The organism is Arthrobacter sp. BGA-UO-ETr-C19, from assembly GCF_059568005.1.
This window is the reverse complement of record NZ_JCAQPC010000020.1, coordinates 1-115343: the sequence shown is the minus strand read 5'-3', so window position 1 is coordinate 115343 and position 115343 is coordinate 1. Positions and strand designations below refer to the sequence as shown.

Sequence of the window (115343 nt, the reverse complement as noted above, 5' to 3'; positions counted from 1 at the left end):
TGTTCAAGGTGCGCGTCACCAAGTACATGATCGGCTTCGGCCCCACCCTCTGGTCGACCAGAAAGGGTGAGACCGAGTACGGCTTCAAGGCGCTGCCGCTTGGCGGCTATGTGTCGATGATCGGCATGTACCCGCCCAACAAGGAGGACGGCTCGGTGCGCCCGTCCAGCACCGGCATGTTCCAGACGCTGGCCAGCGAGGCCCGCTCCATGGCCCATGAAGATGTGGGTGCCGGGGACGAGAACCGCGTGTTCTACCGGCTCCCGGTCTGGAAGAAGATCATCATCATGCTCGGCGGGCCGGCAATGAACGTGCTGATCGGCCTCGTGCTTACGGCCGTGCTGCTGATGGGCTTCGGCATCTCCGAGCCCACCACCACCATCGCGGATGTTTCCAAGTGCCAGGTGAAGGCGGGGGAGACCGTCGACCCTGACTCGGCCGACTGCAAGCCGACTCCGGCCGCTGCAGCCCAGCTCAAGCCCAATGACGTCATCACCTCATTCGACGGAAAACCCGTGACCAGCTGGGACCAGCTCACGGGCTGGATCCGGGCTTCCGCCGGCAAGGAAGTGTCCATCACCGTGAAGCGCAACGGCTCCCCGGTGACCAGCACCGTCACCCCTGTCCTGTCCGCACGCCCTGTCGTTGGAGCCGACGGGCGCCAGGCAAAGGACGACGCCGGAAATCTCCTGTACCAGGACGTCGGCTTCCTGGGCATCGGTGCGCAGACCGCCCTGGTTCCCCAGCCGGCGTCGTCCGTCCTGCCCATGGCAGGGGAGAACATCAAGCAGGTGGCCGGGGTGGTGCTTAATCTGCCTGCCCGGGTTGCCGGCGTCGCCAAGGCGGCGTTCAGCGAAGAACCCCGCGATCCCAACGGCCCCATCAGTGTGGTGGGCGTAGGCCGTGTGGCCGGCGAGGTGGCCGCTATGGAGGAAGTGCCCGCCCAGGCCCGGCTTGCCGCCTTGGTGGGGCTCCTCGCCGGGCTTAACTTTGCCCTTGCCGTTTTCAACCTGATCCCGCTGCTCCCGCTCGACGGCGGCCATGTCGCCGGCGCACTCTATGAGGCCGTGCGGCGCCGGGTGGCGAAGCTGCTCGGCAAACCCGACCCGGGCGCCTTTGATATTGCGAAGCTGTTGCCTGTGACCTACGTGGTGGCCGCGCTGCTCATGGGAATGGGTGCGCTGCTGATCTATGCGGACATCGTGAAACCGGTCAATCTCTTCGGGTGATGTGTGTATATCACCCCTGACGGATGAATCCGCCAAATCAGCTCTAAATGATTGATTTTCAAATATAAGCCGGATACGGTTTAGTTATGTACGTTCTGACCATCGACCAGCGTGGCAGCACCAATGATGTGGACCGTGTGCCGGAGCTCCTTGGAGCCCTCGGCAGCCATCCCGGTGTCCGCTTTGAACGTTCCGTCGGCGACGAGGTGCAGGGGGTTCTGCAGGACCCTGCCCTGGTGGTCGACGTCGCGCTGCATGCCCTGCGAAGCGGGCACTGGTACGTGGGAATCGGCGTCGGCCCCGGAACCCTGGCGCCGGACGCCAGCCCCCGCGAAGGGTCCGGACCCGCCTTTGTTGCCGCGCGCCGGGCGGTGGAGCGGGCCAAGTCAGCTGCGAGCCATGTCCCCGCGGCCGTGGTCGCGGGCGCCCCGCGGGGTGAGGGAACGGTGGCCTGCGCCAATGCGGAGGCAGTGCTGCGGCTCGTCGGCAGGCTGGTGCAGGACCGGACGGAGGCCCAATGGCGCGTGGTGGATGCGCTCCGCGCGAAAAGCGGAGCCACGGCGGAGCAGGGTCCCGGGCGTCACGGATTCCAGAAACAGGTTGCCCGGGAACTGGGAATCAGTGAACAGTCGGTGAGCCGGGCCGTCCTCCGGTCGGGCTGGCAGGAAGAATGGGCGGCAAGGCCGGCGGTGGAAATGCTGCTGGCAACCGCCCACGGCCTCATCCTGGAGGCCCACGCCGCGCAGAATCACCGAAGCGGCAACAACAATCGAGGAGAACCGTGAACGCTGTCTGGATCGCAGCCGCCATGCTGACGGCCGGATTCGTGGGCTGGCCTGTCACGGCCCTGGTTTTCCGGCTGGCCCGTACCATCGACGACAAAGCCGATGCCGCCGCGGCCGGCGCTGGCCGGGACGCCACCGACGATCCCTCGGCCGATGTGACGGTGGACAGCCCCGCTGCCGCGGACAGCCCGGGGGACCGGGCCACAGGGGACCGGGCCAATACAGTGAACGGCGATATTACGGTGGACGCAGGCACGGATGCCGCGCCGGCACCCGGAGGCGGCGCTTCGGCCACACGGATTCTCCGGGGCGGCGCCATCATCGGCGTGCTCGAGCGGCTGGCTGTCTGCCTTGCCATCCTGACCGGGCAGCCTGTGGCCATCGCCTACGTGGTGGCCATCAAGGGCCTGGGCCGGTTCGCGGAACTCAAGGAAACGCCCGTGGCCGCGGAGCGGTTCATCATCGGCACCCTGGCCTCGATGCTGTGGGCGGCGGGAGTTGCCGCCTTCACGAAGGTCGTGCTCCTCGGCTAGCCCGGCTGCGGGATAGGGTATCTCTATGACTGTTTTTGCTGTTGAGTACGTATACGACGCCGAGTCCTCCGAAACGCGTGCGGCCACCCGGCCCGCCCACCGTGAATGGACTGCAGGACTCGCGCAGGACGGCACGCTTCTTGCCAGCGGACCCTACGGCGACGGTGCCGGCGCCCTGCTCATCTTCAAGGCGGCCGACGAAGCTGCACTCAACGAGATCCTGCGGCAGGATCCCTTCGCTGCTGCGGGCGTCATTTCCGGCATCCGAACCACCGAATGGGCACCCGTGACCGGCCTCCTGGCTGAGCACGCAGCCTAGCCGTCCCGCACCACCGATTTTCGAATTCAAGGAGTCCACGTGACCTCGGTCAGCCTGGGAATGCCATCCGCACCGCCGCCCGTCCTTGCCCCGCGCCGCAAGACGCGCCAGATCAAAGTGGGCTCCGTCGGCGTCGGTTCCGATTTCCCCATCAGCGTGCAGTCAATGACCACCACGCCCACCACCGACATCAACGCCACACTGCAGCAGATCGCCGAGCTGACCGCGTCCGGCTGCGACATCGTCCGCGTGGCGTGCCCATCCGCCGATGATGCTGAAGCGCTTCCGATCATCGCCCGGAAGTCGCAGATCCCGGTCATCGCTGACATCCACTTCCAGCCGAAATATGTCTTCGCAGCCATCGAGGCCGGCTGCGCGGCAGTGCGCGTCAACCCGGGCAACATTCGCAAGTTCGACGACCAGGTCAAGGAGATCGCCAAGGCGGCCAAGGACCACGGCACGTCCATCCGCATTGGCGTGAACGCCGGATCGCTGGAACCGGGCATCCTGAAGAAGTACGGCAAGGCCACCCCGGAGGCCCTCGTCGAGTCGGCGGTCTGGGAAGCGTCGCTGTTCGAGGAGCACGGCTTCCACGACTTCAAGATCTCCGTCAAGCACAATGACCCCGTGGTCATGGTGGCGGCCTACGAAATGCTCGCCGAGAAGGGCGACTGGCCGTTGCACCTCGGCGTGACCGAGGCCGGCCCCGCCTTCCAGGGAACCATCAAGTCGGCCACAGCCTTCGGCGCACTCCTCTCGCGCGGCATCGGCGACACCATCCGCGTGTCCCTCTCCGCCCCTCCGGTCGAGGAGATCAAGGTGGGCAACCAGATCCTGCAGTCGCTGAACCTGCGGCCCCGCAAGCTGGAAATTGTCTCGTGCCCGTCCTGCGGACGCGCCCAGGTGGACGTCTACACCCTCGCCGAGCAGGTCACCGCCGGCCTCGAGGGAATGGAGATCCCGCTGCGCGTCGCCGTCATGGGCTGCGTCGTCAACGGTCCGGGTGAAGCACGCGAAGCTGACCTCGGCGTCGCCTCGGGCAACGGCAAGGGCCAGATTTTTGTGAAGGGCGAGGTCATCAAGACTGTCCCCGAGAGCCAGATTGTTGAGACACTGATCGAAGAGGCCATGCGTATCGCGGAAGAGATGGGGGAGGCCGATGGCGAAGATGCTGTCAAGGGTAGCCCCGTGGTTAGCGTCTCATAAGGACGGCCCGGCGCCGGACGGTGCCACCGTCCGGGTGCTGGGTGTTGCGGACACCCGTCAACTCCGTGAACTGGCAGAGACAGATCCCGTAGCCAACGTGTTCATTTTGGCGCACCTGGAGTCCACGGACTCCGCGGCGCCCACCCCGGGCGGGGCCAACGTCCTGGGCGTTTTCGACGACGACGTGCTGGTTGGCGCCTGCTGGGCAGGCGCCAACCTGGTCCCCGTCCAGCTGGACCCCGAACTGGCCGGACCGGTGGCCGCTGCAGCCCACCGCTTCGGGCGCCGGTATGCGTCGATCTTCGGACCGGCCGGCACGGTCCTTGCCCTGCACCGCCACCTGGAGGAGCTGGGCCACCTGGCCCACGAGGTACGGCCCGACCAGCCGCTCATGACCATCACCGGCCCTCCCGCCGTCGAACCGAACTGGCAGCTGGGATATGGGCAGTACGCAGACTTTGACGCCATCCTCCCCGCCTGCGCCGCGATGTTCGAGGAGGAGGTTGGCTACTCGCCCTACCTCGGCGGCCGCGACTTCTACAGCCGCCGGGTGGCAGGCCTGATCCGCCAGGGCCACTCCCTTGTCCACCTGGAGGACGGCGAAGTGGTGTTCAAAGCTGAACTCGGCGCCGTCACGGCCGAGGTCACGCAGGTGCAGGGCGTATGGATGAATCCCACCCACCGGGGACGCGGGCTGAGCGCCGGCTATATGGCGGCCGTGGTGCTGCTGGCCCAGAAAATGGCACCCGTCACCAGCCTGTACGTCAATGACTACAACTCCCGGGCACGGGCAACGTACGAACGCGTCGGCTTCCGCCAGGTGGGGACCTTCGCTACAGTTCTCTTCTAGATTGCGGCAAGCCAAGCGGATTTGGAATCGGTGACGGCTATCACATAGGTTCGTTCTAACCGCGTTTACGGACTCGGGTGGTCTCTCGAGAATTAGCGGCATGACCGGCCGCGAAGCCACGCCACCGCAGGGATGACCAGCCGGAAACGGCCAGGGGCTTCTTCTGCGGGGCGTGGCTTTTCTGTTCGGCTACCACAGGGCCCGGAACCTGTACTGCTGCCCAGCCGGTAGATTAGTACCCAGACAATCAGCACTTCCCCCAGAAACGGACACCTACCCGTGGTTCTTCGACTCTCCAAGCTTTTCCTGCGCACCCTGCGTGAAGACCCCGCCGACGCAGAAGTGGCCAGCCATCGCCTGCTCGTGCGCGCGGGATACATTCGCCGCGCGGCTCCTGGCATCTACACCTGGCTGCCGCTGGGACTGAGCGTCCTGCGCAAGGTGGAGCAGATCATCCGGGAAGAGATGGCCGCCATCGGCGCCCAGGAAGTTCACTTCCCCGCGCTGCTCCCGAAGGAGCCCTACGAGGCGACCAACCGCTGGACCGAGTACGGCGAAGGGCTGTTCCGGCTGAAAGACCGCAAGGGCGGCGACTACCTGCTGGCCCCCACGCATGAGGAGATGTTCACCCTCCTGGTGAAGGACCTGTACTCCTCGTACAAGGACCTGCCCCTGAGCATCTACCAGATCCAGAACAAGTACCGCGACGAGGCACGTCCCCGCGCCGGACTCCTCCGCGGCCGCGAATTCATCATGAAGGACTCCTACTCGTTCGACGTCGACGACGCCGGGCTGGACGCCAGCTACTCCGCCCACCGTGCGGCGTACCTGAAGATCTTCGAGCGGCTGGGCCTGGAAGTCATCCCCGTGACGGCCACGGCCGGCGCCATGGGCGGCTCCAGGAGCGAGGAATTCCTGCACCCCACCGACGTCGGCGAGGACACCTTCGTGCGCTCGGCCGGCGGTTACGCCGCCAACGTCGAAGCCGTGACCACCGTGGTTCCCGCCGAGATCGACTTCACCAGCGCCCCGGCCGCCCAGATCTGGGATACCCCGAACACTCCCACGATCGACACGCTGGTGGCCGCCTCCAACGAGCTCATGCCGCGCAGCGAGGCCGACGGCGGCCCCTGGACCGCCGCTGACACCCTCAAGAACGTTGTTCTCGCCGTCACCCTGCCCACCGGGGAACGCCAGATCGTGGTCCTCGGCGTCCCCGGAGACCGGGGCGTCGACCTCAAGCGCGTCGAGGCCAACATCGGCGCCTACCTCCCCGTCGCCGGCGAGATCGCCGTGGAAGCCGCGGGCGAGGAGGACCTGGCCCGCAACCCGCTCATCGTGCGCGGTTACCTCGGCCCGGGCATGTCACTGGACGCACCCCTCCTGGGCCTGGAAGGCGCAGCCAAGCTCGTCTACCTGGTGGATCCGCGCGTCGTCAGCGGCACGGCATGGATCACCGGTGCCAACATGGCCGGCAAGCACGTCTACGGGCTCGTCGCCGGCCGCGACTTCACGTGGGACGGCGTCATTGAATGCACCGAAGTCCGCGCCGGTGATGAAGCCCCGGACGGCTCGGGACCCCTCGAAACGGCCCGCGGCATCGAGATGGGACACATCTTCGCGCTGGGCCGCAAGTACGCCGAAGCGCTGGAACTGAAGGTCCTGGACCAGAACGGCAAGCAGGTGGTGGTCACCATGGGTTCGTACGGCGTGGGTGTCACCCGTGCGGTGGCCGCGCTGGCGGAATCCAACCACGACGCGAAGGGCCTCGTCTGGCCCCGCTCCGTGGCTCCCGCCGACGTGCATGTGGTGGCGGTCGGCCGCGGCGAGGAGATCTTCGCTGCCGCGGAGCAGCTCGCCCTCGAGCTGGAAGGCGCGGGCCTGGACGTCATCTACGATGACCGGCCCAAGGTTTCCCCCGGCGTGAAGTTCGGCGACGCCGAGCTTGTCGGCGTGCCTACCATCCTTGCCGTCGGCCGCGGACTGGCGGAAGGCGTCGTCGAAATCAAGGACCGCCGCAGCGGCGAGGCTGAAAACGTGGCCGTGGACAAGGCCGTTGACTACGTGGTCAACGCCGTCCGCAGCAACTGACCGCCGATCCTCTAAGTGGTTTCGGGGTTCGAGTCGATCCAGCTCGCCACAATTGTCCTGATAGTGGTGGCTGGCTTCTCCGCAGGCTGGGTGGACGCCGTCGTGGGCGGCGGCGGCCTGCTGCAGTTGCCGGCGCTGTTGCTCGTGCCGGGGATCACCCCGGTGCAGGCACTGGCCACCAACAAGATGGGCTCCATCTTCGGCACCACCACCAGCGCCGTGACCTACTACGGCCGGGTCCGGCCTGATCTGAGGACGGCCGTGCCCATGGCTGCGATCGCGCTGGCGGGCAGCTTTGGCGGGGCGGTCCTGGCTACCCGGCTGCCGGCGGAGGTGTTCAAGCCGATCATCGTGGTGGCCCTGGTCGCCGTCGCGCTGTTCACGGCGCTTAAGCCCGACGCCGGACACCTCACCGAGCTCAGGCACGACGGCCGAACACACTACGTCGTTGCCTGCGCCATCGGCGCCGTGATCGGGTTCTATGACGGCCTGATCGGGCCCGGCACCGGATCCTTCCTGGTCATCGCCTTGGTTTCGGCGATGGGGTACGCCTTCCTGGAGGCCAGCGCCAAGGCAAAGATCGTCAACATGGCGACGAACGCCGGGGCGCTCATATTTTTCCTCCCGCACGGGTCCCTGCTCTGGGGAGTGGGCCTGCTGCTGGGCGCGGCCAACATGGCCGGGGGCTATCTCGGCGCGCGCACTGCAGTAAAGCAGGGGAGTAAGTTCGTCCGTGCGGTGTTCCTTGTGGTGGTTTTCGCCCTGATCGTCAAACTCGCCTTCGACGTCTGGCAGGAGAACTTCGCCTGAACCTGGCCCCCTGCGGAGGTATTCCTCGCGGGCTGCCCAGCGACGGCGTAGCATGCCTCTATGTCAGCCGGTGCAGAACCGTACCGGGATGCCTTGGCTGCGGCCGTCCGGCACGCCACGCGCTGGCTGGAAAGCCAGCCCAGCCGCCGGGTAGGTCCGCAGCAGGCAGCCCGGGAGCTTGCCGCAGCGTTCGACGGAGCGCTGCCACAGTCCGGCATGGCTCCGGCGGACGTGGTGGACTACTTGGCCCGCCACGCCGAGCCGGGCCTGATGGCCATGCCGTCCGGACGCTTTTTCGGGTGGGTCATCGGCGGCACCCTGCCGGCTGCGCTGGCGGCCGACTGGCTGGTCAGCTCCTGGGACCAGAACTCGGTGCTCCGCTACGCCACCCCCGCCATTGCCGCCATCGAGGATGCCGCCGGGCACTGGCTGCTGCAGCTGTTGGGCCTGCCGGAGGAATCCGACGTCGGCTTTGTCACCGGAGCCACCATGGCCAACTTCACGGGGCTGGCGGCCGCCCGGTGGCGGCTCCTGAAGGACGCCGGCTGGAACCTGGAACACGACGGACTCTTCGGCGCGCCGCGGATCCACTGCCTGGTGGGGGAAGAACGGCACGAGACGGTGGACCTTGCGCTGAGATACCTGGGAATGGGCAGCCCCACCGTGGTTCCGGCCGACAGCCAGGGACGCATCGACGCCGCGGAGCTGGACTGTGCCCTGGACCGGATCGCCCTGGAACATGCTTCCGCGGACCACTCTGGCGGGGACCGGAGTCCGGGGCCTGCCCTGGTGCTCGTGTGCCTGCAGGCCGGTAACCTCCACTCCGGGGCCTTCGATCCCTTCGCCGCAGCCGTCGCGGTGGCAAAAGCACACGGCGCCTGGGTGCATGTGGACGGGGCCTTCGGACTCTGGGCCGCGGCCGTCCCGGAGCTCACAGGGCTGACCGCGGGTGTGGAAGGGGCTGACTCATGGGCCACTGACGCCCACAAAAGCCTCAACGTCCCGTACGACTGCGGCGTCGTCGCGGTTCGGGACGCCCAGGCGCTGCGCAGTGCCATGGGGCTGAATGCCAGTTACCTCCTCCAGGATGCTGACGGCTCCGGTGATCCCAGCCAGCGGGTGCCGGAGCTTTCCCGCAGGGCCAGGGGAGTGCCTGTCTGGGCGGCCCTGAGGTCCCTGGGCAGGGACGGCGTTGCCGAACAGATACGCCGCCTGGCTTCCTCCGCTGCCCAGCTCGCGGAAAAGCTCACCGCCATTGACGGGGTGGAAGTGCTCAACGACGTCGGCTACACGCAGATCACGGTGGCCTTCGGCGACGACGACACAACCCGGCGCGTGGCGGATCGGCTCATCGCTGACGGCAAGGTGTGGATGTCCGGGTCCCGCTGGCATGGCAGGGACGTGGTGCGGATATCTGTCAGCAACTGGACCACCGACGCCGACGACGTCGCCACTGCGGTGGATGCGGTGCGGACGGCCGTCGAAGCCGTCCAGTCGGGCGCGCCCTGACGGCCTACGACGGCGACGTGTTCTTGGCGCCCTCGCCCGGTTCGGGCAAGTTGTGGGCAGCCGGAAGCCCGTCCAAGGTCCGCCCGGCAAGTGTGCTGGCCACCCACAGTGACCGTGCCACGTCACCGGCGTGGCCCGGCCTCGAGGTGTAGTGCAGGGCGTTGTCCACCTCACGGGCAAGGCTCCACTGCCGGGCCACCTCCGGGTCCAGCCCGGCCTCGGCACTGAAGTCATGGCACCTGGCCAGCAGGCCGGCGGCGGGATCCGTTGCGGGCAGGTCCGGAATCCGGTTCCAGAGCACGGGAGCCACGGCGAACTCCGCCTCACCCACCATCGGCTGGGGATCGATGGCGGCAAAGCCGTCGGCGACAGCATTTCCGGCCGTTGTGCTCCCCGACGCTGGCCCGGGCGCTTCCGGCCTTGCCAGGATGTTGAGGTAGTGGAAGTCCGTGTTGACCAGGACGTCCACGGAGGAGCGGCGGCCCACGGCGCCGCGCGTCTGGCAGACCTCGAGCGCGGCCTCCAGCAACCATCGGGGAAACGGGCGGCCGAGCTGTTCCCATTCGGCGGGCAGGTCATCGCTCCACTGTTCTGCCCGGGCGGCGACATGCACAAATTCCTGCCACTGCGGCCTGCCGTCGGGCACGAGGCTCAGCTGCCGCATCAGCCCGCCCCACACCTCAATGGCGGTGTCCATCGGCTCTGTCCGGAGCGACCTGCCGGCATCCAGGCGCTCCAGGAGCATGGAGCACGTTCCGGCGTCGGAGGCAAGCAACCGCACCGCACCATGACCGTTCCACAGCGCCAGCGCATGGCGCTCCACCAGGGCTTCATCATGCGGAAAGGCCACCTTCAATGCCGCGGCCGATCCTGCCACGCGGACGGGCACCACAACACCGCCGTGCCCGCTCCACGGAAGCGCTCCCGGTGCCAGGTCAAGCCCAAGCTGCCACTGCTCCAGCCGGCCACGGATCATCTCGGGCAGCGACGCCAGCCAGGCCCTGCCGGCGCTGCTGCGGGAATAGCGGCGCGTCAGGTCCGGGGGAATGGGAACGTCTGCTGGCGGGCTCACAGCTCCAGCGTAATCGTAGCGGGCCGTGCGAAGCGGGAAGGGCCGGACAGCTCCTGCCCAGACGACGCCGCTGTCGCCCGTACACCACGCCGCTGGCGCCGCTACACGATGCCGCTGGCGCCCAGCAGGTTGCCGCTGGCGCCGCTACACGATGCCGCTGGCGCCCAGCAGGTTGCCGATGGTGAACGTTGCGGCCAGGGCCAGGCCACCGCCCACCACCACGCGTGCACCCGCCCGGGTTTTGGAGCCACCGCCGATCCACGCGCCGACGGCGCCCGTCACGGCCAAGGCAAGCAGGACGGCTCCAAAAGTCACGGCAACGCGAATGTTTTCCGGAGGCAGCAGGATGGCGAGCATCGGCAGCACGGCCCCCAGCGTGAAGGCGATGGCTGACGCAAAGGCGGCATGCCAGGGGCTCACGATGTCCTGTTCGTCGATGTTGAGCTCGGCGGAAAGGTGTGCGGCCAGGGCGTCGTGCTCGGTGAGTTCCCGCGCCACATTCCGGGCTGTTTCTTCGCTCAGGCCTTTGCTCCGGTAGATCGCGGCGAGTTCCAGCAGCTCCTCTTCCGGTTCCTCGGCCAGTTCGCGCCGTTCCTTCTCGATCAGCGCCTTCTGGCTGTCGCTCTGGCTGCTGACGGAGACGTACTCGCCCAGGGCCATGGATACGGCACCGCCCACGAGCCCGGCAGCTCCGGCAGCGAGGATGGGGCCGTGCTCGCTGGTCGCACCGGCCACACCCACCACAATCGCCGCGACCGACACGATCCCGTCGTTGGCTCCGAGGACACCGGCACGCAGCCAGTTCAGGCGGTGCACGATGTCGTTGTTGTGGGGTTCATTGGCGTGCTGCGCGTCGGGGGGCAACGCCGATTTGTCCGCTGAATCCATGGCTCCAGCAAACCACTTGGAGGCAGCCGGCTGCCAGTGTGTCTATGGTGCAGCGGGAGTTGGCGCTGCGCCGCCGCCGGTCTGGCGCGCCGAGGGCGCAGCCGGCTCCGGAAGCTCCGGCAGGAGCGTGGTGTTCAGCACAATGCCGGGTACAGGCCCCGGATCGGACCCCCAGCGCATGGTCCGCTGGGCAGCCGCGACCAGCGAGGAGACTGCCCACCGCCGGGTCTCACCCTCGCTCAGGGCCACCAGGTCACCGTAGACAGGAAGTGTTCCGGCTTCCAGGCTGGCCAGTCCCGCAGCGGGCTTCTGCAGGAACGAGGTGCCCAGCGTGTAGCCCGGTTCGCGGGGAGGAACGGACACACAGTGCACACGGGTGTACGCCTCGGCCTGGCCAACCAGGGTCTCGTGCGTGGCCAGTAGGGAGGCCGCCTGGTCCGCGGCGGACCCGTCCAGGCGCGTCAGCGCCACCTGGTAGCCGTACACCGTCTCAACTTCCGTCCGGACCACCCGGTTCAGGGCGCCAGCCAGCGTGGCATTGCCAGACGGGTCCGCTGTCTGGCTGGACTGGTCACCGTTGCTTGGGCGGGCTGCATCTTGCGACCCGGCGCTGCTGCCCGGGGAACTGCACGCCGTGGCCGCGTTGCCCCGCGTTGCCGTCGGCGCCTCAATCGCAGGGGGCGGTGTTCCGGCAGCCTGTGCCAGCGCCGTCGCCTGAAGCAGCTGAGCGGTCCCTACCGCAGCGAGCAGGCGGGCCATCCCGCCGTCGGCCTTCTCGGCATGGACGAGACGTGCCTTGCCGCTCTTGGACAGCGCCGCTACCAGCGCAGGCAGCGTTGCCGTGCCCGATGGTGCCGTCCCTGACGATGCCGTGGCGGCCGGGCCTGCGCTCCCCGGGGCGCCGGCCGCTGAACCTGCGCCGGCCGCTGGACTTGCGCCGGCCGCAGAACCGGCGGTGGCGCCGCCGGGAAGGAGGAGCGCCCTGGCCTGCGTAGTCAGCAATGTCACAGTGTGCGAAAACAGTTGCCGCCGGGCTCCGGACGACCCGTCCGCGAGCTGCTGGCCGGCAGTCCTCAGGTCCAGGGTTTCGGCAAGGGCGGCGGTGCGCGCCTGCTCGGAGAATGGTGGGGCTGCCGGTGCCGGGGATTCCCGCGGAATCAGCGCAAAACCGAGACTCAGCACCAGGAATGCGGAGAGCGCCAGCAGGCCGTACCGGAGATAGCTGGCCGGCCTTCTTTTTTGCCCGCTGTCGTCATTCACAACAGACCATGTTGTCACGGCCGGCGGGAAGTCCGTGCACCAAGCCGCCCGGAAAATCGCTACGCTAGTAGTCACAACATCATCTAACGGGAGGCGGCCGGCATCGTGAGCAATGCAGAAGCCACGACTTCATCAGACCGGACCAACGCGGGAAAGGCTGAGCCCGCGGCTGTCCACAATCCCGAGGCTGAACGCCTCCGGGCGCTGCTGGAACCCGCGGTCCAGTCGCACCGGCTTTACCTGGAGGATGTTGCCATCCACATCGCAGGTTCCAACCGTGTGGTCCACGTAGTAGTGGATCTGCCGCAGGAAGAAACGGGCGGGGTGAGCCTTGACGTCATCGCCGACATCTCCAAGGAACTTTCCGACATCCTGGACAGCGACCCCAGCACGGACAGCCGTCCCTATGACCTTGAGGTTTCATCGCCCGGCGTGGGGCGGCCGCTGACCGAGCCGCGGCACTGGCACCGCGCCCGCGGCCGCATGGTCAACGTCAACGTGATCCAGGGCGAGAACGTCACGGGCAGGATCAGCTCTGTTGACGACGCCGGTGTGACCCTCGTCCCCGAAATCGCCGTGAAAAAGGGCATGAAGCCCAGGCAGGGCGACCCCGTAAAACTTCCTTTCGACAAGATCCGCAGCGGAAAAGTCGAAATTGAGTTCAGCCGCCTCGACGAGGCCGGTCTGGAAACTGAGCACAATGGACCTTCTGAGGAGGCCTGATGGATATTGACATGAGCGCGCTGAGACTACTGGAGCGTGAGCGCGAAATCCCGCTGGATCTCCTCATCCCCACGATCGAGCAGGCATTGCTTGTCGCCTACCACAAGTCGCCGGGCGCCTTCGAGAAGGCCCGGGCGGAGCTGGACCGCAAAAGCGGCCACGTAACCATCTGGGCCACGGAAATCGACGACGACGGCGCACCCATCGGCGAGTTTGAGCACACGCCGGCCGGATTCGGCCGCATCGCCGCCAGCACCGCCCGGCAGATTATCCTGCAGCGGCTGCGCGACGTAGAGGACGACAACGTCCTGGGTGAATTCAAGGGCCGTGAGGGTGAGCTTGTTGCCGGGCTGATCCAGCAGGGCAACAACCCCCACATGATCCAGGTCAACCTCGGCACCGTCGAAGCACTGCTTCCGCCGCCGGAGCAGGTACCGGGGGAGAAGTACATCCACGGGAACCGGCTTCGCGCTTACGTGATCGACGTGCACCGCGGCACCAAGGGCCCGTCCATCACCCTCTCCCGTTCGCACCCTGGCCTGGTCCGGAAGCTTTTCGAACTGGAGGTCCCGGAGATCGCAGACCGCTCCGTGGAGATTGTCGCCCTCGCCCGCGAAGCCGGGCACCGCACCAAGATCGCCGTCAAGGCGAACACCCCGGGCATTAACGCGAAGGGTGCGTGCATCGGCGAAATGGGTTCTCGCGTGCGGGCGGTCATGACCGAACTGAACGACGAAAAGATCGACATCGTTGACTTCAGCGAGGATCCGGCCTCCTTCATCGCCAGCGCGCTGTCGCCGTCGCGTGTGAATTCAGTCACCATCACCGATGAGGCCACCCGTTCAGCCCGCGTCGTGGTGCCGGACTACCAGCTCTCCCTTGCCATCGGCAAGGAGGGGCAGAACGCCCGCCTCGCCGCCAAGCTGACGGGGTGGCGGATCGATATCGTCTCCGACGCCGCGGCTCCGCGCGGTTAGAAGCGCCGGCCGGTCGGAGGGAAAACCGTCCGGCACAAGCGCCTGGCCGGATCGAACTGCCCGCCCCTTCGGCGGGCAGTTTCGGTTTCCGGTTTCGGGTATGGGCCCCGTGAGGGGCTAGAATAGAACTTGGCCGCGCCTAGCGGCCGGCATCAGCGTGTTCGGACGCCGGGCCCTGCCGAAAGGCAGTGGCGGGTGGCCGGGCAGGCAGATAGGTACAGGCAGGAAGATACTCGGCAGTGGCACACGTGCAACAACTCGGGAATCAGCCGCAGCGTACCTGCATCGGATGCCGGAAAAAGGGGCCGCGGTCAGAGTTGCTCCGGCTCGTCTCCGACACCGGCGGTTCGTCCGTCGTCGTGGTGGATGAACGACGCCGGATGGCTGGCCGGGGTGCATGGCTGCACCCCAGCGAAGCGTGCCTGGCCCTGGCGGTCAAGCGGCGAGCCTTCGGAAGGGCCCTCAACGGGTCAACCGGAACCGCCGCCGTCGAACGCCGGATAACGGCAGGAGCGCACGCTGCGGACGTCCCGGCGTCTGCAGTACCAACCGTCCAACCTGAAAGCGGGTCAGAAATCTGATGGAAACCCGATGAGTTCCCAGCGATGAGTGCGTAACGATGACAACTTTGTTGCGCTCTGCAATGGGCCTTTCAGCTGTAACCGCAGCGGGGGCCCGCAGTAAGAAGTAGACGGTTCGTGCCTGGCTCGGTGCGGACCGAGACAGGAGAAATGTGGCCAAGGTCCGCGTACATGAGCTTGCAAAAGAGCTCGGTATTACTTCCAAAGATGCAGTAACCAAACTGCAGGAACTGGGCGAATTTGTTCGCTCCGCCTCTTCCACCATTGAGGCCCCCGTGGTGCGGAAACTCCGCAACGCGTTCCCGGCTGCCGCCGCTTCGAAGTCCGAAGCCCCCGCAGCTGCCCCCAAGTCCCCGGCCAGGCCGGCAGAAACCCGTACCGCGCCGGCTCCCGGCCCCGCTGCCCCCAAGGCTGCGGCGCCTGCTCCGGCTCCCGCTCCGGCACCGGCACCCAAGGCCGAGGCGCCTGCAGCTCCGGCTGCTCCCGCCGCTCCGGCTGCCGCAGCGCCTGCTGCGCCCTCCACCGGCGCCAAGCCGGGAGCACGTCCCGCGCCCAAGGCTGAGACCCCCTCACGTCCGGGCGGCGCTCCGCGTCCCGGCGGCCCACGCCCCGGCAACAACCCCTTCGCCACGTCCCAGGGCATGCCCCGCGGCCGCGGAGGAGACGGCGAACGTCCGCCGCGCCCGGGCAACAACCCGTTTGCAACGTCCCAGGGCATGCCCCGTCCCGGCGGCGGCCGCACTGACGGCGAGCGTCCCGGCGGCCCGCGTCCGGCAGCCGGTGCAGGCGGACCCCGCCCCGGTGCTCCGCGTCCCGGGGCTACGCCCGGCCCGCGTCCTGCCGCCGGTGCAGGCGGCCCCCGTCCCGGCGGTCCCCGTCCGGGTGCCGGTGGAAACCGGCCCACGCCTGGCATGATGCCTAACCGTACCGAGCGTCCCGCACCTGCAGGTGCCGGCCGTCCCGGCGGCGGCGGACGCGGCCCCGGCCGTCCCGGCGCTCCCGGAACCGGCGGTCCCGGTGGCGGCGGCGGTGCTCCGGCCGGCGGTGGCTTCGGCAAGGGTGGCCGCGGTCGCGGTGGCACTCAGGGTGCGTTCGGCAAGGGCGGCGCTGGCCGTGGGAAGCAGCGCAAGTCGAAGCGCGCAAAGCGCCAGGAACTTGAGCAGATGAGCGCACCGTCGCTGGGTGGCGTGAGCGTACCCCGCGGCGACGGCAACACCGTTATCCGGCTTCGCCGTGGCTCGTCCATCACGGACTTCGCCGACAAGATCGAGGCGAACCCCGCCGCACTGGTTACCGTGCTCTTCCACCTCGGTGAAATGGCAACGGCAACCCAGTCGCTGGACGAGGACACCTTTGCACTCCTTGGTGAGGAACTCGGCTACAAGCTGCAGGTCGTTTCGCCGGAGGATGAGGAGCGCGAGCTGCTCAGCGCGTTCGATATTGACGTCGAAGCCGAACTCGAGGCCGAAGGCGACGAAGAGCTTGAGGCACGTCCTCCGGTAGTCACCGTCATGGGTCACGTTGACCACGGTAAGACCCGCCTGCTCGACGCCATCCGCAACTCGGACGTCGTCGCCGGCGAGCACGGTGGCATCACGCAGCACATCGGTGCCTACCAGATCAGCCACGAGCACGAGGGCGCGCTCCGCGACATCACCTTCATCGACACCCCGGGTCACGAGGCGTTCACCGCCATGCGTGCCCGTGGCGCGAAGGTCACGGACATCGCCATCCTGGTTGTGGCAGCGGACGACGGCGTGATGCCCCAGACCGTTGAAGCCCTCAACCACGCCCAGGCGGCCAACGTGCCGATCGTCGTGGCCGTGAACAAGATCGACAAGGAAGGCGCGAACCCGGACAAGGTCAAGGGCCAGCTCACCGAGTACGGCCTGGTTCCCGAAGAATACGGTGGCGACACCATGTTCGTTGAGGTCTCTGCCCGCCAGAACGTCAACATCGACGAGCTCATCGACGCCGTGCTGCTGACCGCCGACGCCGCGCTGGACCTGCGGGCCAACCCGGACAAGGCCGCCCGAGGCATCGCCATCGAAGCGAACCTGGACAAGGGCCGCGGTTCCGTGGCCACCGTCCTGGTGCAGTCCGGTACCCTCGCGGTCGGCGACACGATCGTGGCCGGCACGGCCCACGGCCGCGTCCGCGCAATGTTCGACGAAGACGGCGAAGCCCTCGACGTCGCACTGCCGTCCCGTCCGGTCCAGGTCCTCGGCCTGTCCAACGTGCCGCGTGCCGGTGACACCTTCCTGGTGACCGCCGACGAGCGCACCGCCCGCCAGATCGCCGAAAAGCGTGAAGCGGCCGACCGCAACGCCCAGCTCGCCAAGCGCCGCAAGCGCATCAGCCTGGAAGACTTCGACCAGGCCGTCGCCGAAGGCAAGATCGACACCCTCAACCTCATCCTCAAGGGTGACGTCTCCGGTGCCGTGGAAGCCCTCGAAGACGCGCTGCTCAAGATCGACGTTGGCGAAGGCGTCCAGCTCCGCGTTATCCACCGCGGTGTTGGTGCGATCACGCAAAACGACGTCAACCTGGCTACGGTCGACAGCGCCGTCATCATCGGCTTCAACGTCAAGCCTGCCGAGCGTGTTGCCGAACTGGCAGACCGCGAAGGCGTGGACATGCGCTTCTACTCCGTCATCTACGCAGCAATCGATGACATCGAGCTGGCTCTCAAGGGCATGCTCAAGCCGGAGTACGAAGAGGTCCAGCTGGGCACGGCCGAGGTCCGCGAAGTGTTCCGTTCCTCCAAGTTCGGCAACATTGCAGGCTCCATCGTTCGCTCGGGCATCATCCGACGCAACGCGAAGGCCCGCATCAGCCGCGGCGGCAAGGTTATCGGCGACAACCTCACGGTGGAGACGCTCAAGCGCTTCAAGGACGACGCCACCGAGGTCCGCACGGACTTCGAGTGCGGTATCGGACTTGGCTCGTACAACGACATCACCGAAGGCGACATCATCGAGACCTTCGAGATGCGCGAGAAGCCGCGCGTCTAGTCGTGTGAGTTTCACAGGTGCGGGGCCGTTGGGTTTTTCCCGGCGGCCCCGCGCTTTCGCCCGACCCGGGAGCCTCCGAGTTTTGGGGGCGCCCCGCCCCTACGCGGGGTGGCTTGGGATCTTCGATCCCGAGCCACCCCGCTCCGGCACCGGAGCTGGCCTTCCCAACACTCGCAAGCTCGTGTCGGGGCCCGCGGCCATCTCCTTAGATGCCACTCCCGGGCCCCCTCAATCGCTACGCGCTAACGTTGTTCCATGCCTTGGCGCGTCCCAGTTTTCTATTTCTATCCAGGAGGATGTAATGGCTGATCCGGCACGCGCTGCCAAGATGGCGCAGCGGATTAAGGTTGTTGTTGCTGAGGCTCTGGGCCGGAAGGTGAAGGATCCCCGGCTCGAGGGGATTACTGTCACTGATGCCCGTGTGACCAATGACCTGCAGCATGCCACCGTCTACTACACGGTGTTCGGTGACCAGGCCGCGCAGGCTGACGCCGCGAAAGGCCTGGAGAAGGCCAAAGGTGTGCTGCGGCAGGAAGTGGGCCGGAACATCACTGCCCGTCTTACTCCCACACTCGAGTTCGTGGCCGACCAGATCCCCGTGAACGCCTCCAACCTCGAGGAACTGCTCCGGGAGGCCAAGCGGCGCGATGCCGAGGTGGCTGCCCTGGCGGAGAAGGCCAAGCACGCCGGCGATGCCGACCCGTACAAGAGCGACGTCCAACCGGACGTGGAAATCGACGAAGACGACTTCGACGAAGAGGACCTCGACCTGGCGGACGGCGAGGCAATCGACGAGGACCGGAACCGCTAGCGTTCCCGGCTTTGCACGGCGGAGCCGATGCCACCAAGCGCAGCAAAGGGTGCGGCAGGATCTATGCGATCCTGCCGCACCCTTGCTTCTTGCTGTCCCTACTCGTCACTAGTCATCCAGCGGGGCCTTCACGACTCGGCCGTCGGGTGCCGCATTCGGCGCCGGCAGGGAGTTGACCGTCGCGTAGATGCTCCCGCCCCTGATGTCGACGTCGGCTGTGAGCATTCCCGGAAGGACCACCGTCTGCTTGCTTGAGTGGGCAGACAGACGCAGCACGCCCTTGCCGAAAAGGGATGCGACGTACACGTGCCCGTCGTCGTCCATGTCCAGGCCGGTGGGTGACATCACGTTGTCGGCGAAAAGCTTCACGTGGCCGTTGTGGGGATTGATCTTGTACACCGCTCCGCGGGCACCCAGCGCCGGATCCTCCGGTCCGCCGGGCAGCACGGAGACGTACAGCCAACCATCCGGTCCGCGCCTGACGTCGGTGGGCACGGGCTCGAAGCGGTAGCTGTGGCCGGCGATGCAACCCGGAAGTTTGAGGGCCGCGGCCTCCGTAGCGGTGAACGTGTGCGGCCGGGCGGGCAGCACGGCAACGGTTTCGGCCTCGCCTGACTCGACGTCGACCGAAACGATGGCGTTGGCTCCGGCGTCAGCAACATAGATGGTGTCGCCATAGACGTCGATTCCATAGGGATGCGAATCGATCTGGCCCTTGTAGGAAACCGGCACATCTTTGGGTAGCTTCGCAACGCAGGCGGCGGGTAGGTCCTTGAAGCCGTAGCTCGTGCCGCCGTCGGCGTTGTGCTTCATCTCCAGGGCAGCGAGGTCGCCGAAGGTGCGGTGTTTCCCGTCGGCATCGATGCTTCTGATGTGTCCGGCCAACGGCCTCGGATCCATGGGGCCGGCGCCCTGGCTCTCGGCGACGTATATGGTGCGCCCGCGGCGGTCGCTGCCTGCCACATCCCAGGCCGCGTTCCGGTAGACCACCGATTTGCTGCCGTCCCGGGCGATTTTCGTCAGTTGCCCTGCGAATTCCTCGCTGACCAGAACCGATCCGTCCTGCCCGTCGCTGAGGTGGAGCGGGCTCAGCAGGCCCTTGGCAAGCATGGCCGGTGCGGACTGGCTCCCTTCCTTGGCTGCCGGGGTCGCATGGCCCGCCGGGGACGCCGACAAAAGGAGTGAGGCAGCCGCCAAAGCCGCCAAAAGTGCTCGTTGCTTTTCCATACCGTCTCCAATGTCAATGGTGCGCATCCAGAACATTGAGACCGATATGTGGTCCGAAAATCGGGTCCCCCGACGCCCGTATTCTAAGCCCGGCTTTCGGGGCATGTCGATGGCGCTACACCACGACCGTTCGCTTTGGACTCCGCTTCGGACCGTGCGGGAGAAATTCTTGGGGCCCTTTGCCGGCGGGGCTAATAATGTCAGGCCCCCGGATCAGACTGGATCCATGGAAGCCACTGGGGGATTCACCGCAGACCGGGCCGGACGGCCCGGTGTCGGTGGGTTGGTTTCCGTTTCGGGGAACGACGGCGGTGGCCGGCCTGATCGGCTTCCTTCCGAGGGCGGCACGTCGGTCGGCGGGTCGGCCAACGGCCGGTCGCACAGCGTCGGGGCTAATAATGTCAGACCCCCGGACCAGACTGGATCCATGGAAGCCACTGGGGGATTCACCGCAGACCGGGCCGGACGGCCCGGTGCCGGTGCGTGGGTTTCCGTTTCGGGGAACGACGGCGGTGCCTGGCCTGATGGGCTGCCTTCCGAGGGCGGCACGTCGGTCGGCCGGTCGGCCAACGGCCGGTCGGCTAACGGCCGGTCGGACAGCGGCGGGGCTAATAATGTCAGACCCCCGGACCAGAATGGGTCCATGGAAGCCATTGGGGGATTCACCGCAGACCGGGCCGGACGGCCCGGTGCCGGTGGGTTGGCTACTGCCGGCGCCAACGCCTTGCAGGTCGTTTCTTCCGAAGCCGACGTGGTGGACCACGCCCTTGATTTGCTGTCATCGGACGCGATCACCGCCGAAGACACGGGGTTGTGGGGTTTCGGGCAGGCCGCGGATTTCGCGGGCCGGGTCGAGAAGCTCTCCCGCCACGTGGAGCATCTGCAGGTGATCGCATCCGGCGCTGTGGACCGGGCCCGCACCACGGCGCTCACCACCGCCGCGTCACCCCTCGTCCCGACGCCCGGTGTTGATGCCGGCCCGGGTCCGGGGGATGACGGGGCCCGCACCACTGTCGAGTTCCTGCAGGCCAGGCTGCGGATCACCGCCGCCGAAGCCCGCCGCCGCCTCTCCCTGGCCGACGCCGTGCTGCCCCGGGCAGGGTTCGGCGGCCAGCAGCTCCCGCCCCGCTACGAAGAACTCGCCGCCGCGCTCAGCACCGCCCGGATCAGCTCACGCGCCGGGACCACCATCGCCCTGGCCCTGGACCGGGCCCGGCACTTCACCACCCCGGACGTCACCGCCGAGATGGAACACGCCCTGACCCGCACCGCCGTCGAAAGCGACGGCGACTTCCTGACCCGGGTCACCAAACACTGGGCCGAGGCCATCGACCAGGACGGGACCGAACCCTCCGAACCGGCCCTCCGCCAGATCCAGGGCGCCTTCATCCGCCGCCCCAAACACGGCCTGCAGCACCTGGAAATTTTCGCCACCGCCGAACAGTTCGAAACCCTCACCACCGTCATGAACACCGCCACCAACCCCCGCACCCCGGCCCCCGGCACCCCAACCAGCACCGACGGGACCAGCACCGACGGGACAGGTGGCGGCGGGACCGGTGGTGACGGGGACGCTGAACAGGGCGGCCTTGCCGGCTGGGACACCCCGGGCCTGCCGGAGATCCCCCTGGATCACCGGTCACAGGGCCAAAAGAGACTCGACGGGCTCGTCGGCGCCTGCCAAACCGCCCTCACCACCGACACCCTGCCCGCCAACGGCGGCCACCGGCCCCAGATCCTGGTCACCATCAACTACCGCGACCTCCTCGCCGAACTCCAGCAACGGCACGATCTTCAGGGAGCGCAAAGTGCACAGTGGTTCCAGGGCGCGCAGGGCCCCCGGCCGGGCCACACCGGCCGGACCGGCGACGGCACCGCCCTGTTCGCGTTCACCGGGCCCGTGAACCCGGCCACGATCCGCAAAATCGCCTGCGACGCCGACATCATCCCCGTCGTCCTCGGCAGCGAAGGCCGCATCCTGGACATCGGCCGCGCCTCACGCGTCTTCCCGCCCCACATCCGCAAAGCCATCATGGCCCGTGACCAGGGCTGCGCCTTCCCCGACTGCACCATCCCCGCCCCCTGGTGCGAAGCCCACCACATCACCTACTGGTCCCAAGGCGGCACCACCAGCACCGGCAACGGCGTCCTCCTCTGCACCCATCACCACCACCTCATCCACAAAGAACACTGGACCATCGAAGTCACCAACGAGGTCCCCTGGTTCAAACCCCCACCAGAACTCGACCCCCACCGAAAACCCCGCCGCAACCACTACTTCCGCTCACGACCCCAACACGAATAAACGGAACCCGGCTGTCCCGCAGCGCCATGAGGCTGGCTATGATCAGACCATGCGCGCCCACCCATCAGCTGCAGACGTGACCGAATACTTGACCGAAGCTGTGGCATTGGCCCAGCGGAACGTCGCGGCCGGCGGCGGGCCCTTCGGCGCGCTGGTGGTAACAGCCGATGGCACCGTCCACGAGGGGGTCAATCGCGTCACCCGGGACAACGACCCCACAGCCCATGCCGAGGTGGTGGCAATACGGACCGCCGCGGCAGAGACCCGGAACTTTGATCTCAGTGGCGCTGTCCTATACGCCAGCTGCGAGCCCTGCCCGCTGTGCCTCGCGGCGGCGCTCTGGGCGCGGATCGACCGCGTGTACTTCGCCGCCGACCGGCATGGTGCAGCAGCCGCGGGATTTGACGACGCGCTCTTCTACGAATACTTCGGCGGCTCCCGGCCGGAACTGTTGCCCGTCAGCCACACCCCGGTTCCGACGTCGGGCAACCCGTTCGATGCCTGGCGCAATAACGCCGAACGTACCGACTACTGAAACCTCTTACCGGGTCGGGCTACCTCCGGGGGAGTCTGCCCACGCCCTCGACCAGTTCGCTTTGGTCGCCGCACAACGCTATGCGGATCCAGCCCTCGCCGATGGAGCCAAAAGCGGTTCCCGGAGCAAAGGAGACGCCGGCCTCGGCCAGGAACTGCTTGACCCAGGCCCGGACGTTTCCGCCGCTCACGTGCGAGACGTCCGCCCACAGGTAGAACGCCCCCTGCGCGCTCAGGAAGGGAATGCCCCTGGCGGCCAACACGGCCGACGCCGCGTCGCGGTTGGCACGGTAGTGCGAGTGAGCCTGCGACACATAGTCCTGTGGACCGGTCAACGCGGCGAGCGCCGCATACTGGGAAGGTGACGCCACGCAGGAGACGATCGCCTCCATGACGTTGTTCATCCGCTGCTCCAGTCCTGGCGGGCACACCAGTGCCCCGATGCGCAGGCCGGTGAGCCCATACGTCTTGGACAGTGTCAGCGACGTGAACACGCGTGCTTCGCCGGCGGCAGTGCTATCGAACCGGGCAGGACTCACGTGCGGGACGTCGTACGTGAAGGCCTCATAGCATTCGTCCGAGATGATCCACAGGTCGTGGCGGCGAGCGAGTTCCACCAGTTCCCGGGTTGAGTCTTCCCGGAGGACGGCGCCCAAGGGGTTCGACGGCGAGTTGAGCATGAGCACCCGCGTCCGGTCCGTGATGAGCGCCTCGATGTCCGCGATCCGGGGTTGGAAATCGTGCTGGGGGTAAAGCGGATACTCCACGGGGACGGCATGCAGCAGCCGGCTGGTCATGGCAAACGTGGGATAGCCCGGATTGGGAATCAGGATTTCGTCGCCGGGTGCGAGCAGCAGGCTCATGGCGAAGTGCAGGCCCTGCTGGGCGCCGTCGACCACATAGACGCGGTCCGCCCCGATGTCTACGCCGGACTGCTCCCGGAACCTGGCGGCAAAAGCCTCGCGGAGCGGCGGGATCCCGGCGTTCGGAGTGTAGTTGGTCTCGTCGCGGTCCAGGCACGCGATTCCGGCATCCAGGACATGGCGGGGGAGCGGGAACCCGGGCTCGCCGATGCTCAGGATCAGCGCCCCGGGGGTTCGCCACGCTGCCTCGGTGATCTCGCGGATCTGGTTGACGGGTACGTCGCGTATGTGCGCGGAAAGCTCGGGCATGACTGCCATCCTAGCGCCGGGCCCGCCGCGGCCCCCGACGCGGCCCGATACCCCCGCCGCCTCCCCGATATACTGATAGGCGTGCTTTCTGGACTGGTAATAGTGGACAAACCGCAGGGATGGACCAGCCACGATGTGGTTGGACGGATGCGGCGGATCGCCGGTACCCGGAAAGTGGGCCACGCAGGAACGCTGGATCCCATGGCCACCGGTGTGCTGGTGCTCGGCATCAACAAGGCAACGCGGCTCCTCACATACATCGTGGGCACGTCCAAGACCTACACGGCAACCATCCGGCTGGGGGAATCCACCATCACCGATGACGCCGAAGGCGAGGTTGTCAGCCGGGCGAGTGCCGCGTCCCTGACCGAGGACGCCATCCGCTCCGGCGTAGTGTCCCTGACGGGGGAGATCCAGCAGGTGCCCAGCAGCGTCAGTGCCATCAAGGTCAACGGCGAACGCTCCTATGCCCGCGTACGTTCGGGGGAAGATGTCCAGCTGGCTGCCCGGCCGGTCAGCATCCACCGCTTCGACATTCACGGAATCCGCCGGGACCGGGCCGCCGGACACGACACGGAGGTCGTGGACGTCGACGTAACGGTGGAATGCTCCTCGGGCACCTACATCCGCGCCCTCGCCCGGGACCTCGGCAGTTCCCTCGGCGTCGGCGGGCACCTGACCGCATTGCGGCGGACAAACGTCGGACCCTACTCGCTGGACCAGGCGCGCACCCTCGAGCAGCTCGCCGAAGACCTCGAAATCCTGGAAATGTCGCAGGCGGCCAGGGCGCTCATGCCGAACCGTGAACTGAGCGCCGATGAAACCACTGAGATTTCCTTCGGCCGGCGCATCGCAGCCGGAGCCGCGGCGGGCACACCGGCCGCCGCCACTGCGGAGAAGCCCGCAGCCGCGTTCGCGCCTGACGGGTCGCTGGTGGCGCTGCTCGCGGACAGCGGAAGCTTCGCCAAACCCGTGCTGGTCTTCGCTCCGGGAACGGGCCCCGGCGGCTCCAGCAGTTCCGGCGGCTCCAGCAGTTCCGGCGCCGACACCGGCGTTCCGAACGGTTCCCGTGCCGACGGCGGCGGGCAGGCCTAGCGTTGGACGCGTATTTCTACATCATCCTGGCTGTCGGACTGCTGTCCACCCTCATCTGTGTGGCGGCAGGCATCATGAAGAAGGCCCCGAACGACATCACCATCCTCTCGGTGGCCGCCGTCGAACTGGCTCTTCTGGTCTACCTGGTGGGTTCCATAGTGCGGGTCATCGCGGGGGAGCGGATCGCCGGGGAGGCCTGGGAATTCTGGGGCTACCTCGCCACCGCCCTCCTGCTGCCCGTCGCCGCCGTGTACTGGTCCATCCTGGAACGGACCCGCTGGAGCAACTTCGTCCTGGCGGCCGTCGGAGTTACCGCCCTCGTCATGGCCGCCCGCATGAATCAGATCTGGTACTGAAGTGGAAGAAGCACGCAACGTGACTGATACGTCCAAACACACCGGCAAACGCCCCGCCGACACGAGGAACACCGGTCCCGGCCGGCTCCTCATCGCTGTCTACGCCATCTTTGCCATTTCGGCCACCGCACGGGCCGGCTACCAGATCCTCACCAAGTTCTCCGAGGCGCCACTGGCCTACCTGCTCTCCGCCTTCGCCGCCGTCGTCTACGTTGTGGCCACGGTGTCTCTCGCCAAGGCCGGCCGCACCTGGTTCAAGGTGTCCCTGGCCGCCGTCCTGGTGGAACTTGTCGGCGTCATAATCGTGGGGGCGCTGAGCCTGTTCGACTCCGTGCAGTTCCCGCACGAAACCGTGTGGTCCGCGTTTGGCCGCGGCTACGCCTTCGTTCCGCTGATCCTGCCGATCCTGGGCCTCATCTGGCTCTACCGACGGCGGCCGGCAGCCCCCGCGGTCTAGGGACCACGGGCTAGCGGTTCTCGTCGGGCAGGTCCACCTCGATTAGCTCCCCGGGCGTTACCGACCGGTGCGCCGGTGGCGCCGAATCGTTCATACTCGGCGCTGAGCCGGATTGCGTGGGTGGTTCCTGGTCCTGTTCTGTCAGCGGAGCCTGCTGAGGTTGCGGGCGGCCGCCAAGAATGCCGCCCAGGATATCGTCAAGGCCGCCTGAACCGAGCCCGCCGGCACCCTGCCCGCCGCCACCCTGTCCACCGGAACCAAGGCCGCCCAGGATTCCTCCGAGGATGCTTCCCAGGTCTATTCCGCCGCCTCCGGCCGGGGACGCCTGTGAGCCGGAACCCTGTGCGCCGGAATCCTGTCCGCCGCCGAGGACTTTTTTGGCCAGATAGGACATGACGATCGGGGCGAGGATCGGCAGCAGCTTGCGGACGAGGTCTCCGCCGACACCGCCCAGGTTCGCGGTTCCGGCAAGCCGGCTGGCCACCTGGTCCTGCTGGCCGCCGAAGACATGGCCAACGATCTTTTCGCCGTCCTGTATGTCCACCTGCGACGGGTCCACGCCGCCGTCGGCCAGTCCGTTCCGGTGCCTGGCCAGTTCGGATTCCAACGCCGCGGCGCCATCCGGTGCCTGGACGTTGCTCTGCATTCCGGCAAGCAGAGTGGGCACGGCGGCTTCGACGGCGGCTTGCGCGGAGGCCGTATCGGTCCCCAACAGGGACGCAATCTGTTGGACAGGAATCTGTTCCAGCAGCTCCTGGACATCACTCATGGCGTGGCTCCTCCCGGCCCGCTCATCTCGCAGGCGATCCGTGCGGTCAAAACGAAACTCCGACTGAAACTCAGATGGCTCAGGGCAGCGCTGCCTGGCCGCTGCCTTTGCATCCTAGCCGGGCGTGCCCGCAGGCGGTAGGCCACTCGGCCGTCCGTGACAGGCGGGGATTGCAGGTAACCTTAGAGAGTTCCGGCCCTGGCGCGCCGGGAGCAAGTTCTGTCAGGCAGTAAAAGGCGAGGTTGATGGTCCACATCTGGAATGATCCGACTGAGGTCCCCGAAGACTTTGGTCCTTCCGTTGTCACTATCGGCAATTTCGACGGCGTCCACCGCGGCCACCAGCAGGTGCTTTCCCAGCTCATCAGGACCGCGCGGCTGAACAGCGCCAGGTCGGTTGCCGTGACGTTTGACCCGCACCCGGCCCTGGTCCACCGGCCGGAAAGCGCGCCCGAACTGATCATGGGCCTGGAGGACAAGCTCCAGGCGCTCGGCGAGCTCGGCCTGGACGCCATTCTGGTCATGAAGTACTCCTTGGAGCTCGCCAGCCTCACCCCGGAAGAGTTCGTTGGCTCGGTCCTCGTGGACAGCCTCCACGCCAGCCACGTCGTGATCGGCCACGACACCCGGTTCGGCAAAGGCAACTCCGGTGACCTGAACACCATGCAGGAGCTCGGGGAGAAGTTCGGCTTCGAGGTGCTGGTGATCAGCGAGTTCGGCTCCGAAGGCTTCCCGCTGCATGACGACGGCGGGACGGACCGCCGCTGTTCCTCCACCTGGGTACGCGAAGCGCTGCGGGAGGGAGACGTCGGCACCGCCGCCGCTGTCCTGGGCCGCGCACACCGGATGCGGGGCGAGGTGGTCCACGGCGCCGCGCGTGGCCGGGACCTCGGGTTCCCCACGGCCAACCTCTCCAGCGATGCGAGCGGCCTGATCCCTGAGGACGGCATCTACGCGGGCTGGCTCGTGGACGAGGCCGGGACGCGCTGGCCGGCCGCTATCTCCGTTGGCTCCAACCCCACTTTCGACGGTGTGAGCCGCCAGGTGGAGGCGCACGTGATCGACAGGCCCGAAGAGCGCATCGAGGACTTCGATCTGTACGGCCAGACAGTAGTCGTGGAATTCGTGGCCAGGCTCCGCGGCATGGTGGCATACCGTGGGCCTGAAGCCCTCGTGGAGCAGATGCGCCAGGACGTCCTGCAGACGCACGACATCCTGCTCTAGCGCTGACCTGCGCGCTCCACCCGGGTCTGCATCAGGCAGTCCGCACTACACAGTATTGGCAAGGAAGGCGACGCTGTGACCGTAGAGAAGAACACCAGGAAACTGGACAAGGGGATTGTGCGCGACTTCAGTTCCCGCATGAGTTACGCGTCCTACCTGCAGCTGCCCACGCTGCTCAGCGCCCAGCAGCCCGTCAGCGTCCCGGAGCACCATGACGAACTGCTGTTCATCATCCAGCACCAGACCACGGAGCTCTGGCTCAAACTCGTGCTTCATGAGCTCCGCAGTGCCGCCAAGTGGCTGCTGTCCGATGACCTCGGCTCGGCACTGAAGGGCATCGCGCGGGTCAAGCACATCCAGAAGACCCTCACCGAGCAGTGGTCCGTCCTGGCCACACTGACACCCACCGAGTACGCGGAATTCCGCGGTTTCCTGGGCAATTCGTCCGGATTCCAATCCAGCCAGTACCGTGCCGTGGAGTTTGTGCTGGGCAACAAGAACAGGAAGATGCTTCCCGTCTTCGAATCCGATCCCGAAGCGCACGCCCTGCTGACCGAAGTCCTGCACGCACCGAGCATCTACGACGAATTCCTCGCCTACCTGCACCGCCAGGGCTTCGATGTTCCCGCGGAGGTGCTGAACAGGGATGTGACCCGGGCGCATGAGTTTGAGCCTGGACTGGTGCCTTTGTTCAAGTACATCTACGAGAACGCCGCGCAGAACTGGGGTGCGTACGAGGCATGCGAGGAGCTGGTTGACCTGGAGGACAACTTCCAGCTGTGGCGGTTCCGGCATCTGCGCACCGTGCAGCGCACCATCGGCATGAAGGCAGGCACCGGCGGCTCCACCGGGGCGGCATTCCTGCAAAAGGCCCTTGAGCTGACGTTCTTTCCGGAGCTGTTCGCCGTTCGTACGGAGATCGGACAGTGACCACGCAAGCAGCCGACGCCCTGCTTCAAAAGGCCACCCGCCTCGACGCCGAAGATCCCCTCGCCCGGTACCGGGACCTGTTCGTCGGCGCGGACACCGAACTGTCCTACCTCGACGGCAACTCCCTGGGACGCCCGCTCAAGCGGACCGCCGGTGACATTGCCACCTTCATCCAGGAGGGCTGGGGCGGGCGCCTGATCAGGGGCTGGGACGAGGAATGGCTGGACATGCCCCACGCCATCGGCGACCAGCTGGGGCGTGCGGTCCTGGGCGCCGCGGCGGGCCAGACCATCATCGCCGACTCCACCACCGTGGTGCTGTACAAGCTGATCCGGGCAGCGCTGGCCGCCGTCGGGGATCCGGCGCGGACAGAGATCGTGGTGGACACGGACAACTTTCCCACCGACCGCTACCTCGTCGAGGGCATCGCCAAGGAGGAGGGCCTGACCCTGCGCTGGATCGAGGCCGATCCCGCCTCAGGTGTCCACCTCGAACAGGTGAGGAAGGCTGTGGGGCCGGCCACCGCCGTCGTACTCCTGAGCCACGTGGCCTACCGCTCGGGGTATCTCGCGGACCTGCCGGCCATCACGGCGGCCGTGCACGATGCCGGTGGCGTGGTGGTGTGGGACCTCTGCCATTCCGCCGGGTCCGTGGAGCTGCAGCTGGACGCCTGGAACGTGGACTTTGCCGCAGGCTGCACCTACAAGTACCTGAACGGCGGGCCGGGTTCGCCCGCCTTCGCCTACGTCAATGACCGCCACCTGCCCGGACTGGCGCAGCCCATCTGGGGATGGATGGGCAGGAAGGATGCGTTCGAGATGGGGCCGGGCTACCAACCTGCCGCAGGCATCCGCGGTTTCCTGAGCGGGACGCCGGCCATTTTCGGGATGATCGCCATGCGCGGCACGCTGGACCTGATTGAAGCGGCCGGCATGGCCGCTATCCGGGAAAAGTCGCGGCAGCTCACCGCCTACGCGCTGGAACTGCACGATGCCTGGCTCGCGCCGGCCGGGGTGAGGCTCGCCACACCCCGGGATCCGGACCGCCGCGGAGGCCACATCACGGTTGACCATCCCGCCTTCCGTGAGGTGACGGCGGCGCTCTGGGAGAGGGATGTCATCCCGGACTTCCGCGCGCCGCAGGGCATCAGGATCGGACTTTCGCCGCTGAGTACCGGCTTTGGCGAACTCCACCGCGGCATGGCAGCCATCCGGGACCTGCTTCCGGCGGTGTGACCAGCCCTGTTGCCGTTTCGACAAGATTGCAACACGGCCGGTAAACTAAACGGTGGATCCGGCTGCAGTCCGTGGTTGCTGGGTCCTGTCGTGTGCGGAATGTTCTCCGGAACAATGTTCTCCGGAACTCCGCGTCGGCACCCCCGGCAGTGAATTACTGACTCGGGCCTCACGGCACATCTCTAGGAGTTATTGTGGCACTTGACGCCGCCGTAAAGCAGTCCATCATCAAGGAATACGCAACGTCCGAGGGCGACACCGGTTCGCCGGAGGTCCAGATTGCGGTTCTGACTCAGCGGATCAAGGATCTGACTGAGCACATGAAGGAGCACAAGCACGACTTCCACACCCAGCGCGGTCTGCTGGCCATGGTTGGTCGCCGCAAGCGCATGCTGACTTACCTGAAGAACACTGACATCGCCCGCTACCGTTCGCTCATCGAGCGTCTCGGCCTGCGCCGCTAGTCTGGTTTGGGGGCGGCCCGTTCCTGCCGGAACGGGCCGCCCCGTCAGTACATAAAAACTAAACAGGAGGATCAACCGCATCACGCATTCGCGGTCCTCGGTAGTGATCCCCGGGAAGCTTCGCTGACTGAAGCCGGCCCGTGGGTCTCGATCGATGACCGGGTGCAGGGCCAGTAGACAGATGCTGGGCTGGGTTGATGCGGCTGGACTTCCGTCAATCAAGAAACGGAGGTGACTCTCTTGGAGGGTCCCGAAATCCAGTTCTCAGAAGCCGTCATTGACAATGGCCGCTTTGGCAAGCGTGTAATCCGCTTCGAAACCGGCCGTCTTGCCAAGCAGGCAGCCGGCGCAGCCATGGTGTACATCGACGAGGACACCGCGCTGCTTTCCGCCACCACAGCAGGCAAGCACCCGCGTGAAGGCTTCGACTTCTTCCCGCTGACCGTGGACGTCGAAGAGCGCATGTACGCCGCCGGCCGCATCCCGGGCTCGTTCTTCCGCCGCGAAGGACGCCCGTCCACCGAAGCCATCCTGGCCTGCCGCCTGATGGACCGCCCGCTGCGCCCCGCATTCGTCAAGGGCCTGCGCAACGAGGTTCAGATCGTCGTCACCGTCCTGGCTATCAACCCGGACGAGCTTTACGACGTCGTGGCCATCAACGCCTCCTCGATGTCCACCCAGCTCTCCGGCCTGCCGTTCTCCGGCCCGATCGGCGGCGTCCGCGTTGCCCTCGTCGCCGACGAGCAGGGTTCGCAGTGGGTTGCCTTCCCGAAGCACTCCCAGCTGGAGAACTCCGTCTTCAACATGGTCGTTGCCGGCCGCGTTGCAGGTGACGACGTCGCCATCATGATGGTCGAAGCCGAAGCCACGGACAACTCCTGGAGCCTCATCAAGGAACAGGGCGCCACCGCCCCCACCGAAGAGGTTGTTTCCGAGGGCCTGGAGGCTGCAAAGCCGTTCATCAAGGCTCTTTGTGAAGCCCAGCAGGACCTGGCAGCCCGCGCTGCCAAGCCCACCGTCGAGTTCCCGGTCTTCCTGGACTACCAGGATGACGTGTACGCCGCCGTCGAGGCCGCTGCTTCGGAGAAGCTCACTGCTGTCTTCCAGATCGCCGACAAGCAGGACCGCGACAACGCAGCCGACGAACTGAAGGACGAGGTTGTTGGCTCCCTCGCCGAGCAGTTCGAAGGCCGCGAGAAAGAGCTGTCAGCAGCCTTCCGCTCCGTGACCAAGCACGTGGTCCGCCAGCGCATCCTGAAGGACCAGGTCCGCATCGACGGCCGCGGCCTGACGGACATCCGCCAGCTCACCGCCGAGGTCGAGGTCCTGCCCCGCGTTCACGGCTCCGCCATCTTCGAACGCGGTGAAACCCAGATCATGGGTGTCACCACGCTGAACATGCTCAAGATGGAACAGCAGATCGACTCGCTGTCGCCCGTAACGCGCAAGCGCTACATGCACAACTACAACTTCCCGCCGTACTCCACCGGTGAGACCGGCCGCGTCGGGTCCCCGAAGCGCCGCGAAATCGGCCACGGTGCCCTGGCCGAGCGCGCGCTCGTTCCGGTGCTGCCGTCCCGCGAGGAGTTCCCGTACGCCATCCGCCAGGTGTCCGAAGCCCTTGGCTCCAACGGCTCCACCTCCATGGGCTCGGTCTGCGCCTCGACGCTGTCGATGCTCAACGCCGGTGTTCCGCTGAAGGCCGCCGTTGCAGGTATCGCCATGGGCCTGGTCTCCGATCAGGTTGACGGCCAGACCCGCTACGCGGCGCTGACCGACATCCTTGGCGCCGAAGACGCTTTCGGCGACATGGACTTCAAGGTTGCCGGTACGTCCGAGTTCGTCACGGCCATCCAGCTGGACACCAAGCTCGACGGCATTCCGGCGTCCGTGCTGGCAGCAGCGCTGAAGCAGGCCCGCGAGGCCCGCCTCCACATCCTCGAGGTCATCAACGCCGCGATCGACACCCCGGATGAACTCTCCGAGTTCGCTCCGCGCGTCATCGCCGTCAAGATCCCCGTGGACAAGATCGGTGAGGTCATCGGCCCCAAGGGCAAGATGATCAACCAGATCCAGGAGGACACCGGCGCGGACATCTCCATCGAGGACGACGGCACCGTCTACATCGGCGCCACCAACGGCCCGTCGGCAGACGCCGCCCGGTCCGCGATCAACGCCATCGCCAACCCGCAGGTTCCGGAAATCGGTGAGCGCTACCTGGGCACGGTCGTCAAGACCACCACGTTCGGCGCCTTCGTGTCCCTGACCCCGGGCAAGGACGGCCTGCTGCACATCTCCGAGCTGCGCAAGCTCGCCAGCGGCAAGCGCGTGGACAACGTCGAGGACGTCGTCTCCGTAGGCCAGAAGATCCAGGTCGAGATCACCAAGATCGACGACCGCGGAAAGCTGTCCCTGTCTCCCGTTGTGGCTGAAGAGGAAGGCGCCGGCGAGGCCGACCGCGTTCACGCTTCGGCTCCGGCAGAAGGCTCGGAAGCTTCCGAGTAGTTCCGGGCTCCGGCAGCTGCGTGCTGCCGGATCCCACAAGGGCGGGGCCGTTGGTTGTACCACCGGCCCCGCTCGGTTTAACCCGCACCCAACCCCCGCTTGCGGCGGCAAATCAGCCCACGTCAGAGCCACGTCGACGGCGGGACCCGCTGGTACGATTGCAGGCAGATTTGGCTCCGCTTCCCGAAAGGCCTTGATGACTGTCGTACCCCTGCCGCTGGAGCAGAACCACCCCGGCGACACCCTGATCCACGGAGCCGACGGCGGTTCGGAAGTCCGCCGCTCGGTCCTTCCCGGCGGGGTTCGCGTCCTGACTGAGGCCATGCCGGGGCAGCGTTCGGCCACCATCGGATTCTGGGTGGGCGTGGGGTCACGCGACGAGGCACCCGGGCAGCACGGCTCGACGCACTTCCTTGAGCATCTGCTGTTCAAGGGCACCAAAAGGCGCACAGCCCTCGAGATCGCTTCCGCCTTTGATGAGGTTGGTGGCGAGTCCAATGCCGCCACCGCGAAGGAGAGCACCTGCTACTTCGCCCGCGTGCTGGACACGGATCTGCCGATGGCCATCGACGTCATCGCCGACATGATCACGGGCGCGGTGCTCGACCCCGCGGAGATGGAGCAGGAGCGGGACGTCATCCTCGAGGAAATCGCCATGGACAGCGACGACCCTACGGACGTCGCGCATGAGCACTTCGTGGCCGCCGTGCTCGGCACCCATCCGCTCGGACGCCCCATTGGCGGCACTCCGGACGCGATCCGCGCCGTGGCGCGTGACTCCGTCTGGGACCACTACCGTCGCTACTACCGCCCGGACGAGCTTGTGATCACCGCCGCCGGCGGTTTGGAGCACGACGTCGTCTGCCGGCTTGTGGTGGATGCCCTCCACTCAGCCGGGTGGTCACTTGAGTCCGGGGCGGCTCCGGTGGAGCGCCGCTCCACCGAGCGTGCAGAGATCACCGGCACCGCGGGGCTGCACGTGGTCACCCGCCCGGTGGAACAGGCCAACATCATCATGGGCTGTCCCACCATCGTGGCCACCGATGAACGCCGCTATGTCATGAGCGTACTGAACGCGGTGCTCGGCGGCGGGATGTCGTCACGGCTGTTCCAGGAGATCCGGGAGAAGCGCGGTCTCGTATACTCCACCTATTCTTTTGCCTCGTCCTACGCCGACGCCGGCTACTTCGGCATGTATGCCGGCTGCACGCCTACCAAGGTCCGCCAGGTCCTGGAACTCCTCGGCGCCGAACTCGACAGTCTTGCGGCCGGCGGCATTTCCGAGGACGAGCTCCGCAAGGCGGTTGGGCAGCTTTGCGGCGGGATCGTTCTGGCCTTGGAGGACACCGGCTCCCGCATGTCCCGGCTGGGCCGCGCCGAGCTGGTCTCCGGTGAATACCAGGACATCGACGAGACCTTGCGCCTCATCAAGGCCGTGACAGCCGAACAGGTCCAGGAATTGGCCAGTGAGCTGGCCGCGGCACCCCGGACCGTGACGGTGGTCGGCCCCTTCGACGAATCGGAAACCTTCGGGCTCTGAGTTCCGGGAGAAGAAATGGACCAGCCGCAGCCGGGAACAGCGCACGAAGCGCTCGAGATCTTCGTCGGCCGCTGGCTGGGAACCACCGAACTGGCTGCCTCGCCGTGGGGTCCGGCACGCACGGCCACCGCGGAGGTGACGTTTACCCGCGCGGCCGGAGGGTTCGCCGTCGTACAGTCCTACCGCCACACCGAAGCCGACGGCACACACTTCGAGGGGCACGGGGTCTTCACCGTGGATCCGGACCACGATGAGACGCTCTGGTACTACGTCGACAGCATGGGCAGGCCCCCGGCGGCCCCGGCCCGGGGCGTGTGGCACGACTCGACCCTCACGGTGGAGCGGCGCAGCGACCGCGGCACAGCCCGGCACACCTTCCGGGTGGATGAAGACGTGCTGATTCACACGGCAGAACTGCGGCTGGGGGAGGCCCAGGACTACCAGCCGTTCATGACCTCGATCTGCCACCGCACATAAAGCAGTACGCGGTCCTTAGCTCACCAGCTCGATGACCCGTGTCTGCGGGGAGCCGGACAGGGCGGGTGCGACGTCGGGGGAGTTCCATACGTTTTCGCGCAGCTTGGCCAGGAACTCTTCGGCCTGGTCACGTCGCTCGAAGTCCAGTTCCACCACAATGTACCGGTCGTCCTCCACCGGGCGGCCGATCCGGTGGCCCACGACGCCGGAGCCCGCACGGTCTGCGGGGTCGCGGTCAAAGGCCGACTTCCACGTGTCGAAGTCCTTGACGGCGTGCTCAATCTGCAGGGTGAACATTTCCGGTCTCCTTTGGCCAGCCCCTGTTCCATGCCCCGCGCGGTCCATTTCCGGCGCGGCGAAATGACAAGGTAGTGCCATGGTAGGTCCCGGCACCCGGCTGTACCACCCAGTGCCGCATCACCCAACTAGGTAGCAGTACAGGGCGTTCCCACGGCTGGGAACGCCCTGTACTGCTACTTAGTTGGGTTAGCCGCCGGCGAAGGGCGGCAGGACGTCCAGCACGTCGCCGGCTGCCAGGACGGTGGTCCGGTCACGGACGGCGACCTCGTTCAGCAGGAAGCTGCTGCGGGCCAGGATCCTGCCCAGCGGCGGTGTCCCGGCCGGAGGCTCAGGGCGTTCGACGTCGAGCACTGCGGCGAGGAGCGACTCCACCGTGGAGCCGGCGGGCAGTTCGAAGCGCTCTTCATCCACGCCTGCCGCGGCGCGTGCGGCAGCGAAGTATCGTACGTTCAAGGATCAGCCTCCGATGGCGCTCATGCTGCGGTCCGGCTGGACGAAGTCCGGAGCGTCGAGGCCCACGTGGTCCATGCCGTGGGCTTTGGGCTTCAGCCACATGGCATCCTGCCAGCGTTCGGCGAGCTGCTCGTCGCTGGCCCCCTGCCTCAGCAGGCCGAGCAGGTCGAATTCCTCGCGGGAGAAGAGGCAGCTCATGATCTTGCCTTCGGCGGTGATCCGGGTCCGCCGGCAGTCGGAACAGAACGGCTCGGTAACCGAGGCGATGATCCCCACGGTTCCCAGCACCGGGCCGTGTGAGTCTGCGGCGCCCGCTGAATCACCGGAACTGCCTGATACTCCGGAACCGGTCCGGCGTCGTACTTCAAAGCGTTCGGCCGGTGCGCCGTCGCGGGCGCGCGGATCCGGGCTCAGCACGAACTCCCCGGAGAGCAGTTCCCGGATCTCCGCCGCGGTGATCATGTTCCGGCGGGTCCAGCCGTGGTCCGCGTCCAGGGGCATCTGCTCGATGAACCGCAGTTCGTAGCCCCGCTCCAGCGCCCAGGCGAGGAGGGACGGCGACTCGGTGTCGTTGATGCCCCGCATCAGCACGGCGTTGAGTTTCACGGGTCCCAGACCGGCGGCCCAGGCGGCGTCCACTCCGGCGAGCACCCGGTCCAGGAACGGGCGCCGGGTCAGTTTGGCGAAGGTTTCCTCGTGTAGCGAGTCCAGGGAGACATTGATGCGGGTCAGGCCGGCGGCCTTGAGGGCTGCAGCCTTCCGGTCCAGGCCCACACCGTTCGTCGTCATGGAAATCGGAAGCTCAGGGTGTGCCTGGCGCAGCGCACCGATGATGTCGACGAGGTCGGCCCGGACCAGCGGCTCGCCTCCGGTCAGGCGCAGCTCGCGCACGCCCAGCAGGTTCACGCCGATGCCCACGATCCGCACGATTTCCTCGCCGGTCATGACTGCCTGCTTGGCGAGCCACTCCAGCCCCTCGGCCGGCATGCAGTAGGTGCACCGCAGGTTGCACTTGTCCGTCAGCGACAGCCGCATGTCCGTGGCCCTGCGGCCATAGCGGTCCGCGAGGCCGGCAGGAGCGCCGGCCGGGCGGCGGGCGGGGACCCCGGCCGGGCGCGCATCCGGAAGGGGCTGCGGACCGGAACCGGGTGCGCTTCCTTCACGTGGCTGCGGTATGCCAAGCTGAACACTCATGACTTCAGGCTACGCCACCCCGGGCCGCCGATCACACCCGTCGCGTTCCGTGACTGGGCTGAAGCTGCGACCCTGCGGATGGGGATGCGCCGGGCGGTGGTGCCGCAGCCGCCGGGGACGACGGCGGTGCCGGAAAGCGCTGCTGAACCTATGCTGTAAGAGTGAACGGGTCCCATGAGCCAGGCCGGCACCGGCGCCGGTGGGCGGCGGCCGGAGGCGTGGTCGCGGCCGGCACCGGACTCGTCGCCAGTGAACTCATCGCCGGCTTCGTCAGTCCTTCACTTTCAACGGTGACAGCACTGGGCGGCGCCGTCATCGACGCTGTCCCGCCCGGTGTCAAGGACTGGGCTGTTTCCCTCTTCGGAACAGCGGACAAGCTTGCTCTGCTGGCCGGCATGGCGTTGGCTATCGCCGTTGTCGCTGCCGCGGCAGGCGTCCTCGAGCTGCGCCGGCGCTTCGCGGGTGCCGCTGTCTTTGCCGTCTTCGGCGTCGTGGGCCTGGCCGCGGTCCTGACCCGCGCCCAGGTGACCGCCGCCGCCGTCGTTCTTCCCCTCCTTGCGGCCGGGATCGGGGTGGCGGTCCTGCTGAAGCTGATCAGGCGGCTGGCTGCTGCAGACGGGACTGCTGACCCTGGGCCGGCCCGGCGGGGCTTCTTCCAGCTGCTGGGAGGCACCGCCGCCGGCGTCCTGGTGGGCGGCACCGTCGTCACTCTCTGGCGTGGCGGGGCCGCCGGCGTCAACGAGGTCCGCCGGACCCTGCGGCTGCCCGCGCCGCGGTCCCCGGCGCCGCCCATTCCGGCCGGCGCTGACATTCGGCTGGCGGGGGTGGCACCGCTGGTCACACCCAACCCCGACTTTTACCGCATTGACACCGCACTGTCCGTTCCGGTGCTGGATTCCCGCGAGTGGAGGCTCAAGGTCACCGGGCTGGTGGAACGGGAAGTCGAGGTCTCCTTCGAGGACCTGCTGGCCAAACCCCTGATCGAGCGGCACGTGACTATCGCCTGCGTGTCCAACGAGGTGGGTGGCGACCTGATCGGCAACGCCCGCTGGCTGGGCTGGCCCGTGCGGGAGCTGCTGGCGATGGCCGGTCCCAAGCCGGACGCAGACATGGTCCTGTCGCGAAGCTCGGACGGGTTTACGGCCAGCACACCGCTGGAAGTGCTCACCGACGGCCGTGATGCGCTGCTCGCCGTAGGCATGAACGGCGAGCCGCTGCCGCTCGAACACGGCTTCCCCGTGCGGATGATCGTCCCCGGGCTGTACGGGTATGTCTCCGCGACCAAATGGCTCACCGAACTGAAGGTCACCAGGTTCGCCGACGACGTTGCCTACTGGACGCCGCGCGGCTGGTCCGAGCGCGGCCCCATCAAGATCTCATCCCGGATCGACGTGCCACGGAACGGAGCCTCAGTGCAGCCCGGGACCGTGGTGTTTGGCGGCGTGGCATGGGCACAGCACATCGGAATCGGCAAGGTAGAGCTGCGCGTGGACCGGGGCGACTGGCAGCCGGCCAAGCTCGCCCCGGGCATCTCGGTGGACACGTGGTACCAGTGGCAGCTCGGCATCGACCTGCAGCCCGGGCAACACGAGGTCCAGGTGCGGGCCACGGACCTCAAAGGCACCGAACAGACGGAGGAGCAGCGCTCGGTGGCGCCGGACGGTGCCACGGGCTTCCACACCATTAGAGTGGACGTGAAAACGTAGCCCACCAAAGGCCGGACCATGCACAGCCATTCGCAGCCGCACGGAGATGCCGCCGTACGATCCGCCGCGCCCGACGCCGGCGCCGGCACCAATGATCAGGGCACGCACGATCACGGCAAGCATGAGCACGGCGCCCACGATCACGGCGCCCACCGGAGCGTGGCCGAGCACCGGCAGGCGGTCAGGGTGCTCCTCGAACCGCTGCTGTCCCCGGAACGGACTGAAAGGCTGCCGCTGGTCCAGGCACTGGGCCGAGGACTGGCGGAAGACATCACCGCGCCGTTGAGCCTGCCCCCGTTTCCGAACTCCCAGATGGATGGCTTTGCCATCCGGTCCGGCGACGTGCCCGACGGCGGGGCGGACCTGCGCGTGGCGGCTCCGGTGCCGGCGGGCGCGAAACCCGCGCCCCTGCAGCCTGGCACCGCTGTGCCCATCATGACCGGTGCCATGGTGCCCGAGGGGGCAGACGCCGTCGTGCCCGTTGAACGGGCCGTCCCCTCCCTCTTTCCGGCCGCAGGGGAAGAGGCTGAGGTGAGACTGCCGGCCACGGCTGCCGGGACGTTCATCCGCGCCGCCGGGAGCGACATCGAAGCCGGTCAACAGGCATTGGCCGCGGGCACCTGCCTGGGCCCGGCGCAGCTGGGCCTGCTCGCCGCACTGGGGCTGCCCGAGGTTTTGGTGCGCAAACAGCTTTCGGTCCTGCTCGTCACCACCGGCGATGAAGTTGTGGAACCCGGGGAACCGCTGGGCGACGGCAAGATCTACGACGCCAACGGCACACTCCTGGAATCCGCGCTGCGGCAGGCGGGACTTGACGTCACCAGGGCGGGCATTTCCGCCGACAGCCCCGACGCCCTGCGGACGCTGCTGCGCAGCCACACGTCCGCGGTGGACCTGGTTGTCACCACCGGGGGAGTCAGCAAGGGGGCGTACGAGGTGGTGCGGCAGGCCATGGATGGCCAGGACGTCGCGTTCCAACATGTGGCGATGCAGCCCGGCGGCCCCCAGGGGCTGGGAACGTTCGACGGCGTCCCCCTCCTTGCGTTTCCGGGGAACCCCGTCAGCTGCCTCGTCTCCTTTGAAATGTTCCTCCGCCCGGTGCTGGGCGAACTGTTTGGCGCGCCCGCGCCCAGGCCCGCGGTCCGGGCACGGCTGGCTCAGTCGCTGTCTTCCCCGCCCGGCAAACACCAGGTCCGGCGCGGGTCTCTGCAGGGTGACGGCACAGTCCGGTTGCAGGGCGGCGAAAGCTCGCATTTGGTGCAGGCGCTGGCCCACTCGAATGCCCTGGTCCACGTACCCGTGGGCACCGCCGCTCTCGACGAGGGCGCCGAGGTGGAAGTATGGATGCTGTGACTGCAGATAATGACCACGGCGCCCTGACCCATCTGCGCCGTGACGGCACGGCCCAGATGGTGGACGTCTCAGGAAAACCGGAGACCACACGCGAGGCCACGGCCACGGCGACGGTCCGCAGCACTGCCGAGGTCCTGGCTTTGCTGGGCACCGGCGGCCTGCCCAAGGGCGACGCCCTGGCCGTGGCCCGGGTAGCCGGAATCATGGCGGCCAAGAAAACGCCCGAGCTGATCCCGCTGTGCCACCCGCTCCCGATTTCCAAGGTGACCGTCGACTTCGAACTCGGACCCGAGACTGTGGCCATCCTGGCGACCGTCAAGACCCGGGGTGTGACCGGCGTCGAAATGGAGGCCCTGACTGCCGCTTCCGTGGCGGCGCTGAGCGTCTACGACATGATCAAGGCCGTGGACAAGCACGCCGTCCTCACGGACATCAAGGTGTTGGCCAAGAGCGGCGGCAAGAGCGGGGACTGGGCCCTGTGAGCAACCAGCCTTCGAAGACCGCGGCACCGCACGTCCACGGCGAGGTGCAGGGCCGGAAAGCCGGCGTCGTCATTGCCTCAACCCGGGCTGCCTCCGGCGTCTACCAGGACGAGACCGGGCCTGTCATCACAGACTGGCTTACCGAGCACGGTTTCGTACCGTTTCCGGTCATGGTGGTGCCCGACGGCGAACCGGTGGGCGCGGCGATCCGCGCGCTCCTGACCCAGGAACCCGCCGTCGTCATCACCAGCGGCGGTACCGGCCTGAGCCCGGACGACCGCACGCCGGAAATGACGCTGCCGCTGCTGGACCGCGAAATCCCCGGCATCATGGAGGGCATCCGCCAGTTCGGAATGGCGAAGACGCCGCATGCCATGCTGAGCCGCGGACATGCCGGTTCAGCCGGCCGGACTTTCATCATCAACCTGCCCGGATCACCCAAGGGGGTCATGGACGGTCTCTCCGTCCTGGACCCGGTGATCGGGCACCTGTGCGACCAGTTGGAGGGCGGACATGGCCACTGAGGCTTCGTTCGAAGTAGTAACCGCGGTGCTCAGCACCGAACCCATATCCGTGGACCAGGCCATTGCCGCCGTGGAGTCGGAGACTGCCGGCGCGGTGGTCAGCTTCAGCGGCGTGGTCCGGAACCACGACGGCGGCAAACCGGTCGACCGGCTCAGCTACAGCGCCCACCCCACGGCCCGGAAGGTGCTGGACGACGTCGTGGCGCAGCTGGTGGCAGAGCAGGCCGAGGCGGCTGGCGCCGACAGCGCTGCGTCCGGCGGTGCCGCCGGCGCGGTTCCTCCGGTCCGTATCTGGGTCGCGCACCGGGTGGGCCCGCTGGAAATTGGCGACCCTGCCCTCGTCTGCGCGGTATCGGCCGCCCACCGCGGGCAGGCCTTCGCCGTGTGCTCCCAGCTGGTTGACCGGGTCAAGGCGCAGGTGCCGATCTGGAAGGAACAGTTCTTCAGCGACGGCACCGTTGAGTGGGTCGGGGCGGGGGAGTAAGCGAGGGCAGCGCCGGGGAATAGGGCCCCAGCGGCGGGGAACTGGCGCGCCCGCGCGTGAGGTAACGCATGCGCTCCGGTTCCGTCCGGCGATCCCCCGAACGGTAGTGTTGAATCCATGACCCAACAACTTCCTGTCGCCGTTCTGGGCGCAAACGGGCGCATGGGCGCCGAGGCCGTCAAAGCTGTCGAAGCCGCTCCGGACATGTTGCTCGTCGCCGCGCTGGGACGCGGTGACTCCCTCGATTCCCTGCTCGACGCCGGCGCCCGGTATGTCGTGGACCTCACCGTTCCGGAGAGCACCGAGGAGAACGTCCGCTTCGCCGTCGAAAACGGCATGCACGCCGTCGTCGGCACCACGGGCTGGGACCTGGGCAGGCTGGAGTCGCTGGAGACCCTGCTGGCCGGCCACCCCGAGGTCGGCGTGCTGATTGCACCCAACTTCGCCCTGGGCTCCGTGCTCACGTCGGCATTCGCTGCCAAGGCGTCCAAGTACTTCGAATCAGTGGAGATCATCGAACTCCACCACCCGGACAAGGTGGACGCGCCGTCGGGTACCGCCGTGCGCACCGCCCAGCTGGTGGCAGCGGAACGCGAGGCGGCCGGCGTCGGTCCCAGCCCGGATGCCACCACCACTGAGCTGGCCGGCGCCCGCGGCTGCGAGGTGGATGGCGTGCGCGTACACAGCGTCAGGCTCCGGGGGCTCGTGGCGCATCAGGAGGTCCTGCTCGGCGGCCCGGGGGAGCAGCTGACGCTCCGCCATGATTCGTTCGATCGGGCTTCGTTCATGCCCGGTGTTCTCCTCGGCGTGCGGAACGTCGCAGCCCATCCCGGGCTCACCGTCGGCCTGGACGGCTACCTGGATCTGGGGCTGTAACGCAGTGAAACCGCTTCTTGGCTGGCTCGGGACAAACCGCACCAAGATCTGGGTGGGCGCGGTGACGCTCCTGCTGGTCTTCTATCTCGTGGTGTCCTTCCAGCGCTCCGTCCTGCTGCTGACCGACGCCGAGCCGGTGGCCAAAGCGATCGGCGCGGCGTACCTCGTGCTGCCGGTGATCGGCGCCTGGGCCCTGATCCGGGAGCTCCTTTTCGGCGCCCGGACCGAACAGATGGCACGTGTGCTTGAAGCCGAAGGCGGCCTGCCGGAGGACAACCTGCCCCGCACCCCGGCCGGGCGGATCATCCGTGCTGCCGCGGACCAGGAGTTCGAGAAGTACCGCGCGGAAACAGAAGCCGCCCCGGACGACTGGCGGTCCTGGTTCAGGCTCAGCTGCGCCTATGACGCGTCGGGCGACCGGAAGCGGGCACGTTCGTCCATGCGCGATGCGGTGCGCCTGTTCCGCGCCTCCGGCGACGCTGTGGCCCGTTAGCGGATTCTTGCCGGCTGGTGCCGGCCCACCTGGTTGGCGGCGTGCCCGAGCCACTCCAGCGGACCTCGCCATTTCAGGATGACGAAGACCATTCCGATCACCACGGCCAGCGCCGCGTGTGCGAAGTACATCCCGTCCTCGGTCCATCCGACAGGCAACGGCTTGAGATGGAACGACGCCACCACGCAAACATGGGCGGTGTACAGCGTCAGCGTCATGGCGCCGGGTCCCCGCAGCGGAAGCAGCAGGTCCAGGGCCAGCCACTGTCCCAGCCTGCCCACCAGAAGGCAAAGGCCGACGACGGCGGCCGCCACGCCGCTGGTATGCAGCAGGTCCAGCGTGGTTCCGGAATGGGGCGCGCTGCTGGCCAGCCACCACCACGATCCCTCCTGCCGGACCCCTGCGAGGTTGACCTGCAGGAGGCTGTCCAGCGGATAGTTGGGGTCCCTGAGGATGTCCTGCAGGGCGGCGCGGCCGCCCCACTGCTCCATCGCCGCCGTGCCCAGGACCTTGGAGAATGCCGCCACGGCAGTGCCGCCGAGCAGCAGCAACACGGGAACGATTGCCGTGGTCAGCGCGAGCCTGCCAATGATGAGCCCCACCAGCAGATACGAAATCCACTGGAACACCGGGTAGTACCCCGTCAGGAACAGGTCGCCAAGCAACTGGCCCGGAGTGGTGAAGTCCTCCCACCCCGGATTGTGGTTGAGCTGCAGCGGCGGATCCGCGGCCATGAGCCAGGGCCGAAGCAGGAAGGCAAGCACCGGGGACAGCAGGATCCAGCCCGCTGCCCAGGCGCACAGGGCTTTCAGCCGCAGCCCGATGAACGGCAGAATGCACAGGAACAGCACGGCGTAATGCACCAGGATCACCGCGATGTTGACGTCAAGTCCCCCAAGCGCGAGCCCGACAACGGCAATCACCAGGGCGCGCATCGCGATGCCGCGCCGTGCCGCCGTCAGTGCGGGTCCTTCAAGGGGCTGTTGCTTGCCGGTGGACAGGGCGAGGCCGATTCCCGCGAGCACGGCAAACAGGGCGGCGGCACGGCCGGAGAACGTCAGGCCCACCCAGGTCGGTGTCAGTGCGGCATTGGGCTCGAAGGTCGGGAGCAGGTGCGTGGCCATCATGCCAAGGAGTGCCAGGCCGCGGGCAGCGTCAATGCCGGCCAGTCGGACGCCCGTAGCCGGCCCCTTCGCTGTCTTGGACGATGCAGCCGTGCTCCGCGAGGTCATGATGCGATCGTCTCATATCCGCCGTGCAGGCCTGATTTTCGTGAACCGGTGTCTACGGCCGCTGCCTTAGCCGCCGTCGCTCGAGTCACCGTCGCTCGAGTAATGCAGCAAAACAACGCCGTTGCCGAACGACAGCGTTCCCTCGAGCTTGAGGCTCATTCCGGTATCGGGGTCTTCGAACAGGGGCCGGCCGCGCCCCAGAACCACGGGATGGACGAGAATCCGGAATTCGTCGATCAAGCCCTGCCGGATGAAGGTGGAGGCCAGGTTGGCGCCGCTAAGGGCGATGTCGCCGCCGGGCTGGGCCTTCAGTTCCGCGATCTGTTCAGGCACGACGTCGTGAATCACCGTTGTGTTCCAGGCGGCCTGCGCGAGGGTCCGCGAAAACACGAACTTGGGCATCTCCCGCCAGATCCCGGCGAACTCGGCCATGGGCGCCGAGAGGCCGGGATTCTGGTCGGCCGCGGGCCAGAAATCCGCCATCAGCTCATGGGTGATGCGCCCGGACATGAAGGCACTCATCGTCCGGAACCGCTCGTTAAGGTGGCTGAGGAGTTCCTCGTTCACCAGATGCCAGCTGATGTCCCGGTCGGGCCCCTCGAAGAATCCATCCAGGGACACCGACATCATCAGGATGATCTTGCGCATTCGGCACCTCCAGCTGGCGGCGGAAGGCGGCAGGCCCGCCGTCGTACCTTCCAGTGAAGCACTCGGGCATCCGGCGCGACAGGACGGGACGGGGTTGGGGACTACGGACTGTCGTACCCCTAACTCAGGATTGGCCACGTATTCAGATTGGTCTGGCAGTCAGGATTAGGCCAGACAGGATCTTGTATTCGAATATATGTTCGAATAGTATTTCCGGCATGAAGAAGTCATCAGGGCGTCCGGCAGGCCACCAGCTCGAAGGGCGCGAGCCGGATGGATACCGGCTCAAGAGTGACCCCCTCACGGCACATGCGCCAAGGGCTGACCCGCTCAGGGGTGATCGACTGAGGGGTGATCCGCAGAACGGTGATCCGCTGAAGGCGATGAGCCCCGGCGTGGTGGACTTCCTTTTCCGGCAGCTCGTTTCGGGGGAGCCTGCCGAGGATGTCCAGTGGGGCCGGGAAGGCATTGCGCTCTCTGACCAGGTGCCGGGGGCGGAGCTGGCACGCCGGCTGTCCGAAACGGATGTCGATGCGCTGACGCCCACGGAGCTGTTCCACTACGTCCGCGCCGCGCAGCGCCTCACCCTCTGGGCTGAATCGTTGCGGGAGATGGCCGTAGAGCGGTACTGCTCTGGGGCCGGCCCCGCCTAGGATGGGCTCGTGACCGCACCCCTGACCGTATCCGCCATCCAGTACGCAGGCCTGGACGGCGGCATCGACACCAATGTGCCTGAGCATGTGCGCCTCATCGAGGACGCCGACTCGCACGGTGCCAGGCTGGTGGTGTTCCCCGAGCTCTCCCTCACGGGGTACAACCTGCCGCTGCTACGCGGCGGGGACCAGCTTGGCGGGGACCAGTCAGGCGGGGACGAACGCGGCGGGGGCCGCTGGGTGGCGCCCTCGGATCCTCGTTTGGACCCCATCCGGGAGATCTGCCGCAGAACCGGCATCACCGCTGTGGTCGGGGCGCCCTTCCGGGAGCGTGACGGCACGCCACGGCTCGCATGCCTCGCTATCCACCCGAACGGCGCGGAAGAGGCTGGCTTCAAGGCGCACCTGCACGGTGACGAACAATCTCTGTTTGAAGCTGGGCCCGAACCGCTGATGCTGGACGTGGACGGCTGGAAGGTCGCGCTGGCCATCTGCTTCGATGCTGCACATCCGGCGCACTCCGGCGCTGCTGCCGCCGCCGGAGCCGACGTGTACGCCGTCTCGGCGCTCTACACGCAGGAGGAAGGCCATCGGCTGGGACTGCATCTTGGGGCGCGGGCCATGGACAACCGCATGTACGGCGTCCTGGCCAACCTGGGCGGCAGCACGCCGCTGGGGCCGTCCTGCGGCCTTAGCGGTTTCTGGGGGCCGGACGGGCTGTCGATGCAGCAGGCTGGCGGTACCGGAACGGAAGTGGTCACCGCTGTCCTGCGGCGGGGCTCCCTGGACCGCTACCGCGGCTAGCCTGCGCGCCGGAATTTGACGATCATCACGCGGCGGCCATTGTCCTAACCTGCACGTGACAGGGTAACGTTTTTCCCATGGCTGACACTTCCGCGAACATTCCTGCCCTGGGCACCCTCCTGACCGCCATGGTCACCCCGTTCACCACTGACGGCAAGGTCGATTACCAGCAGGCCGCGGAACTTGCCAGCAAGCTCGTTGACGACGGCTGCGACGGCCTCGTCGTCACCGGCACCACCGGCGAGACGTCCACCCTCACCGACGAGGAAAACCTCGGAATGTTCCGCGCCGTGATGGAGGCCGTCGGGGGGCGTGCCGCCGTCATCGCCGGCACGGGAACCAACGACACCGCCCACTCCGTGCACCTGTCCCAGGAAGCCGCGAAGCTGGGCGTCGACGGCCTGCTGATCGTCACCCCGTACTACAACAAGCCCAGCCAGGCCGGTGTCCGGGCACACTTTGAGACGGTCGCCTCCGCCACGGACCTGCCTGTCATGCTCTACGACATCCCCGGACGGTCATCCATCGAGATCGCGCCGGACACCATGATCCGCCTGGCCCAGCACCCGAACATCGTCGCCGTCAAGGACGCCAAGGCCGACTTCGCTGCGGCCACCCGCGTCCTGGCCGAGACCGATCTCGCCTTCTACTCCGGCGATGACGGCCTGACCCTGCAGTGGATGGCTCTGGGCGCCGTGGGCCTTGTGGGTGTCACCACGCACATCGCCACCCGCCGCTTCCGGGAGCTCATCGACGCGATTAACGCGAACGACCTCGGAACGGCCCGCAAGATCAACTTCGAGCTTGAGCCGGTAGTGCGCGCCACGATGACCCGTGTCCAGGGTGCCGTTGCAGCGAAGCAAATTCTTAAATGGCAGGGAGTCCTGCCCAACTCGATTGTCCGCTTGCCCCTCGTGGAGCCGGACGAAGCCGAGATCGAAACCATCCGCGAGGACTTGGCGAAAGGAGGGCTGGTCTTTTCCTGACGGACTGAGACCGGCACTCTTCCGTCTGGAAAGAAGTGCATTATGACCCAAGTAGCCCTCCCCGGCCTCGTTACCCCTCCCCGCCTTCCCCAAGGCACCCTGCGGATTGTTCCGCTGGGCGGGCTGGGCGAAATCGGCCGGAACATGGCTGTGTTCGAAATCGACGGCAAGCTGCTGGTTGTCGACTGCGGCGTCCTCTTCCCCGAGGAAACCCAGCCCGGCGTTGACCTGATCCTGCCCGATTTCTCCTACATCGAAGACCGGATCGATGACATCGTCGCCGTGGTCCTCACGCATGGCCACGAGGACCACATCGGAGCCGTTCCGTATCTGCTGCGGCTCCGCAACGACATTCCGCTCGTGGGCTCCCAGCTGACGCTGGCGCTGGTCGAGGCCAAGCTGCAGGAACACCGCATCAGGCCGTACACCCTGTCCGTCACCGAGGGGCAGGTGGAGCAGTTCGGCCCCTTCCAGTGCGAGTTTGTGGCCGTCAACCACTCCATCCCGGACGCCCTGGCCGTCTTCATCCGCACGGCCGGCGGCACGGTGCTGCACACGGGCGACTTCAAGATGGACCAGCTGCCCCTCGACGGCCGCATCACCGATCTCCGGCACTTCGCGAAGCTGGGCGAAGAAGGCGTGGACCTGTTCATGTCCGACTCCACCAACGCCGACGTCCCGGGATTCACCACCGCCGAGAAGGAGATCGGTCCCACCCTGGACCGGCTCTTCGGCCAGGCCACGAAGCGCATCATCGTCGCGTCGTTCTCGTCGCACGTCCACAGGGTGCAGCAGGTCCTGGACGCCGCGGCCAAGCACGGCCGCAGCGTCGCCTTCGTGGGACGCTCCATGGTGCGGAACATGGCCATCGCCGCCAAGCTTGGCTACCTGCACGTGCCGGACGGCATCCTGGTGGATCTGAAGAACATCGACACATTGCCCGACAACCGGGTAGTGCTGATGTCCACCGGTTCCCAAGGCGAGCCCATGGCCGCGCTTTCACGCATGGCCAACGGAGACCACCGCGTAGTGGTAGGCCAGGGCGACACCGTCATCCTGGCGTCCAGCCTCATACCCGGCAATGAGAATGCCGTCTTCCGCATCATCAACGGCCTGCTGAAGCTCGGCGCCGACGTGATCCACAAGGGCAACGCCAAGGTCCATGTGTCCGGCCACGCCGCGGCAGGGGAGCTGCTTTACTGCTACAACATCCTCGAGCCGCTCAACGCCATGCCGGTGCACGGCGAGACCCGCCACCTGATCGCCAACGGCAAGATCGCGGAGGAGTCGGGTGTTCCGACCGCCAGCATCCTGCTCGCGGACAACGGCACGGTGATCGACCTGAAGGACCACCAGGCCGACATCGTGGGCCAGATTGAGGTCGGTTTCGTGTATGTGGACGGTTCCAGCGTCGGCGAAATCACTGACGCCGACCTCAAGGACCGCCGTGTCCTGGGCGATGAAGGCTTCATCTCCATCATCACGGTCATCAACCGGGCCACGGGCAAGGTTGTTTCCGGTCCCGAGATCCACGCCCGCGGCGTCGCCGAGGACGACTCGGTCTTTGACGACATCATTCCCAAGATCAACGCTGCGCTGGAGGAGGCGGTGCTCAGCAACGCGGACCACACCAACCACCAGCTGCAGCAGATCGTCCGGAGGATCGTCGGCACCTGGGTCAACCGCAAGCTGCGCCGGCGCCCCATGATCATCCCGGTGGTCCTGGAGGCCTAACCACGGGTGCCCGGGGGCTGAACACAGCCCCCGAAGGCCCGGAAATCCGCGGTTCTGCGGCCGCAGTGGAGTACCGTGGCAGATATGGCCACTCGTACTTCCCCCGCGCCAAAACGTACCTCCAGCAGTAAAACGGGCGCATCCGCGGGCCGCAGCGGCTCCTCGGCGGCCAAATCCGGCCGGTCCGGATCGTCGGGCGGCAGCGCCCGCACGCGCCAGCTTCCCGCCGTCGAACACCGGCAGCCCTGGCTGCTGCGGGTGGCCGGCGGGGCCTGGCTGGGCATCGGCCACCTGGTGGGCGGGGGAGTCCGCCGCATTGGCCAGGACGTCAGCGACCTGGCCCCCGAGGACCGCCGTGACGGGGCTGCCCTGTTCAACCTGGCCCTGGCGGTCTTCATCGCCACCTTCGCCTGGTGGGGTTTCCGAGGCTGGTTCCCGGACGCTGTCTACGCCGTGGTCAACGGCACTTTCGGCTGGATGTCGCTGGTCCTGCCGCTCATGCTCTTCGTGTGCGCCTGCAGGCTGTTCCGGCAGCCTGTGGATGGCCGCGGAAACAACCGGGTGGGCATCGGCTTCCTCATCATGACGTTCGCAGGCTGCGGCATCGCGCACATCGTGGGCGGCCAGCCCACCGTCAGCGAGGGCTTCGACGGGCTGCGGCAGGCAGGCGGCATGCTGGGATTCCTGGCGGCCTCCCCGCTGGCCGCCATTCACCCCGCCGTCCCGGTGGTCCTGTACGGGCTGCTGGCCTTCGTGTCGGTGCTTATCGTCACGGCCACTCCGTTCGGAGCGATTCCGCGGCGGTTGCGCGGGGCCTATGAGCACCTGATGGGCATCGACCTTCAGGAGGACGACGGCGACGCCCACGACCGTAGCTACCTGGACGAGAAAACCCCTCCCGCCCCGAAGAAGAAGCGCAAGCGGCTCTTTGGCAAGGACGAGGACGCCGATCCCCGGCTGGAGGGCTACGTCGGAGACGAAGCCTTTGAGCACGCCGTCATCGACGACGACGACCCGTCACCGGGCGACGGAAAGGGAGCCCCCGCCGTGGCCCCCGGAGTCCGGCGGCCCACCCAGGCGGAGATCGCCGTCGAGAAGATCAAGGCAGCCCAGGGGCTCGGCGCCAAGGGCGCCGACACCGAGAACGCCACCGAGGCCATTCCGCTCGTGGTCCCGGGCATGGCCGGCGCTGCGCCTGTACCCGGTGCAACTCCCGGCGCTGCCGTGCAGGTGCCTGCCAAACCTGTGGCGCCTGCGCCGCTGCCCACCCCCATCCCGCAGCGCACGGAGCAGTTGTCCCTCGCGGGCGACGTCACGTACACGCTGCCGTCCTCCGATGTGCTGACGCCCGGATCCATTCCCAAGGAGCGCACGGAAGCCAATGACGCCGTCGTGGCCGCCCTGACGGACACGCTCCAGCAGTTCAATGTGGATGCCACCGTGACCGGCTTCAGCCGGGGTCCGACCGTGACCCGCTACGAGATCGAACTGGCGCCCGGCACCAAGGTGGAGCGGGTCACCGCGCTGTCCAAGAACATCTCGTACGCCGTCGCCTCGAGCGACGTCCGCATCCTGAGCCCCATCCCCGGCAAGTCGGCCATCGGCATCGAGATCCCCAACACGGACCGTGAGACGGTGTCCCTCGGCGACGTCCTGCGCAGCCAGAACGCCCGCCGCACGGACCACCCCATGGTCATGGGCGTCGGCAAGGACGTCGAGGGCGGCTACGTCGTGGCCAACCTGGCGAAAATGCCCCACCTGCTGGTGGCCGGTGCCACCGGTGCCGGTAAGTCCTCGTTCGTGAACTCCATGATCACGTCCCTGCTGATGCGCGCCACCCCCGACGAGGTCCGCATGGTCATGGTGGACCCCAAGCGTGTGGAACTTACGGCCTACGAGGGCGTGCCCCACCTCATCACGCCCATCATCACCAACCCCAAGAAGGCGGCCGAGGCGCTGCAGTGGGTGGTCCGCGAAATGGACGCCCGCTACGACGACCTCGCCAACTACGGCTTCAAGCACGTCGACGACTTCAACAAGGCAGTGCGGGCAGGCAAGGTCCAGCCGCCGGTGGACTCCAAGCGCGTTATCCGGCCCTACCCGTACCTTCTGGTGATCGTCGATGAGCTCGCCGACCTGATGATGGTGGCGCCGCGCGACGTCGAGGATTCCATCGTCCGCATCACGCAGCTGGCCCGCGCCGCCGGCATCCACCTGGTACTCGCCACACAGCGCCCGTCCGTTGATGTGGTCACCGGCCTGATCAAGGCCAACGTGCCGTCCCGCATGGCCTTCGCCACGTCATCCGTGACCGACTCCCGCGTGGTCCTCGACCAGCCCGGGGCGGAAAAGCTGATCGGACAGGGTGACGCGCTGTTCCTGCCGATGGGTGCCTCCAAGGCGATGCGTGTGCAGGGCGCCTGGGTCACCGAGTCCGAGATCCACAAGGTGGTTGAACACGTCAAGGGCCAGCTCCAGGCCGTGTACCGTGACGACGTCGCACCCGAAGCGCAGAAGAAGCAGATCGACGACGACATCGGGGACGACCTCGAAGTGCTGCTGCAGGCCACGGAGCTGGTGGTCACCACCCAGTTCGGCTCGACGTCCATGCTGCAGCGCAAGCTCCGCGTCGGGTTCGCCAAGGCCGGCCGCCTCATGGACCTGCTTGAATCACGCGGCGTGGTTGGCCCGTCGGAAGGTTCCAAGGCCCGCGATGTGCTGGTCAAGCCGGACGACCTCGCCGCGGTGCTGGCTGCGATGAAGGGCCAGGAGGCTCCGGCGACGGCAGATTCGCAGACCGCCGCGCTCAGCGACAACGCCAACGCCAACATCGCGCAGGGCGGCTACGCGGAGGACCTCGTCGCCGCCGACCTGGACAACCGTACCCAGAGCGTCGACTATTACGACGGCGCCGACAGTTCCGGTGACGACGAGGACGGCTCCGAGGACGCTTGGTCCCTCACCGGCCGGTAGTGCCGAGACGGTAGCCTAGAAGGGTGACTAGCACCGAAGCGACCGCGGCCGGCTCCAACAGCTCCGGGATCTGGAATCTCCCCAACATCCTTACGATGCTCCGCATTGTGCTGGTGCCGTTCTTCGTGTGGTTCCTCGTCGCCGATGCCCCCGGCCTGCGCAGCGAATCCGGGGCCTGGCGCTGGGCAGCAGTGGCGGCGTTCGCCGTCGCGATTTACACGGACAAGCTCGACGGCGACATTGCCCGCAGCAGGGGACTGGTCACCGACTTCGGCAAGATCGCCGATCCGATCGCGGACAAACTTCTGACCGGTTCCGCGCTGGTCATGCTGTGCGTCCTGAACGAGCTGCCATGGTGGATCACGATCGTGATCCTGGTCCGTGAATGGGGGATTACGGCGCTGAGGTTCTTCGTGATCCGTTACGGCGTCATCCCGGCATCGCGCGGCGGCAAGCTCAAGACAGTCGTCCAGACCGTCGCGATCTTCCTCTACCTCCTTCCGTTGGCATCCATCGCGCCGTGGCTGACTTGGGTGGCCTTCGCCGTGATGCTGGCAGCCGTGCTGATCACCGTCTGGACCGGCGTCGAATACGTTGTCCAGGCGCTGAAGGTCAGGTCGGAAGGGCTGCGCCGGCGCGCTGCTGACGCCGGCCAGGCAGAAAAAGAGGAGGGCCAGCCGTGACGAATCTGCACCGGATCGCCGGGGAGGCCGTGGCCGCGGCCGTCGGGCGGGGCGTCACCGTCGCCACCGCGGAGTCACTCACCGCCGGAATGGTGGCCGCCGTCCTGGCCGACACCCCGGGGGCGTCTGCCATGCTGCAGGGCGGCGTGGTCTCCTACAACAACACCGTGAAGCGGGACGTTCTTGGCGTTCCGCAGGACCTGCTGGACGCCGTCGGATCGGTGGACGAAGCGGTGGCTTCCGCCATGGCGGAAGGTGCCCGGCGCGTCTGCGGCGCGGACCTGGCGGTGTCCACCACGGGCGTCGCGGGGCCTGAGGCGCACGACGGCAAGGCCGTGGGAACGGTCTTCATAGGCATCGCAGGCACAGGAGGGACACAGGCGTTCCCCTACAGCTTCGAAGGCAGCCGGGCAGAGATCCGCGCGCTTGCTTGTGCCGCTGCGCTGGAGCGTCTGCAGGAGGCACTGGCTGCGCTGGGCTGAGCCCATGACTGCGCTAAGCTACCGGGAGTAAGGTTGCCGGGAACAAAAAGCGATTCCGAATAGTTGTCACATTGTGTCGCCTCTCCTGGAGGGAGGCGCCTAGGATGAAGAGAACAAATGCGGTTCGCGTCACAGTGAATCGAAAGCATGAGGGAGCAAGGCGATACAGATGGTAAAGCAGCCCGTGTCCGTTAACGGCGTTGTCCGCTGGAAGGACGTGGGCCTCGCCGATCAGGCCAAGAGCGAACAGAAGGAGCGCAAGATGGTTGTACTTCGTCACGAAATTGGTGATGTTCTGCGCGATGTCCGCCAGCGTCAAGGGCGTACCCTCCGCGAAGTCTCGCACAGCGCCCGGGTATCCCTGGGTTACCTCAGTGAGGTGGAACGCGGCCAGAAGGAAGCGTCCTCGGAACTCCTGTCCTCGATCTGCTCGGCGCTCGATGTTCCGCTTTCCAGCATGCTCCGCGAGGTCAGCGACCGCGTTGCAGTCGCTGAAGGCGTTGCCGTGCCGGACACTGTCCCGCAGGAATTCTCCCAGCGTTACGGCCGGGACCTTGAGCGCGACCTGAGCAGCGAGCTCAACAATGAACTGGCAACGGAAATGCTCTCCGGCGCCCGCTAACGGGATCCGGTAACCCGGAACCACAGGACCACAGCGAAGGCCTCCGGCAGTCTGCCGGAGGCCTTCGTCGTGCACTGCTGTCCAGTCGCGCCCCCGAAGGCTACGAGCCGCCGTCTTTGGGAAACCCGTCACGTTCGTAGGTGGCGTTGAGCTTGGCCATGTAGGCGGCCAGTGCCTCGAGGTCCGCCACCGGCCATTCGCCCAGACGCTCCCGGAACACCTGCCGCCGGGCATCCTGCACCTGGTGCATCTTCTCTTCACCCTCGGCGGTAAGCCTGATGGTTTGCGCCCGGCCGTCCAGGGGATCGGCTTCCTTGAGGACCAGGCCGATGCTTTCGAGGAACGCGATCTGCCTGCTGACGGAAGGCTTGCCGACGCCGATGCAGGACGCGAGTTCCGTGAGACGGATTGGCCCGCTCTTGCGGATGACGGTGAGCAGGCCGTAGGCGGCCGGCTCCATATCCGGGTGGACCTCGCGCGACAGTTGCTGGGAAACGGACCGGGCCCGTCGCCAGAAAATGCTGATCTGATGCTCCACATTTGTCAGTGCTGTATCAAGCGTGTCCTCGAAGGGGCCAGCGGCTTCGGGGGCTTCAGCGGGGTTGCTCATGGCAACCATTCTAGAGTCAGCGCACGTGAGAGACTGTATTGAGTGAGGATTAGTGATTTCTGGCGGCTGATGGACGATGAATTCGGGGCCGGGTACTCGCGCGTGCTGGGCGGTTCCCTTGTCCTTGCGGGGGTCGGAGGCCGGACGGCGAACCAGGCCCTCGCCGCCGGCGTCAGTCCGCGAGACGTCTGGCTCGCGGTGTGCGACGTGCAGGACGTCCCCGAGGAGCGGCGCCTCGGCCGCGACATCAAGCCCCGCCAGGGCGGGCCAGACCTGGTCTGAGTCGGCTACCGGCCCGGCCCGAGAAGCTGCTGACACGCCGACCGATTGTTCGAATATCTGTTCGGATGCGGCTATGCTTTTTGCCAGCGGGTTATCCACATATGCACGCCTGCCCGGTAAGAATGTCAGCGGGTGGCGCTAGCGTCGGTGATGACAGACAAAGGGCCGCAGAGGCCCCTCCAAAGCGAGAAAGCATTAGAGGTGTGAACCATGGCGGCAGCCCCGGATCGTGAAAAAGCGCTTGAAGCAGCGCTCGCGCAGATTGACAAGCAGTTCGGCAAGGGATCGATCATGCGGCTGGGCGACGAGACACGCGCCCCCATCGAGGTCATTCCCACCGGCTCCATCGCGCTGGATGTCGCACTCGGCATCGGGGGTCTCCCGCGCGGCCGCGTCGTAGAAATCTATGGACCGGAATCGTCGGGTAAGACCACCGTGGCCCTGCACGCCGTGGCCAATGCCCAGCGTGCCGGTGGCATCGCTGCGTTCATCGACGCCGAGCACGCCCTCGATCCCGAATACGCCGCCAAGCTCGGCGTGGACACGGACGCCCTGCTGGTCTCCCAGCCGGACACCGGTGAACAGGCCCTGGAGATCATGGACATGCTGGTGGGCTCCGGCTCGCTGGACATCGTGGTCATCGACTCCGTGGCTGCCCTGGTGCCGCGCGCGGAAATCGAGGGCGACATGGGCGACAGCCACGTCGGCCTGCAGGCACGGCTCATGAGCCAGGCCTTGCGAAAGATCACCGGCCGGCTGAGCCAGACCAAGACCACCGCCATCTTCATCAACCAGCTGCGTGAAAAGATTGGCGTGTTCTTCGGCTCACCGGAAACCACCACCGGTGGTAAGGCGCTGAAGTTCTATGCGTCCGTGCGCATCGACGTCCGCCGCATCCAGACCCTGAAGGAAGGTGCCGATTCCGTCGGCAACCGGACCAAGGCCAAGATCGTCAAGAACAAGATGGCCCCGCCCTTCAAGATCGCCGAATTCGACATCATCTACGGGCTGGGCATCTCCCGCGAGGGCGGCATCATCGACATGGGCGTGGAGCACGGCATCATCAAGAAGTCGGGGTCCTGGTTCACGTACGACGGCGACCAGCTTGGCCAGGGCATGGAGAACTCGCGCCGCTTCCTGCGCGACAACCCGGAGCTCGCTGCGGAACTGGAACGGCTCATCAAGGAAAAGCTCGGTGTGGGAATCAAGCCTGCGGCCGACGCTGAAGCCTCACCGAAGCTGAAGGCCGTTGACGGCTTCTAGCAAACGCCGGTCCCCTTCGGCCTTCGCCAAGGCCGGAGGGGACCGCACAGCAGGACCCGGCCCGGAACCGGACGAGGACCAGGACGCAGATCCGGCGTCGGTGGCGCGCGCCATTGTGCTGCGCCAATTGACCGCATCGCCCAAAAGCCGGCTGCAGCTCGAACGCAAGCTGGCCGAGCGCAACGTGCCTGAGGACGTCGCCGCGGCCGTGCTGGACCGCTTCGAAGAGGTCAGGCTCGTTGACGACGCCGAATTCGCCGACATGTGGGTGCGGAGCCGGTCGCAGTCGCGCAGGCTGGCCAGGGGAGCCCTCCGCCGGGAACTGGCGGACAAGGGCATTGACCCTGAGACGGCGGCCTCCGCCTTGGAGCAGCTCAGTGACGAGGACGAGGAAGCCGCCGCGCGCCATCTCGTGGAACGCAAGCTGCGGCCGGGGACAGACCTGTCAGACCGGGCGGAGCGCGACAAGACCACGCGGCGGCTCGCATCAATGCTCGCCCGCAAGGGCTACCAGCCCTCGCAGGCCTTTCGGATCGTGGCCGAAGTACTGGACGCTGCAGCCGGGGGTGCTCAGGCCGACGAGGAAGCCCTCGGGGTCAGCGCTCACTGGGAGTGGGCGCACCCGGCACCCCCGGTAGCCGGTACCCTTAATGGGTGAGTCTGACCTATCCTCCCCCCGCAACAGGCACCGAAAACGCAGCAACGGACGACGCCGCTGTGCCCCGCACCTATCAGGTGCGGACCTTCGGCTGCCAAATGAACGTTCACGACTCCGAGCGCATGGCGGGGATGCTGGAAGCCGCCGGTTATGTGCCGGCGGACGGTGCCCAGGCCGACGTCGTGGTCTTCAACACCTGCGCGGTGCGGGAAAACGCCGACAACAAGCTCTACGGCAACCTCGGCCAGCTGGCGCCGATCAAGGCAGCCAATCCGGGGATGCAGATCGCCGTCGGCGGCTGCCTGGCCCAGAAGGACCGCGAAACCATCCTGAAGAAGGCGCCCTGGGTCGATGCCGTCTTCGGCACGCACAACGTCGGCGCCCTGCCCGCCCTCCTGGACCGGGCGCGCCACAACAACGAGGCGCAGCTGGAGATCCTCGAGTCGCTGGACGTCTTCCCGTCCACGCTGCCCACCAAGCGCGACTCGGTCTATTCGGGCTGGGTGTCCATTTCGGTTGGCTGCAACAATACCTGCACCTTCTGCATCGTCCCGGCCCTGCGAGGCAAGGAAAAGGACCGCCGGCCCGGGGAGATCCTCGCCGAGGTCCAGGCCCTGGTGGATGACGGCGCCATCGAAGTGACGCTCCTCGGCCAGAACGTGAACTCGTACGGGGTGGAGTTCGGGGACCGCCAGGCCTTCTCCAAGTTGCTCCGCGCCTGCGGCGAGATCCCGGGCCTGGAGCGGGTGCGGTTCACCAGCCCCCACCCGGCCGCGTTCACCGATGACGTCATCGACGCCATGGCCGAGACTCCCAACGTCATGCCGCAGCTGCACATGCCGCTCCAGTCGGGTTCGGACAAGGTCCTGCGTGACATGAAGCGTTCCTACCGGTCGGCGAAGTTCCTCGGCATCCTGGACAAGGTCCGCGCCAAGATGCCGCATGCCGCGATCTCCACGGACATCATCGTCGGTTTCCCGGGGGAGACGGAGGAGGACTTCCAGGCGACCCTGGACGTCGTCGAAAAGTCGCGCTTCGCCACCGCCTTCACCTTCCAGTACTCCAAGCGGCCCGGCACGCCGGCCGCGGACCTGCCGGACCAGCTGCCCAAGGATGTTGTGCAGGAACGTTTTGAGCGCCTCACCGCGCTCCAGGACCGCATCGCCGCGGAGGAGAACGCCAAGCAGCTGGGACGCCGGGTCGAGGTCATGGTCACCGCCCAGTCCGGCCGCAAGTCGGAGGAGACCCACCGCCTTTCCGGCCGTTCGCAGGACCAGCGCCTTGTCCACTTCACAGTTCCCGTGGGCGCTCCTGCCCCAAGGCCAGGAGACCTGGTGACAGTTGCCGTCACGGAGGCCGCCGCCTTCCACCTGATCGCTGATCCGGCCACCGCCGCCGACTATTCCCTGCGCCGGTCCCGCGCCGGTGATGCCTGGGACAGGGCGCAGGCTGACTCCTGCGGCGCGCCGACACCCGGTGCCGCCGGGGCAGGCAGGGCCGGCGTGTCGCTCGGCATGCCGTCACTCCCGGTGCGGGGCCGCTGACCCGGTGGCGGGCCAGCCCCCCGTCATAGCGGTCGTCGGACCCACCGGATCGGGAAAGTCCGACCTCGCCGTCGAACTTGCCCTGGCCCTGGACGGCGAGGTGATCAACGCCGACGCGATGCAGTTCTACCGTGGCATGGACATCGGCACCGCCAAGGTCACCGAAGCTGAACAACGGGGTGTCCGGCACCACCTGCTGGACATCCTGGACGTGACGCAGGAGGCATCGGTGTCCGACTTCCAGCAGCAGGCCAGGGACGCCGTCGCCGAGATTCACCGCCGCGGCAAACGCGCCATCCTGGCCGGCGGGTCCGGCCTGTATGTTCGCGCCGCCCTGGACGTGCTGGATTTTCCGGGAACCGACCCGGCAATCCGCACCCGGCTCGAACAGGAGAACGCCGAGGCAGGCACTGCCGCGCTGCTGGAACGCCTCCGCGCGGTGGATCCCGTCTCCGCCGGTCGCCTCGGCGACGCCCGCCGCATCATCCGCGCGCTGGAGGTATTCGAACTGACGGGACGCCCGTTCAGCTCCTTCATGCCAACCCGCGAGTACCACCAGCTGGCCATCCAGATCGGGCTGCAGGTGGACCGTGAGCAGCTGCGCGACCGGCTCGCCGTTCGCGTGCACCGGATGATGGAGCGGGGGCTGCTGGCGGAAGTCGAACGGCTGGACGCCCAGGGCCTGCGCCGCGGCAAGACCGCACCGCGCGCACTTGGCTACGCCCAGTTCCTCAAAGTGCTCGACGGCGAAACGGACGCAGCGCAGGCAGCCGAGGAAACCATCGTGGCCACCAGGCAGTTCGCGCGCCGGCAACTGACGTGGTTCCGGGCTGACCCCCGCATCAGCTGGCTGGACTGGCAGGACCCTGGGCTGGCAGCCAAGGCCGCCGACCTCGCCCGCTGAGCCAGCACCAAAGCACTGGAAGAAAGACTCTTATGCCCCTCGCAGTTGCCAGCACGCCACAGCGCACCTCGCGGCGGACCCTCACTGTTGCCGTCGCCTCGCTGTTGGGCGCGACGCTGTTCTGGGCCGGCAACTACATTGTTGGAGCCGGCGCGGTCGAGAGCATCGACCCCCTCAGCCTCGTCCTGCTGCGCTGGTTGGGCGCCGTGGTTCCGCTGCTGGCTATCGCCCAGATGGCCGAGCGCCCGCAATGGCGCCAGGTGCTGGCAGCGTGGCCGTGGCTGGTCGCGCTTAGTGTGTTCGGGCTGCTGGGTTACAACCTGCTTCTGTACACAGCCCTCGAGCACACGGACGCATTCAACGCTTCCCTCATCAATGCGTTCAACCCGGCACTCATCACGTTGGCCGCTGCCGCGTTCCTCAGGGAACGCCTGACCCGCAGGGCAGTTGGCGGTGTCCTGGTCGCATTGGCCGGGGTGCTCCTTGTCCTCAGTAACGGCGACCTGGGCAAGCTGCTGCAGGCTGGCTTCGGGACGGGTGAACTGTTCATGATCGGGGCCATTGCGGCTTGGTCCGCCTATACGATCACCGGGCGGCTGGCTCCGCCCCTGCCTCCAATTACCGCCACTGCCATCCAGGCTTCGATCACCATCGTTGTTCTCACACCATTCAGCCTGGCTGCCGGCGGTCCAGCCCTGCCAACGACGCAGGGTGCCATCATTTCCTTGGCCTTCATTGCCCTTTTCCCGTCTGTGCTGTCCTACCTGCTGTGGAACCGCGCCCTGACAGTCATCCCCGCCGGCAACGCCGGGGTATTCCTTAACCTCATCACCGTCTTTACAGCCTTGTTCACAATCCTCTCAGGGCATCCCTGCACCTTTGCCCAGATAGCAGGCGGGGTGACTGTCATCGCCGGCATCCTCCTGACCAGCGCCCGCGGTCTGCGAGGCGGAGCCAAGCCGTTTTTCTGGCGCCGCCGGCGGACGGGTAACCTTGAACCATGAATGAAACCCTTGCAGAAGCAGCCCGGCCCGCCGCCACCACACTGAGCGGACTGCGGTTCTCCAAGGGCCATGGAACAGGCAACGACTTCGTCCTCGTCGCTGATCCTGAGGGCGTGCACGCCATCTCGCCGGAACAGGTCGCCCAGCTGTGCGACCGCCACCGCGGCATCGGTGGTGACGGCCTCATCCGTGCTGTCCCGTCCCGGCTCCTGGATGAAGGCCGGCAGGTTCTTGCCGAAAACCCCGATGCCGAATGGTTCATGGATTACCGCAACGGCGACGGTTCCCTGTCGGAAATGTGCGGCAACGGCGTCCGGGTGTTCGTCCACTTCCTCCTGGCCGAAGGCCTGGCTGACCTGCCTGCCGGCGGCTCGCTGACCATCGGCACCCGCGGGGGAGTCAAGACCATTGTCCGCACCGGTGACGGCTACGCCGTCGACATGGGCCCTTGGGAGTTCATCTTCCCGGACGAGGCAGCGGCCCGGGCCATGGATTCGCTTGTCAGCGCCGACGGACTCGAGGTGCCCCGGCCGGCGCTGTCCGTCAGCATGGGCAACCCCCACACGGTCGTCGCCCTGGCCGAACTGTCCGAACTCCGGGACACCCGGCTCTTCACAGCGCCGCACGTCGATCCCACCCCCGCCAACGGCACCAACGTCGAATTCGTTGTTCCGGCAGAGCCGCTGGTGCACGACGGCGTGGGCACCGTGACCATGCGGGTCCACGAACGCGGCGTCGGTGAAACACAGTCCTGCGGCACCGGAGCGTGTGCTGCGGCCGTGGCCATCCGGCACTGGGCCGGGCAGGGCGCCCCGGACGCCTGGCAGGTGAAGGTGCCGGGCGGCGTCGTGGGCGTTAAGTTCTTCACTGTCGCCGGTGGCCGCGAGCACGTCGAACTGAGCGGCCCGGCAACGATCGTTGCTACCGGGACGCTTTCCTGACCCGCAGGATCCTAAAGGACTTGGACGTGTTTTCCCGGGTCACCGTGAAGGAGTCGTCCAGCGCCTCCGCCAGCCAGCGCTGAAGCGAATCCGAGCCCAGGTTCTTCTGCACCACCAGCCAGGCGGAACCGCCGGGCGACAGCCTCGGCAGCCACAGCAGCAGGAGTGAGTGGAGTTCGTCCTTGCCAATCCGGATCGGTGGATTGGACCAGATGGTGTCGAAGCGGAGTTCCGGATTCACGTCCCCCGGCGTGCTGGCCACGACGTTGCCCAGCCCAAGCAGCTCGGCGTTCCCGTTGGTAAGCGCGATGCAGCGCTCGTTGACGTCCACGGCGTACACCTGCGCGTGCGGTGCCCGCAGCGCCATGGTCAGAGCGATGGGTCCCCAGCCGCAGCCGATGTCGAGCAAGTTTCCCTGCGGGGCGGGAGCAGGAACCTCGGCCAGCAGGATGGCCGTCCCCTTGTCGATCCCGTCCGGGCTGAAGATGCCCGACGAGGTCTGCAGCTTCCGCGTCTCACCGGCCAGTTCAACAGTGAGGGGCTTGCGGGTGAACGGGCCCGCGGGTGAGGCGCTGAAATAGTGGGCAGACTCCATAACTGGCCAGATTAGTGGGCCGCCCCGCCTGATGGGAAACCGGCCGGGTGCGAAAGCGGTACCGGTGATCTGCTATCCTTGGACGCATGTTCCTGATTTTTGAGTAGCCGGCTTTTTGCCCGCGGCCTTCAGCCGCCGGTACCGGCCCGGGGCTCCTTCCGATGCGATGCAGGTTTACCGCCTTCCGCCGGAGCGCAGCTTTAAACACCGCGCAGCCCAAGCAGCACTCGATCAGTCCACTTCCCGCCGGCCCAGCGTGTCCGCTGCCGGCATGTCAGGAGCACCTCCATGACCCCTCGCAGTCAGCCCAGCGCGAATACCGCTGCCAAGGGCGGCAATCAGCACTATTCTGAAGATGCAGAACCTTCAAAGGAGACCATGACCAATCAGCAAAATTCCGGATCCGAGCCAGCCGCCCAGGACATGAGTCCCGAGGAGATCCAGGCTGTCATCGACCGGATTCTCGCCAAGGACGTCCCGGCCAGGAACGCAGCGGCAGCCGACGGTGGCCGCGCCGACAGCAAGGGTGTCCTGGGCAAAGCGCAGGCCATCTCACAGCTCGCCGAAGAGCACAGCACGTTCGACGGCGACCAGCAGGACCTCGAGGAACGCCGGGCACTGCGGCGCACGGCCGGGCTGTCCACCGAACTCGAAGACGTCACCGAAGTCGAATACCGGCAGCTGCGCCTGGAACGCGTGGTTCTCGCCGGCCTCTGGAGCGAAGGCACGCTGGCTGACGCCGAAAACTCGTTGCGCGAACTCGCCGCGCTGGCGGAAACAGCGGGCTCGGAGGTCCTCGACGGACTGGTCCAGCGCCGCGCCAAGCCGGACCCCGGCACGTTCCTCGGAGCAGGCAAGGCTTTGGAGCTCAAGGACGTTGTGATGTCCACCGGCGCGGACACCGTTGTGGTGGATGCCGAGCTCGCCCCGTCCCAGCGGCGCGGCCTTGAAGACATCGTCAAGGTGAAGGTCATCGACCGCACGGCCCTGATCCTCGACATCTTCGCCCAGCACGCCAAGAGCCGCGAAGGCAAGGCCCAGGTGGAGCTGGCACAGCTCGAATACCTCCTCCCGCGCCTCCGCGGCTGGGGTGAATCCATGTCCCGCCAGGCCGGTGGCCAGGTGGGCGGCGCAGGCGCCGGCATGGGCTCGCGCGGTCCCGGTGAAACCAAGATCGAACTGGACCGGCGCAGGATCCGCACCCGGATGGCCAAGCTGCGGCGCGAAATCGCCGCGATGAAGCCGGCACGGGAGACCAAACGGGCCAACCGCCGTCGTAATGAAGTCCCGTCAGTGGCCATCGCCGGATACACCAACGCCGGGAAGTCCTCGCTGCTGAACCGCCTTACCGACGCCGGCGTACTGGTGGAGAATGCCCTGTTCGCCACCCTGGACCCCACCGTCCGCAAGGCCGAGACCTCAGACGGCGTCGGCTACACGCTGGCCGATACCGTGGGCTTCGTCCGGTCCCTTCCCACCCAGCTGGTGGAGGCCTTCCGCTCCACCCTGGAGGAAGTGGCGGATGCAGACCTGATCCTGCACGTCGTGGACGTGTCCCACCCCGACCCCGAAGGCCAGATTGCCGCCGTGCGCTCGGTGTTCGCCGAGGTGGACGCCCGCAAAGTGCCCGAGATCATCGTCCTGAACAAGGCGGACGCCGCCGACCCCTTTGTGGTGGAGCGGCTCAAGCAGCGCGAACCGCGGCATGTGGTGGTTTCGGCACGCACGGGGGAGGGCATTGCCGAGCTGCTCAAGGCCATCAGCGAGGCCATCCCGCGGCCGAACGTCAAGATGCGGCTGCTCGTCCCGTACCACCGCGGCGATCTGATCAGCAAGCTCCACGACTCTGACGCGGAGATCCTGAGCCTGGATCACGAAGAGGGCGGCACCCGCGCCGTGGTCATGGTCCGGGAAGGCCTCGCGGCTGAACTGGAATCCTTCAGCACCGATGACTGACGGGGCGGCAGCCGCCGGTGCCGCGGCCACGGCCGGCGAGCAGCATGTGCTTGACCTGCTCGACCGTGCCGTGGCGGGCATGGGCGGCCAAAGCCGCAGTGGCCAGCATGAGATGGCCCGGCAGGTGGCGCGCGCAATAGAAACGGGCGACCACCTGCTGGTGCAGGCCGGCACCGGAACCGGCAAGTCGCTGGCTTATCTGGTCCCGCTCATCGCGCACTCGCTGGAGAGCAACAAGCCTGCCCTCGTGTCCACTGCCACCCTCGCCCTGCAGACGCAGATCGTGGGCAGGGACCTTCCCCGGCTCCTGGAAAGCCTCAAACCGGCACTCGACCGGCCTGTGAAGATTGCGCTGGTCAAGGGCCGCGCCAACTACGTCTGCAGGCACAAGCTCGAGGGCGGCTTTCCCTCCGAGGAACCATCGGAGGGCCAGCTCTTCTCGCTCGGCGAGGACACCAGCGTCCCGCACTTCGCCGCGGCGGTAGGCGGCCCCTCGTCGCAGCTCGGCAAGGAGGTGGTCCGGCTCCGCGAATGGGCGGAGCAGACCACGACCGGCGACCGTGACGAGCTGCTTCCCGGCGTCACGGACCGGGCCTGGCGGCAGGTGTCCGTCACGTCCATGGAATGCCTCGGCTCGCAGAAGTGCCCCCTCGCCGAAGAGTGCTTCAGTGAGCTTGCCCGCCATAACGCCACGGAAGCCGACGTCGTGGTGACCAACCACGCCATGCTGGCCGTCAGTGCCTTCGAAGGCCTGGCGGTGCTGCCGGAGTACGACGTCGTGGTGGTGGACGAGGCCCACGAACTCCAGGACCGGGTAACCGGTGCGGTTTCGGGGCAGCTGTCGGTGGCCATGGTCCACGCCGCAGCGTCCGGCGCACGCAAGCACACCGGCATTACCGTTGACGCGCTCAACACAGCGGCCGCCAACCTCGAGGTGGCTCTCGCCGGCGTTCCCAGCGGCCTGCTGCCCAACGGCCTGAACGACGAGCAGCTGGACTGTGTTGACCAGCTTCGTGAGGCCTGCCGGGCGGCGCTGTCGGATTCCAAGGGGGACAGCAATACAACGGCCGACGGCGGGCGGCAGCTCGCGCGCTCCCGCCTGCTGGTGATTCTGGAGCTTTGCGAACGGCTCATCGCCGCCCGGGAAAACCGCGAGGTGGTCTGGTTCTCCCGGAACAGCACGTTTGATCCCCAGCAGGGCTACTCCGCGCCGGACGAGACCGCCCCGGCGCTGGTCAACATCGCCCCGCTGAGCGTCGCTGGCCGGCTCCGGGAAGGGCTGTTCGCCGGGCATACAGTGGTGCTGACGTCGGCCACTCTGGCCATCGGCTCTGCCTTCGAACCCGCGGCTGGCGGATTGGGCCTGGTCGGGGACGGTGCGCCGAGCTGGACCGGCGTCGACGTAGGTTCGCCCTTCGACTACCCCAGGCAGGGAATCCTCTATGTAGCGGGGCACCTGCCGAAACCGGGCCGCGGCACGTCGCCGGAGGCGCTGGACGAACTCGAGTCTCTCATCCGCGCCTCGGGCGGGGGTGCGCTGTGTCTGTTCTCCTCACGGAGGGCGGCCGAGGAAGCCGCGGACGCCCTGCGCACGCGGCTGGATGTCAGCATTCTTTGCCAGGGCGAATCCACCATGACGGCCCTTGTGAAGCAGTTTGCTGACGAGCCCGATACCTGCCTGTTCGGCACGATGTCACTGTGGCAGGGGGTCGACGTGCCGGGCGGGTCCTGCCGCCTGGTGGTCATTGACCGGATTCCCTTCCCGCGGCCGGACGACCCGCTGATGACCGCGCGGTCCCGGGCCGTTGCCCAGGCCGGCGGCAACGGCTTCATGTCCGTATCCGCCACGCACGCGGCCATCAGGCTCGCCCAGGGGGCCGGACGGCTCATCCGGTCCACGAATGACAAGGGCGTGGTGGCGGTGCTGGACTCCAGGCTTTCCACAGAGCGCTACGGCGGGTTCCTGCGGGCCGCCCTTCCGCCGTTCTGGCCAACGACCGACCGGAAGACCGCCGTCGCGGCACTGGAAAGGCTCGCCGGCGCACAGACGTGAGGAAGCCCCGGGCCACTGCTGCCCGGGGCGTAAGGCTCCCTGAACGACGTTTCCGCTCCCTGAGCGATGTTTCCGGGGAGGAAGCCCGGCGGCTGCCGGCCCCGGAGGCTACAGCGAGCGGAGTACGGAAACCACCTTGCCCATGACAACCGCGTGGTCGCCGAGGATGGGTTCGTACTGGGTGTTCTGCGGCAGGAGCCAGGTGTGGCCGTCGCGCTGCCGGAATGTCTTGACTGTGGCTTCGTCGTCGAGCAGCGCCGCGACGATGTCGCCGTTGACCGCGTCGCTCTGCCGCCGGACCACCACCCAGTCGCCGTCGCAGATGGCGGCGTCCACCATGGAGTCGCCTGCGACCCTAAGCATGAACAGTTCGCCGTGGCCCACCAGTTGGCGGGGCAGCGGCATCAGCTCCTCCACCATCTGGTCCGCGAGGATGGGGCCGCCGGCCGCGATCCGGCCGACCAACGGCACCATTGCGGTGTCCATCGCGCTGGGCAGTTCGGACACGGAAGCGCCTGCAGCGCCCATGGCCGGGGCCTTGTCCGTGCCGCCGGATTTCGCCGTCCCCGCATCCAGGGTGAGTGGCATCAGCACCTCCATGGCGCGCGGACGCTTGGGGTCACGCCGAAGGTAGCCAAGCTTTTCCAGCTGGGAGAGCTGATGGGTCACGCTGGACAGGCTGGCCAGGCCGACGGTGTCGCCGATTTCCCGCATCGACGGCGGGTAGCCGTTTTCATTGACCGAACGCTGGATGGTTTCCAGGATCTTCTTCTGACGGAGTGTCAGTCCCTTGGGGGTCCGCTGAGACCGCGGGCTGCGCTGGGGAGCCTTGCCGTCAGAGGCCTGTGCTGCCATGTTCGCCAACGCCTTTCCGTTCCTCCCGGCCGCGGTAGCTGCAGTGGCCGGGAACTTCCGGCCTGAAAAATGTCAGACCCTGCTGATCAACTGCAGATGTGGTTGTTCTGTGTTTTCCAACGTAGGCCAGCCATAGGGCTTTTTCAAACATTTGTTCTAGCGAGTCTCGACTTAATTCGTTGATAGGTGCTAAAACTAGGAAAAGCAAAGTTCGAACATGTGTTCTAGTGGGGGCGGCTCGTCAGCCCGGTGTTCGAACTGTCCGTTCGAACACGAGGCAGTACAACTTGGTCCAGGAGGGCTCACGCCATGTCAGCTTCAACAGCAGTGCAGGCTTCAACAGCATTCCCGTCTGCGGATTCCCGCCGCGGCGCGGTGTCTCATCAGCGGGCGGTGACCCAACTGCGTGCGGTGTCCCAGTCCCGTGCGGCGTCCCGGCCAGGCAAGCCGCCGCGCCTTCGCCTCACCCGCCGCGGCCGGGTCGTCCTGATCGGCCTGCCGCTTGTTCTGCTTGCCGCCGTGATCCTGTCCCTGGCGGGGCTCCTGAACTCGCCGGCCAAGGCTGCAGACAGCGCCAGCGGCCTGACCGTCACGCCCACCGTTTCTGTCACGGTGCAGCCCGGTGAGTCACTCTGGGCCATCGCCGGAAAAGTCGACCCCGGCCGCGACCCCCGGGACGTGATTGCGGACATTGTCCAGCTCAACGACCTCCAGGCAGGGAAGGTCATGCCCGGCCAGCAGTTGTTTGTGCCGAACAAATAGGCGGTTTCTGGGCGCCGGGGCCGTCACAGTTTCCGGCCGGCCCTCCGGGTTACTTAAACTGTCTAGGTGACTGACCAGCTTGAGCGACTGAACCGACTGCCCCTGCGGACCAACCTGAGGGGGCTGTCCCCTTACGGCGCCCCGCAGCTTGACGTTCCGATCCTGCTCAACGTCAACGAGAACACGCATGGCGTGCCCGCCGACGTGCGGGCGGCCATCACCGCGGCCGTAAGCGAGGCCGCCACCGGACTCAACCGGTACCCCGACCGCGAATTCACTGAACTCCGGGAAGCCCTGGCTGAGTACCTCGGCCACGGGCTGAGCGCGGACAATCTCTGGGCAGCCAACGGCTCCAACGAGGTTCTTCAACAGATCCTCCAGGCCTTCGGCGGCCCGGGCCGTTCGCTCCTGAGTTTCCCGCCGACGTACTCCATGTACCCGCTCCTCGCCAGCGGCACGGACACCGCCTACATCGCCGGCAAGCGTGCCGATGACTACGGCCTCAGCGCCGAGTCGGCCGCAAGCCAGGTGCGCGAACTCCAGCCCAGCATTGTCTTCCTGTGCTCGCCCAACAACCCCACCGGCACCGGCCTGGGCCTGGACGTGGTGGAGGCCGTCTACGAGGCGGGCGAGGCCAGCCAGGCGGTCGTCGTCGTGGACGAGGCGTATCACGAGTTTGCGCACGACGGGACCCCCAGCGCTCTGACCCTGCTGCCCGGCCGGGAGCGGCTCATCGTGTCCCGGACCATGAGCAAGGCGTTCGCTCTCGCCGGCGCCCGCCTCGGTTACATGGCCGCGGCCCCGGAGGTGACCGACGCCCTCCGGCTCGTGCGCCTGCCCTACCACCTGTCGGCCGTCACGCAGGCAACCGCCCTCGCGGCTCTGCAGCACCGCGAGGCGCTCATGGCGGATGTCGAGGACATCAAGCGGCAGCGCGACCGGATTGTCGCGGAGCTGACGCGGATGGGGCTGCGGCCCGCGGCATCCGACTCCAACTACGTCTTCTTCGGCGGGCTGGAGAACCCCCATGAGGTCTGGCAGGGACTGCTGGACGCAGGGGTGCTTGTCCGGGACGTCGGCATCGCCGGCCACTTGCGGGTCACCGCCGGTACTGAGACGGAAACCACAGCCTTCCTGGAAGCGCTGGAAGGCATCCTGGCCCGGCAGGCCGCACTTCCGGCCTAAACTTGAACATGGACCAGGTCAGGTCCGCCCCCATCCTTCGTCAAAGGACATCTATCACCATGAGCGACACCGGAATCAAGGCTGCCGAGGCACGGACTGCCCGCATGGAGCGCGCCACCAGCGAATCTTCCGTGCTGGTGGAGATCAACCTCGACGGTACCGGAGTGTCGGACATCAGCACGTCGGTCCCGTTCTACGACCACATGCTGACGGCGCTGTGCAAGCACTCACTCATCGACATGACCGTCAAGGCCACCGGCGACATCCACATTGACGTCCACCACACCGTCGAGGACGTTGCCATCACGTTCGGCGAGGTGCTGCGCACCGCTCTGGGCAACAAGGCCGGGATCCGCCGCTTCGGTGAGGCCACCGTGCCGCTGGATGAGGCCCTGGCCCACGCCGTCGTTGACGTCTCCGGCCGGCCCTACCTGGTGCACGGCGGCGAGCCCGCCGGGCAGGAGTACCACCTGATCGGCGGCCACTTCACGGGCTCGCTGACCCGGCACGTCTTCGAGGCCATCACGCTGCACGCCGGCATCTGCCTGCACATGAACGTCATCGCCGGCCGCGACCCGCACCACATCGTGGAAGCCCAGTTCAAGGCATTCGCGCGGGCCCTCCGTGCAGCCGTCGAGCCGGATCCCCGCGTCGAAGGCATTCCGTCCACCAAGGGGGCACTGTGACCGGCAAAGTACTGCGCGAGGGCGCGATCATCGATCCGTCGGCAACGCTGAAGCCGGCTTCCCCGGAGGGCAAGCCCACCGTGACCGTCCTGGACTACGGCTCCGGCAACGTCCGTTCTGCCGTGCGTGCCCTGGAACGCGCCGGCGCCGAGGTCATCCTGAGCTCCAAGCCCGAGGACGTGCTGAACGCCGACGGGCTGGTCGTTCCCGGCGTTGGCGCCTTCGAAACGGTCATGCGCGAGCTCAAGGCCGTTGACGGCATCCGGATGATCGGCCGCCGCGTTGCCGGCGGACGTCCGGTCCTCGGCATCTGCGTCGGCCTCCAGGTGCTCTTCGAAGCCGGCGTCGAACACGGCACCGAAGCCGAAGGCATGGGGGAGTGGCCCGGCAAGGTGGAGCTCCTCCCCGCCGAGGTGGTGCCGCACATGGGGTGGAACACCGTCAAGGTTCCGGAAGGCTCCAGGCTGTTCGAGGGCGTCGAAGCTGAGCGGTTCTACTTCGTGCACTCCTACGGCGTCCAGAACTGGGACTTCGAGGTGATCCAGCCCCGGATGGCGCCGCCCCTGGTCACGTGGTCGGAGCACGGTGGTCCCTTCATCGCCGCCGTGGAGAACGGCCCGCTCTGCGCCACCCAGTTCCACCCGGAAAAGTCCGGTGACGCCGGCGCCCGGCTGCTCAAGAACTGGGTTGACGGGCTCCGCGGGCCGCATTCCCGGCCGGCGGCGGACGCCTAAATGTGGTCAATTCTCCTGATGGGACTGGCCGGCCTCCTGGTGGGCGGTGGGCTGTCCTTCAGGCAGCAGGGCAAGCCGCTCTGGATCCAGATCGGCTTCTACGTGTTGGCCGCCATGTCGCTGCTGGCCGCCTATCTGCTGACCCTTCCCGGCAAATAACCAATGAACCCGCCGTGTGCGCCGCAGAAGCCGCCGCGCACGGGAACCAGCGCCTACAAGAACTGAGGACCCCTAATGACCAGCCAAAACGAGCTGCCGGTACTTGAACTGCTTCCCGCCGTCGACGTCGTCAACGGCCAGGCCGTCCGGCTGGTCCAGGGCGAGGCCGGCAGCGAGACAAGCTACGGAACGCCGCTGGAGGCGGCGCTCAACTGGCAGCAGCAGGGCGCGGAATGGGTCCACCTGGTGGATCTGGACGCTGCCTTCGGACGCGGCTCAAACGCGGACCTGCTGCGCGAAGTGGTGGGCCGGCTGGACATCAAGGTCGAGCTCTCCGGCGGGCTCCGGGACGATGAATCCCTGGAAAAGGCGCTGGACCTGGGTGTCGCCCGGGTGAACCTCGGTACCGCCGCCCTGGAGAACCCGGACTGGACCGCGCGGGCCATCGACCGCTTCGGTGACCGGATCGCCGTCGGCCTGGACGTCCGGGGAACCACTCTCGCCGGCCGCGGCTGGACCAAGGAAGGCGGGGACCTGTGGGACGTGCTGGGCCGCCTCGAAGAGGCCGGCTGCGCACGCTACGTCGTTACCGACGTGACGAAGGACGGCACGCTGCAGGGGCCGAACGTTGAACTCCTGCGGCAGATGGTGGAAAAGACCGGCAAGCCCGTGGTGGCGTCCGGCGGCATTTCCAGCCTCGACGACCTGAGGGTCCTGCGCTCCCTGGTGCCGCTCGGCGTCGAAGGCGCGATTGTTGGCAAGGCCCTGTACGCCGGTGCCTTCACCCTGCCCGAAGCCCTCGACGCCGCCGGCCGCCGCTAAGGCATCGCCGTGACCGAGCACCAGCGCCACTCCGCGGACGGCGGCGTACCGGGCGCGGACCTGCCGCCGGTACGCCGGCTGCCCGGTCACATCGAGGCCGCCCTTGCCGGGGCAGGTGGCGCCACCGATTCGGCGGGACAGCCCTGGGCCGGGCGCAGCCTTGCCGGGGACGACGCCAAGATCCACAACTTCGAGGACGACGACGGCACGGCCGACGCCGGCTATCTCACCGCCGTCTCTGCCCTTGTTGCGGGCGACGGCGACGAGGCCGCGGTGGTTGCCTCGCTGGCCACCGCCCGTGTCTTTGTCCCGGTGGTCGCGCAGCTGGCGGAGGAAGCCGAGGGCGCGCATGGCGTGCACGCTGACAAGCAGGCCGACATGGCGCTGGTAACGCTCAAGGCGCCCGACGGGCGGCTCGCCATGCCCGTGTTCACCTCGGCGGCAGCCCTGGCGGCCTGGCACCCGGAAGCGCGGCCAGTGGCCGTCTACGCCGCGAGGGCAGCCCTGTCCGCCGTCTCCGAAGGCGCCGAGCTGCTGGTCGTGGACCCCGGTTCCGAAGTGACCTTCGTGGTCCGGCGCCCCGGTGTCTGGGCCCTCGCGCAGCAGCGGCAGTGGGTTCCGGCCTACCTGGACACCGAGCTGGCCGCGGTGCTGCGCGCCGGAGCGGACGGCAAACCCGCAGTCCGCGGCCTCGAGGTCCTTCCCGGCGGCGGAGTGGCCACCACCACGGCCTCGGGCAGCATGGTCGATGGCGGCGGAGCCGGACCGGAACTGCGGGTGGTGCTCTATCTGGAGGACGGACTTGATGCAGCCGCGGTCCAGGCCCTCGTCGCCGGCCTCCGGGCCGAGTGGAGCCGGAATGTATTGTTTGGTGAGCGCGTTGATTCGATCGAAGTCAAGCTAAGGCGCGCCGCGCAGTAGCCGCCGGCCCGGTCGGGTCCGTTCCGGCGCTGTCCGGCGGCGGAACTGAGGACACACCTGTGAATTTCAGCCTGTACCGGGAGCTGCTGGCCGTTCGGCCCATCCGCCGGCTCCTGGCGGTCGGCATGATTGCCCGCATTCCCCATTCGGCGGCGGGCGTCCTGCTGACCCTGCACATCGTCCTGACCCTCGGTGAGGGGTACGCGGCCGCGGGAACCGCGGCGGCCGTGATGACCATCGGGATCGCACTCGGGGCACCTTGGCGGGGCCGCCGGGTGGATACGGTGGGGCTGCGGACGGCGCTGATACCTTCCGTGATTTCGGAAACCGTCATCTGGTCAGTCGTGCCGCACGTCTCCTACCAGTGGCTGCTGCCCCTCGTGTTTGTCGGCGGCCTGCTGACGCTTCCCATTTTCAGCGTGGTGCGGCAGTCCCTGGGGGTTCTGGCGGACGGGGACCAGCGCAGGACCGCGTTCGCGCTGGACGCAGTGAGCACCGAGCTGGTGTTCATGATCGGCCCGGCCGCGGGTGCTGTTGTGGCCACGAGCGGCCATTCCGTGCTGGGGCTGACCGCCGTCGGCGTCTCGACGTCGCTGGCCGGACTCTTCCTGATGTGGTTCAACCCGCCCACCCGCACTGCTGTCCGCAACGAATCCTGTGAGGCGGACGAGCAGGAAGCCGCCGAGGTAGCCGTTGTGGCCGCCGCCCCCGCACATCTGCAGGAAGCTGCGGCTGAACTCGGTCCCGCGGCTGCGGGTAGCAGGCGGCGGGCAGTCCTGAGGCGCAGGGTGGCGCACAGCTTCGGCTGGTTCACCGCAGCGGTAGCCGCGGTGTTCGCCGTTGCCGCCGGCGCCGGCATGGTGCTCAGCGGCACCGATGTGGGAATCGTGGCTGCGCTGGAGACCGGCGGCCGCCAGGGCGAGATCGGCGTTGTGTTCCTCTTCTGGTGCGCCGCCTCGGTGGTGGGGGGCCTTGTCTACGGGGCCATGCACCGGCCCGTGTCACCGATCCTCCTGCTGCTGGGCATGGCTGCCCTGACCATTCCCATGGGCTTTGCCACCGACACACTGACTCTCAGCCTGTTGTCGTTGCTTCCGGGGCTCCTCTGTGCTCCGGTCCTTTCGGCAGCCTCCGAGAAGGTGGCCGAACTCGTCGACGAGGCCAGGCGGGGCGAGGCCATGGGCTGGTACGGGTCCGCGCTGACCGCCGGCGTGGCACTGGGGGCACCGCTGGCCGGCCTTTTCATCGACAGCATTGGCGCCGCGGGAGGCTTCGTGTCCGTCGGAGTGGCAGGGGTGCTGCTTTGCGTCGTGGGGCTCGTCCTGCAGCAGCGCCGCCGCCGCGCCGCCGCATCCTGACGGTCCCGGCTTTCGTTGGGGCTTCGGTGGGAAGGACTCCTGGGGGAAGTGCCCCAGAGGGCAAAAACGGCGGCGGGCCGGCCCCGAAGAGCCGGCCCGCCGCCGTCGAAGTTCAATCTTTAGTTCACTGCACCGGTGAATTTCTCACCGGGACCCTTGCCCGGGGGATCCGGAATGATGGACTCTTCGCGGAAGGCGAGCTGCAGGGACCGCAGGCCGTCGCGCAACGGACCGGCGTGCTGTGAACCGATCTCCGGGGCGGCAGCCGTCACCAGGCCGGCGAGGGCGGTGATGAGCTTGCGGGCCTCATCCAGGTCCTTGAGCTCAGCGGCGTTCTCCTCGGCGGCCAGGCCGAGCTTCACAGCGGAGGCGCTCATGAGGTGCACGGCCGCGGTGGTGATGACCTCGATCGCCGGAACTTCGGAGATGTCGCGGATCTGCTGCGTGACGTCGTCCCCGGCGCCGGGCGCCTGGTAGACGTGTGAATTGCTGTCTGGAGTGCTCATACTGGTAAGCTTGTCACAGACCGACTGGATGTCGTTATTTTGCCGTGTATGAGACCCACTGCCGCGAACGTGCGGTGAGCGGGTATCTTTCTGTAGAATTGATACTCAGTTTGCAAGCGGAGTTCTCTCCCACCCGCGTCAGCCGTTTTCCCTGGAAGGTTCAGGGCAGCAAGGTTGCCGGGTAACGGTCGGGCGGTTCACCGGGCATGAGTCCGGTGAAGTGCGTGCAGTCCCTGCGGGGGAGCACATCCGATCTTCGAGGCCTTCGATTGCTCCGGCAATTGGGGGCCTTCTCTATTTTGCCGGTGGAACACCCATTACAAACACAGGAGCTTTAACATTAGCGAGCCAAGAATCAATGAGCGTATCCGCGTCCCAGAGGTGCGGCTGGTCGGCCCTGCCGGCGAACAGGTAGGGATCGTCCGTATCGAGGATGCCCTGCGTCTGGCTGCCGAGTCCGACCTGGATCTCGTTGAAGTTGCACCGCAGGCCAAGCCTCCGGTGTGCAAGCTGATGGACTTCGGCAAGTACAAGTACGAAGCCGCAGTCAAGGCCCGTGAGGCCCGGAAGAACCAGACCAACACGGTTCTGAAGGAAATCCGGTTCCGCCTGAAGATCGACACCCACGACTACGAGACCAAGCGCGGCCACGCCCTTCGCTTCCTCGGAGCCGGGGACAAGGTCAAGGCCATGATCCAGTTCCGCGGCCGTGAGCAGCAGCGTCCCGAAATGGGCCTGCGCCTCCTTCAGCGTTTCGCTGAGGACGTGGCTGAAGTTGGTGTCGTGGAGTCAAGCCCGCGCATCGACGGCCGCAACATGGTCATGGTTATCGGTCCGCTGAAGAACAAGGCCGAGGCGAAGGCCGAAGCCCGCCGCGCTACGCAGCGTGCTGAGGCCAAGGCCCAGAACGAGGCCAAGGCAGCCGGCCGAGTCGACACCTCTGGTGACGATCAGGCCCCGCTGACGCAGTCGCTCGCCGACCTTCTGCCGGAAGGCTTCCAGGTTTCCGCGGAGGCAACGGCCGCTCCGGAAGCCGCCGTGGAAGCGCCTTCGGCTCCGGTTGAAGCAGCGCCTGCTGCCGAAGCTCCTGCCGCGGAAGCACCCAAGGCTGACGAAGCTCCCGCCGCGGAAGCACCCAAGGCAGCGGAAGCACCGAAGGCTGCGGAAGCACCCAAGGCTGCTGAAGCACCCAAGGCTGCGGAAGCTCCGAAGGCTGCCAAGGTGGCCGAGCCCAAGCGCGAGGCACCCCGGGCCGAGGCACCAAAGGCTGCGCCTGCTGCACCGAAGGCCGCGGCGCCTGCTGCTACCAAGACGGCAGAGGCCGAAACGCCTGCCCCGGCAGCGCCGAAGCCTGCGGCTGTTCCTTCCCCGCCCAAGCCGGTGGCCAGGCCCGCCGCGCCGAAGCCGGTGGCTCGTCCTGCCGCACCCCGGCCCACGCCGAAGCCGGCAGGCAAGAAGACCAACTAGTTCGAAAACTGCGGAAGGCATCCCCTTCAGGCAGCCAGCAACCAGCACGCTGTCCCCAGGGGCGGCTGCGCGAAAGACTGCAGACATGGTCTGCGGATACGTTAGGAGATCGGTTCCCATGCCGAAGATGAAAACCCACAGTGGTGCTAAGAAGCGCTTCAAGCTGACCGGCACCGGCAAGCTGCGCCGCCAGCAGGCCAACCGCCGCCACTACCTGGAGCACAAGTCCAGCCGCCTGACCCGCCGCCTTGCCGGCGACAAGATCGTCTTCAAGGGCGACGCCAAGGTCATCCGGAAGATGCTCGGCATCTAATTTCCAAGCACTCTGACTGACTGCCACCTGGCACCAGTCAACTACCAATAAGCCTTCTCAGGCCGGCCGGGTTACCGGCAGTAGATGCTTGGGATCAGATTTTTGAAGGAGTACGCACGTGGCACGTGTGAAGCGGGCGGTAAACGCCCACAAGAAGCGCCGGGTTATCCTCGAACGCGCCAAAGGCTACCGTGGGCAGCGCTCACGCCTGTACCGCAAGGCAAAAGAACAGCTGCTGCACTCGTTTGTGTACAGCTACGGTGACCGTAAGAAGAAGAAGGGCGACTTCCGCCGCCTGTGGATCCAGCGCATCAACGCTGCATCCCGCGCCAACGGCCTGACCTACAACCGCCTGATCCAGGGCCTGAAGGCCGCTGAGGTCGAGGTTGACCGCCGCATGCTGGCCGAGCTCGCCGTCTCCGACGCCAACGCTTTCGCTGCGCTGGTCCAGGTTGCCAAGGACTCCCTGCCTGCAGACACCTCCGCCCCGGCCGCCAAGGCCGAAGCTGCACCGAAGGCCAAGGCTACCCGCGCACGCGCTGCGAAGAAGCCGGCTGCTGCAGCTGCTGAGTAAGCAGGCAACACCCAGTTCAAGGACCGGTGGCAACAGCCACTAAGGTTTCTTATATGAACGAAACCGGGCGCCCGCAAGACTTTCCACTCTCCAACCCCCGAGCAGATCGGGTCAGGGACGTGGCAAAGCTTGCAGGGCGCCCGGCGCGTTTAAAGCGCCGGCAGTTCCTGGCCGAAGGCCCGCAGGCGGTCCGTGAGGCCCTGGTGCTTCACGGCAAGCGGATCGCCGTGGGCCAGCCCGGCATAGTCCGCGAGGTGTATGCCAGCGAAGCCTGCCTGGACCGGTACCCCGAGTTTGAGGAACTGGCCGTAGAAACCAGCGCCCGGCTCGCCACAGAGGACGTCCTGGCCGCCATGGCGGACACTGTCACCCCGCAGGGGATTGTTGCGGTGTGTGATTTCGTTGACGTCGCCCTGGCGGACGTTCTCGACGCCGGTCCGCGGCTGATTGCCGTGCTCTGCCAGGTCCGCGATCCCGGCAACGCCGGAACGGTGCTTCGGGCCGCAGACGCAGCCGGTGCCGACGCCGTGGTCCTGACCGGTTCCAGCGTGGACATCTACAATCCCAAGGCGGTCCGTTCGACCGCCGGCTCCCTTTTCCACTTGCCCGTTGTCCTGGGCGCCGACGTCAACGAGCTGGTGGCGCTGTGCAAGGGCCGGGGGATCGGCGTGCTTGCGGCGGACGGCTACGGGCAGCTGAACCTTGACCGTCTGCAGGACGAGAACGCCGCACGCCGGCTTGGCGCATCAACCGCCGGCTCGGACTACGCATTGGAGAACCCCACGGCCTGGCTTTTCGGCAACGAAGCCCAGGGGCTCTCCGAGGACGAGCTTGCCCTGGCGGACCACCGGGTGGCCGTGCCTGTGTATGGCGCCGCCGAGAGCCTCAACCTTGGCACGGCCGCCACGGTCTGCCTCTACGCGAGTGCGAGGTCCCAGCAGCCCGCCTAGGGCGTTAGTTTTTGTACAGATATTGGCCGCAGAAGGCGCTCTTGCTCGCGACAACTGTACAAAAACTCCAATCGTGGACAGCGTTGGCGATGATACAAATAGGAGCGGGGGCCCACCGTCCGGTGGACCCCCGCTCCTGTCTGTCTTGTCTGTTGTGGTACTGGGCCTACTGAGGACCAGTACCTGTGATCCGTGACTGTTACGGTGCCCGGGTGCTGTGGCTGCGGCCGGTGATTGCGCCGTAGATACCAGCGACTACGAGACCGCCGATGATGGCGAGGATCCAGGTGCCGAGGTCGAAGAACGCCAGGTCACCCTTGCCGAAGAGAAGGCTGCCGATCCAGCCGCCGACGATGGCGCCAACGACGCCCAGAACCAGGCTGGTGACCCAGCCGCCGCCGACCCTGCCGGGCATAACGGCTTTAACAATTGCGCCTACGATCAGGCCGAGAATAATCCAAGCAAGAAAACCCATTGTCTGCTCCTTCATATTCGTCGGGATCGATTCTTATCAGTCCCGATATGGCTTCAAGCTAACACAGCCTGCGTTTCTTTGTCAGCAGGCTTAGTTTTGGCTTTTTCGCGGCGCCCGAAGGCGGTGTGCGGTGTCCTGTCCGGGCCGGGCGGGTACGGTATTTACTAGACGGCGGTTCCATGCCGCCCTGTCCCATCCGTTGAAATACCCACGTGAAGAGGTGAGCCTCCCTTGGCTGCAAATGGCGGTACCAAGGCGATTGTTGCGGCGCTGGCCGCCAACCTGACCATCGCCGTCCTGAAGTTCGTCGCGTTCCTGCTGACACGCTCCTCATCCATGCTGGCTGAGGCCATCCACTCTGTCGCCGACTCGGGCAACCAGGTCCTGCTGCTGGTGGGCGGGAAGCGCGCCCAACGGGCAGCCAGCCCGGAACACCCCTTCGGCTACGGACGCGAGCGGTACATTTATGCGTTCATCGTTTCCATCGTGCTCTTCAGCGTCGGCGGCCTGTTTGCCCTGTATGAGGCATGGGAAAAGATCCAGCACCCGCACGGGATTGAAGGTGACTTCTGGTGGGTGCCCCTGGCCGTGCTGGTGGGTGCCATCATCGCCGAGGGATTCTCGTTCCGGACGGCCATCATCGAAGCCAACCACATCCGCGGCAGCCAGGGTTGGATCAGCTTCGTGCGGACCGCCAAGCAGCCCGAGCTTCCGGTGATCCTGCTCGAGGACTTCGGTGCCCTGCTGGGCCTGGTCTTCGCCCTGTTCGGCGTGGGGCTGACCCTGCTGACCGGTGACGGCATCTGGGACGGGATCGGGACTGGCATGATCGGCCTGCTGCTGGTAGCCATTGCCGTTATTTTGGCGATGGAGACCAAGTCGCTGCTGCTGGGGGAGTCGGCAACCAAGGACGACGTCGGACGCATCCGGCGCGCCATCGAGGCGGACGGCACCGCCATCATCCACCTCAAGACCCTGCACCTTGGCCCGGAGGAGCTGCTCGTGGCCGCCAAGATCAGCGTGGAGGCAGGTGATTCCGGGCTGGATATTGCCAGGGCCATCGACGACGCCGAATCCCGGATCCGCTCGGCAGTTCCCATCGCGCGGGTCATCTACCTGGAGCCCGACATCCGCCGTGCGCAGGTGGCCAGCGGGCCCGCCCTTGCGGGCGACCCGGGAGCCTAGCTGCTTGCCCGGGGGCCGCTGACCCCGAAGTTTTTTAGCCGCTGGCTTCGTGACTTCTGTTACGGGGCCAGCGGCTTTTTGCGTTCCAGCAGGCCGCTGAGCAGGGCCACCAGGAGGCCGAGAATGGCCAGGACGGCACCCACGAGGGCGGGCGCAACATAGCCCCAGCCCCAGGCGATCACGACGCCGCCGAGGAACGCGCCCAGGGCGTTGGCGACGTTCAGTGCGGCGTGGTTGAGTGAGGACGCCAGCGACGGCGCATCAGGAGACGCGTCCAGCAGCCGGGTCTGCAGGGCCGGGACGAGCATGGACCCGGCGCCGCCCACCACGAACACCATGACGAAGGCCGACCACGGCCAGTGCACGGCCACGGCGTACACCACCAGTGCGACGGCGATTCCCGGCAGGACGCGGTAGATGGTCCCCATCACGGACTTGTCCGCGATCCGGCCACCGACGATATTCCCGGCCACCATTCCCAGGCCGTACAAGGCCACCACGAACGGCAGCAGTGCGGCAGGGATCCCGGCCACGGAGGTCATCGTGTGGGAGATGTAGGTGTACGTGGCGAAGAACCCGCCAAATCCGACGATGCCGATGAGGATTGCCAGCCAGACCTGCGCCCGTTTGAGCGCGCCCAGCTCCCTGCGGATGCTGGCGTCCGCATGCGCCTGCTGGAACGGAACGAATTTCCAGATGAGCGCCAGGGTCACCAGCCCCAGCACTCCCACCAGGACAAAGAGCAGCCGCCAGCCAAAGGTCTGCCCGAGCCAGGTGGCGAAGGGAACACCGACCACGTTGGCAACGGTGAGCCCCGCCATGACCATGGAGATGGCCCAGCCCCGCTTTGTCGGCGCCACCAGCGAAGCGGCAATCACGGCGGCCACGCCAAAGAACGCGCCGTGCGGCAGCCCGGCGGCGAAACGGGAGACCAGCATGCTCGCGTAATCGGGAGCGATGAACGAGGACAGGTTGGCAACGCTGAAGAACAGCATGAGGCCCAGCGCAAGGAATTTGCGCGGCAGTTTCGCCCCGACGGCGGCAAGGACCGGCGCTCCCACGACGACGCCGAGGGCGTAGGCCGAGATGAGATGGCCGGCCTCGGGAGTGCTGATCCGGAGTCCGACTTCGACTTCCTTGAGCAGCCCCATCATGGCGAACTCGGTGACCCCGATGCCGAAGCCGCCCATGGCCAGGGCCAGGATGGCGGGGCCGATGCGCCTGGCGGCGGCCTTGGGCGTGCGGGGAGCCTGGACAGTGGAAGTCATGTGCCTGCTTTTCGAAGAAAGTTACGGAGTAGGCCTCGTTGCCACTGATATGTCTGATTTTAACAAGCTTCGTGGCGGGATGGATATTCCCTCCCGCGGAGGGCAGCACCATGGACAGGTGCCCCCAGAAACCCGGGCCCTCATAGACTGGACCGGTGACTGCACTGATCAACGTCGTCGGCGGCGCCGTGCTCGACTCGCTGTCCGCTCCCGCCCGGCTTCTCGTGGCGCGCCGGACGGCGCCTCCGCAGTTCGCCGGCATGTGGGAATTCCCGGGAGGCAAGGTGGAACCGGGCGAGGCCCCCGAACGTGCACTGCACCGGGAGCTCCGCGAGGAACTCGGCATCGGCGTCGTCCTTGGGAAGGAGCTGGAGGCGCCCGGGCCGGCCGGCTGGCCCCTGAACGAGAAAGCCGTGATGCGGGTGTGGTTCGCGGAAGTGGCCGACGGCGACCCCCGGCCGCTTGAGGACCACGATGAACTCCGCTGGGTCAGCATCCGCGAAGGTGACGAAGCTCTCAGCCTGCCTTGGATTCCGGCCGACCTCCCGATTGTCCAGGCGCTGCTCGCCAGCGTCGCCGCTGCGAGCCGTGCGGACTCCGTCCCCGGAAATTAACACCACCCCTCGGGGCTTTCTTCGAGCAGATTGTTCGGATTTGTTGCCTTTCAGGGCAGCTGGGCAGAATTACATGCTGGACACCCCGCGGTGTCTCACTCCTTGGACAATTCCGGGAGATCCGCCCATCCCCTGAAGGAACCGCATGATATCCGTGAGCCGCGTCGTCAAGAGCTACGGCTCCGGTACCGCGCAGGTCCGTGCCCTCGACGACGTGACAATGTCCGTGAAAAAGGGCGAAATCTTCGGGGTGGTGGGGCAAAGCGGCGCGGGCAAGAGCACCTTGATCCGCACCATCAACTCCCTGGAGCAGCCCGACTCCGGCACTGTTCACGTCGGTGGCCGGGACATGACCCGGCTTGCAGGCAAGGAGCTGCGGCAGGCCCGCCACGGCATCGGCATGATCTTCCAGCACTTCAACCTCCTCAGCGGGCGGACAGCGCGGGCGAACGTCGAGCTGTCGCTGGAGATCACCGGCGCGGGCCGGGCCCAGCGCCGGACGCGGGCGCTGGAAATCCTTGAACTCGTTGGCCTGCACGGCAAGGCGGACGCCTATCCCGCCCAGCTCTCAGGCGGCCAGAAGCAGCGCGTCGGCATCGCCCGCGCGCTGGCGTCCAACCCGAACGTCCTGCTCAGCGACGAAGCCACCTCGGCGCTGGATCCGGACACCACGCGCCAGATCCTCGACCTGATCCGGCAGCTGAGCAAGGATTTGGGCCTGACCGTGCTCCTCATCACGCACGAGATGGACGTGGTCAAGCGCATCTGCGACTCGGCCGCCGTCATGAGCCAGGGAAGGATCCTCGAACAGGGATCCGTCGAGAAACTGCTGACCACGGAGAAGTCCCTGCTTGGCCAGGCACTCTTCCCCCTTGGCGACATCCCGCATACGTCCAACGCAGTCGTGGAGATCACCTTCACCGGAATGGCCACCGACCGGCCGGTCATAGCCCAGTTGGCACGCCAGCACGGGATCGATGTGGGGATCCTGGGCGCCGCTGTGGAGACCATCCACGGCCGCCAGACGGGACGGACCCGGCTGGAACTGCCCGGCGATGAAAGGACTGTGTCCGGAGCCGTCGCCGACCTGCGGTCCCAAGGACTCTACGTGGAGGTAATCAAGTGATCGACCGCAACGATCCCTACTTTTGGGCGGACCTGCTGGACACCATCCTCAAGGGAGCCGGGGAGACCTTTTACACGGTCGGCGTCAGCCTGCTCCTCACGGTCCTGTTCGGGCTGGCGGCCGGCGTACTGCTGGTTACCACTGAGGCTGACGGGCTGCTGGCCAGACCGTTCGGCAGCCGCGCCCTGGGCGTCGCGGTGAACCGGGTACTCGACGTCGTGGTGAACATCGGGCGGTCCATCCCGTTCATCATCCTGATGATCCTCCTGATTCCCTTCACCCGCCTGCTGGTCGGCTCCTTCATCGGTCCGACGGCGGCGATCGTGCCGCTGGCGATCGCCGGCATTGCGTTCTTCGCCCGACTCGTGGAAATCGGCATCCGCGAGGTGCCCAAGGGCCTCGTTGAGGCTGCCCAATCGCTGGGCGCAACCCGGTGGACGATTCTCACCAAGGTCCTGGTAGCCGAGGCAGTCCCCGCCCTCGCTCTGGGGCTGTCCACCACGGTTGTGGGCCTCATCGGATACTCCGCCATGGTGGGCGCGGTTGGCGGCGGCGGACTGGGCGATGTGGCCTTCCGCTACGGCTACCAGCGCTACAGCCCCGAGTACATGTTGGCCGTCGTCATCCTGCTGATCCTCCTGGTCCAGGTGTTCCAGTCGCTGGGCAACCTCGCCGCCCGCAGGCTGTCCCACCGCTGACAGCGATTCTCACACCCACTCGATTTTCATCCCCATCCGCTCCACCCTGAAAGAGTTCAGCATGATCCGATCCACCGTCCTCAAGGCTGCCGCGGCCGGAGCCGCCGCCGTCCTGGCCCTCTCTGCCTGCGGCAGCCCAAGCCCGTCCAGCGCCTCGGAAACCATTAAAGTGGGTGCCCTCGCGGTGCCCGCCGGCGACATGCTCAAGCACGTCCAGCGGGAGCTTGCGCCCAAGGAAGGCCTCACGGTCGAATACAAGGAGTTCAGCGACTACAACACGCCGAACCCCGCCGTGAGCGACGGCGACATTGACGCCAACCTCTTCCAGAACACCACGTTCATGGAGACGTACAACAAGGCCTCCGGCAAGAACCTGATCAGCGTCGGAAAGGTGTATCTGCCGCCGATGGCCCTGTACTCCAACGAGGTGAAGAGCGTGGACGCCCTGCCCGAGGGTGCGTCGGTGGCCATTCCCAATGACCCCACCAATGAGGCCCGCGCGCTGAAGCTGCTCGCGTCCAAGGGGCTCATCGAGGTGACGGAGAACCCCATCACCCTCAAAGATGTGACGGCGAACCCCAAGAACCTGAAGTTCACGGAGATCGAAAACGCCAGCCTCCCGCAGGCACTGAACGACAAGGATGCGGCCATTGTCACCCTGGCGTTCGCCCTGCCGGCGGGCCTGAGCACGGACAAGCAGATCCTCGTCGAGGGCAAGGACAGCGCCTACTACAACGTGCTGGCCGTGAACGCCGACAAGAAGGACGACGCTCGGGTGCAGAAGCTCTACAAGATCCTGACCTCGCAGGAGATGAAGGACTTCATCCAGACGGAGTTCAAGGGCCTGGTGATTCCGGCCAGCTAAGGCTGAAAACGGAGGGCAGGACGGTCACCGTCCTGCCCCCGCTTTTTGGGTGGTGGCGCCATGTGGGGAAGAGCTCGGCGGCAGTGTTGCGCGGGCTCAGAACAGCGTGGGCTGGGACGTCCGGCCTGAGCTGCTGTGGCCATGCTGCCCGGTCCTTTGCTGCTCCGTCCCACGCTGCTCCATCCCATGTTGCCCCGTCCCATGCTGCCCTGGGCGATCCTGCGGAATGCTTCCCTCGGGGTAGGCGGCTTCCTCGCCGCGGGGATCGTCGGCCTGGTGATCGTCGACGTCCCGGTGGCTGAACCCGTGCGAGCCGGAAAAGCCGTGCCGGGATTTGAAGAAGCGGACCCTGCCCGCCAGCCAGGTGCGGTATTCCTTGGAGGCGTACGAGCCCGAGCCATACAGCCTGCGGTAGCGGCCCACGAGTTCCGGATGCCGGGCCGCGATCCACTGCATGAACCATTCCCGGGTGCCGGGCTTCAAATACAGTGCTCCGGCCGTGACGCCGGTTGCACCCGCCGCCGCCAGCGAGGCGAACAGGGAATCCAGTGCCTCGTCACTGTCCGAGAGCCACGGCAGGATGGGCATGGCCATCACCCCGCAGGGCAGCCCGGCTTCGCGGAGCCTGGAAACGAGCTTGAGCCGGGCCCGCGGTCCGGGAGTGCCGGGTTCGATGGCCTCGGAGAGCTGCTCGTCCGTCATGGCGAGCGAGATCCCGATGCCCACCGGCACCTGTGCCGCGGCGTGCTTCAGAAGCGGAATGTCACGCGCCAGCAGCGTCCCCTTGGTCAGGATGGACAGCGGAGTCCCCGAATCGGCCAGCGCACCGATGATGCCGGGCATCAGCCGGTACCGGCCCTCCGCGCGCTGGTAAGGGTCCGTGTTGGTGCCCAGTGCCACCTGCTGCCGGTTCCAGGAGGGCTTGGCCAGCTCTTTGCGGAGCACCTCGGCCGCGTTGATCTTCACCACCACCTGGCTGTCGAAATCCAGCCCGGCGTCGAAGTCCAGATAGGTGTGGCTCTTGCGGGCGAAGCAGTAGACGCAGGCGTGGCTGCAGCCCCGGTAGGGGTTCACGGTCCACTCGAACGGCATCCGGGAGCCGACGGGCACCTTGTTGAGCACCGATTTGGCGGTGACCTCATGAAAGGTGACGCCGGCGAACTCTGGCGTGGACACAGACCGCACCAATCCGGCCAGGGGCAGCAGCGGCGCAGCCCCGGGCATCTCTTCCTGTGCCGGTTTGAGTGCTTGTGCGTCCCATCTCATGCCCTCCATTCGAAGGTATGTTCGAACTTAAGTCAAGGCGCGCCGTCGGCGTTTCCCGGCGACGGCGGCTACGCTGGGTCCATGATTCTACTCACCGGCTTTGAACCCTTCGGCGGCCAGCCGGTGAATCCGTCCTGGGCGGCCGCCCTGTCCGCCAGGGAGCTGCTCCGAGCAGAAGGCCTCGCCGTGGAGGCGGTGGAACTGCCGTGCGTGTTCGGTGCGGCCGGGAGTGTGCTGCGGGATGTCCTGGGTGACCTGGAGCCGGAGCTGGTGGTGTGCATCGGGCAGGCCGGAGGCCGCGGACGGGTCTCTCTGGAAAGGGTTGCCATCAACTGCGATGACGCACCCATTCCGGACAACGCAGGAAACCAGCCCGTGGACCGGGAGGTGGTGCCGGGCGGACCTGCAGCTTATTTCACCTCGTTGCCGGTCAAGTCGGCCTTGCTTGCCGTGGAACAGGCGGGTGTTCCCGCCGAAATCTCACAGACGGCGGGAACGTACGTCTGCAACCACACTTTCTACACGCTGATGCACGAACTTGCGTCCCGTCCGGGCGTCCGCGGTGGATTTGTGCACGTACCGTTCGCGCCGGATCAGATAGAGCAGGGGAGCGATAAACCGTCACTGCCTGTGGCCTCGATGGCGGAGGCGATTGCCGCCGTCGTCCGAATCTCGCAGCACCAGCCAATCGACGCGACCCGGCCAATCGACGAAACCCGGACGTCCGACGTCGCGCTCGCCGCCGGCAGCATCCACTAGGCCGCAGGCCGTTTCCCTGGTTCATCCGGTGGGTGCGGGGCATCCGCTGCGGGAGGAACGGGATTCCCCCTCAACAACTCCCACTCAACCGTGACACTGGTGCTGACGCTGGATTCACCGGACTCCACCGCCATGGCGTCGGCAGCGAAGGCCCGCTGCATCCCGCCCACCGGAACGGGGGCCGACGGCACGGGGTGCAGCCGCACAGAGACCACCTCACCCAGCTCCGCTCCGGCAAGCCCGGCGAGCTGTGCGGCTGCCGCCCGGGCGTCAAGCCAGGCGGCCTCGCGGGCCAGCGCCATCACGGCTGCGGCATCGGCAAAGCCGAGCTGAACGCCATCCAGGCGCACGTCGTTGCCGCCTGCGTCCACGGCTGCCGCGATGACTCCTGAGCCGGCAGCGGGATCCCGGAGCCGGACGCTGAGCATGCTGGATGCCACATAACCCGTGACCTGCTGGCCGCGGCCCTCCTGCCAGACGACGTCGGCACGGACGTTCAGCCCGGACGTCCTGATATCCCGGCTCTGCGCGCCCCGGCCGCGCAGCGCGCCCGTTACGGCGGCGGACGCCTCTCCGGCAGCGGCGAAGGCATCCCCGGCGCTGTCGCGCCGGCATTCCACGCCAACGGAGAGCGTCAGCAGGTCCGGCGCGGCCTCGGCGGTTCCGAATCCCGTGACGGTGACTGTCCGGGCTGCCGCCCGGCCCGCGGGTTCACTCATGCCTGCGCCTCCGGTCCACATAGCCGCCGGCCTCCAGGCCGGCATGCCGCTCGAAGGGATTTCCCGACGCCGGATCGCCGTACCGCACTGCCGACCAGGCAGCGGCCGCGAAATAGAACAGCAGGAAGGGCACCCCCAGGCACCACGCGTACTGGGTGCTGTGCCGCTCCTCGTGGTCCAGGAGCACGCGGCCCGTCAAGGCCGAATCGGCGTCTGCACGGAAGATCACCACGTTCCCAACAGTGAAAGCACCAGCCACAGGCAGCCGCCATCGGTAACCGGTGGCGACAATCAAACCGCGGGGACCCCGGAACGTCCTGGTGCCGGCCAGCCCGGCAAGCACCAGCCCCAGGGGCGTGGAGGCGTTCAGCACGTTTGCGAGTTGCCGGAGGCGTTGCGTTTGCGTCAGGGGGCCTCTCTTCCGGGGGCCATCCGTTGGGCGGCCTTGCATCATGAGGCCATGCTAGCCGCGGGCGGTCGTGCAGAACAGGCAACGGCCCCGGCCGTGGGGGACAGGCACAGGCCCCCAGATGACAGCCCGATGACCCCGGGCGGCCGGGCCGCTGTCAATTGGAGCGGCGCTGTCAATTAGACTGGGAACAGTGCCTGCCGGCCACCCGCCGGCGAGCCTGCCCTTGTCTTTGGACGGCGTCTTTGGATGGCGTCCTTGGATGACTTTCTGCAATGACGTGCCAGCGACGGACGCGCTGCCTGGGAAACCGGCGCGGCTGCACCGGCGGCTGGCATCACCCGACTCGTAGCTAAGAACAGTAGATGACTGAAACTTTGCCGGGCGCCGCCGTCCCGAACCCTCTGGATGAAACCGCCATCAACGCCGCCGTGGACCAGGCCGTCGCCGCCATTGCCGGCGCCTCCACCCTCGATGAACTCAAGGCCGTCCGCCTGGCCCACACCGGTGAGAAGTCGCCGCTCAGCCTGGCCAACCGTGAAATCGGAAGCCTGCCTAAGGACAAGAAGGCCGCAGCCGGCAAACTGATGGGCTCATCGCGCGGACGTGTTAACAAGGCGCTCGCGGACCGCACCGCCGAACTCGAAGCGGAGAACGACGCCCGTATCCTGGTTGAGGAGACCGTTGACGTCACGGCGGCCCCGCGCCGCCGTCGGGCCGGGGCCCGCCACCCGCTGTCCACGCTGCAGGACCGCGTCGCGGACATCTTCGTGGGCATGGGCTGGGAAATCGCCGAAGGCCCCGAAGTGGAATCCGAATGGTTTAACTTCGACGCACTGAACTTCAAGCCGGACCACCCTGCCCGCGAAATGCAGGACACGTTCTTCGTGGAGCCGCCCGAAGCCCACCTGCTGATGCGCACACACACCTCGCCGGTGCAGGTCCGGTCCATGCTGGAGCGGGAGCTGCCCATCTACGTGCTGTGCCCCGGCAAGGTGTTCCGCACCGATGAGCTCGATGCCACCCACACCCCGGTCTTCCACCAGTTCGAGGGCCTGGCCATCGACAAGAAGCTCAGCATGGCTGACCTCCGTGGAACCCTGGAGCACTTCGCCCGCCAGATGTTCGGCGATGAAGCCCAGATCCGGCTGCGCCCCAACTACTTCCCGTTCACCGAGCCGTCCGCCGAGCTGGACATCTTCCACCCCGGCGCCAAGGGCGGGCCACGCTGGATCGAATGGGGCGGCTGCGGAATGGTCAACCCCAACGTCCTGCGGGCCGCCGGCATCGATCCGGACGTCTATTCAGGCTTTGCCTTCGGCATGGGCATCGAGCGGACGCTGATGTTCCGCAACGAGGTCGGCGACATGCGCGACATGATCGAGGGCGATGTACGTTTCAGCGAGCACTTCGGGATGGAGATCTAACAGTGCGTATCCCACTTTCCTGGCTGCGTGAATTCGCGCAGATACCGGCCGGAGCCACGGCCGAAGACGTCATGGCGGACCTTGTCAAGGTCGGCTTTGAAGAGGAAGCGGTCCACCGCCCCACGGACGCCCTGCGCGGACCCGTCGTGGTGGGCCAGGTCCTGAGCCTGGTCAAGGAACCGCAGTCCAACGGCAAGACCATCAACTGGTGCCAGGTCCGCGTCGTCCCCGAGGGGCAGGAGCAGACCCTCACCGGCAAGGGCATCGATCCGTCCGGCGTGCAGGGCATCGTCTGCGGCGCCCACAACTTTGTTGAGGGCGACAAAGTGGTGGTCACCCTGCCAGGCGCCGTCCTGCCCGGCGACTTCCACATCTCGGCACGGAAGACCTACGGCCACATGTCCGCGGGCATGATCGCCTCCGTCCGCGAACTGGGCATCGGCGAGGACCACGACGGCATCCTGGTGCTTTCCCGGATCGGGCTTGACCCGGAAATCGGGACCGACGCCATGGACCTGCTGGGCCTCTACGACCAGGCGGCCGAGATCAACGTGACCCCGGACCGCGGCTACGCCTTCTCGATCCGCGGAGTGGCCCGCGAATACGCCCACGCCACCGGCACGGACTTCACCGATCCGGCGTCGAAGGTCAACGCGCCGGCCGCCCTCTCCGGCGGCTACGGCGTCAAGATCAACGACGACGCGCCCATCTACGACAAGCCCGGCTGCGACCGTTTCGTGGCGCGCACCGTCCGCGGCGTGGACGCCACCAGGCCCACGCCGCCGTGGATGACTTCCAGGCTCAGGCTGGCCGGAATCCGGTCCATCTCCCTGCCGGTGGACATCTCGAACTACGTGATGCTCGAACTCGGCCAGCCGCTGCACTTCTACGACCAGGACAAGCTGTCCGGCGACATCGTGGTGCGCCGGGCCGTGGCGGGGGAGAAGCTGAGAACCCTCGACGGCAAGGAGCGCTCGCTTGACCCTGAGGACCTGCTGATCACCGACGCCTCCGGCCCCATCGGCGTCGCGGGCGTCATGGGCGGCGCGTCCACCGAGGTCTCGGACGCCACGTCCACAGTCCTGATTGAGGCAGCCCACTTCGAGGAAGTCTCCATCGCCCGCTCCCGCCGGCGCCACAAGCTCCCGTCAGAAGCCTCCAAGCGCTTTGAACGCGGCGTGGACTGGCAGGTCGCCAACATCGCGGCCCAGCGCGCCGTCGATCTTCTCGTGGAACTGGCCGGCGGAACCGCCGACGAGGCCGGCACCGATGTCGGAACCGCCCCGGATCCGGTGACCATAGCGTTGCCGGCGGAATTCCCCGCCGCCCGGATCGGCATCGACTTCACCGAAGAGCAGATCGTCACGTCCCTCGAGGACCTCGGCGCCGTCCTCGAAAAGACCGGCGCAGGCTGGACCGTCACCGCGCCGAGCTGGCGGAACGACCTGGAAACCAAGGAGGACCTCTCCGAGGAGGTGACCCGCCTGGTGGGCTACGACCAGATCCCAGCGACCCTGCCGGTGGCGCCCCCCGGCCGCGGCCTGACCCGCGTGCAGCAGCAGCGCCGCCGCCTGGTCCAGGCACTGGCGGACGCCGGCCTGACCGAGGTCCTGGCCTACCCCTTCGTGTCGAAGGCCGCCAATGACACGTTCGGAGTGGCCGAGGAGGGTGCACCCCGGACTGCCGTCAAGCTTGCCAACCCGATCAGCGAGGAGCACGGGTACCTGCGCACGTCGGTGCTGCCGGGCCTGCTGGAGGTCGCCAAACGCAACCACTCCCGCGGCTTCCGCGACCTCGCCGTCTTCGAAGCCGGCCTGGTGTTCCTGCCCGGTGACAAGCTGGGCACGCCCTCTATTCCGCCGCTGGGCGTCAAGCCAAGCGATGAGGTGCTGGACGCACTGTACGACGGCGTTCCGGACCAGCCGCTGCACGTCGCCGCCGTCCTGACCGGCCATGATTCGCCCGCCGCCGCCGGCCACGCCCCGCGGCTGTGGGACTGGGCAGACGCCCTGGACATCGCCCGCCTCGCCGGTGACGTCCTTGGGGTGGAGCTTGTGGTCACCCAGGGCCGGCACCAGGCCTTCCACCCGGGCCGCGCCGCGCAGCTTTCCCTGCGTTCCGGCGAGGTCGTGGGATACGCCGGCGAGCTGCACCCGAAACTCCTGGCCGCGCATGACATGCCGGCGCGGTCGGTCGCGCTGGAACTCAACGCGGACGCGCTCTTCGAGGCGGCGGCCGACGTCGTGGTGGCCCGGCACATCTCCACCTTCCCGGTAGCCACGCAGGACGTGGCGCTCGTGGTGCCGCAGGACGTCCCCGCCGACGACGTGCTGGCAGCTCTGCGTGAAGGCGCCGGTGAGCTGCTCGAGGACGTCGCCCTGTTCGACGTCTACGCGGGGAAGGGGATCGAGGACGGCAAGAAGTCCCTCGCCTTCGGCCTGCGGTTCCGCGCAACGGACCGGACACTGACGGCCGACGAGGCGTCGGAGGCGCGGGAGCGCGCCGTCGCCACCGCAGCCGAACGGTTTGGTGCCGTCCAGCGCTAGCTGACCATAAAGAAAGACCACGCCATTTGGCGTGGTCTTTCTTTATGCCGGAAAACATTCTTATGCCGGAAATAACTCACGGCAGCGGCGGCAGGGCTTCTTCGTAGAGCCAAGGGTGCAGCAGCGATTCCGAGTCCAGTCCCGTGACGCGGTCGGCCGTGAGGATGAACTCGGGCGTCGACACGGAACTGTGGGCATGTGTGCGGGTCCATTCCTGCAGCAGCGCGAAGAAGGCCAGGTCGCCGCAGCGGCGGCGCAGGGCGTGCAGGGCAAGTGCTCCGCGCTTGTAGACCCGGTCGTCGAACATCAGCTCGGGTCCGGGATCACCCACCAGAAGGTCCTGGTCACCGGCATTGAGCCGCCGCCAGGCTGCCAAAGCCCGCTCATGGGCGGGCATCACGCCGGCTTCCTCGGACCAGATCCACTCCGCGTAGCAGGCGAAACCCTCGTGCAGCCAGATGTCGCTCCACGTGCCCAGCGTCAGCGAGTTCCCGAACCACTGGTGGGCCAGTTCATGCGCGATCAGGCGCTGTGACTCCCACCCGGTATCAAGGTGGTTGCGGCCCAGGATGGACAGCGACTGGGCCTCGAGCGGGATTTCCAGCTCATCGGCGGTGACCACCACTGTGTATTCGGGGAAGGGATACGGACCGAAGCGGCTCACAAAGGTGCTCATCATGGCTTCCTGGCGGGCCAGCGCTGTCTCTGCCCGGGTTGCCAGCTGGGCAGGTGCCGCAACGAACTGGGGCACGCCGGCGGAGTCCGGCAGGCTCACCAGCCCGTACCGGCCGATCTGGATGGTTGCCAGGTACGTCGCCATCGGTTCACGCTGCTCATAGACCCACGTTTGTCGGCTCGACCTCACGGCCTGCCCCACCAGGAGTCCGTTGCACACGGCCCGGTATCCGGCGTCAGTGGTGACGGCGATGCGGTAGCTGGCCTTGTTCCGCGGGTGGTCGTTGCAGGGGAACCAGGACGGCGCGCCGTTTGGCTGGCCGGCCACGAGTACGCCGTCGGTGAGCTCCTCCCAGCCCACCTCGCCCCACAGCCCCCGGCGCGGCTGCGGGTTGCCGTCATAGCGGATGTCGAGGCTGAATTCGGAGCCCGCCTCGAGGGGCTGTTCGCAGTGCACCACGAGCTGTTCTGCCCGCTGCGTGAACTTCCGCACGCGGACCCCGTTCAGCTGGACTTTCAGGGCGCGGAGGCCGGCCAGATCGAGTACGACGGCGGACGTGCGGCGTGCCGCCACAGCGGCCAGTACGGCACGGCCGGTCAGCCGGTTGCTGGCGAGCCTGTAGTCCAGCTCCAGTTCATAGTGCAGGACGCGGTAGGCATCCGTTCCGTGGTCCGGGACGTAGGGGTCGCTGGTGGCCGTGGCGCCGGCGGAGAGGACGGCGGCCGGGCCGGGCGATTCTCCGGGGCTCATTCTGCGTGTGACTTCCTTAGCTGTGGTGGGGCTACTTGAGGCGGGGTGCGGGAACGGCGGGCCCGGTCCACGGGCTGACCGGATTGCCCATCCAGTAGGTCCCGGCCGGAACGGTCTCGCCGCGCATCACCAGGGACGCCGGACCAACGGTCCCGCCCTTGCCGATCCTCGCCTGGGGCAGAATCACGCCGTGCGGGCCCATCGTCGCCCCGTCTTCGAGACTAACAGTGTCGATGCTCATGATGCGGTCGTGGAAAAGGTGGGTCTGGACAACGCAGCCGCGGTTGACCGTGGAGCTGGCGCCGAGGGTCACGAGGTCCGCTTCGGGAAGCCAGTAACTTTCACACCATGTGCCCCGGCCGATCTTGGCACCGAGGGCACGCAGCCACCAGACGAGGGCCGGAGTACCGCTGGCGGACCGGGCGAACCACGGCGCACTCACCATTTCGATGAAGGCGTCCACGACCTCGTTGCGCCAGATGAAGGAGCTCCACAACGGGTGTTCGCCGGCCTTGATCCTGCCCACGAGCAACCACTTGGCCGCAACGGAGCAGCCTGCCGCCACCCCGCCCGCGAGCAGGAGGACCACGCCTCCGAGTGCCGCTGCCGCACCGTAGCCGAGGGCGGTGGCGAGCCAGTCGAAGACGAGCAGCACGCCAAGGGCCAGGCCCACTGTCAGGGCCACCGGCACGAACCGGCACAGTTCCCAGAGGCTCCTGGCCACCTTGAGCCGGGCCGGGGGCTGGAAGGTGCGGGTGCTGTCCGAAGCCACCGCGGTACGCCGCAGCCTGACCGGAGGGCTGCCCAGCCAGGATGTGCCTGACTTGGCCTTGCCCGGCGTCGCCGAGAGGACTGCGACCAGGGAGTTCTTTGGCACGCTGCGCCCTGCTGCGGTCATCCCGGAGTTGCCAAGGAAGGAGCGCTTTCCGATTTTCGCGGGCGCGATTCGCATCCATCCGCCGCCGAGCTCGTACGAGGCCACCATGGTGTCGTCGGCGAGGAAAGCACCCTCGCCGACCGTGGTCATGCGTGGCAGCAGCAGGACGGTGGAGGCCTCAACATTCTTTCCGACCTTCGCCCCCAGCAGCCTCAGCCAGACCGGCGTGAACAGGCTGGCATATATCGGGAACAGGAGGTCCCGCGCCATGTCCAGCACCCGCTCGGTGGCCCAGACCTGCCAGCCGACACGGCTGCGGACCCGGTAGTAGCCCTCCTTCAGGCCGAGGCCCAGCAGCCTGGTGGTGACCAGGATCAGCAGTAAATTGGTGAGGAACCAGGTCAAAGCGGCGAGCGGAAGTGACGCCAGCACCTGCGGCAAGGCACTGAGCAGCGAGTCGTTGCCCCTGATGAACAGGAAGACCACCAGGGCTGCGGCCACGGCCGAGGCGTAGGGAATCAGGGCGAGGACAGCGGACGCGGCAGCGAAGGCCATGAACCAGAGGCGCCCCAGGCGGGAGCTGACCGGCTGGCCGGCGGGCCAGTCCTGCTTCGCCTTGCCCCGCCGTTCTGCCGGGGACCCGGCCACCACCTGGCCGGCCTTGACCTTGCCCAGTACGGCGGAGCCTGGTTCCACCTGGCCGCCGGCGCCGATGCTGGCCCCGGGCATCAGGGTGCTGCGGGCTCCCACGGTGGCGTCCGCCCCGACGTGGACGTGGCCGATGCGGACGATGTCACCGTCGATCCACCACCCGGACAAATCCACCTCGGGTTCGATGTTGCAGCCGCGGCCCAGGGTGAGGAAGCCTGTCACCGGAGGAAGGGAGTGCAGATGGATGTTGCTTCCGATCTTGGCGCCGAGGGCCCTGGCGTAGTAGGGCACCCAAGGTGCGCTGGCGAGGCTGACGGCGCCGGCCAGGTCCTGGATTTGTTCGGCCAGCCAGAGGCGCAGGTGCACTTTGCCTGCACGCGGGTAGGTCCCGGGCTGCACGTTACGAAGCAGGAGGCGGGCGGCGGCAACAGAGATAACCATCCGTCCGGGCGGGCTGACGAAGACCAGCCAGGACGCCGCCACCCACCACCACGACACGGTGGGTGCGGCCGAGAACCCGGCAAACGTGTACAGGACGTTGTTGGCGGCCATCAGATATGTCAGCCAGCGCATGCCCGCCAGAATGTGCAGCGGTATGCCCATCAGGGTCTGGAAGACCTGCGACTTCAGGGCCGTGGGGCGGACGGGCCGTTCCGGGGCCGGGCCGGCGGAGAGGCCGTCGGGCAGGGATTGGCGGGCTACCTCTATCAGGGCGCCAATGCGCGGGGTGGCGTATATGTCGGCCACGGTGATGGTGGGGTAGCGGACCCGGAGTGCGGAGACGAGCTGCGCCGCGGCCAGCGATCCGCCGCCGTGGGCAAAGAAGTCCGCGTCGAGGCCGGCGACGCTGCTGCCGAGGACTGCCTGCCACTGGTCAACGACCCACCGGGCATCCTCGGGCACGTTCAGTGGCGCGGCGTCCGCCGCCACCGCGCCGGCACCCTGCAGGGGCCATGGCAGCGCATGCCGGTCGACTTTCCCGCTGGTCTTGGTGGGCAGCGTGTCGACGACGGTGAGCATCGGGATAAGTGGGGCGGGCAGCGTGGCGGACAGCAGTTCACGGAACGCGGCCAGGTCAGGCGCTGGCTCCGTCCCGCCGGCGGGAGCCAGATAGCCCACGAGGACCTGGTTGCCGGCCGCCGTCGTGCGAACTGCGGCGGCGGCACCCGCAATTGCCGGGAGCGACTGCAGGGCAGCATCGATCTCACCGAGTTCGATCCGGCGGCCGCCAAGCTTGACCTGCTCGTCGGCGCGTCCCATGAAGATCAGGCCGGCGCGCTCGAAACGGACCAGGTCGCCGGAGCGGTAGGCGCGACCCCACCCCAGTGAGGGCATGGGGGCATATTTCTCCGCATCCTTCTGCGGATCGAGGTAGCGGGCCAGCCCCACGCCGCCGATGATGAGCTCGCCGACCTCGCCCTCGGCCACCGGGACGCCGTCGGAGTCGACCACTGCCAAATCCCAGCCATCCAGCGGGAGCCCGATCCTGACCGGGCCGGTACCGCCCAGCGGGGCCGCGCAGGCCACGACCGTTGCCTCGGTGGGTCCGTAGGTGTTCCACACCTCACGGCCGTCCACGGCCAGGCGCTCGGCCAGCTCCGGCGGGCAGGCCTCGCCGCCGAAGATCAGCAGCCGGACGTTCTCCAGGGCCTCTGCCGGCCACAGTGCCGCAAGTGTGGGAACGGTGGACACCACCGTGACGCCGTGGTTGATCAGCCACGGCCCCAGGTCCATGCCGGTGCGGACCAGGGCCCGCGGGGCAGGCACGAGGCAGGCGCCATGGCGCCAGGCCAGCCACATCTCTTCGCAGGACGCGTCGAAGGCGACCGAAAGTCCCGCGAGCACGCGGTCCTGCGGCCCCACCGGATCGTCCTGAAGGAAGATGCGGGCTTCCGCGTCGACGAACGCGGCCGACGAGCGGTGCTGCACCGCCACGCCCTTGGGCGTCCCGGTGGAACCGGACGTGAAGATGACCCAGGCATCGTCGCCGGGGGCGGCCGGGCGCGGAGCCGGGAAGGGGATGGGCCGCCTGTGGTCCGTGACGATCTCACCGTTGGCGCGCAGGATGCCGGCCACCCGTGCCTCACTGAACACCAGTTTGGCCCGTTCGTCCGGATCATCCGCGTCCACGGGGACGTAGGCCGCGCCGATCAGCATGATGGCAAGGATCGCAATGTAGAGCTCGTTGGTGCCCGAGGGAATCCGCACCCCGATTTTGTCTCCCGCTCCCAGACCGGCCAGGTGGAGCCGCCGCCCCTCGGCCTTGACCTCCGCCAGGAGCTGGGCGTAGCTGAGGGAGCGGCGGCCGTCGTCGAGCGCGGAAGCATCCGGGAAATGTGCGGCGGTGTCGGTGAGGATGTCCACCAGCGTCCGCTCCGGCGGGGCGGCGGCAGCGCCCGGCAGTTGCGCCCGGTACACCTCCTCTGCCGCCGGCTCGCCGGCGGCAGAGGAGGTCGTGTCCAGGGTTTTCGGGAGCGGCTCAATCACTGCTGGATTCTCCCTCAGCAAGATGAACGGAAGATGACACCGTTTCCCCTGCGTTAATCTCGGACCCCATTGTTACAGGACCGCATGGCTGCAGGCCCGTCTAGGGGACCAGCAGAACCTTGCCGGTGGTGCGCCGGCCTTCGAGGTCCTCGTGAGCCCGGCGGGCCTCGGCCAGCGGGTAGGTGGCGCCGATGCGGACGTTGAGGCTGCCGTCGGCCGCGGCGCCGAAGATTTCCGTGGAGCGCCAAAGCCGTTCCTGCGGGTTGCCGAGGAAGTGGGCGAGTGTCGGGCGCGTCAGGGTCAGCGAGCCGCCGGCGTTGAGCCGCTGCGGGTCCACCGGCGGAACGGGGCCGGACGCCGCGCCGAAGAGCACCAGCGAACCACGGGTGCGCAGGCTGGCCAGCGAGCCGTCGAACGTGTCCTTCCCAACGCCGTCGTACACCACGTTCACGCCGGCACCGTGAGTCAGGTCCCGGACGGCGTCGGCGAAGCCGTCATAGCGCAGCACTTCGTCTGCGCCGGCACTCCGGGCCAGGGATTCCTTCTCATCAGTGGAAACGGTGGTGATGACACGGGCGCCGCGGGCCTTCAGGAGCTGGATCAGCAGCAGGCCCACCCCTCCGGCGCCGGCATGGAGCAGCACGTTGTGCCCGGGCTCAACGCGGAACGAGGAGTTGATCAGGTAATGGGCCGTCATGCCCTGGAGGGGGAGTGCAGCGGCGGTGTGGTCGTCCACGCCGTCCGGCACGGGCAGGGCCTTCGCGGCGTCCAGCAGGATGTACCCGGCGTAGCACGCAGTTCCCTCCGCCGTGGCCACCCGGCTGCCCACCGAAAAGTCCTCCACACCCTCGCCGACTTCCTCGACGACGCCCGCCGCTTCAGACCCCGGGATGAACGGGTAGGCAACCTTGTAGGTGCCGTTGCGCTGGTAGGTCTCGATGAAGTTGACGCCTGTTGCCGCGACCTTCACCAGCAGCTGGCCGGGGCCGGGGACGGGGCGGTCGATCTCCGTGAACTCCAGAACCCCGGGTCCGCCTGCCTGCCGGGCGACGATGGCGTGCATCATGGAATTTCTCCTTTTCCGGGCCGGGACCTCCGGCACCCTTCCTCCCCTCATCCTAGGGACAGGGGCGGTGCAGGCGAAGTCGGAGCGGCCGGTCAGTAGCGCCGGGAGACCGTTGCCATGGGGCATTCGAAGTGGCGTCCCGCAGCGAGTCCCACCTCATTGAGGTACCTGACGATGATTCCGAACGACGCCGCCAGCGTGGTCTCCGTGAAGGGAATCCCCTGCTTTTCGCAGTGCTGGCGCACGATCGCGGTTGCCTTGTGCAGCTGGGGCCGTGCCATGTCGGGGAAGAGGTGGTGCTCCACCTGGCGGTTCAGCCCGCCGAGCAGGATATCCATGAACCGGCCGCCGGAAATGTTGCGTGATGTAAGGACCTGACGGCTGAGGAAGTCGACGCGGCTGTCTGCCGGAAGCACCGGCATGCCCTTGTGGTTGGGCGCGAAGGACGCGCCCATGTAGAACCCGAAAACAGCGAGCTGCACGCCGATGAAGGCGGCGGCCATGCCCAGCGGCAGGAAGGAAAACGCCAGCACCGGAAGGATGCTGAGGCGGGTCAGCAGAATCGGCAGTTCCACCCACCGGTGCGTGACCTTGGCGCGCCGGAGGATGAAGCGGACAGAATCTATCTGCAGGCCGAGCCCCACAAGGAAGAGCAGGGGGAAGAAGAGCCAGCCTTGCTTGCGCGTGAGCAGGGCCAGCCGGCCCTGCCGCGCGGCCGCGGCTTCCGGGTGGAAGGCGATGGGACCTGGGGCGATGTCCGGATCCTTGGAGATGACGTTGGGGTGGTTGTGGTGCGCCCCGTGTTTCTGCTCCCACCACGAGTAGCTGACGCCGGCCACGGATGTTGCCAGGAGCCGTGCTGACCAGTCGTTGGCGCGCCGGGAGGCGAATATCTGGCGGTGGCCCGCCTCATGGGCCAGAAAGCTCAGCTGCGTGCAGATGATGCCAAGCGCTGCGGCGATGAGGAGCTGGAACCAGCTCTGGCCGATCAGCGCGAACCCGAACCAGGTGGCTGCCATCAGGACGACCAGGCTGGAGAACACGGTGATGTAGAAGCCCTGGCGCCGTTCCAGGAGCCCGGCGGCCCGCACCGTCTTAAGTAGTTCGGTGTAGCTCTGTGTGACCGGATTGGCCTGGCGGACCCTGCTGACCCGGCTGATCCGGGGCTGCGGGCGCTCGGAAGTGATGGTGGACGTCATGAACGGCGTGCCTCGTAACTGTTTACGGGCAACGCTGCTGCCGACGTTCGGCATGCGCGGAGTGGATCACCCTCACTCAAGGATACGCTCACGCGCGCCGCGTACGGTTCGGCTGCTTCCGGCACCGGGACTTTGGCGTGCAGCAGAATGCACACAGGATCAATGCATAAATATCGGGACCTATGCATAGTCTTGCTGTATAGTCGTCTTCATGACTATTTCTGTTGCCGTCTCCGGGGCCAGCGGCTACGCCGGCGGCGAAGTTCTCCGCCTTCTGGCCGGCCATCCGGATGTCACCATCGGAGCCATCACGGCGCACAGCAACGCCGGTTCCAGACTAGGCGAACTGCAGCCGCATCTCCATGGCCTGGCGAGCAGGATTCTCGAGGACACCAGCGTGGAGAACCTGTCCGGGCACGACGTCGTGTTCCTGGCCCTCCCGCACGGGGCGTCCGCCGAGATTGCGGCCAAGCTGCCCGAGGGCACTGTGGTGATCGACGCCGGAGCGGACCACCGCCTGGAGGACGCCGCCGCGTGGGAAAAGTTCTACGGCTCGGACCACGCCGGAACGTGGCCCTACGGCCTGCCCGAGCTGCCGGGCCAGCGCGAGAAACTCAAGGGCGCCAACCGGATCGCCGTCCCGGGCTGCTACCCGACGTCGGCGCTGCTCGCCCTCACGCCCGGCTTCGCCGGCGGCCTGCTCGAGGGGAACGACGTCGTCATCGTCGCTGCGTCCGGCACCTCCGGTGCCGGAAAGGCGGCAAAGGTAAACCTCATCGGCTCCGAGGTCATGGGGTCCATGAGCCCCTATGGCGTGGGCGGAGGCCACCGGCACACGCCGGAAATCGAGCAGGGCCTGTCCAACGCCTCCGGTGAGCCGGTGACGGTTTCCTTCACGCCCACCCTGGCGCCCATGAGCCGCGGCATCCTCACCACCGCCACCGCACGGGTCAAACCCGGTGTGGGCGCCGAGGACCTTCGCCGTGCCTGGGCGGAGGCGTATGACGACGAGCCGTTCGTCCACCTGCTGCCCGAAGGCCAGTGGCCCACCACCAAATCCGTGCAGGGCTCCAACCACGCCGCCATGCAGCTGGCGTTCGACCCGCACGTCGGGCGCGTCATTGTCACGTGCGCCATCGACAACCTGACCAAAGGCACCGCCGGTGGAGCGGTGCAGTCCATGAACATTGCCCTTGGCCTGCCGGAGACCGCCGGCCTTAACCTGCAGGGAGTTGCCCCGTGACCGTTACCGCCCCCAAGGGATTCCGTGCCTCCGGCGTCACAGCCGGCCTCAAGGCCTCGGGAAACCCGGACCTCGCCCTCGTGGTCAACGACGGACCGTCCAAGGCGGCAGCCGCTGTCTTCACCTCCAACCGGGTGGCCGCGGCCCCGGTCCACTGGTCGCGCCAGGTGGTCTCGGACGGCCGCGTTGACGCTGTGATCCTCAACTCCGGCGGCGCCAATGCCTGCACCGGCCCGCAGGGCTTCCAGAACACGCACACGACGGCGGAAAAGACCGCCGAGGCGCTGGGCCTGTCCGCCACCGACGTCCTTGTCTGTTCCACCGGCCTGATCGGCGAGCAGCTGCCCATGGACAAGATCGTTCCGGGCATCGACGCCGCGGCCGCCGCCCTGAGCGCCGACGGCGGCGCCGAGGCGGCCACGGCCATCATGACCACCGACACGGTGCCCAAGCAGGCCGTCTTCACCGGCGCCGACGCCGAAGGGAACGAGTTCAGCATCGGCGGCATCGCCAAGGGTGCCGGCATGCTGGCGCCCGGGCTGGCCACCATGCTGGTGGTGCTCACCACGGATGCCGACGTCCAGCCCGAAATGCTCGATCTCGTCCTCCGCGACGCCACGCGGGTCACCTTCGACCGGGCAGACTCCGACGGCTGCATGTCCACCAACGACACCGTGGTGCTGCTCGCCTCCGGCGCTTCCAAGGCCGTCCCGTCAGCCGAGACCTTCGGCGAGGGCCTGACGCAGGTCTGCGCCGAGCTGGCCCGCAAACTGATCGGCGACGCCGAGGGTGCCAGCCACGACATCGCGATCCGGACGTTCAACGCCGCCACCGAGCGCGACGCCGAAACCGTCAGCCGCGCCGTGGCCCGCTCCAACCTCTTCAAGGCGGCCATCTTCGGCAAGGACCCCAACTGGGGCCGGGTGCTCTCCGCCGTGGGAACCACCGACGCCGCGTTCGAACCGGACCAGCTCAACGTGTCCATGAACGGCATCCAGATCTGCCAGAACGGCGGCATCGGCCAGGACCGCAAGCTCGTGGACCTGGAACCACGCGAGGTGCTCGTGGAGATCGACCTGCAGGCCGGCGGGGCGGAAGCCACCATCTGGACCAACGACCTCACGCACGACTACGTCCATGAGAACAGCGCCTACTCAAGCTAGATCCGCCAGCAACCCTGGAGAACCAGCCGCATGAACACCCAGACCCGCGAGTCAACGTCCATGAGTGATGCCCAAGCCAAGGCCGGCACACTCATCGAAGCCCTGCCGTGGATCCAGCGCTTTGCCGGAACCACCATGGTGGTCAAGTACGGCGGCAACGCCATGGTCAACGACGAGCTGCGCCGCGCCTTCGCCGAGGACGTCGTGTTCCTCCACCACGTGGGCATCCACCCCGTGGTGGTGCACGGCGGCGGACCGCAGATCAACTCGATGCTGGGCAGGCTCGGCATCGAGTCGGAATTCAAGGGCGGCCTGCGCGTCACCACGCCGGAGGCGATGGACGTGGTGCGCATGGTCCTCACCGGCCAGGTGGGCCGTGAACTGGTGGGCCTGATCAACTCGCACGGGCCCTACGCCGTCGGCATGTCCGGTGAAGACGGCGGCCTCCTGCGTGCTGTCCGCACCGGCACCGTGGTTGACGGCGAGGAGGTGGACCTCGGGCTCGTGGGCGAGGTGGTCGGTGTGGACCCCGCCGGCATCGTGGACATTCTCGACGCCGGCCGGATCCCCGTGATCTCCACCGTGGCCCCGGAGATCACCGACGCCGGCGAGGGTGTGGCCGGCACCGCGCGCTTCCAGCCCACCGGCCAGGTCCTGAACGTCAACGCGGACACCGCGGCGGCGGCCGTGGCCTCCGCGCTGGGCGCCTCGAAACTGGTCATCCTGACCGACGTCGAAGGCCTCTACGCCAACTGGCCGGACAAATCCTCGCTCATTTCGTCCCTGACCGCCTCCGAGCTGCGGGACATGCTGCCCAGGCTCGAATCAGGCATGATCCCCAAGATGGCCGCCTGCCTCAAGGCGATCGACGAGGGCGTGGAGCGTGCGCACATCGTGGACGGCCGACTGCCCCACTCAATGCTTCTTGAAACATTTACGACGGCGGGCATCGGTACCCAGGTGGTCCCGGACGAGGAGACGAACCCATGAGCAACCTTGAACAATCAGCACTCGTTGAGCAGTCCCCGGTGGTTGAGCTGGTCGAAACCAAGGGCCACAGCAGCGGCGCCGAGTGGCTGGCGCGCTATTCGTCGTCGCTGATGGGTGTCTTCGGCACGCCCCAGCGGGTGCTGGTCCGCGGCGCGGGCTGCCTTGTCTGGGACGCCGACGGCAAGGAGTACCTGGACCTCCTCGGCGGCATCGCCGTCAACGCGCTGGGCCACGCCCACCCGTTCGTGACCTCGGTGATCTCCAGCCAGCTGGCCACCCTGGGGCACGTCTCCAACTTCTTCACCAGCCCCACGCAGATCGCCCTGGCCGAGAAGCTGCTGGAACTCAGTGCAGCGCCGGCCGGCTCCAAGGTGTTCTTCACCAACTCCGGCACCGAGGCCAACGAGGCCGCCTTCAAGCTGGCCCGCCGGAACTCCGGGTCCGCCGGGGGCGCCGAAGGCGGCAGGCCCCGCACCCGGATCATCGCGCTCGAAGGCGCATTCCACGGCCGGACCATGGGCGCCCTCGCGCTCACGGCCAAGAAGGCCTACCGCGCGCCCTTCGAACCGGTGCCCGGCGGCGTCGAGCACATTCCGTTCGGGGACATCGAGGCGCTGCGCAACGCGGTCGACGACACCGTGGCCGCCGTCTTCCTGGAGCCGATCCAGGGCGAGGCAGGCGTCCGGCCCCTTCCGGCCGGCTACCTGAAGGCAGCCCGCGAGTTCACCGCCGAAGCCGGCGCCCTGCTGATCCTCGATGAGGTGCAGACCGGCATCGCACGCACGGGCAAGTGGCTGGCCAGCGAGGACGCCGGGATCGTGCCCGACGCCATCACCCTGGCCAAAGGCCTTGGCGGCGGTTTCCCGATCGGCGCGCTCGTCACGTTTGGTGAGAGGACGTCGTCACTGCTCTCCGCAGGGCAGCACGGCACCACCTTCGGCGGGAACCCGGTGGCCACCGCCGCGGCCCTGGCCACGCTGCACGCCATCGAAAGCCAGCAGGTGATGGACAACGTCCGCGTGGTGGGCGAGCATGTGCGGCAGGCGCTGGCCGCCGTCGACGGTGTCACGGAGGTGCGCGGCGAAGGACTGCTGATCGGCTTCGACCTGGATGCCGACGTCGCCCCTGCCGCCGTGACCGCTGCCCTGGACGCCGGCTTCATCATCAACAGCCCCGGCCCCCGCACCATCCGTCTGGCCCCGCCGCTCATCCTGACCACCGGGCAGGCGGACCGTTTCCTGGCCGCCCTTCCGGCCATCCTGCAAACCGCAAAGGACGCACAGTGACCTCCACCGGCACCATCCGCCACTTCCTCAAGGACACGGACCTCAGCCCTGCCGAACAGGCGGAAGTCCTGGAACTCGCGGGCCGCATGAAGGCGGCGCCGTACAGCGTCCAGCCGTTCGCCGCCGAAGGCAGCGGCCGGAAGACCGTTGCGGTGATCTTCGACAAGACCTCCACCCGGACCCGGGTCTCCTTTGCCACCGGCGTGGCGGACATGGGCGGCAACGCCCTGATCATCAACCCGGGCGAGGCGCAGATCGGCCACAAGGAATCCGTCGAGGACACCGCCAAGGTCCTCGAGCGCATGGTTTCCACCATCGTGTGGCGGACCGGGGCGCACTCCGGCCTCGTCGCCATGGCTGAGAACTCAAAGGTTCCGGTCATCAACGCCCTGTGCGACGACTACCACCCCTGCCAGCTGCTGGCCGACCTGCTGACCGTCAAGGAGCACAAGGGCGAACTCAAGGGCCTCACCATGGCCTACCTCGGCGACGCCGCCAACAACATGGCCAACTCCTACCTTCTGGCCGGTGTCACCGCCGGCATGCACGTCCGCATCGCCGGTCCCGAGGGCTACCTGCCCGCGGCCGCCATCGTGGCGGCCGCCCAGGAACGTGCCGCCGAGACCGGCGGATCCGTCCTCATCACCACCGACGCAGCTGAGGCACTCAAGGGAGCCGACGTCGTCGCCACCGACACCTGGGTCTCCATGGGCCAGGAAGCCGAAAAGGAAGCACGGATGCAGCTGTTCCGTGAATACTCCGTGGACGAGGCCGCGCTGGCGCAGGCCGCCGCGGACGCCGTCGTGCTGCACTGCCTCCCCGCCTACCGCGGCTACGAGATCTCGGCCGGCGTCATTGACGGCCCGCAGTCGATCGTGTGGGACGAAGCCGAAAACCGCCTCCACGCGCAGAAGGGGCTCATGGCCTGGCTCATGCACCAGTCCGGACTGGCGTTCGTCGACGGTCTTTCTCCCGTTGAGGGCACCGGGGAGAGCACGTTCTAGTGTCCACCAACCCGGCGGTCCCGGGCGCCAGCCCGGCCACCAAAACCGCCCGCCAGGCGCGGATCACCGCGATCCTGACCGGCGAATCAGTGCGTTCCCAGGCCGAGCTCGCGTCTCTGCTCGCGGACGACGGCGTGCAGGTCACCCAGGCCACGCTGTCGCGTGACCTCGTGGAGCTTGGCGCCGTCCGCGTCCGCGGCAAGGAAGGCGTGCTGGTGTACGCCGTCCCCGGCGAAGGCGGGGAGCGGGCGGCCAAAAGCGGGGTCAGCCAGGAAATCCTCGACGCCAGGCTGGCACGGCTGTGCGGCGAACTGCTGGTCACGGCGGAGGCCTCGGCCAACATCGCTGTGCTCCGGACGCCGCCGGGCGCGGCGAACTTCCTCGCACTCGCCATCGACCACTCCGTGATGCCCTCGATCCTGGGCACCATCGCCGGGGACGACACCGTGCTGCTCGTGGCCCGCGACCCGCTGGGCGGACCGGAACTGGCTGCCCGCTTCCTGCAGCTCGCCGAGGAAGCCGGCCAGTAGCACCTGGCCACTGCCTTTCAAGACAAACAAAAAACAGAAACAACAACTAAGGAGCATATTCCGTGACTGAGCGTATTGTTCTGGCCTACTCAGGTGGCCTGGATACTTCCGTAGCCATCGGCTGGATCGGTGAAGCCACCGGCGCCGAGGTCATCGCCGTGGCGGTCGACGTCGGACAGGGCGGCGAATCGCTGGAGACCATCCGCCAGCGCGCCCTCGGCTGCGGCGCCGTCGAGGCCTACGTGGCGGACGCGAGCGACGAGTTCGCGAACGAATACTGTGTGCCCACGCTGAAGGCCAACGCCCTCTACCAGGGCCACTACCCGCTGGTCTCCGCCATCTCCCGCCCGGTCATCGTCAAGCATCTGGTCAAGGCCGCCCGCGAATTCGGCGCCACCACCGTGGCCCACGGCTGCACCGGCAAGGGCAACGACCAGGTCCGCTTCGAAGTGGGCATCCAGACCCTCGGACCGGACCTGAAGTGCATTGCGCCCGTCCGCGACCTCGCGCTGACCCGCGACAAGGCCATCGCCTTCGCCGAGGAAAAGGGCCTGCCGATCGAGACCACCAAGAAGAACCCGTACTCGATCGACCAGAACGTCTGGGGCCGCGCCGTCGAAACCGGCTACCTCGAGGACATCTGGAACGCACCCACCAAGGACATCTACGACTACACCGCTACGCCGGAATTCCCGCCGGCACCGGACGAGGTCACCATCTCCTTCGAAGCCGGTGTTCCGGTAGCGATCGACGGCGTAAAGGTCACCCCGCTGCAGGCCATCAAGGAACTGAACCGCCGGGCCGGCGCCCAGGGCGTGGGCCGCATCGACGTCGTCGAGGACCGCCTCGTGGGCATCAAGTCCCGCGAAATCTACGAGGCCCCGGGTGCCATGGCGCTGATCACCGCGCACAAGCACCTCGAGGACATCACCATCGAGCGCGAGCAGGCCCGCTTCAAGGCCACCGTCGGCCAGCGCTGGGCCGAACTGGTGTACGACGGCCAGTGGTTCTCCCCGCTGAAGCGTTCCCTGGACGCCTTCATCGAGGACACCCAGAAGTATGTCTCCGGCGACATCCGCATGGTGCTGCACGGCGGCCAGGCGATCGTCAATGGACGCCGCTCCGAGACCTCGCTGTACGACTTCGACCTCGCCACCTACGACACCGGCGACACCTTCGACCAGTCCATGGCCAAGGGCTTCATCGAGCTGTGGGGCATGTCCGCCAAGGTCGCCTCCGGCCGCGACATCCGCGTCGCAGGAAAGTAGCCCCTGTGGCTGATCAAAAGTCCGAGGCGACCAACACGGGCGCACTCTGGGGCGGCCGGTTCGCCGGCGGCCCCGCGGACGCCCTCGCGGCGCTGAGCAAGTCGACGCACTTTGACTGGCGGCTGGCCCGCTACGACATCGCCGGTTCCAAGGCGCACGCGCGCGTGCTGCACAAAGCAGGGCTGCTGGATGCCGCCGAACTCGAAGGCATGCTCGCCGCCCTGGATCAGCTGGATGCGGACGTCGCCTCGGGTGCCTACGTGCCGGCGGAATCCGATGAGGACGTGCACGGTTCCCTGGAGCGCGGGCTGATCGAGCGGGCCGGGACCCAGTTGGGCGGCAAGCTCCGGGCGGGGCGTTCCCGCAACGACCAGGTGGCCACGCTGGGGCGGATGTTCCTGCGCGACCACGCCCGGATCATCGCCCGCGGCGTGCTGGCCACCATCGACGCGCTGGTGGAGCAGGCCAAGGCCCACTCCGGCGTGGCGATGCCGGGGCGCACGCACCTGCAGCACGCGCAGCCCGTCCTGCTCAGCCACCACCTGCTGGCCCACGCCTGGGCGCTGCTGCGCGATGTGCAGCGGCTGCAGGACTGGGACAAGCGCGCCGGCGTTTCGCCGTACGGTTCGGGTGCCCTCGCCGGCTCGTCGCTGGGCCTTGACCCCGAGGCAGTTGCCGCGGACCTGGGCTTCTTCTCCGCCGTCCACAACTCGATCGACGGCACCGCTTCCCGCGACGTCTTCGCCGAGTTCGGCTGGGTGGCCGCGATGATCGGCGTCGACCTGTCCCGGATCTCGGAGGAAGTCATCTTCTGGGCCACCAAGGAGTTCTCCTTCGTCACGCTGCACGATTCCTACTCCACAGGATCGTCCATCATGCCGCAGAAGAAGAACCCGGACGTGGCCGAGCTGGCCCGCGGCAAGGCCGGCCGGCTGATCGGCAACCTCACCGGCCTGCTGGCCACGCTCAAGGGCCTGCCGCTCGCGTACAACCGCGACCTGCAGGAGGACAAGGAACCGGTATTCGACGCCGCCGACACCCTGGAGCTGCTGCTGCCGGCAGTCTCGGGGATGATCGCCACGCTCAAGTTCAATGCCGACCGGATGGAATCGCTGGCACCGCAGGGCTTCGCGCTGGCCACGGACATCGCCGAGTGGCTGGTCCGGCAGGGCGTGCCCTTCCGCGAGGCGCACGAACTGTCCGGCGCAGCCGTGAAGCAGGCCGAAAGCCGCGGCGTGGAGCTGTGGGACCTGACGGATGAGGAGTATGCCGCCATTTCGGAGCACCTCACCCCGGAGGTCCGCAGCGTCCTCAGCACGGAAGGCTCGCTCAACAGCCGGAACTCGCAGGGCGGCACGGCACCGGCCGCCGTCGAACGCCAACTGGCCGCGCTGGAAGGCGAGCTTAGCGGCGTCCGCGGGTACGCGGGCTAGCCCTGTTGTCTACGAGATGGCATTTCGCGGCAGTGTTTCGCCAGGACACGGCCGTGAAGTGCCATCTCGCTGCTCCGCTACGATTGCGGCATGACCGCGATCACACCTGACACTCTGCTGGCCGAGCTCCACAAAGCGGCCGACGCCGTTTCCTCCCTGGCGGCCAAACTCACCGAAGCTGACGTCCCGGCTCCCTCGGCCCTCCCGGGCTGGACCCGCGGGCATGTCCTCGCGCACATCACCGGCATCTCCAACGCGATGGCCCGGCAGCTCGAATACGCCGCGCGCGGGGAAACGGTGGAACTGTACGACGGCGGCTATGACGGCCGCACGAAGGCCATCGAAATGAGCGCCGGCCATGCCCTGGAACAGCACCGAGCAGACCTGGACGCCGCGCTGGAGCGGGCGCTGCGCGCCTTCGATTCGCTGGAAGCGGATGCGGGCTCCGATGCCGGCGCCGGTTCCGGGAACGCTGCCGCTGCCGGTGCGGCCGGCTGGCGGGCACCCATTTCCTACCGCGGGGGAGTGGTGCTGGACGGCGGCTGCGCGCTCTGGCGCGAGCTGGTGATTCATGCCTCCGACCTCAACACCGGCCGCGGTCCGGAAACGTGGAGCAGGCAATTTTGCGAGCACCTGTTCACCTTCCTGGCCGCGCGCGTGCCCGATGACCAGAAGCTGGTGCTGCAGCCGCTGGGCATGCCTCCCGCAACGATCGGGACCGGCGGCCGCTCCACGGTCATCAGTGGAATGATCACCGACATCGCCGCCTGGCTCGCAGGACGGGAACCGTCGCTAGGCAGCCTGCGCGCCTCGGCCGCCGCCGACGGCGTGGACCTGCCGGAACTGCTGCCGTGGCCCTCCGGGGTTCCGGCGAAATAGCGGCTGACCCAAGGCGCGGCAGCTCAACCGGCGGCGAGGCCCTGCTTTTCCCGGGCCAGCTGCTTTTCCCGGGTCAGCAGGCTTTCCTTGATCCGCAGACCCCAGCGGAAGCCGCCCATGGTGCCGTCCGTGCGTACAACGCGGTGGCACGGAACGAACAGCGCCGCCGCGTTGAAGGCACAGGCGCTGGCGGCGGCCCGGACCGCCTTGGCGTTGCCGGACAGCTCCGCATATTCGGTGTAGGTGACCGGCGCCCCCGGGCTGACGGTGCGCAGCACATCCCAGGCATGCGCGCGGAACGGGCCTGATTTCTGCAGGACGGGCACGCTCATGGCCGGAGCCGGATCACCCGCGTAGAAGGCGTCCACGGCGGCCGAAATCGGGCCGAGGTGCTCCACCGGTTCGTAGGCGTCCGGCAGCAGCTCAGGATGGATCTGGCCCGTGAGGTCCTGGGCGTCCGCCGTCCAGCCTGAGGCGAGCACCACTCCGTCGCGGGCGATGATCGTGAACGGCCCGTCCGGCGTGGTCATGGTGAGCAGTTGGGCCTTCATTGCCGTCGCTTTCATTGCGCTGTCACTTTCATTGCACTGTCACTTTCATAGCACTATCGCTTTCGTTGTCTGCGCCCCCCGGGCGGCGCCGGTTCTTGGATACGGCCGCGGCTGCCCGCCAGAGGTGCATGGTGGCGTACGAACGCCACGGGCTGACTTCGCGGAAGTCCGGTGACGGGAAGTCCGACGGCGGCGCGGCGCCACTTCCGGAAGCAGCGCTGCCGGCCGTACCGCCGGGCAGGGCCCGGATTCCGTTGCGCACCGCGGCGTCGTTGGCAAGGAAGATGTCCGGCGCACCGATGACCCGCATGGCCACATATCCCACGGTCCAGGGCCCGACGCCGGGCAGCGGCAGCAGTTTCGCGGAAAGGCCGGCCACATCGTCCCCGTAGCCAAGGTCCAGCTTTCCTTCAGCCAGTGCCGTGGCGACGGCCAGCAGCGACTCTATCCTGCGCCGCGGGCCCCGCAGCAGTTCCGCGCCGGCTTCCGCGATCTGCGCCGCCGACGGGAACAGCCGGGAAAGCCCGTCGCCTGCGGCCGCGCTGGGGCTGCCGGCCGCTGCCAGCTGTGTCAGTGCCGTGCGCGCGGCCGCCACCGTGATCTGCTGCCCGACCATGGCCCGGACCAGCAGTTCCTGCGGATCCAGGGCGCCCGGCAGGCGGATGCCCGGCGCTGCCGCCACGGACGCCGACAGGCGGGGGTCGGCGCCGAGCGCGCCATCGATGGCGACGGGATCGGCGTCGAGGTCAAAAAGCCGGCGTACCCTGCTCAGCAGGGCCGGCAGGTCCCTGAGGTCCACCGCGCCGATGGTGAGAATCAGCGGCCGACGGTGCGGCCCGCCGTCGTACTTCAAGATTCCGCCCTCCAAACTTTCACCCGCGCTGCCGGTGCCTGTGCCGGTGTACTCAACGCTGAACCGCGCGTCCCCGTGCGGAAGCTGCAGTGTGCGGGCATAGGACGTTGCGGTTCCTGCCTCGACTCCCGGTATGGCACGGACGGCGAGGAAACCGAACACGCCGGGGTCGAACGGCTCGCGGTAGGGGAGCGCCAGCGTGAGTGAGGTGCTCGCGCGGCCGGTCGGATGGCGCCGTGCGGTGCTTCGCAGGGCAGTCGGCGTCATGTCGAACACCTCGGCCACGGTCTCGTTGAACTGGCGGACGCTGCTGAAACCCGCGGCGAAGGCAACGTCCGCAAGCTTCATCGGCGTGGACACCAGCAGCGTGCGCGCGGTCTGTGCCCTGCTGGCCCGGGCCAGGGACAGGGGACCGGCGCCGAGTTCATGGCTGAGGATCCGGTTCAGCTGGCGGGACGAATAGCCCAGCCTTGAGGCGAGCCCCTCAACGCCGTCGCGGTTGATCACGCCGTCATTGATCAGCCGCATGGCCCGGCCGGCGATATCCGATCGGAGGTTCCAGGCCGGTGTGCCCGGCACGGCCTCCGGCAGGCAGCGCTTGCAGGCACGGTAGCCGGCGTCGTGGGCGGCGGCGGAGGTCTCATAGAAGGTGACGTTCTCCGCCTTGGGCGTCCTCGCCGGGCATGACGGCCGGCAGTAAATGCCAGTGGTCCGCACCGCCGTGAAGAACTGCCCGTCGAAGCGGGTGTCCCGCGCGTCGATGGCGCGGTAGCGCTGCCAGAAGTCCATGGCTCCATCCTGTCAGCCCGCGGGGAGCCGTGCTAGCGGAAATCGGACATGGCCGTAGAGGGCTCGTCAGGGAGCCACGTCCGGGCACCAGCCGCTTCGGTAAAGTCGGGGCATGACCACCAGCGGCCCTGTGCGGCAGTTCCTGTCCGGCGATGCCCGCGAAATAGCCCCGCTGCTCCTTGGTGCTGTCCTGACCCACGAGAGCGACGACGGTTCCGTTGCCGTCCGGATCACAGAACTCGAGGCCTACATGGGCCCTGTCGATTCACTGCACCCTGACCCCGGCTCCCACACATACCGCGGCCCGACCCGCAGGAACGCCCCCATGTTCGGCCCGGCCGGCCACCTCTACGTCTACTTCACGTATGGCATGCACTACTGCGCGAACATCGTCTGCGGTCCGGCCGGCCATGCCTCGGCCGTCCTGCTGCGCGCGGGGGAAATCGTCGAGGGCCGGGAACTGGCGCTTGCCCGGCGGCCGACGTCGAAAGCCGCCAAGGACCTCGCCAGCGGACCGGCCCGCCTGGCCACAGCGCTCGGACTGACCACCGAGGACAGCGGCCGGGACGCCCTGGGCCCTCCGTTCGGCCTGGCACTGCCGCCGGCACCCGCCGCCCACGTCAGCACCGGGCCCCGCGTCGGCGTCGCCGGGCATGGCGGCACGCACGACTATCCGTGGCGGTTCTGGCTCACGGGCGACCCCACCGTGTCCCGTTACAAGGCTGCGAAGGCGCGTCCGCCGCGGGCGTAGGCTGGACGGGTGAACCAGAGCGAACAAGCCCCTGCCCGCAGGCCCGTCCCCGTGGACGAACTCATTACCAGCCTTTGTGCGACCGTTCCGGACTACCCCAAACCCGGAATCACCTTCAAGGATCTCACCCCTGTCTTCGCCGACGGCCCCGCGTTCCGGGCAGTCGTTGACGCGCTCGTTGAACCGTTCAAGGGGCAGTTCGACGCCGTGGCAGGCGTCGAGGCACGGGGCTTCCTGCTCGCCGCCGCCGCGGCCTACGCCACCGGCACCGGCGTGGTGACCGTGCGGAAGGCCGGGAAGCTGCCGCGCGAAGTTTACTCCGAGGATTACGCCCTGGAATACGGCAACGCCACCCTGGAACTTCACACCACGGACCTGGCCCGCGGCAGCCGGGTGCTGATCCTGGACGACGTCCTCGCCACGGGCGGCACCCTGGGGGCAGCCGCCCGCCTGTTTGAACGCTGCGGTGTCCACGTCTCGGGCGTGGGCGTGGTGATGGAACTCGGCGAGCTGCGCGGCCGCTCGGCGCTTGCCGGGCACCGCGTGCGGTCGCTGCTGCGCCTCTGACGCTGGGGTCCGCGGGCCGGCAGGCTCAGGCTTACCGGGCTCTGACCAGCGGCCTTGTCAGTGAGCGGCAGGGCCGCGCCGTCAGATAACCTGCTGTAAGCAGCTCAACAGCCGCCACGTGCGCCGAAAAGGTTATAGAATGGACGGTCTGTCTTTTGCGATAGGGGAACGATGCTCGACGCCGATTTGGCCCACGAACGGGACTATGTAGCCGGTCTGTACACACGGCTTGATGAACTGCGCGAGGAAAAGCGCGCCCAGCTGGCCCAGGTGCGCCGCGCGGGAGCAGTCGGCACCATGCAGAACGTCTCCGAACGCGACGCTTTCGCGGCCCTGTACGAGGACCGCCTCGCCCAGCTCGACGCCGTCGACGACCGCCTGGTGTTCGGCCGGCTGGACCTGGACTCCGGCGAGGCGCAGTACATTGGCCGCATCGGGCTCACCACCGAGGACCTCGTCCGGCTCATGGTCGACTGGCGCGCGCCGGAGGCCGGCCACTTCTACCAGGCCACCGCATTCGACCGGCAGGGCGTGCGCCGGCGCCGGCACCTGATCCTGCAGGGCCGCGAGGTCAAGGCCATCGAGGACGACGTCCTGGACGCCGACATGCTCTCCGACGCCGACTCGCTCCAGGGCGAGGGCGCACTGCTGGCCGCCCTGAACTCCAAGCGCACGGGCCGGATGTCGGACATCGTCGGCACCATCCAGTCCGAGCAGGACCGCATCATCCGGTCCTCCATCTCCGGCGCCCTCGTGGTCCAGGGCGGGCCGGGCACCGGCAAAACCGCCGTGGCCCTGCACCGCGCCGCTTACCTGCTGTACACCCACCGCGACCGGCTCAAGTCCGCCGGCGTGCTGCTGGTGGGCCCGTCGTCGTCGTTCATGAAATACATCGAACGCGTCCTGCCGTCCCTGGGTGAGACCGGCGTGGTCATGGCCAGCGTCGGCCGGCTCATGCCCGGCATCAACGCTGTACCGGAACAGGAAGCGGACGTTGCCGCCATCAAGGGCCGGCTGGAGATGGCCGAGGTCATCGCCAATGCCGTGGCCAACCGGCAGCGCATTCCGGCCGAAAACCGGATCCTGGAAGTCGACGGCCGCAAGCTGACCCTCACGCCCCGTCAGGTCCGACGCGCACGTGAACGCGCACGCTCCACCGGCAAGCCGCACAACGAGGCCCGCGTCACGTTCGTCAAGATCCTGCTCCGCGAGCTGACCGAGCAGATGACCGAACTCGTCGAGGCCGGCAACATCGGCAACAACGCCGACCGCTCGTACCTCGCCGAAGACGTGCGGACGGCCCGCGACGTCCGCGTCGCGCTGAACCTGTGCTGGATGCCCATGACGCCCGAGAAGCTGGTGAACGAGCTCCTCAGCAAGCCCGCCCTCCTCGAAGCCTGCACTCCAGGGCTCACCGCCAGGGAACGCGAGCTCCTGCTTCGGGCTCCCGATTCCCCCTGGACTGAGGCCGACGTACCCCTGCTCGACGAAGCTGCAGAACTCCTCGGTGAACTGGATCCTGCGGCAGGACGCGGCCTCGCCCAGCAGGAGCAGGACCGGGCCCGCGCCCTGGCCAACGCCCGGCAAACCTTGGTGAACATGGAATCGGCCGGCGTCGATGTCCTGATGTCTGCCGAGGAACTGGTTGAACAGAACGAGGAACGCGAGGCCCGCCTGACGGCCGCTGAGCGCGCCACCAGCGACCGCACATGGGCGTTCGGCCATATCGTCGTCGACGAGGCACAGGAACTCTCGCCCATGCAGTGGCGGCTCCTGGTCCGCCGCTGCCCGCTCAAGTCCTTCACCATCGTGGGGGATATCGCCCAGACCAGTTCCGTGGCCGGCGCGAAATCCTGGCAGGGAGCCCTTGCCCCGATGTTCGGCGACCGCTGGCAGCTGGAGGAGCTCACGGTGAACTACCGCACGCCGTCGCAGATCGCCGAAGCGGCGGCGCGGATGGCCAACGCGGCCGGCCTCGTGGTCTCCGCACCGAAGGCCGTCCGGGAAGGCCGCTGGTCGCCGATCATCGACCGCGTGGAACAGTCGGACATTGTGAGCCGGCTGGTGGAGGTCCTCCCCGATGAGCTCCAAGCGCTCGACGGCGGTCTGCTCGCCGTGATTGCCGACGGCGACCTGCTGCGGGAAGCCACCGCCGCGCTGCGCACGGTGTACGGTTCCCGGCTGGGCACGGGGGCCGGCAGCTACGAACAGGACGTGGTGGTCATTAGCCCGCGGGAGGCCAAGGGACTTGAGTTCGACGGCGTCGTGGTCCTTGAACCGAGCGCCATGCTGAACCACGAGCACGGCAGGGTCGGCGATCTGTACGTCGCCATGACCCGCCCCACGCAGCGGCTCCGGCTGATCGCGGCCGCGGACGTTCCGGCGGGCATCGAGCGTTAAGGTTTCCGGGCAGGCCCGGCCGTTCGCGGCCCGGCCCGCCTGCTGCCCTTCACGAGGGTCGGGGCGGCGCTGATCCTGCTAACTTAGAAGGCGTGTCACAACTAAACGACCTCGAATCCCAGCAGAACGACCCCAGCTTCGCCAACATCTGGCAGGAGCTCAAGTGGCGCGGCCTTGTCCACGTATCCACCGACGAGGTGGAACTGGAAAAGCTCCTCGCCGGGGAACCGGTCACCTATTACTGCGGATTCGACCCCACGGCGCCGAGCCTCCACCTGGGAAACCTGGTCCAGCTCCTCCTCATGAGGCGGCTCCAGCTGGCCGGCCACAAGCCCCTCGGTCTTGTGGGCGGCTCCACCGGGCTGATCGGCGATCCGCGTCCGACGGCGGAACGCACCCTGAACACCAAGGACACCGTTTCGGAGTGGGTCGGCTACCTGCAGGCCCAGGTCCGCCGTTTCCTCAGCTTCGACGGCGCCAACGCCGCCCGGATGGTCAACAACCTCGACTGGACGTCACCGCTGAGCGCGATCGACTTCCTTCGCGAGGTCGGCAAGCACTTCCGCGTGGGCACGATGCTCCGCAAGGACGCTGTGGCCTCACGCCTCAGCTCCGAGGAAGGCATCAGCTACACGGAGTTCAGCTACCAGATCCTGCAGGGCATGGATTACCTCCAGCTCTACCGCGATTACGGCTGCATGCTGCAGACCGGTGGATCCGACCAGTGGGGCAACCTCACCAGCGGCACCGAGCTCATCCGCAAGGTGGAGGGCAAGACGGTCCATGCACTGGGCACTCCGCTCATCACCAACTCCGACGGCACCAAGTTTGGTAAGAGCGAGGGCAACGCCATCTGGCTGGACTCGGCCATGGTGAGCCCCTACACCTTCTACCAGTTCTGGCTGAACACCGCCGATGCGGATGTCGTGGACCGGCTGAAGGTCTTCACCTTCCTTACCCGGGCCGAGATTGACGAGATTGCCGTGTCTGTCGCCGAGCGACCGTTCGCCCGCGAGGGTCAGCGGAAGCTCGCGTACGAAGTCACGGCGCTTGTCCATGGAGCCGAAGCCACCGAAAAGGTCATTGCTGCTTCCGCGGCTGTTTTCGGCAACGGCGACCTGTCGGTGCTGGACGAGCAGACGCTTGCCGCAGCGACTGCAGAACTGCCGACCGCTTCCGTGGACGGCACGGGCCTCGGCATCATCGACCTGCTGGTTGCCTCGGGGCTGTCGGACAGCAAGTCCGCAGCACGCCGTGTCGTTGGAGAGGGCGGTGCCTACGTCAACAACGCCAAAGTCACGGATCCGGATGCGGTGATCCCGCCCTCCCAGCTGCTGCACGGCAAGTACCTGCTGATTCGCCGCGGCAAGAAGAACCTGGCCACAGTTCAGGTGACCGGCGCCTAGCACCGGAAAAGGCAAAATGCACGCTCCTCCGCAGCCGATTTGCACGGCCGCGGGGGAGCGTGTAATGTCTTCTGAGTCGCCGCCGCTGAGCGGTGACAAACCCCCTTCACTGAGAAGCAATTCTTCAACTTCGAACATGTTTGAAGAAGAGCTTCCATTAGTGCTGGGCGGATTCATTTCATGGGGTGAATATCAGGTGAATAACCCGGATTTGCAAAGTGAAAATGAATGAAATAAGCTGGAAACATCGCAGCGAAGAAATGCGGAACACAAATTACCGGTAATAAATCGGGAATTGTTTCGGAAGTATTCGAATGTGTCTGTTGTTTGAGAACTCAATAGTGTGCCAAGTTTGTTGATACCGATTTTTTATGAATTGGTTGATTGTGCCGGGCTGCCCACCCCCGTGGTGTGGCCTGGTGTTTTTAGCTGGTTT

General features: G+C 67.3%; 110 protein-coding genes (1 of these 110 running past the window's edge). 84 read left to right on the top strand and 26 right to left on the bottom strand.

The window, feature by feature from the left end; translation table 11 throughout:
• The 9 genes from AC57BR_RS12795 to AC57BR_RS12755 form a co-directional block, all read left to right on the top strand.
• Positions 1-1229, top strand: the 3' portion of a protein-coding gene (locus tag AC57BR_RS12795) for a M50 family metallopeptidase (protein ID WP_496361081.1). Its footprint begins 103 nt before the window's first position; only the last 1229 of its 1332 coding nucleotides appear in the window; the start codon falls outside the window, past its left edge; the stop codon is at positions 1227-1229.
• 86 nt (positions 1230-1315) lie between these two features.
• The gene (locus AC57BR_RS12790; protein ID WP_496361080.1) at positions 1316-2014 is read left to right on the top strand and encodes a MarR family transcriptional regulator; all 699 of its coding nucleotides are present in this window, start codon (positions 1316-1318) and stop codon (positions 2012-2014) included.
• Positions 2011-2547, top strand: coding sequence for a hypothetical protein (locus AC57BR_RS12785; protein ID WP_496361078.1), 537 nt, complete (start codon positions 2011-2013; stop codon positions 2545-2547). Before AC57BR_RS12790 ends, AC57BR_RS12785 begins: the two co-directional genes overlap by 4 nt.
• A gap of 25 nt (positions 2548-2572) precedes the next feature.
• Positions 2573-2866, top strand: coding sequence for a YciI family protein (locus AC57BR_RS12780; RefSeq protein ID WP_496361076.1), 294 nt, complete (start codon positions 2573-2575; stop codon positions 2864-2866).
• 39 nt (positions 2867-2905) lie between these two features.
• Positions 2906-4072, top strand: coding sequence for a flavodoxin-dependent (E)-4-hydroxy-3-methylbut-2-enyl-diphosphate synthase (ispG, locus tag AC57BR_RS12775; protein ID WP_003805892.1), 1167 nt, complete (start codon positions 2906-2908; stop codon positions 4070-4072).
• A complete protein-coding gene (locus tag AC57BR_RS12770) occupies positions 4035-4922 on the top strand; it encodes a GNAT family N-acetyltransferase (protein ID WP_496361175.1) in 888 nt (295 codons plus the stop codon). Before ispG ends, AC57BR_RS12770 begins: the two co-directional genes overlap by 38 nt.
• A 279-nt stretch (positions 4923-5201) precedes the next feature.
• A complete protein-coding gene (locus AC57BR_RS12765; protein ID WP_496361073.1) occupies positions 5202-7013 on the top strand; it encodes a proline--tRNA ligase in 1812 nt (603 codons plus the stop codon).
• 15 nt (positions 7014-7028) lie between these two features.
• On the top strand, positions 7029-7823 hold the full coding sequence (locus tag AC57BR_RS12760; protein WP_496361071.1) for a sulfite exporter TauE/SafE family protein: 795 nt from the start codon (positions 7029-7031) through the stop codon (positions 7821-7823).
• A 60-nt stretch (positions 7824-7883) separates the two neighbouring features.
• The gene (locus AC57BR_RS12755) at positions 7884-9332 is read left to right on the top strand and encodes a pyridoxal phosphate-dependent decarboxylase family protein (RefSeq protein WP_496361069.1); all 1449 of its coding nucleotides are present in this window, start codon (positions 7884-7886) and stop codon (positions 9330-9332) included.
• A 4-nt stretch (positions 9333-9336) separates the two neighbouring features.
• On the opposite strand, the gene AC57BR_RS12750 is transcribed toward AC57BR_RS12755, so the two are convergent.
• From AC57BR_RS12750 to AC57BR_RS12740, 3 genes are all read right to left on the bottom strand, one after another.
• The gene (locus AC57BR_RS12750) at positions 9337-10404 is read right to left on the bottom strand and encodes an aminoglycoside phosphotransferase family protein (RefSeq protein ID WP_496361067.1); all 1068 of its coding nucleotides are present in this window, start codon (positions 10402-10404) and stop codon (positions 9337-9339) included.
• A 144-nt stretch (positions 10405-10548) separates the two neighbouring features.
• The gene (locus tag AC57BR_RS12745) at positions 10549-11292 is read right to left on the bottom strand and encodes a VIT1/CCC1 transporter family protein (RefSeq protein ID WP_496361065.1); all 744 of its coding nucleotides are present in this window, start codon (positions 11290-11292) and stop codon (positions 10549-10551) included.
• Between the two features lie 42 nt (positions 11293-11334).
• A complete protein-coding gene (locus AC57BR_RS12740; RefSeq protein ID WP_496361063.1) occupies positions 11335-12552 on the bottom strand; it encodes a DUF4439 domain-containing protein in 1218 nt (405 codons plus the stop codon).
• A gap of 105 nt (positions 12553-12657) precedes the next feature.
• On the opposite strand from AC57BR_RS12740, the gene rimP reads away from it, so the two are divergent.
• The 5 genes from rimP to rbfA all read left to right on the top strand — a co-directional run bounded on the left by rimP (position 12658) and on the right by rbfA (position 18658).
• Positions 12658-13275, top strand: coding sequence for a ribosome maturation factor RimP (rimP, locus tag AC57BR_RS12735; RefSeq protein WP_496361061.1), 618 nt, complete (start codon positions 12658-12660; stop codon positions 13273-13275).
• Positions 13275-14252 carry a transcription termination factor NusA gene (gene nusA / locus AC57BR_RS12730; protein WP_496361059.1) on the top strand — a complete coding sequence of 326 codons (978 nt, stop codon included), beginning with the start codon at positions 13275-13277 and terminating at the stop codon, positions 14250-14252. Before rimP ends, nusA begins: the two co-directional genes overlap by 1 nt.
• A gap of 239 nt (positions 14253-14491) precedes the next feature.
• A complete protein-coding gene (locus AC57BR_RS12725) occupies positions 14492-14833 on the top strand; it encodes a YlxR family protein (RefSeq protein ID WP_496361057.1) in 342 nt (113 codons plus the stop codon).
• 152 nt (positions 14834-14985) lie between these two features.
• Positions 14986-17847, top strand: a complete 2862-nt coding sequence (gene infB, locus AC57BR_RS12720; protein WP_496361055.1) for a translation initiation factor IF-2 — start codon at positions 14986-14988, stop codon at positions 17845-17847.
• A 301-nt stretch (positions 17848-18148) separates the two neighbouring features.
• Positions 18149-18658, top strand: a complete 510-nt coding sequence (rbfA, locus tag AC57BR_RS12715) for a 30S ribosome-binding factor RbfA (RefSeq protein WP_496361053.1) — start codon at positions 18149-18151, stop codon at positions 18656-18658.
• A gap of 108 nt (positions 18659-18766) precedes the next feature.
• Here rbfA and AC57BR_RS12710 read toward each other — a convergent pair whose 3' ends face one another.
• Positions 18767-19885: a ScyD/ScyE family protein gene (locus AC57BR_RS12710; RefSeq protein WP_496361051.1), complete on the bottom strand. Its 1119-nt coding sequence runs from the start codon at positions 19883-19885 to the stop codon at positions 18767-18769.
• Positions 19886-20528: 643 nt separating this feature from the next.
• On the opposite strand from AC57BR_RS12710, the gene AC57BR_RS12705 reads away from it, so the two are divergent.
• Positions 20529-22190, top strand: coding sequence for an HNH endonuclease (locus tag AC57BR_RS12705; protein ID WP_496361049.1), 1662 nt, complete (start codon positions 20529-20531; stop codon positions 22188-22190).
• Positions 22191-22239: 49 nt separating this feature from the next.
• Complete coding sequence (locus tag AC57BR_RS12700) at positions 22240-22725, top strand: nucleoside deaminase (RefSeq protein ID WP_496361047.1); 486 nt, start codon at positions 22240-22242, stop codon at positions 22723-22725.
• A gap of 19 nt (positions 22726-22744) precedes the next feature.
• On the opposite strand, the gene AC57BR_RS12695 is transcribed toward AC57BR_RS12700, so the two are convergent.
• The gene (locus AC57BR_RS12695; protein ID WP_496361045.1) at positions 22745-23896 is read right to left on the bottom strand and encodes a pyridoxal phosphate-dependent aminotransferase; all 1152 of its coding nucleotides are present in this window, start codon (positions 23894-23896) and stop codon (positions 22745-22747) included.
• An 81-nt stretch (positions 23897-23977) separates the two neighbouring features.
• Between AC57BR_RS12695 and truB the strand changes: the two genes are divergently transcribed.
• Genes truB through AC57BR_RS12680 form a run of 3 tightly spaced genes read left to right on the top strand, consistent with a single transcriptional unit; the run spans position 23978 to position 25804 of the window.
• On the top strand, positions 23978-24991 hold the full coding sequence (gene truB / locus AC57BR_RS12690; RefSeq protein WP_496361043.1) for a tRNA pseudouridine(55) synthase TruB: 1014 nt from the start codon (positions 23978-23980) through the stop codon (positions 24989-24991).
• 2 nt (positions 24992-24993) lie between these two features.
• Positions 24994-25347, top strand: coding sequence for a hypothetical protein (locus AC57BR_RS12685; protein ID WP_496361041.1), 354 nt, complete (start codon positions 24994-24996; stop codon positions 25345-25347).
• Position 25348: 1 nt separating this feature from the next.
• Positions 25349-25804: a hypothetical protein gene (locus tag AC57BR_RS12680; protein ID WP_496361039.1), complete on the top strand. Its 456-nt coding sequence runs from the start codon at positions 25349-25351 to the stop codon at positions 25802-25804.
• A 10-nt stretch (positions 25805-25814) separates the two neighbouring features.
• On the opposite strand, the gene AC57BR_RS12675 is transcribed toward AC57BR_RS12680, so the two are convergent.
• Positions 25815-26573, bottom strand: a complete 759-nt coding sequence (locus tag AC57BR_RS12675) for a DUF937 domain-containing protein (RefSeq protein WP_496361037.1) — start codon at positions 26571-26573, stop codon at positions 25815-25817.
• A gap of 245 nt (positions 26574-26818) precedes the next feature.
• Here AC57BR_RS12675 and AC57BR_RS12670 point away from each other — a divergent pair, with 245 nt between their 5' ends.
• The 7 genes from AC57BR_RS12670 to AC57BR_RS12640 all read left to right on the top strand — a co-directional run bounded on the left by AC57BR_RS12670 (position 26819) and on the right by AC57BR_RS12640 (position 34947).
• Entirely contained in the window at positions 26819-27796 is a 978-nt protein-coding gene (locus tag AC57BR_RS12670; RefSeq protein WP_496361035.1) for a bifunctional riboflavin kinase/FAD synthetase, read from the top strand.
• A gap of 75 nt (positions 27797-27871) precedes the next feature.
• Entirely contained in the window at positions 27872-28726 is an 855-nt protein-coding gene (gene kynA, locus AC57BR_RS12665; RefSeq protein ID WP_496361033.1) for a tryptophan 2,3-dioxygenase, read from the top strand.
• On the top strand, positions 28723-29961 hold the full coding sequence (kynU, locus tag AC57BR_RS12660) for a kynureninase (RefSeq protein WP_496361031.1): 1239 nt from the start codon (positions 28723-28725) through the stop codon (positions 29959-29961). The genes kynA and kynU overlap by 4 nt, the downstream gene beginning before the upstream one ends.
• A gap of 194 nt (positions 29962-30155) precedes the next feature.
• Positions 30156-30425: a 30S ribosomal protein S15 gene (gene rpsO / locus AC57BR_RS12655; protein WP_003798808.1), complete on the top strand. Its 270-nt coding sequence runs from the start codon at positions 30156-30158 to the stop codon at positions 30423-30425.
• Positions 30426-30665: 240 nt separating this feature from the next.
• Positions 30666-32930 (top strand): polyribonucleotide nucleotidyltransferase, encoded by a 2265-nt coding sequence (locus AC57BR_RS12650; protein WP_496361173.1) that lies wholly within the window; start codon positions 30666-30668, stop codon positions 32928-32930.
• 196 nt (positions 32931-33126) lie between these two features.
• Positions 33127-34470 carry a M16 family metallopeptidase gene (locus AC57BR_RS12645; protein WP_496361028.1) on the top strand — a complete coding sequence of 448 codons (1344 nt, stop codon included), beginning with the start codon at positions 33127-33129 and terminating at the stop codon, positions 34468-34470.
• A 15-nt stretch (positions 34471-34485) separates the two neighbouring features.
• A complete protein-coding gene (locus tag AC57BR_RS12640; RefSeq protein WP_496361026.1) occupies positions 34486-34947 on the top strand; it encodes a DUF1579 family protein in 462 nt (153 codons plus the stop codon).
• Positions 34948-34962: 15 nt separating this feature from the next.
• Here AC57BR_RS12640 and AC57BR_RS12635 read toward each other — a convergent pair whose 3' ends face one another.
• From AC57BR_RS12635 to moaA, 3 genes are all read right to left on the bottom strand, one after another.
• Positions 34963-35244, bottom strand: coding sequence for a hypothetical protein (locus AC57BR_RS12635; RefSeq protein WP_496361024.1), 282 nt, complete (start codon positions 35242-35244; stop codon positions 34963-34965).
• A 189-nt stretch (positions 35245-35433) separates the two neighbouring features.
• Positions 35434-35700, bottom strand: a complete 267-nt coding sequence (locus AC57BR_RS12630; RefSeq protein WP_496361022.1) for a MoaD/ThiS family protein — start codon at positions 35698-35700, stop codon at positions 35434-35436.
• Between the two features lie 3 nt (positions 35701-35703).
• Positions 35704-36894, bottom strand: a complete 1191-nt coding sequence (gene moaA / locus AC57BR_RS12625; RefSeq protein WP_496361020.1) for a GTP 3',8-cyclase MoaA — start codon at positions 36892-36894, stop codon at positions 35704-35706.
• Positions 36895-37055: 161 nt separating this feature from the next.
• Here moaA and AC57BR_RS12620 point away from each other — a divergent pair, with 161 nt between their 5' ends.
• From AC57BR_RS12620 to AC57BR_RS12590, 7 genes are all read left to right on the top strand, one after another.
• Positions 37056-38600: a molybdopterin-dependent oxidoreductase gene (locus AC57BR_RS12620; protein ID WP_496361018.1), complete on the top strand. Its 1545-nt coding sequence runs from the start codon at positions 37056-37058 to the stop codon at positions 38598-38600.
• 18 nt (positions 38601-38618) lie between these two features.
• Entirely contained in the window at positions 38619-39953 is a 1335-nt protein-coding gene (locus tag AC57BR_RS12615; protein WP_496361016.1) for a molybdopterin molybdotransferase MoeA, read from the top strand.
• Positions 39941-40435: a cyclic pyranopterin monophosphate synthase MoaC gene (moaC, locus tag AC57BR_RS12610; protein WP_496361014.1), complete on the top strand. Its 495-nt coding sequence runs from the start codon at positions 39941-39943 to the stop codon at positions 40433-40435. Before AC57BR_RS12615 ends, moaC begins: the two co-directional genes overlap by 13 nt.
• Positions 40432-40959, top strand: a complete 528-nt coding sequence (locus tag AC57BR_RS12605) for a MogA/MoaB family molybdenum cofactor biosynthesis protein (RefSeq protein ID WP_496361012.1) — start codon at positions 40432-40434, stop codon at positions 40957-40959. The genes moaC and AC57BR_RS12605 overlap by 4 nt, the downstream gene beginning before the upstream one ends.
• A complete protein-coding gene (locus AC57BR_RS12600) occupies positions 40949-41443 on the top strand; it encodes a molybdenum cofactor biosynthesis protein MoaE (protein WP_496361010.1) in 495 nt (164 codons plus the stop codon). Before AC57BR_RS12605 ends, AC57BR_RS12600 begins: the two co-directional genes overlap by 11 nt.
• A gap of 117 nt (positions 41444-41560) precedes the next feature.
• Positions 41561-42319, top strand: coding sequence for a 4-hydroxy-tetrahydrodipicolinate reductase (gene dapB / locus AC57BR_RS12595; RefSeq protein ID WP_496361008.1), 759 nt, complete (start codon positions 41561-41563; stop codon positions 42317-42319).
• 4 nt (positions 42320-42323) lie between these two features.
• Positions 42324-42812 carry a hypothetical protein gene (locus AC57BR_RS12590; RefSeq protein WP_496361006.1) on the top strand — a complete coding sequence of 163 codons (489 nt, stop codon included), beginning with the start codon at positions 42324-42326 and terminating at the stop codon, positions 42810-42812.
• Here AC57BR_RS12590 and AC57BR_RS12585 read toward each other — a convergent pair.
• On the bottom strand, positions 42809-44044 hold the full coding sequence (locus AC57BR_RS12585) for a heparan-alpha-glucosaminide N-acetyltransferase domain-containing protein (protein WP_496361004.1): 1236 nt from the start codon (positions 44042-44044) through the stop codon (positions 42809-42811). The two genes, AC57BR_RS12590 and AC57BR_RS12585, sit on opposite strands and share 4 nt — an antisense overlap.
• Positions 44045-44110: 66 nt before the next feature.
• Positions 44111-44692, bottom strand: coding sequence for a dihydrofolate reductase family protein (locus AC57BR_RS12580; RefSeq protein WP_496361002.1), 582 nt, complete (start codon positions 44690-44692; stop codon positions 44111-44113).
• A gap of 218 nt (positions 44693-44910) precedes the next feature.
• Here AC57BR_RS12580 and AC57BR_RS12575 point away from each other — a divergent pair, with 218 nt between their 5' ends.
• The 8 genes from AC57BR_RS12575 (at position 44911) to AC57BR_RS12540 (ending at position 53629) form a co-directional block, all read left to right on the top strand.
• Entirely contained in the window at positions 44911-45345 is a 435-nt protein-coding gene (locus AC57BR_RS12575) for a hypothetical protein (RefSeq protein WP_496361000.1), read from the top strand.
• A 9-nt stretch (positions 45346-45354) separates the two neighbouring features.
• Complete coding sequence (locus tag AC57BR_RS12570; RefSeq protein WP_496360998.1) at positions 45355-46149, top strand: carbon-nitrogen hydrolase family protein; 795 nt, start codon at positions 45355-45357, stop codon at positions 46147-46149.
• Positions 46150-46226: 77 nt separating this feature from the next.
• Positions 46227-47135: a 4-hydroxy-tetrahydrodipicolinate synthase gene (dapA, locus tag AC57BR_RS12565; protein ID WP_496360996.1), complete on the top strand. Its 909-nt coding sequence runs from the start codon at positions 46227-46229 to the stop codon at positions 47133-47135.
• A gap of 42 nt (positions 47136-47177) precedes the next feature.
• Positions 47178-48869, top strand: a complete 1692-nt coding sequence (locus AC57BR_RS12560; protein WP_496360994.1) for a ribonuclease J — start codon at positions 47178-47180, stop codon at positions 48867-48869.
• 84 nt (positions 48870-48953) lie between these two features.
• Complete coding sequence (locus tag AC57BR_RS12555) at positions 48954-51842, top strand: FtsK/SpoIIIE family DNA translocase (RefSeq protein WP_496360992.1); 2889 nt, start codon at positions 48954-48956, stop codon at positions 51840-51842.
• Positions 51843-51865: 23 nt separating this feature from the next.
• Complete coding sequence (gene pgsA, locus AC57BR_RS12550) at positions 51866-52525, top strand: CDP-diacylglycerol--glycerol-3-phosphate 3-phosphatidyltransferase (RefSeq protein WP_496360990.1); 660 nt, start codon at positions 51866-51868, stop codon at positions 52523-52525.
• Positions 52522-53007, top strand: coding sequence for a CinA family protein (locus AC57BR_RS12545; RefSeq protein ID WP_496360988.1), 486 nt, complete (start codon positions 52522-52524; stop codon positions 53005-53007). Before pgsA ends, AC57BR_RS12545 begins: the two co-directional genes overlap by 4 nt.
• 169 nt (positions 53008-53176) lie before the next feature.
• Positions 53177-53629: a helix-turn-helix domain-containing protein gene (locus AC57BR_RS12540; protein WP_003798764.1), complete on the top strand. Its 453-nt coding sequence runs from the start codon at positions 53177-53179 to the stop codon at positions 53627-53629.
• A 100-nt stretch (positions 53630-53729) separates the two neighbouring features.
• Here AC57BR_RS12540 and AC57BR_RS12535 read toward each other — a convergent pair whose 3' ends face one another.
• Positions 53730-54239, bottom strand: a complete 510-nt coding sequence (locus AC57BR_RS12535) for a MarR family winged helix-turn-helix transcriptional regulator (RefSeq protein WP_496360985.1) — start codon at positions 54237-54239, stop codon at positions 53730-53732.
• Between the two features lie 42 nt (positions 54240-54281).
• On the opposite strand from AC57BR_RS12535, the gene AC57BR_RS12530 reads away from it, so the two are divergent.
• From AC57BR_RS12530 to dapF, 7 genes are all read left to right on the top strand, one after another.
• Positions 54282-54521 carry a DUF3046 domain-containing protein gene (locus AC57BR_RS12530; RefSeq protein WP_496360983.1) on the top strand — a complete coding sequence of 80 codons (240 nt, stop codon included), beginning with the start codon at positions 54282-54284 and terminating at the stop codon, positions 54519-54521.
• Between the two features lie 210 nt (positions 54522-54731).
• Positions 54732-55784 (top strand): recombinase RecA, encoded by a 1053-nt coding sequence (recA, locus tag AC57BR_RS12525; RefSeq protein WP_496360981.1) that lies wholly within the window; start codon positions 54732-54734, stop codon positions 55782-55784.
• 100 nt (positions 55785-55884) lie between these two features.
• Complete coding sequence (locus AC57BR_RS12520; protein WP_496361171.1) at positions 55885-56442, top strand: regulatory protein RecX; 558 nt, start codon at positions 55885-55887, stop codon at positions 56440-56442.
• Complete coding sequence (gene miaB / locus AC57BR_RS12515; RefSeq protein ID WP_496360979.1) at positions 56439-57986, top strand: tRNA (N6-isopentenyl adenosine(37)-C2)-methylthiotransferase MiaB; 1548 nt, start codon at positions 56439-56441, stop codon at positions 57984-57986. Before AC57BR_RS12520 ends, miaB begins: the two co-directional genes overlap by 4 nt.
• 4 nt (positions 57987-57990) lie before the next feature.
• The gene (miaA, locus tag AC57BR_RS12510) at positions 57991-58890 is read left to right on the top strand and encodes a tRNA (adenosine(37)-N6)-dimethylallyltransferase MiaA (RefSeq protein ID WP_496360977.1); all 900 of its coding nucleotides are present in this window, start codon (positions 57991-57993) and stop codon (positions 58888-58890) included.
• A 32-nt stretch (positions 58891-58922) separates the two neighbouring features.
• Positions 58923-59894: a DMT family transporter gene (locus AC57BR_RS12505; protein WP_496360975.1), complete on the top strand. Its 972-nt coding sequence runs from the start codon at positions 58923-58925 to the stop codon at positions 59892-59894.
• Positions 59891-60835, top strand: coding sequence for a diaminopimelate epimerase (dapF, locus tag AC57BR_RS12500; RefSeq protein WP_496360973.1), 945 nt, complete (start codon positions 59891-59893; stop codon positions 60833-60835). The genes AC57BR_RS12505 and dapF overlap by 4 nt, the downstream gene beginning before the upstream one ends.
• Here dapF and AC57BR_RS12495 read toward each other — a convergent pair.
• A complete protein-coding gene (locus AC57BR_RS12495) occupies positions 60816-61430 on the bottom strand; it encodes a class I SAM-dependent methyltransferase (protein ID WP_496360971.1) in 615 nt (204 codons plus the stop codon). The genes dapF and AC57BR_RS12495 overlap by 20 nt on opposite strands.
• 378 nt (positions 61431-61808) lie before the next feature.
• On the opposite strand from AC57BR_RS12495, the gene hflX reads away from it, so the two are divergent.
• Together hflX and AC57BR_RS12485 are read left to right on the top strand one after the other, a co-directional pair.
• Entirely contained in the window at positions 61809-63386 is a 1578-nt protein-coding gene (hflX, locus tag AC57BR_RS12490; RefSeq protein ID WP_496360969.1) for a GTPase HflX, read from the top strand.
• Positions 63379-65439 (top strand): ATP-dependent DNA helicase, encoded by a 2061-nt coding sequence (locus tag AC57BR_RS12485; protein ID WP_496360967.1) that lies wholly within the window; start codon positions 63379-63381, stop codon positions 65437-65439. The genes hflX and AC57BR_RS12485 overlap by 8 nt, the downstream gene beginning before the upstream one ends.
• A gap of 108 nt (positions 65440-65547) precedes the next feature.
• Here AC57BR_RS12485 and lexA read toward each other — a convergent pair whose 3' ends face one another.
• Positions 65548-66294, bottom strand: a complete 747-nt coding sequence (gene lexA, locus AC57BR_RS12480; protein ID WP_496360965.1) for a transcriptional repressor LexA — start codon at positions 66292-66294, stop codon at positions 65548-65550.
• Between the two features lie 309 nt (positions 66295-66603).
• On the opposite strand from lexA, the gene AC57BR_RS12475 reads away from it, so the two are divergent.
• The 8 genes from AC57BR_RS12475 (at position 66604) to AC57BR_RS12440 (ending at position 72921) form a co-directional block, all read left to right on the top strand.
• The gene (locus AC57BR_RS12475) at positions 66604-67056 is read left to right on the top strand and encodes a LysM peptidoglycan-binding domain-containing protein (protein WP_496360963.1); all 453 of its coding nucleotides are present in this window, start codon (positions 66604-66606) and stop codon (positions 67054-67056) included.
• Positions 67057-67122: 66 nt separating this feature from the next.
• Complete coding sequence (locus AC57BR_RS12470) at positions 67123-68241, top strand: histidinol-phosphate transaminase (RefSeq protein WP_496360961.1); 1119 nt, start codon at positions 67123-67125, stop codon at positions 68239-68241.
• Between the two features lie 59 nt (positions 68242-68300).
• The gene (gene hisB, locus AC57BR_RS12465; RefSeq protein ID WP_496360959.1) at positions 68301-68927 is read left to right on the top strand and encodes an imidazoleglycerol-phosphate dehydratase HisB; all 627 of its coding nucleotides are present in this window, start codon (positions 68301-68303) and stop codon (positions 68925-68927) included.
• Entirely contained in the window at positions 68924-69661 is a 738-nt protein-coding gene (gene hisH / locus AC57BR_RS12460) for an imidazole glycerol phosphate synthase subunit HisH (protein WP_496360957.1), read from the top strand. Before hisB ends, hisH begins: the two co-directional genes overlap by 4 nt.
• A complete protein-coding gene (locus AC57BR_RS12455; RefSeq protein ID WP_496360955.1) occupies positions 69662-69820 on the top strand; it encodes a CG2302 family histidine operon protein in 159 nt (52 codons plus the stop codon).
• A 75-nt stretch (positions 69821-69895) separates the two neighbouring features.
• Complete coding sequence (gene priA / locus AC57BR_RS12450) at positions 69896-70642, top strand: bifunctional 1-(5-phosphoribosyl)-5-((5-phosphoribosylamino)methylideneamino)imidazole-4-carboxamide isomerase/phosphoribosylanthranilate isomerase PriA (protein WP_496360953.1); 747 nt, start codon at positions 69896-69898, stop codon at positions 70640-70642.
• A gap of 9 nt (positions 70643-70651) precedes the next feature.
• Positions 70652-71563: an SseB family protein gene (locus tag AC57BR_RS12445; RefSeq protein ID WP_496360951.1), complete on the top strand. Its 912-nt coding sequence runs from the start codon at positions 70652-70654 to the stop codon at positions 71561-71563.
• 59 nt (positions 71564-71622) lie between these two features.
• On the top strand, positions 71623-72921 hold the full coding sequence (locus tag AC57BR_RS12440; protein WP_496360949.1) for an MFS transporter: 1299 nt from the start codon (positions 71623-71625) through the stop codon (positions 72919-72921).
• Positions 72922-73040: 119 nt separating this feature from the next.
• Here AC57BR_RS12440 and AC57BR_RS12435 read toward each other — a convergent pair whose 3' ends face one another.
• Positions 73041-73427 carry a DUF1844 domain-containing protein gene (locus AC57BR_RS12435; protein WP_003798723.1) on the bottom strand — a complete coding sequence of 129 codons (387 nt, stop codon included), beginning with the start codon at positions 73425-73427 and terminating at the stop codon, positions 73041-73043.
• Between the two features lie 381 nt (positions 73428-73808).
• Between AC57BR_RS12435 and infC the strand changes: the two genes are divergently transcribed.
• The 4 genes from infC to AC57BR_RS12415 all read left to right on the top strand — a co-directional run bounded on the left by infC (position 73809) and on the right by AC57BR_RS12415 (position 76731).
• Positions 73809-74894, top strand: coding sequence for a translation initiation factor IF-3 (gene infC, locus AC57BR_RS12430; protein ID WP_496360946.1), 1086 nt, complete (start codon positions 73809-73811; stop codon positions 74892-74894).
• A gap of 118 nt (positions 74895-75012) precedes the next feature.
• The gene (gene rpmI / locus AC57BR_RS12425; protein WP_003798720.1) at positions 75013-75207 is read left to right on the top strand and encodes a 50S ribosomal protein L35; all 195 of its coding nucleotides are present in this window, start codon (positions 75013-75015) and stop codon (positions 75205-75207) included.
• A gap of 118 nt (positions 75208-75325) precedes the next feature.
• Positions 75326-75781, top strand: a complete 456-nt coding sequence (gene rplT / locus AC57BR_RS12420) for a 50S ribosomal protein L20 (protein ID WP_003798718.1) — start codon at positions 75326-75328, stop codon at positions 75779-75781.
• A 53-nt stretch (positions 75782-75834) separates the two neighbouring features.
• Positions 75835-76731, top strand: coding sequence for a TrmH family RNA methyltransferase (locus AC57BR_RS12415; protein WP_496360943.1), 897 nt, complete (start codon positions 75835-75837; stop codon positions 76729-76731).
• A 199-nt stretch (positions 76732-76930) separates the two neighbouring features.
• Here the strand turns inward: AC57BR_RS12415 and AC57BR_RS12410 are convergent, their stop codons facing one another.
• Positions 76931-77206, bottom strand: a complete 276-nt coding sequence (locus AC57BR_RS12410; protein WP_003798714.1) for a GlsB/YeaQ/YmgE family stress response membrane protein — start codon at positions 77204-77206, stop codon at positions 76931-76933.
• 231 nt (positions 77207-77437) lie between these two features.
• On the opposite strand from AC57BR_RS12410, the gene AC57BR_RS12405 reads away from it, so the two are divergent.
• The gene (locus AC57BR_RS12405; protein ID WP_496360941.1) at positions 77438-78391 is read left to right on the top strand and encodes a cation diffusion facilitator family transporter; all 954 of its coding nucleotides are present in this window, start codon (positions 77438-77440) and stop codon (positions 78389-78391) included.
• Positions 78392-78450: 59 nt separating this feature from the next.
• Here the strand turns inward: AC57BR_RS12405 and AC57BR_RS12400 are convergent, their stop codons facing one another.
• Positions 78451-79659: an MFS transporter gene (locus AC57BR_RS12400; RefSeq protein WP_496360939.1), complete on the bottom strand. Its 1209-nt coding sequence runs from the start codon at positions 79657-79659 to the stop codon at positions 78451-78453.
• Between the two features lie 155 nt (positions 79660-79814).
• On the opposite strand from AC57BR_RS12400, the gene AC57BR_RS12395 reads away from it, so the two are divergent.
• The 4 genes from AC57BR_RS12395 (at position 79815) to AC57BR_RS12380 (ending at position 82962) form a co-directional block, all read left to right on the top strand.
• Positions 79815-80273 carry a (deoxy)nucleoside triphosphate pyrophosphohydrolase gene (locus AC57BR_RS12395; protein WP_496360937.1) on the top strand — a complete coding sequence of 153 codons (459 nt, stop codon included), beginning with the start codon at positions 79815-79817 and terminating at the stop codon, positions 80271-80273.
• 145 nt (positions 80274-80418) lie between these two features.
• Positions 80419-81399, top strand: a complete 981-nt coding sequence (locus tag AC57BR_RS12390; protein WP_496360935.1) for a methionine ABC transporter ATP-binding protein — start codon at positions 80419-80421, stop codon at positions 81397-81399.
• Entirely contained in the window at positions 81396-82097 is a 702-nt protein-coding gene (locus AC57BR_RS12385) for a methionine ABC transporter permease (RefSeq protein ID WP_496360933.1), read from the top strand. The genes AC57BR_RS12390 and AC57BR_RS12385 overlap by 4 nt, the downstream gene beginning before the upstream one ends.
• Before the next feature lie 61 nt (positions 82098-82158).
• Entirely contained in the window at positions 82159-82962 is an 804-nt protein-coding gene (locus tag AC57BR_RS12380; protein ID WP_496360931.1) for a MetQ/NlpA family ABC transporter substrate-binding protein, read from the top strand.
• A gap of 96 nt (positions 82963-83058) precedes the next feature.
• Here the strand turns inward: AC57BR_RS12380 and AC57BR_RS12375 are convergent, their stop codons facing one another.
• A complete protein-coding gene (locus AC57BR_RS12375; protein WP_496360929.1) occupies positions 83059-84228 on the bottom strand; it encodes an Rv2578c family radical SAM protein in 1170 nt (389 codons plus the stop codon).
• An 81-nt stretch (positions 84229-84309) separates the two neighbouring features.
• Here AC57BR_RS12375 and pcp point away from each other — a divergent pair, with 81 nt between their 5' ends.
• Positions 84310-84987, top strand: coding sequence for a pyroglutamyl-peptidase I (gene pcp, locus AC57BR_RS12370; protein WP_496360927.1), 678 nt, complete (start codon positions 84310-84312; stop codon positions 84985-84987).
• Here the strand turns inward: pcp and AC57BR_RS12365 are convergent.
• The gene (locus AC57BR_RS12365) at positions 84984-85706 is read right to left on the bottom strand and encodes an SIMPL domain-containing protein (protein WP_496360925.1); all 723 of its coding nucleotides are present in this window, start codon (positions 85704-85706) and stop codon (positions 84984-84986) included. The genes pcp and AC57BR_RS12365 overlap by 4 nt on opposite strands.
• Complete coding sequence (locus AC57BR_RS12360) at positions 85699-86079, bottom strand: hypothetical protein (RefSeq protein ID WP_496360923.1); 381 nt, start codon at positions 86077-86079, stop codon at positions 85699-85701. The genes AC57BR_RS12365 and AC57BR_RS12360 overlap by 8 nt, the downstream gene beginning before the upstream one ends.
• Before the next feature lie 401 nt (positions 86080-86480).
• Here AC57BR_RS12360 and pheS point away from each other — a divergent pair, with 401 nt between their 5' ends.
• Positions 86481-87542, top strand: a complete 1062-nt coding sequence (gene pheS, locus AC57BR_RS12355) for a phenylalanine--tRNA ligase subunit alpha (RefSeq protein WP_496360921.1) — start codon at positions 86481-86483, stop codon at positions 87540-87542.
• Between the two features lie 2 nt (positions 87543-87544).
• Positions 87545-90088, top strand: a complete 2544-nt coding sequence (gene pheT, locus AC57BR_RS12350) for a phenylalanine--tRNA ligase subunit beta (RefSeq protein ID WP_496360919.1) — start codon at positions 87545-87547, stop codon at positions 90086-90088.
• A gap of 76 nt (positions 90089-90164) precedes the next feature.
• On the opposite strand, the gene AC57BR_RS12345 is transcribed toward pheT, so the two are convergent.
• The 4 genes from AC57BR_RS12345 to AC57BR_RS12330 all read right to left on the bottom strand — a co-directional run bounded on the left by AC57BR_RS12345 (position 90165) and on the right by AC57BR_RS12330 (position 97794).
• On the bottom strand, positions 90165-91514 hold the full coding sequence (locus AC57BR_RS12345) for a M1 family metallopeptidase (protein WP_496360917.1): 1350 nt from the start codon (positions 91512-91514) through the stop codon (positions 90165-90167).
• Positions 91515-91545: 31 nt separating this feature from the next.
• Entirely contained in the window at positions 91546-95505 is a 3960-nt protein-coding gene (locus AC57BR_RS12340) for a Pls/PosA family non-ribosomal peptide synthetase (RefSeq protein ID WP_496361169.1), read from the bottom strand.
• Positions 95506-95629: 124 nt separating this feature from the next.
• Positions 95630-96595, bottom strand: coding sequence for a quinone oxidoreductase family protein (locus tag AC57BR_RS12335; RefSeq protein ID WP_496360914.1), 966 nt, complete (start codon positions 96593-96595; stop codon positions 95630-95632).
• A gap of 92 nt (positions 96596-96687) precedes the next feature.
• Positions 96688-97794, bottom strand: coding sequence for a fatty acid desaturase family protein (locus AC57BR_RS12330; protein ID WP_496360912.1), 1107 nt, complete (start codon positions 97792-97794; stop codon positions 96688-96690).
• Between the two features lie 211 nt (positions 97795-98005).
• On the opposite strand from AC57BR_RS12330, the gene argC reads away from it, so the two are divergent.
• From argC to AC57BR_RS12285, 9 genes are all read left to right on the top strand, one after another.
• Positions 98006-99037: an N-acetyl-gamma-glutamyl-phosphate reductase gene (gene argC, locus AC57BR_RS12325; RefSeq protein ID WP_496360910.1), complete on the top strand. Its 1032-nt coding sequence runs from the start codon at positions 98006-98008 to the stop codon at positions 99035-99037.
• Positions 99034-100200 carry a bifunctional glutamate N-acetyltransferase/amino-acid acetyltransferase ArgJ gene (gene argJ / locus AC57BR_RS12320; RefSeq protein WP_496360908.1) on the top strand — a complete coding sequence of 389 codons (1167 nt, stop codon included), beginning with the start codon at positions 99034-99036 and terminating at the stop codon, positions 100198-100200. Before argC ends, argJ begins: the two co-directional genes overlap by 4 nt.
• A gap of 30 nt (positions 100201-100230) precedes the next feature.
• Positions 100231-101190 carry an acetylglutamate kinase gene (gene argB / locus AC57BR_RS12315; RefSeq protein ID WP_496360906.1) on the top strand — a complete coding sequence of 320 codons (960 nt, stop codon included), beginning with the start codon at positions 100231-100233 and terminating at the stop codon, positions 101188-101190.
• The gene (locus AC57BR_RS12310; protein WP_496360904.1) at positions 101187-102476 is read left to right on the top strand and encodes an acetylornithine transaminase; all 1290 of its coding nucleotides are present in this window, start codon (positions 101187-101189) and stop codon (positions 102474-102476) included. Before argB ends, AC57BR_RS12310 begins: the two co-directional genes overlap by 4 nt.
• The gene (gene argF / locus AC57BR_RS12305) at positions 102473-103480 is read left to right on the top strand and encodes an ornithine carbamoyltransferase (protein ID WP_496360902.1); all 1008 of its coding nucleotides are present in this window, start codon (positions 102473-102475) and stop codon (positions 103478-103480) included. Before AC57BR_RS12310 ends, argF begins: the two co-directional genes overlap by 4 nt.
• Entirely contained in the window at positions 103480-104010 is a 531-nt protein-coding gene (locus tag AC57BR_RS12300) for an arginine repressor (protein WP_496360900.1), read from the top strand. Before argF ends, AC57BR_RS12300 begins: the two co-directional genes overlap by 1 nt.
• Positions 104011-104072: 62 nt before the next feature.
• Entirely contained in the window at positions 104073-105278 is a 1206-nt protein-coding gene (locus AC57BR_RS12295; protein WP_496360898.1) for an argininosuccinate synthase, read from the top strand.
• Between the two features lie 5 nt (positions 105279-105283).
• The gene (argH, locus tag AC57BR_RS12290) at positions 105284-106711 is read left to right on the top strand and encodes an argininosuccinate lyase (RefSeq protein ID WP_496360896.1); all 1428 of its coding nucleotides are present in this window, start codon (positions 105284-105286) and stop codon (positions 106709-106711) included.
• Between the two features lie 90 nt (positions 106712-106801).
• Positions 106802-107590, top strand: a complete 789-nt coding sequence (locus AC57BR_RS12285) for a maleylpyruvate isomerase family mycothiol-dependent enzyme (protein ID WP_496360894.1) — start codon at positions 106802-106804, stop codon at positions 107588-107590.
• Positions 107591-107613: 23 nt separating this feature from the next.
• Here the strand turns inward: AC57BR_RS12285 and AC57BR_RS12280 are convergent, their stop codons facing one another.
• Both AC57BR_RS12280 and AC57BR_RS12275 read right to left on the bottom strand, forming a co-directional pair.
• Positions 107614-108141, bottom strand: a complete 528-nt coding sequence (locus AC57BR_RS12280; protein WP_496361166.1) for a methylated-DNA--[protein]-cysteine S-methyltransferase — start codon at positions 108139-108141, stop codon at positions 107614-107616.
• Positions 108142-108169: 28 nt separating this feature from the next.
• The gene (locus tag AC57BR_RS12275; RefSeq protein ID WP_496360892.1) at positions 108170-109783 is read right to left on the bottom strand and encodes a DNA-3-methyladenine glycosylase 2 family protein; all 1614 of its coding nucleotides are present in this window, start codon (positions 109781-109783) and stop codon (positions 108170-108172) included.
• Positions 109784-109895: 112 nt separating this feature from the next.
• On the opposite strand from AC57BR_RS12275, the gene AC57BR_RS12270 reads away from it, so the two are divergent.
• The 5 genes from AC57BR_RS12270 (at position 109896) to AC57BR_RS12250 (ending at position 115139) form a co-directional block, all read left to right on the top strand.
• On the top strand, positions 109896-110534 hold the full coding sequence (locus AC57BR_RS12270; protein ID WP_496360890.1) for a DNA-3-methyladenine glycosylase: 639 nt from the start codon (positions 109896-109898) through the stop codon (positions 110532-110534).
• A gap of 9 nt (positions 110535-110543) precedes the next feature.
• The gene (locus tag AC57BR_RS12265) at positions 110544-111101 is read left to right on the top strand and encodes an adenine phosphoribosyltransferase (protein ID WP_496360888.1); all 558 of its coding nucleotides are present in this window, start codon (positions 110544-110546) and stop codon (positions 111099-111101) included.
• Between the two features lie 171 nt (positions 111102-111272).
• Positions 111273-113501, top strand: coding sequence for a HelD family protein (locus tag AC57BR_RS12260; protein ID WP_496360886.1), 2229 nt, complete (start codon positions 111273-111275; stop codon positions 113499-113501).
• Between the two features lie 92 nt (positions 113502-113593).
• Positions 113594-114907, top strand: coding sequence for a tyrosine--tRNA ligase (gene tyrS, locus AC57BR_RS12255; protein ID WP_496360884.1), 1314 nt, complete (start codon positions 113594-113596; stop codon positions 114905-114907).
• Between the two features lie 64 nt (positions 114908-114971).
• Positions 114972-115139, top strand: coding sequence for a hypothetical protein (locus AC57BR_RS12250; protein WP_496360882.1), 168 nt, complete (start codon positions 114972-114974; stop codon positions 115137-115139).
• The last annotated feature ends 204 nt before the right edge of the window (positions 115140-115343 follow it).

Coding starts and splice junctions, on each gene's coding strand:
- AC57BR_RS12435 (WP_003798723.1), bottom strand. CDS start 73,427: ATGAGCACTCCAGACAGCAATTCACACGTCTACCAGGCGCCCGGCGCC.
- AC57BR_RS12400 (WP_496360939.1), bottom strand. CDS start 79,659: ATGACTTCCACTGTCCAGGCTCCCCGCACGCCCAAGGCCGCCGCCAGG.
- recA (WP_496360981.1), top strand. CDS start 54,732: ATGGCGGCAGCCCCGGATCGTGAAAAAGCGCTTGAAGCAGCGCTCGCG.
- pheS (WP_496360921.1), top strand. CDS start 86,481: ATGACTGAAACTTTGCCGGGCGCCGCCGTCCCGAACCCTCTGGATGAA.
- AC57BR_RS12600 (WP_496361010.1), top strand. CDS start 40,949: ATGGCCACTGAGGCTTCGTTCGAAGTAGTAACCGCGGTGCTCAGCACC.
- AC57BR_RS12635 (WP_496361024.1), bottom strand. CDS start 35,244: ATGTTCACCCTGCAGATTGAGCACGCCGTCAAGGACTTCGACACGTGG.
- AC57BR_RS12745 (WP_496361065.1), bottom strand. CDS start 11,292: ATGGATTCAGCGGACAAATCGGCGTTGCCCCCCGACGCGCAGCACGCC.
- AC57BR_RS12560 (WP_496360994.1), top strand. CDS start 47,178: ATGACCCAAGTAGCCCTCCCCGGCCTCGTTACCCCTCCCCGCCTTCCC.
- AC57BR_RS12330 (WP_496360912.1), bottom strand. CDS start 97,794: ATGACGTCCACCATCACTTCCGAGCGCCCGCAGCCCCGGATCAGCCGG.
- AC57BR_RS12270 (WP_496360890.1), top strand. CDS start 109,896: ATGACCACCAGCGGCCCTGTGCGGCAGTTCCTGTCCGGCGATGCCCGC.
- AC57BR_RS12275 (WP_496360892.1), bottom strand. CDS start 109,783: ATGGACTTCTGGCAGCGCTACCGCGCCATCGACGCGCGGGACACCCGC.
- AC57BR_RS12705 (WP_496361049.1), top strand. CDS start 20,529: ATGGAAGCCATTGGGGGATTCACCGCAGACCGGGCCGGACGGCCCGGT.
- AC57BR_RS12495 (WP_496360971.1), bottom strand. CDS start 61,430: ATGGAGTCTGCCCACTATTTCAGCGCCTCACCCGCGGGCCCGTTCACC.
- AC57BR_RS12365 (WP_496360925.1), bottom strand. CDS start 85,706: ATGAGTGAACCCGCGGGCCGGGCGGCAGCCCGGACAGTCACCGTCACG.
- AC57BR_RS12380 (WP_496360931.1), top strand. CDS start 82,159: ATGATCCGATCCACCGTCCTCAAGGCTGCCGCGGCCGGAGCCGCCGCC.
- AC57BR_RS12780 (WP_496361076.1), top strand. CDS start 2,573: ATGACTGTTTTTGCTGTTGAGTACGTATACGACGCCGAGTCCTCCGAA.
- AC57BR_RS12505 (WP_496360975.1), top strand. CDS start 58,923: ATGCCCCTCGCAGTTGCCAGCACGCCACAGCGCACCTCGCGGCGGACC.
- priA (WP_496360953.1), top strand. CDS start 69,896: ATGACCAGCCAAAACGAGCTGCCGGTACTTGAACTGCTTCCCGCCGTC.
- AC57BR_RS12260 (WP_496360886.1), top strand. CDS start 111,273: ATGCTCGACGCCGATTTGGCCCACGAACGGGACTATGTAGCCGGTCTG.
- AC57BR_RS12540 (WP_003798764.1), top strand. CDS start 53,177: ATGGTAAAGCAGCCCGTGTCCGTTAACGGCGTTGTCCGCTGGAAGGAC.
- moaC (WP_496361014.1), top strand. CDS start 39,941: ATGGATGCTGTGACTGCAGATAATGACCACGGCGCCCTGACCCATCTG.
- hflX (WP_496360969.1), top strand. CDS start 61,809: ATGACCAATCAGCAAAATTCCGGATCCGAGCCAGCCGCCCAGGACATG.
- hisB (WP_496360959.1), top strand. CDS start 68,301: ATGAGCGACACCGGAATCAAGGCTGCCGAGGCACGGACTGCCCGCATG.
- pcp (WP_496360927.1), top strand. CDS start 84,310: ATGATTCTACTCACCGGCTTTGAACCCTTCGGCGGCCAGCCGGTGAAT.
- AC57BR_RS12335 (WP_496360914.1), bottom strand. CDS start 96,595: ATGATGCACGCCATCGTCGCCCGGCAGGCAGGCGGACCCGGGGTTCTG.
- AC57BR_RS12390 (WP_496360935.1), top strand. CDS start 80,419: ATGATATCCGTGAGCCGCGTCGTCAAGAGCTACGGCTCCGGTACCGCG.
- AC57BR_RS12675 (WP_496361037.1), bottom strand. CDS start 26,573: ATGAGTGATGTCCAGGAGCTGCTGGAACAGATTCCTGTCCAACAGATT.
- AC57BR_RS12280 (WP_496361166.1), bottom strand. CDS start 108,141: ATGAAGGCCCAACTGCTCACCATGACCACGCCGGACGGGCCGTTCACG.
- AC57BR_RS12790 (WP_496361080.1), top strand. CDS start 1,316: ATGTACGTTCTGACCATCGACCAGCGTGGCAGCACCAATGATGTGGAC.
- AC57BR_RS12700 (WP_496361047.1), top strand. CDS start 22,240: ATGCGCGCCCACCCATCAGCTGCAGACGTGACCGAATACTTGACCGAA.
- AC57BR_RS12485 (WP_496360967.1), top strand. CDS start 63,379: ATGACTGACGGGGCGGCAGCCGCCGGTGCCGCGGCCACGGCCGGCGAG.
- AC57BR_RS12310 (WP_496360904.1), top strand. CDS start 101,187: ATGAGCAACCTTGAACAATCAGCACTCGTTGAGCAGTCCCCGGTGGTT.
- AC57BR_RS12770 (WP_496361175.1), top strand. CDS start 4,035: ATGCTGTCAAGGGTAGCCCCGTGGTTAGCGTCTCATAAGGACGGCCCG.
- AC57BR_RS12695 (WP_496361045.1), bottom strand. CDS start 23,896: ATGCCCGAGCTTTCCGCGCACATACGCGACGTACCCGTCAACCAGATC.
- AC57BR_RS12535 (WP_496360985.1), bottom strand. CDS start 54,239: ATGAGCAACCCCGCTGAAGCCCCCGAAGCCGCTGGCCCCTTCGAGGAC.
- lexA (WP_496360965.1), bottom strand. CDS start 66,294: ATGGCAGCACAGGCCTCTGACGGCAAGGCTCCCCAGCGCAGCCCGCGG.
- AC57BR_RS12555 (WP_496360992.1), top strand. CDS start 48,954: ATGGCCACTCGTACTTCCCCCGCGCCAAAACGTACCTCCAGCAGTAAA.
- dapA (WP_496360996.1), top strand. CDS start 46,227: ATGGCTGACACTTCCGCGAACATTCCTGCCCTGGGCACCCTCCTGACC.
- AC57BR_RS12345 (WP_496360917.1), bottom strand. CDS start 91,514: ATGAGCCCCGGAGAATCGCCCGGCCCGGCCGCCGTCCTCTCCGCCGGC.
- AC57BR_RS12285 (WP_496360894.1), top strand. CDS start 106,802: ATGACCGCGATCACACCTGACACTCTGCTGGCCGAGCTCCACAAAGCG.
- AC57BR_RS12615 (WP_496361016.1), top strand. CDS start 38,619: ATGCACAGCCATTCGCAGCCGCACGGAGATGCCGCCGTACGATCCGCC.
- AC57BR_RS12250 (WP_496360882.1), top strand. CDS start 114,972: ATGTCTTCTGAGTCGCCGCCGCTGAGCGGTGACAAACCCCCTTCACTG.
- AC57BR_RS12585 (WP_496361004.1), bottom strand. CDS start 44,044: ATGACCTCGCGGAGCACGGCTGCATCGTCCAAGACAGCGAAGGGGCCG.
- dapF (WP_496360973.1), top strand. CDS start 59,891: ATGAATGAAACCCTTGCAGAAGCAGCCCGGCCCGCCGCCACCACACTG.
- dapB (WP_496361008.1), top strand. CDS start 41,561: ATGACCCAACAACTTCCTGTCGCCGTTCTGGGCGCAAACGGGCGCATG.
- AC57BR_RS12475 (WP_496360963.1), top strand. CDS start 66,604: ATGTCAGCTTCAACAGCAGTGCAGGCTTCAACAGCATTCCCGTCTGCG.
- AC57BR_RS12755 (WP_496361069.1), top strand. CDS start 7,884: ATGTCAGCCGGTGCAGAACCGTACCGGGATGCCTTGGCTGCGGCCGTC.
- AC57BR_RS12580 (WP_496361002.1), bottom strand. CDS start 44,692: ATGCGCAAGATCATCCTGATGATGTCGGTGTCCCTGGATGGATTCTTC.
- AC57BR_RS12455 (WP_496360955.1), top strand. CDS start 69,662: ATGTGGTCAATTCTCCTGATGGGACTGGCCGGCCTCCTGGTGGGCGGT.
- AC57BR_RS12375 (WP_496360929.1), bottom strand. CDS start 84,228: ATGAGATGGGACGCACAAGCACTCAAACCGGCACAGGAAGAGATGCCC.
- AC57BR_RS12710 (WP_496361051.1), bottom strand. CDS start 19,885: ATGGAAAAGCAACGAGCACTTTTGGCGGCTTTGGCGGCTGCCTCACTC.
- AC57BR_RS12670 (WP_496361035.1), top strand. CDS start 26,819: ATGGTCCACATCTGGAATGATCCGACTGAGGTCCCCGAAGACTTTGGT.
- moaA (WP_496361020.1), bottom strand. CDS start 36,894: ATGAGTGTTCAGCTTGGCATACCGCAGCCACGTGAAGGAAGCGCACCC.
- argC (WP_496360910.1), top strand. CDS start 98,006: ATGACTATTTCTGTTGCCGTCTCCGGGGCCAGCGGCTACGCCGGCGGC.
- argB (WP_496360906.1), top strand. CDS start 100,231: ATGAACACCCAGACCCGCGAGTCAACGTCCATGAGTGATGCCCAAGCC.
- nusA (WP_496361059.1), top strand. CDS start 13,275: ATGGATATTGACATGAGCGCGCTGAGACTACTGGAGCGTGAGCGCGAA.
- rbfA (WP_496361053.1), top strand. CDS start 18,149: ATGGCTGATCCGGCACGCGCTGCCAAGATGGCGCAGCGGATTAAGGTT.
- AC57BR_RS12575 (WP_496361000.1), top strand. CDS start 44,911: ATGAAGAAGTCATCAGGGCGTCCGGCAGGCCACCAGCTCGAAGGGCGC.
- AC57BR_RS12415 (WP_496360943.1), top strand. CDS start 75,835: ATGAACGAAACCGGGCGCCCGCAAGACTTTCCACTCTCCAACCCCCGA.
- AC57BR_RS12410 (WP_003798714.1), bottom strand. CDS start 77,206: ATGGGTTTTCTTGCTTGGATTATTCTCGGCCTGATCGTAGGCGCAATT.
- AC57BR_RS12640 (WP_496361026.1), top strand. CDS start 34,486: ATGGACCAGCCGCAGCCGGGAACAGCGCACGAAGCGCTCGAGATCTTC.
- AC57BR_RS12645 (WP_496361028.1), top strand. CDS start 33,127: ATGACTGTCGTACCCCTGCCGCTGGAGCAGAACCACCCCGGCGACACC.
- rpmI (WP_003798720.1), top strand. CDS start 75,013: ATGCCGAAGATGAAAACCCACAGTGGTGCTAAGAAGCGCTTCAAGCTG.